At 39.7% G+C, this 106,933-nt stretch carries 86 protein-coding genes, 3 rRNA genes and 4 pseudogenes (1 of these 93 running past the window's edge); 12 read left to right on the plus strand and 81 right to left on the minus strand.

Annotation, left to right across the window (positions count from 1 at the left end):
- The 51 genes and pseudogenes from ONT19_RS15810 to ONT19_RS16055 form a co-directional block, all read right to left on the minus strand.
- Nucleotides 1-917, minus strand: the 5' portion of a protein-coding gene (locus ONT19_RS15810) for an AAA family ATPase (protein WP_264953472.1). It extends 79 nt beyond the left edge of the window; only the first 917 of its 996 coding nucleotides appear in the window; the start codon lies at nucleotides 915-917; its stop codon lies beyond the left edge, outside the window.
- Nucleotides 914-2,317, minus strand: a complete 1,404-nt coding sequence (locus ONT19_RS15815) for a DUF262 domain-containing protein (protein ID WP_264953473.1) — start codon at nucleotides 2,315-2,317, stop codon at nucleotides 914-916. The genes ONT19_RS15810 and ONT19_RS15815 overlap by 4 nt, the downstream gene beginning before the upstream one ends.
- Before the next feature lie 79 nt (nucleotides 2,318-2,396).
- Nucleotides 2,397-2,537, minus strand: a pseudogene (locus ONT19_RS15820) (dTDP-4-dehydrorhamnose 3,5-epimerase); the annotation flags it as partial.
- 173 nt (nucleotides 2,538-2,710) lie between these two features.
- Nucleotides 2,711-3,862, minus strand: coding sequence for a nucleotidyltransferase family protein (locus tag ONT19_RS15825; protein ID WP_264953474.1), 1,152 nt, complete (start codon nucleotides 3,860-3,862; stop codon nucleotides 2,711-2,713).
- Entirely contained in the window at nucleotides 3,859-4,971 is a 1,113-nt protein-coding gene (locus ONT19_RS15830; RefSeq protein WP_264953475.1) for a glycosyltransferase family 4 protein, read from the minus strand. Before ONT19_RS15830 ends, ONT19_RS15825 begins: the two co-directional genes overlap by 4 nt.
- A 154-nt stretch (nucleotides 4,972-5,125) precedes the next feature.
- Nucleotides 5,126-6,337: a radical SAM protein gene (locus ONT19_RS15835; protein ID WP_264953476.1), complete on the minus strand. Its 1,212-nt coding sequence runs from the start codon at nucleotides 6,335-6,337 to the stop codon at nucleotides 5,126-5,128.
- A 26-nt stretch (nucleotides 6,338-6,363) separates the two neighbouring features.
- The gene (locus ONT19_RS15840; RefSeq protein WP_264953477.1) at nucleotides 6,364-9,834 is read right to left on the minus strand and encodes an SIR2 family protein; all 3,471 of its coding nucleotides are present in this window, start codon (nucleotides 9,832-9,834) and stop codon (nucleotides 6,364-6,366) included.
- A gap of 39 nt (nucleotides 9,835-9,873) precedes the next feature.
- Nucleotides 9,874-11,055 carry a glycosyltransferase gene (locus tag ONT19_RS15845; RefSeq protein ID WP_264953478.1) on the minus strand — a complete coding sequence of 394 codons (1,182 nt, stop codon included), beginning with the start codon at nucleotides 11,053-11,055 and terminating at the stop codon, nucleotides 9,874-9,876.
- Nucleotides 11,056-11,057: 2 nt separating this feature from the next.
- On the minus strand, nucleotides 11,058-11,687 hold the full coding sequence (locus tag ONT19_RS15850) for a hypothetical protein (RefSeq protein WP_264953479.1): 630 nt from the start codon (nucleotides 11,685-11,687) through the stop codon (nucleotides 11,058-11,060).
- A gap of 10 nt (nucleotides 11,688-11,697) precedes the next feature.
- The gene (locus ONT19_RS15855) at nucleotides 11,698-13,536 is read right to left on the minus strand and encodes a hypothetical protein (protein ID WP_264953480.1); all 1,839 of its coding nucleotides are present in this window, start codon (nucleotides 13,534-13,536) and stop codon (nucleotides 11,698-11,700) included.
- 80 nt (nucleotides 13,537-13,616) lie between these two features.
- Complete coding sequence (locus ONT19_RS15860; RefSeq protein ID WP_367400000.1) at nucleotides 13,617-14,600, minus strand: acyltransferase family protein; 984 nt, start codon at nucleotides 14,598-14,600, stop codon at nucleotides 13,617-13,619.
- 310 nt (nucleotides 14,601-14,910) lie between these two features.
- Nucleotides 14,911-15,642, minus strand: a complete 732-nt coding sequence (locus ONT19_RS15865; protein ID WP_264953482.1) for an acyltransferase family protein — start codon at nucleotides 15,640-15,642, stop codon at nucleotides 14,911-14,913.
- Between the two features lie 68 nt (nucleotides 15,643-15,710).
- Nucleotides 15,711-16,640, minus strand: a complete 930-nt coding sequence (locus ONT19_RS15870; protein WP_264953483.1) for a lysozyme inhibitor LprI family protein — start codon at nucleotides 16,638-16,640, stop codon at nucleotides 15,711-15,713.
- A gap of 290 nt (nucleotides 16,641-16,930) precedes the next feature.
- Nucleotides 16,931-18,079, minus strand: a complete 1,149-nt coding sequence (locus ONT19_RS15875) for a polysaccharide pyruvyl transferase family protein (protein ID WP_264953484.1) — start codon at nucleotides 18,077-18,079, stop codon at nucleotides 16,931-16,933.
- Between the two features lie 2 nt (nucleotides 18,080-18,081).
- On the minus strand, nucleotides 18,082-19,395 hold the full coding sequence (locus ONT19_RS15880; protein ID WP_264953485.1) for a Coenzyme F420 hydrogenase/dehydrogenase, beta subunit C-terminal domain: 1,314 nt from the start codon (nucleotides 19,393-19,395) through the stop codon (nucleotides 18,082-18,084).
- The gene (locus ONT19_RS15885; protein WP_264953486.1) at nucleotides 19,385-20,488 is read right to left on the minus strand and encodes a glycosyltransferase; all 1,104 of its coding nucleotides are present in this window, start codon (nucleotides 20,486-20,488) and stop codon (nucleotides 19,385-19,387) included. The genes ONT19_RS15880 and ONT19_RS15885 overlap by 11 nt, the downstream gene beginning before the upstream one ends.
- Entirely contained in the window at nucleotides 20,397-20,762 is a 366-nt protein-coding gene (locus tag ONT19_RS16375) for a hypothetical protein (RefSeq protein ID WP_367399999.1), read from the minus strand. The genes ONT19_RS15885 and ONT19_RS16375 overlap by 92 nt, the downstream gene beginning before the upstream one ends.
- Nucleotides 20,763-20,945: 183 nt before the next feature.
- A complete protein-coding gene (locus ONT19_RS15890) occupies nucleotides 20,946-21,881 on the minus strand; it encodes a hypothetical protein (RefSeq protein WP_264953487.1) in 936 nt (311 codons plus the stop codon).
- Nucleotides 21,839-22,663, minus strand: coding sequence for a glycosyltransferase family 2 protein (locus ONT19_RS15895; RefSeq protein WP_264953488.1), 825 nt, complete (start codon nucleotides 22,661-22,663; stop codon nucleotides 21,839-21,841). The genes ONT19_RS15890 and ONT19_RS15895 overlap by 43 nt, the downstream gene beginning before the upstream one ends.
- Before the next feature lie 441 nt (nucleotides 22,664-23,104).
- On the minus strand, nucleotides 23,105-24,232 hold the full coding sequence (locus tag ONT19_RS15900; RefSeq protein WP_264953489.1) for a glycosyltransferase family 4 protein: 1,128 nt from the start codon (nucleotides 24,230-24,232) through the stop codon (nucleotides 23,105-23,107).
- A gap of 14 nt (nucleotides 24,233-24,246) precedes the next feature.
- Nucleotides 24,247-26,184, minus strand: a complete 1,938-nt coding sequence (locus tag ONT19_RS15905; RefSeq protein WP_264953490.1) for a sugar phosphate nucleotidyltransferase — start codon at nucleotides 26,182-26,184, stop codon at nucleotides 24,247-24,249.
- Nucleotides 26,185-26,692: 508 nt separating this feature from the next.
- Nucleotides 26,693-27,730, minus strand: coding sequence for a Gfo/Idh/MocA family protein (locus ONT19_RS15910; RefSeq protein ID WP_264953491.1), 1,038 nt, complete (start codon nucleotides 27,728-27,730; stop codon nucleotides 26,693-26,695).
- A 6-nt stretch (nucleotides 27,731-27,736) separates the two neighbouring features.
- On the minus strand, nucleotides 27,737-29,176 hold the full coding sequence (locus ONT19_RS15915) for an NDP-hexose 2,3-dehydratase family protein (protein WP_264953492.1): 1,440 nt from the start codon (nucleotides 29,174-29,176) through the stop codon (nucleotides 27,737-27,739).
- A gap of 2 nt (nucleotides 29,177-29,178) precedes the next feature.
- Nucleotides 29,179-30,060, minus strand: coding sequence for an NAD-dependent epimerase/dehydratase family protein (locus tag ONT19_RS15920; protein WP_264953493.1), 882 nt, complete (start codon nucleotides 30,058-30,060; stop codon nucleotides 29,179-29,181).
- Nucleotides 30,057-30,998 carry a capsular polysaccharide synthesis protein gene (locus ONT19_RS15925; protein ID WP_264953494.1) on the minus strand — a complete coding sequence of 314 codons (942 nt, stop codon included), beginning with the start codon at nucleotides 30,996-30,998 and terminating at the stop codon, nucleotides 30,057-30,059. Before ONT19_RS15925 ends, ONT19_RS15920 begins: the two co-directional genes overlap by 4 nt.
- On the minus strand, nucleotides 30,973-32,304 hold the full coding sequence (locus tag ONT19_RS15930) for a hypothetical protein (protein WP_264953495.1): 1,332 nt from the start codon (nucleotides 32,302-32,304) through the stop codon (nucleotides 30,973-30,975). The genes ONT19_RS15925 and ONT19_RS15930 overlap by 26 nt, the downstream gene beginning before the upstream one ends.
- 361 nt (nucleotides 32,305-32,665) lie before the next feature.
- The gene (locus tag ONT19_RS15935) at nucleotides 32,666-33,283 is read right to left on the minus strand and encodes an acyltransferase family protein (RefSeq protein ID WP_264953496.1); all 618 of its coding nucleotides are present in this window, start codon (nucleotides 33,281-33,283) and stop codon (nucleotides 32,666-32,668) included.
- Between the two features lie 6 nt (nucleotides 33,284-33,289).
- Nucleotides 33,290-33,991, minus strand: coding sequence for a CatB-related O-acetyltransferase (locus ONT19_RS15940; RefSeq protein WP_264953497.1), 702 nt, complete (start codon nucleotides 33,989-33,991; stop codon nucleotides 33,290-33,292).
- Between the two features lie 8 nt (nucleotides 33,992-33,999).
- Entirely contained in the window at nucleotides 34,000-35,343 is a 1,344-nt protein-coding gene (locus tag ONT19_RS15945) for a lipopolysaccharide biosynthesis protein (RefSeq protein WP_264953498.1), read from the minus strand.
- A 26-nt stretch (nucleotides 35,344-35,369) separates the two neighbouring features.
- Complete coding sequence (rfbA, locus tag ONT19_RS15950; protein WP_217756492.1) at nucleotides 35,370-36,278, minus strand: glucose-1-phosphate thymidylyltransferase RfbA; 909 nt, start codon at nucleotides 36,276-36,278, stop codon at nucleotides 35,370-35,372.
- A gap of 13 nt (nucleotides 36,279-36,291) precedes the next feature.
- Nucleotides 36,292-36,504, minus strand: a pseudogene (locus ONT19_RS15955) (mannose-1-phosphate guanylyltransferase); the annotation flags it as partial.
- Nucleotides 36,505-36,523: 19 nt separating this feature from the next.
- Nucleotides 36,524-39,025, minus strand: a complete 2,502-nt coding sequence (locus ONT19_RS15960) for a S1 RNA-binding domain-containing protein (RefSeq protein WP_264953499.1) — start codon at nucleotides 39,023-39,025, stop codon at nucleotides 36,524-36,526.
- Between the two features lie 2 nt (nucleotides 39,026-39,027).
- Nucleotides 39,028-39,255: a hypothetical protein gene (locus ONT19_RS15965; RefSeq protein ID WP_264953500.1), complete on the minus strand. Its 228-nt coding sequence runs from the start codon at nucleotides 39,253-39,255 to the stop codon at nucleotides 39,028-39,030.
- Nucleotides 39,256-39,551: 296 nt separating this feature from the next.
- Nucleotides 39,552-40,553 (minus strand): annotated as a pseudogene (locus ONT19_RS15970) (mannose-1-phosphate guanylyltransferase).
- 366 nt (nucleotides 40,554-40,919) lie between these two features.
- A complete protein-coding gene (locus ONT19_RS15975; protein WP_264953501.1) occupies nucleotides 40,920-41,105 on the minus strand; it encodes a hypothetical protein in 186 nt (61 codons plus the stop codon).
- An 88-nt stretch (nucleotides 41,106-41,193) separates the two neighbouring features.
- Nucleotides 41,194-43,032 carry a hypothetical protein gene (locus ONT19_RS15980; RefSeq protein ID WP_264953502.1) on the minus strand — a complete coding sequence of 613 codons (1,839 nt, stop codon included), beginning with the start codon at nucleotides 43,030-43,032 and terminating at the stop codon, nucleotides 41,194-41,196.
- Between the two features lie 498 nt (nucleotides 43,033-43,530).
- Nucleotides 43,531-43,692: a hypothetical protein gene (locus ONT19_RS15985; protein ID WP_217315410.1), complete on the minus strand. Its 162-nt coding sequence runs from the start codon at nucleotides 43,690-43,692 to the stop codon at nucleotides 43,531-43,533.
- A gap of 960 nt (nucleotides 43,693-44,652) precedes the next feature.
- Nucleotides 44,653-44,997, minus strand: coding sequence for a type II toxin-antitoxin system RelE/ParE family toxin (locus ONT19_RS15990; RefSeq protein ID WP_006849551.1), 345 nt, complete (start codon nucleotides 44,995-44,997; stop codon nucleotides 44,653-44,655).
- Nucleotides 44,988-45,260: a hypothetical protein gene (locus ONT19_RS15995; RefSeq protein WP_006849550.1), complete on the minus strand. Its 273-nt coding sequence runs from the start codon at nucleotides 45,258-45,260 to the stop codon at nucleotides 44,988-44,990. Before ONT19_RS15995 ends, ONT19_RS15990 begins: the two co-directional genes overlap by 10 nt.
- 647 nt (nucleotides 45,261-45,907) lie before the next feature.
- The gene (locus tag ONT19_RS16000) at nucleotides 45,908-46,195 is read right to left on the minus strand and encodes a type II toxin-antitoxin system YafQ family toxin (RefSeq protein ID WP_117729061.1); all 288 of its coding nucleotides are present in this window, start codon (nucleotides 46,193-46,195) and stop codon (nucleotides 45,908-45,910) included.
- A 5-nt stretch (nucleotides 46,196-46,200) separates the two neighbouring features.
- Entirely contained in the window at nucleotides 46,201-46,440 is a 240-nt protein-coding gene (locus ONT19_RS16005) for a hypothetical protein (protein WP_117695786.1), read from the minus strand.
- A 384-nt stretch (nucleotides 46,441-46,824) separates the two neighbouring features.
- Nucleotides 46,825-47,286 (minus strand): hypothetical protein, encoded by a 462-nt coding sequence (locus ONT19_RS16010; RefSeq protein WP_119229822.1) that lies wholly within the window; start codon nucleotides 47,284-47,286, stop codon nucleotides 46,825-46,827.
- Nucleotides 47,286-47,762, minus strand: coding sequence for a hypothetical protein (locus ONT19_RS16015; RefSeq protein ID WP_264953503.1), 477 nt, complete (start codon nucleotides 47,760-47,762; stop codon nucleotides 47,286-47,288). Before ONT19_RS16015 ends, ONT19_RS16010 begins: the two co-directional genes overlap by 1 nt.
- A gap of 464 nt (nucleotides 47,763-48,226) precedes the next feature.
- Nucleotides 48,227-48,865 carry a hypothetical protein gene (locus tag ONT19_RS16020; RefSeq protein WP_264953504.1) on the minus strand — a complete coding sequence of 213 codons (639 nt, stop codon included), beginning with the start codon at nucleotides 48,863-48,865 and terminating at the stop codon, nucleotides 48,227-48,229.
- Entirely contained in the window at nucleotides 48,866-49,135 is a 270-nt protein-coding gene (locus ONT19_RS16025) for a hypothetical protein (protein WP_264953505.1), read from the minus strand.
- A 416-nt stretch (nucleotides 49,136-49,551) separates the two neighbouring features.
- Entirely contained in the window at nucleotides 49,552-50,022 is a 471-nt protein-coding gene (locus ONT19_RS16030) for a hypothetical protein (RefSeq protein ID WP_153081443.1), read from the minus strand.
- Complete coding sequence (locus tag ONT19_RS16035) at nucleotides 50,013-50,606, minus strand: Panacea domain-containing protein (protein ID WP_264953506.1); 594 nt, start codon at nucleotides 50,604-50,606, stop codon at nucleotides 50,013-50,015. The genes ONT19_RS16030 and ONT19_RS16035 overlap by 10 nt, the downstream gene beginning before the upstream one ends.
- 380 nt (nucleotides 50,607-50,986) lie before the next feature.
- A complete protein-coding gene (locus ONT19_RS16040; RefSeq protein ID WP_194256958.1) occupies nucleotides 50,987-51,490 on the minus strand; it encodes a DUF6169 family protein in 504 nt (167 codons plus the stop codon).
- 1 nt (nucleotide 51,491) lies between these two features.
- The gene (locus ONT19_RS16045; RefSeq protein ID WP_153117795.1) at nucleotides 51,492-51,659 is read right to left on the minus strand and encodes an ABC transporter ATP-binding protein; all 168 of its coding nucleotides are present in this window, start codon (nucleotides 51,657-51,659) and stop codon (nucleotides 51,492-51,494) included.
- Between the two features lie 296 nt (nucleotides 51,660-51,955).
- Nucleotides 51,956-52,204 (minus strand): transcription-repair coupling factor, encoded by a 249-nt coding sequence (locus ONT19_RS16050; RefSeq protein ID WP_228113972.1) that lies wholly within the window; start codon nucleotides 52,202-52,204, stop codon nucleotides 51,956-51,958.
- Between the two features lie 395 nt (nucleotides 52,205-52,599).
- Nucleotides 52,600-53,022: a hypothetical protein gene (locus tag ONT19_RS16055; RefSeq protein WP_118140661.1), complete on the minus strand. Its 423-nt coding sequence runs from the start codon at nucleotides 53,020-53,022 to the stop codon at nucleotides 52,600-52,602.
- A 191-nt stretch (nucleotides 53,023-53,213) separates the two neighbouring features.
- Here ONT19_RS16055 and ONT19_RS16060 point away from each other — a divergent pair, with 191 nt between their 5' ends.
- From ONT19_RS16060 to ONT19_RS16070, 3 genes are all read left to right on the plus strand, one after another.
- Nucleotides 53,214-53,726, plus strand: coding sequence for an HU family DNA-binding protein (locus tag ONT19_RS16060; protein WP_264953507.1), 513 nt, complete (start codon nucleotides 53,214-53,216; stop codon nucleotides 53,724-53,726).
- Between the two features lie 343 nt (nucleotides 53,727-54,069).
- On the plus strand, nucleotides 54,070-54,198 hold the full coding sequence (locus tag ONT19_RS16065) for a smalltalk protein (protein WP_006847514.1): 129 nt from the start codon (nucleotides 54,070-54,072) through the stop codon (nucleotides 54,196-54,198).
- Nucleotides 54,199-54,244: 46 nt separating this feature from the next.
- Nucleotides 54,245-54,769, plus strand: a complete 525-nt coding sequence (locus ONT19_RS16070; protein ID WP_153095749.1) for an N-acetylmuramoyl-L-alanine amidase — start codon at nucleotides 54,245-54,247, stop codon at nucleotides 54,767-54,769.
- 32 nt (nucleotides 54,770-54,801) lie between these two features.
- Here the strand turns inward: ONT19_RS16070 and ONT19_RS16075 are convergent, their stop codons facing one another.
- The 23 genes and pseudogenes from ONT19_RS16075 to ONT19_RS16185 form a co-directional block, all read right to left on the minus strand.
- Nucleotides 54,802-54,960, minus strand: a complete 159-nt coding sequence (locus ONT19_RS16075) for a hypothetical protein (protein ID WP_264953508.1) — start codon at nucleotides 54,958-54,960, stop codon at nucleotides 54,802-54,804.
- A gap of 292 nt (nucleotides 54,961-55,252) precedes the next feature.
- Nucleotides 55,253-55,396 carry a hypothetical protein gene (locus ONT19_RS16080; protein WP_153098457.1) on the minus strand — a complete coding sequence of 48 codons (144 nt, stop codon included), beginning with the start codon at nucleotides 55,394-55,396 and terminating at the stop codon, nucleotides 55,253-55,255.
- A gap of 173 nt (nucleotides 55,397-55,569) precedes the next feature.
- Entirely contained in the window at nucleotides 55,570-56,121 is a 552-nt protein-coding gene (locus ONT19_RS16085) for a hypothetical protein (protein ID WP_264953509.1), read from the minus strand.
- Entirely contained in the window at nucleotides 56,093-56,863 is a 771-nt protein-coding gene (locus ONT19_RS16090) for an ImmA/IrrE family metallo-endopeptidase (protein ID WP_119229827.1), read from the minus strand. The genes ONT19_RS16085 and ONT19_RS16090 overlap by 29 nt, the downstream gene beginning before the upstream one ends.
- Nucleotides 56,841-57,173 (minus strand): helix-turn-helix domain-containing protein, encoded by a 333-nt coding sequence (locus ONT19_RS16095; RefSeq protein ID WP_264953510.1) that lies wholly within the window; start codon nucleotides 57,171-57,173, stop codon nucleotides 56,841-56,843. Before ONT19_RS16095 ends, ONT19_RS16090 begins: the two co-directional genes overlap by 23 nt.
- 351 nt (nucleotides 57,174-57,524) lie before the next feature.
- Nucleotides 57,525-57,794: a hypothetical protein gene (locus ONT19_RS16100; protein WP_264953511.1), complete on the minus strand. Its 270-nt coding sequence runs from the start codon at nucleotides 57,792-57,794 to the stop codon at nucleotides 57,525-57,527.
- Nucleotides 57,795-58,071: 277 nt separating this feature from the next.
- Nucleotides 58,072-58,236 (minus strand): annotated as a pseudogene (locus tag ONT19_RS16415) (sugar phosphate nucleotidyltransferase); the annotation flags it as partial.
- Nucleotides 58,237-58,527: 291 nt separating this feature from the next.
- On the minus strand, nucleotides 58,528-59,397 hold the full coding sequence (locus tag ONT19_RS16110; protein ID WP_264963880.1) for a bacteriophage abortive infection AbiH family protein: 870 nt from the start codon (nucleotides 59,395-59,397) through the stop codon (nucleotides 58,528-58,530).
- Between the two features lie 51 nt (nucleotides 59,398-59,448).
- On the minus strand, nucleotides 59,449-60,429 hold the full coding sequence (locus ONT19_RS16115) for a DUF262 domain-containing protein (RefSeq protein WP_264953433.1): 981 nt from the start codon (nucleotides 60,427-60,429) through the stop codon (nucleotides 59,449-59,451).
- A gap of 8 nt (nucleotides 60,430-60,437) precedes the next feature.
- Entirely contained in the window at nucleotides 60,438-61,028 is a 591-nt protein-coding gene (locus tag ONT19_RS16120; protein WP_264953434.1) for a hypothetical protein, read from the minus strand.
- A gap of 121 nt (nucleotides 61,029-61,149) precedes the next feature.
- The gene (locus ONT19_RS16125) at nucleotides 61,150-61,566 is read right to left on the minus strand and encodes a hypothetical protein (RefSeq protein ID WP_264953435.1); all 417 of its coding nucleotides are present in this window, start codon (nucleotides 61,564-61,566) and stop codon (nucleotides 61,150-61,152) included.
- 5 nt (nucleotides 61,567-61,571) lie between these two features.
- Nucleotides 61,572-61,826 carry a hypothetical protein gene (locus ONT19_RS16130; RefSeq protein ID WP_264953436.1) on the minus strand — a complete coding sequence of 85 codons (255 nt, stop codon included), beginning with the start codon at nucleotides 61,824-61,826 and terminating at the stop codon, nucleotides 61,572-61,574.
- 272 nt (nucleotides 61,827-62,098) lie between these two features.
- On the minus strand, nucleotides 62,099-62,770 hold the full coding sequence (locus ONT19_RS16135) for a transcription termination/antitermination NusG family protein (protein ID WP_264953437.1): 672 nt from the start codon (nucleotides 62,768-62,770) through the stop codon (nucleotides 62,099-62,101).
- 252 nt (nucleotides 62,771-63,022) lie between these two features.
- Nucleotides 63,023-69,085: a T9SS type A sorting domain-containing protein gene (locus tag ONT19_RS16140; RefSeq protein ID WP_264953438.1), complete on the minus strand. Its 6,063-nt coding sequence runs from the start codon at nucleotides 69,083-69,085 to the stop codon at nucleotides 63,023-63,025.
- A gap of 198 nt (nucleotides 69,086-69,283) precedes the next feature.
- Nucleotides 69,284-70,759, minus strand: coding sequence for a fimbrial protein (locus ONT19_RS16145; RefSeq protein WP_264953439.1), 1,476 nt, complete (start codon nucleotides 70,757-70,759; stop codon nucleotides 69,284-69,286).
- Between the two features lie 27 nt (nucleotides 70,760-70,786).
- Complete coding sequence (locus ONT19_RS16150; RefSeq protein WP_264953440.1) at nucleotides 70,787-72,193, minus strand: fimbria major subunit; 1,407 nt, start codon at nucleotides 72,191-72,193, stop codon at nucleotides 70,787-70,789.
- Nucleotides 72,194-72,200: 7 nt separating this feature from the next.
- A complete protein-coding gene (locus tag ONT19_RS16155) occupies nucleotides 72,201-73,313 on the minus strand; it encodes a FimB/Mfa2 family fimbrial subunit (RefSeq protein ID WP_228115168.1) in 1,113 nt (370 codons plus the stop codon).
- 202 nt (nucleotides 73,314-73,515) lie between these two features.
- On the minus strand, nucleotides 73,516-75,267 hold the full coding sequence (locus tag ONT19_RS16160) for an Mfa1 family fimbria major subunit (protein WP_264953441.1): 1,752 nt from the start codon (nucleotides 75,265-75,267) through the stop codon (nucleotides 73,516-73,518).
- A gap of 243 nt (nucleotides 75,268-75,510) precedes the next feature.
- Nucleotides 75,511-76,929, minus strand: coding sequence for a DUF3868 domain-containing protein (locus ONT19_RS16165; protein ID WP_264953442.1), 1,419 nt, complete (start codon nucleotides 76,927-76,929; stop codon nucleotides 75,511-75,513).
- 23 nt (nucleotides 76,930-76,952) lie between these two features.
- Nucleotides 76,953-77,528, minus strand: a complete 576-nt coding sequence (locus ONT19_RS16170; RefSeq protein ID WP_153113626.1) for a DUF3575 domain-containing protein — start codon at nucleotides 77,526-77,528, stop codon at nucleotides 76,953-76,955.
- Nucleotides 77,529-77,993: 465 nt separating this feature from the next.
- Nucleotides 77,994-78,106: ribosomal RNA gene (rrf, locus tag ONT19_RS16175) — 5S ribosomal RNA — on the minus strand.
- A gap of 126 nt (nucleotides 78,107-78,232) precedes the next feature.
- Nucleotides 78,233-81,130 (minus strand): 23S ribosomal RNA (locus ONT19_RS16180).
- 404 nt (nucleotides 81,131-81,534) lie between these two features.
- Nucleotides 81,535-83,066 (minus strand): 16S ribosomal RNA (locus ONT19_RS16185).
- The 16S, 23S and 5S rRNA genes sit together here, the layout of an rRNA operon.
- Before the next feature lie 650 nt (nucleotides 83,067-83,716).
- On the opposite strand from ONT19_RS16185, the gene ONT19_RS16190 reads away from it, so the two are divergent.
- Nucleotides 83,717-84,397, plus strand: a complete 681-nt coding sequence (locus ONT19_RS16190; RefSeq protein WP_264953443.1) for an SGNH/GDSL hydrolase family protein — start codon at nucleotides 83,717-83,719, stop codon at nucleotides 84,395-84,397.
- A gap of 26 nt (nucleotides 84,398-84,423) precedes the next feature.
- Entirely contained in the window at nucleotides 84,424-85,866 is a 1,443-nt protein-coding gene (locus tag ONT19_RS16195) for an alanine/glycine:cation symporter family protein (RefSeq protein ID WP_264902844.1), read from the plus strand.
- Between the two features lie 130 nt (nucleotides 85,867-85,996).
- On the opposite strand, the gene ONT19_RS16200 is transcribed toward ONT19_RS16195, so the two are convergent.
- The 4 genes from ONT19_RS16200 to ald all read right to left on the minus strand — a co-directional run bounded on the left by ONT19_RS16200 (nucleotide 85,997) and on the right by ald (nucleotide 93,415).
- Entirely contained in the window at nucleotides 85,997-87,166 is a 1,170-nt protein-coding gene (locus ONT19_RS16200; protein ID WP_117695611.1) for a TlpA disulfide reductase family protein, read from the minus strand.
- Between the two features lie 30 nt (nucleotides 87,167-87,196).
- Nucleotides 87,197-88,780 carry a RagB/SusD family nutrient uptake outer membrane protein gene (locus tag ONT19_RS16205; RefSeq protein ID WP_264953444.1) on the minus strand — a complete coding sequence of 528 codons (1,584 nt, stop codon included), beginning with the start codon at nucleotides 88,778-88,780 and terminating at the stop codon, nucleotides 87,197-87,199.
- Between the two features lie 22 nt (nucleotides 88,781-88,802).
- Nucleotides 88,803-92,033: a SusC/RagA family TonB-linked outer membrane protein gene (locus ONT19_RS16210; RefSeq protein WP_264953445.1), complete on the minus strand. Its 3,231-nt coding sequence runs from the start codon at nucleotides 92,031-92,033 to the stop codon at nucleotides 88,803-88,805.
- 275 nt (nucleotides 92,034-92,308) lie between these two features.
- Complete coding sequence (gene ald, locus ONT19_RS16215; protein ID WP_264953446.1) at nucleotides 92,309-93,415, minus strand: alanine dehydrogenase; 1,107 nt, start codon at nucleotides 93,413-93,415, stop codon at nucleotides 92,309-92,311.
- 828 nt (nucleotides 93,416-94,243) lie between these two features.
- On the opposite strand from ald, the gene ONT19_RS16220 reads away from it, so the two are divergent.
- The 3 genes from ONT19_RS16220 (at nucleotide 94,244) to ONT19_RS16230 (ending at nucleotide 97,110) form a co-directional block, all read left to right on the plus strand.
- A complete protein-coding gene (locus ONT19_RS16220) occupies nucleotides 94,244-95,074 on the plus strand; it encodes a ParA family protein (protein ID WP_006848166.1) in 831 nt (276 codons plus the stop codon).
- A 69-nt stretch (nucleotides 95,075-95,143) separates the two neighbouring features.
- Complete coding sequence (locus ONT19_RS16225) at nucleotides 95,144-95,443, plus strand: hypothetical protein (protein ID WP_006848167.1); 300 nt, start codon at nucleotides 95,144-95,146, stop codon at nucleotides 95,441-95,443.
- 470 nt (nucleotides 95,444-95,913) lie between these two features.
- Nucleotides 95,914-97,110, plus strand: coding sequence for a RepB family plasmid replication initiator protein (locus ONT19_RS16230; RefSeq protein WP_203031485.1), 1,197 nt, complete (start codon nucleotides 95,914-95,916; stop codon nucleotides 97,108-97,110).
- 1,054 nt (nucleotides 97,111-98,164) lie between these two features.
- On the opposite strand, the gene ONT19_RS16235 is transcribed toward ONT19_RS16230, so the two are convergent.
- A complete protein-coding gene (locus tag ONT19_RS16235; RefSeq protein ID WP_264953447.1) occupies nucleotides 98,165-99,286 on the minus strand; it encodes a hypothetical protein in 1,122 nt (373 codons plus the stop codon).
- A gap of 289 nt (nucleotides 99,287-99,575) precedes the next feature.
- Between ONT19_RS16235 and ONT19_RS16240 the strand changes: the two genes are divergently transcribed.
- On the plus strand, nucleotides 99,576-100,613 hold the full coding sequence (locus ONT19_RS16240) for an alcohol dehydrogenase (protein WP_264914484.1): 1,038 nt from the start codon (nucleotides 99,576-99,578) through the stop codon (nucleotides 100,611-100,613).
- A gap of 67 nt (nucleotides 100,614-100,680) precedes the next feature.
- On the opposite strand, the gene ONT19_RS16245 is transcribed toward ONT19_RS16240, so the two are convergent.
- Entirely contained in the window at nucleotides 100,681-101,736 is a 1,056-nt protein-coding gene (locus ONT19_RS16245) for a CNNM domain-containing protein (protein ID WP_117729001.1), read from the minus strand.
- A gap of 341 nt (nucleotides 101,737-102,077) precedes the next feature.
- Between ONT19_RS16245 and ONT19_RS16250 the strand changes: the two genes are divergently transcribed.
- Nucleotides 102,078-102,842, plus strand: a complete 765-nt coding sequence (locus tag ONT19_RS16250) for an arginase family protein (protein ID WP_264953448.1) — start codon at nucleotides 102,078-102,080, stop codon at nucleotides 102,840-102,842.
- Between the two features lie 5 nt (nucleotides 102,843-102,847).
- Here the strand turns inward: ONT19_RS16250 and ONT19_RS16255 are convergent, their stop codons facing one another.
- A complete protein-coding gene (locus ONT19_RS16255) occupies nucleotides 102,848-103,885 on the minus strand; it encodes a threonine aldolase family protein (RefSeq protein ID WP_264953449.1) in 1,038 nt (345 codons plus the stop codon).
- A gap of 831 nt (nucleotides 103,886-104,716) precedes the next feature.
- Here ONT19_RS16255 and ONT19_RS16260 point away from each other — a divergent pair.
- Both ONT19_RS16260 and ONT19_RS16265 read left to right on the plus strand, forming a co-directional pair.
- Nucleotides 104,717-105,964, plus strand: a complete 1,248-nt coding sequence (locus ONT19_RS16260) for an MFS transporter (RefSeq protein WP_117588116.1) — start codon at nucleotides 104,717-104,719, stop codon at nucleotides 105,962-105,964.
- Nucleotides 105,965-105,998: 34 nt separating this feature from the next.
- The coding region (locus ONT19_RS16265; RefSeq protein WP_301332227.1) for a Na+/H+ antiporter NhaC family protein at nucleotides 105,999-106,933 on the plus strand (935 nt) is incomplete at its 3' end.

Raw genomic sequence — 106,933 nt, forward strand, 5'->3', positions numbered from 1 at the left:
ATTTGACATCTGTCTACTTGTGTATTTCGGCTATCATCCAACTGACACCAGAATGTTGCAACTTTACTTGCAAAATGATTCTCACTCTCTCTGGCATAGATTCTAACGCCATCAAACAAATGATCACTATGCGTTTCTACAACTACCTGTGCACCGGCTTCAACACAAAGACAAATCAAACGAGCCATCTCTGCCTGTCCTTGTGGATGAAGATGCGCTTCAGGATTCTCAATCAACACAATAGATCCAGTTTCCAAAGTTGAAGTTAGCAATGCTACAATGACAGGTAAGGAATAGCTCAATCCATATCCCACATTAGCAGAACGGTGATTGTCATATAAAGAATAAGACACATCAGCCTTCTCTTCAATACGATAATCAAATTTCACCCCTGGAGATATTTTTTGTAGCCAATATCTCAAAACATAATTCAAAGTGGTTCCCTCAGCATCTCCACGCAACAATTCAGGTAGCTGCTCATCCCTGAAATAATCTATACGTCTCAGAACGTTCTCACCCCGTCCTCCAAGTGCTTCATCTTCATATATGGGAATGGTAGAAGTAGCACCCATTCTATCTGCAGCAACATATATACAACTTGGCATAGGCCATAATTTGTTTCTCGACTTAGAACTGTTATACGAAAACCAAGCCTCCTCATGCCGATGATTTTTCCAGGCCGAAATTTGGAAATTCTTGCAATTTGGATTTATAAGCTCAGAATCCGATCCAAGCCCAAGATTCCAGACATGAGAACCGCCATTCTCTCGGCTGCTCATGTTATCCATTATTCTTATAGCTTGTATGACAGAACTCTTGCCACTACTATTCAAACCAGTCAATATAGTTAGTGGTTTCAATTCAAATGTATAATCCACATAGGACTTAAACCCTTTTAATTCTATTTTTGTAATCATAGCGTATATATTTTGATTAATTTTTCCAGTGTATTGTAACGTAGGGTTACTGAGCTAGGGCGCATACTGTCACGAGATATTGCAATGATGAACTTTTCATCATCCAGCAACTTAGAATAGTCATCCATAAACTGATTCCTATGGACAAAAAGCTTCGTAAAATCCATATCGGACATATTCCCCAACAAAACGCCCCATGTTTCAAATAAGCATTTGTTGATAGGTCTTCTTCTCATATTTCCATAACTCTTTCTGAAAGCATGATCTCCAAACATTTTGCGTGCCCGTCTCATAGCAATCAGAAAAATATCCATAATCTCATCTTTTGAAAGCACTCGCACATCACTCACAGAGACCATACCCTCCCTTTCACGCCTTATCAAATCCCTGTTCTTCAGGGAAGGAAACGAATTATAGATTATCATGGTATCAGAAAGCCAAGTATCAATTGATTGAGTCTTTTTATAAGTATGAGGAGGTCGAATGACAAAAGACAAAAATCTCAACAACAGTTCCTTATCTTCCATCCGTAAATCTTTAACAGAATTACCCGTAGCTTTTTTAAATATCTTTTCTTCAGACATGTCATTCAAAAGTACAGAAACAGCTCCACCATAAAGAGCATTTCTAATTTCCTGAGGACTCAAAGGCATACCACCCGTATTGATTCTTTTGAAGATATTTCTCTTTACTTCCTCAGGAGTGCCTGGATTAATGACCGTAACTGAAAATTCAGCTTCTAATATCCTATTATAAAGTTTGGTAGGCAAGTTTTTCATTTGCTTACCTTCCAATTCTTTCAGAAACTCCAAACCGGTAAGTCTCATACCAGCCCCCTCTTCCTTTGCCTTTCTGCCATTCACAAAATTTATTCCAAGCACAAAGTCACGGAAAGCACTAATTCGCTGGAGCCCATCTACTACAGTCCATTTACCATCCTCCTCAGACGAGACATAAAACATAGGTATAGGAATTTCCAGAAGTATAGACTCTATCAACTGCGACTTTCTAACGTCAGTCCACACTTCCTTTCTTTGAAAATCCGGATTAAGAATCAAAGTTCCTTGTTTTATTCTTCGAAGGATTGTCTCCATCGGTGTTACCCTAGTTTCAATGGAGATATCTTCAGGATTAAACGGATCGGTGATTTTCTCATCTTCATCACTTTCGATACCCGTATAAGAATCTTGTAAGAAAACCTTATACAGTTCATCCAATTTGTTTGCAACAACCTCTTCAGATTCAGTAAACAAAGAAGGTAAGTCATATTCCAAATGTCCAGGGGCATCAGCCTTCAGTTTCAGGTATACTTTACCCGAATCTGAAACTAACGAGAAATTGTCATTACCATTAGAGAGCAAAGACAAATCCATTAATTTATTATTAATATCAAACTGCATTATATTATTCTTTTTGATTCATATTTTTATTTTATATAGAGTGTTATTCCGCATGCAAGAATACACAGCAACTGCAAACCTAGTATTCAAAAGGATTATCCAAGTCCTTCAACACCTCATGTTTCGTATCCTTCTCCGAAAGATTAGCATGTTCCGTAGGAATGCGCCAATCAATCCCAAGTGATTCATCCAATATCGAGATACCACCATCAGCCTCTGGCATCTCTAAGCAGGCGTGGCTCAATGATGAGTACGCCTTCTATATCTGTCTTTATTACGTTCATTATATCAATTACTGAACTTGCCAATCAATTATAATTAGTTTGCATATGGAAAAAACGGGCTACTAGGCTCCATCACCGAAAAGTAGCTTAATAAAAGCCCGTATATCTCTTAAAATCTATATAAAGCAAGCTTTCTCCAAATAAAGTGATAAATTCTTGCCAAAGGCTCGCAAATCACCTCTTCTGGATAACTTGTTAAGAATCTGAGATTCCTTTTGAAACGACGCAGCGCTCTCTGCAGCTGGTATGAAAGCTTTCCTTTCTTTACAGCTAAAGTCTTCATCCTTTCATCATAATGTCCGAAGTTTCCTGCAGCCATCATCTCTTCCATGAGGAACACTCCATGTTTTTCCGAAACAGGACACAATAGTTCTTCATCATCAAGACCGAATATTTCTTGAAGTACAAACATCAATGCTGATGCAAAGCGTTTCATACCACAATCACTGATATGTTTCATCAGTACATCAACATTCATCATCTCGGATTGACCTTGCCGTTCATTCTGATATGCTTTCAGAAGAACATAAAAGTCAAGAATCTGTCGCATACCAACACCTTCATCCAACAGATGCCTGTAAATGTGGTTCATCTGGAAGATTAAGTCATAGTCAACTCGCAGTTTCTTAATCGTTCCACATTCGTCAATTTCCTTATTTTCAAAAACTGCAGACTTGAATAACTTCTGAAAGCATAGATTACTCCAAGGAGCATTCAAGAACGAAGGACGAAAATGAATCTCAACAGGAACTCCATTCACAGGCTTCACCTCCGCATGTAAATGGCATAATGATAATAAGATTTTCTTGCTTTGACAATAATCTATGATAGACTTTACAGGATGCCTAGTCTTTTCCTTTGGCCAAATCCAGGCATCTACATCACCACAGATTCTTAACTGTCCTAGGGAATGTTCCGAGTTCAAGCCATCATAATACACATGATTGGCTTGCCCCTTCAATATACAAGTTTCAAAGCCATCTTTGTTAAGCGCCTCGGTTAATCGAAGACAAACATCAGTAGTCTGTCGGTTCCGCCGCTTGATACTTTCTACCATCATCGCCCATTGCAAGACCACATTTCTAGGAGGCCATTGCTCTTGCGGCAAACGCTCAATACCTTCAAACATAATCCCAACAAGCGCCTGTTTCTTGGCTAATCCAAAGATCTCATTCCATTCCTTTTCGGAAAGCGTATGGGATAATTGAACCGTTTTTCCTATGGCAGATTGAAGAATGGTATAAAAATCCTGTAATATCATTTCTTCAACCCTTGATACACTCCTCCTACTTCATCAGCAATCTGGTCCCAATCATACTTGCTCATGTCGTAATCCACATGCTGCAATGGAGTCTCGATAATCTTTCCGAGCTTTTCCGAAAGTTCATCCACGTTGCCACAATGGAAATAATCATCCTTTGGCAAGCCAACCTCCAGATTCGCAGGAATATCGCTCACTACTACCTTTACCCCATAGCTCATCGCCTCCAACAGGGCAATCGGCAAACCTTCGTGCGAAGATGGAAGACAATAGCAACGACAATTCGTCAACAGCGAATGAAGCTTTCTGCCTTTGATAAAGCCAGTAAGCACCACACCATTCTCCCTTGCCATCTGCTTCAATCCCAAAGAATACTCATCCTCGAAGTCTGTATCGCCAGCTAACACTAACTTTATATCCGTGGAATCCGTGAGATCCGTGTGCGACTTTTTCCACTTTACAAACGCTTCCACCAGATGATGCAGGTTCTTCTCAGGCACAAATCTGCACATTCCCAGGATATACTTGCCTTTCTCAATCCCCAGTTCCTTGAAATATTCAGGATAGTCGCAGATTTCAGGCTCAGAAACACCATTATATATAAGGTGTACATTCTTCGTCCTTCCATATTTACGGGCAATGAGGTTCTTGATGACGTTCGAAATCACAATGACATCATCGGCAAACATGCAACCCATACGCTCACCCATCTTCAGGATAGTCTTGGCAGCAAATCCCCACTTATCCCTGTCATAGTCAGGACCATGATGTGTAAACACCACCTTCATACCCAACAGTTTGGCGTATGGTACCAGCAGAGCAGGACCGATGGCATGGATATGCAATACATCAGTCCCCAACTTCTTCGCCTCATTGATGGCACGGAAAGTATGGATGATGGCCTCGAAACTCTTCTTCTTAGGAGAAGGAATCGTTACCAGTTTCACTCCCTTCCATTCATGCAAGTCATCCTTCACATAGTTCGAGCGACGGATCAGCGTTACGTCATACCCACGCTCCACCATTCTAGGGAACAATTCCTCACAATGCGTCTCCACGCCACCCATGATATTCGGGATACCACGAGTACCTGTTACAACTATTTTCATAAAAACTAGAGATTTTCAAAATAAAAGTATTACCTTTGCAGATATGAATAAGATTTCAAACCATATCAAAGAAGCCATACAGTACTTCTGCATCATCTTGGTGTCGATGCTCTCCGCACTGTGGCTTCTTATCAATCATAAGAGAATCAAGTGATTACTTGATTTCAATATTTCTATCAGTTTCCTTCTTGGTAGCCTCATAACCCTGACTAGCCACGTCAGCGTTCACGATGTCCTCGCCACGCTTGCCCTTCAAAGCCTCCTTTGAATCGGCAGAAAGACCGTTGTTTACCACAGCATTCATATCGCAGGTAGAAAGCTTGTCAAGCTGTTCCTTAGTCACCTTACCATCACGATACTCGCAGCAGATAGGGTTCTCATACATAGAGTACTTCATACCGAGCAGGCTCTTCAGCTTGTGCTTAGCCACCCACAAGGCAGGAGTCTTGATGTACTTGTGCATCGCAGGAGAAACAGAACCGATCATCCAGCAGTTTCTGTCACAATGTTTTACCTTCTTACGAACCTGCTCTGCCTCTGGAGAACTCCAAAGCTCATCCCAAGTCTGGCGGTTCAGGTTACCCATCACCTCCTTATCCTTGGTACCATTACATGGCATCACATCACCGTATGGGTCGATGAAGAAGGTATCGAAACTCATATCACAAGGCAAGAGACGCTTCTGACCATAGATATAGTTGATGAGTCCATGGTTGAAGTAAGCACGGAACCATTTCTTTGGAGAGTTAGACTTCAACAGCTCGTTCACCAGGTTCTCGAAGTTCTTAGCCACCATTGGACGGTCGTGAATGATGTTCTTAGCCTCAACGAAGTAGAAAGAGTTATGGAGCGATGCTGTAGCAAACTCCATACCCATCTTGTTGCTCAACTCATAGAGAGGAACGAGGTCTGGAGCATTCTTATCCTGAACGGTCATACCGAATCCCACATCCTTCAGTCCCATCTCACAGAGCTTCTTCAAGGTTGTATAGCCACGATTGAAACCATTGTTCAAGCCACGGATTTCATTGTTGGTCTGCTCCAAACCCTCGATAGAGATACGGATACCAATCTGAGGGAACTCCTTCGCCAGGTCGATGATACGGTCGGTGAAGAAGCCGTTGGTAGAGATTACGATACGGTCGCTCTTCTTATAAAGCTCACGTACGATATCCTTCAAGTCCGTACGGATAAAAGGCTCACCACCTGTGATGTTGGTAAAGTACATCTTAGGTAGCTTCTTAATAGTCTCAATAGAGATTTCCTCCTCAGGCTTAGAAGGAGCCTTGTAACGATTACACATTGAACAACGCGCATTGCAACGATAAGTTACAATGACAGTACCATTTAATTTCTTTTCTGACATAATAATATATTGTATATTTTTATTGATTACTGATAATTTTTATGCTGTGCGGATTCTACACCTTTGTCGAATCCTACAAATACGTCATTAAAACCAGATTCCTCTATGCTGAAAACTGGTATGTTTTCTATCTGTGTTTTTTCCGATAATGCGCCAGCTACATAATTTGTATAATGTTGTAAATCAGATAAAGCACAGACATCCAATCCGTAGTACTCACAATCTTCATGAATGCTTGTTAAGAAAATCATCACGTGCTGGTGAAAATCATTTTCATTATAATTCCTAACGATTACATTTACAAAGAGTATCAGTAGCTCCTTGTAAACAGCAGGGTCTGCCAATCTGAAATTATCAAAAATATAACTGAGTATTTCACTGACATCACCACCATTGTCTTTCAATACAAAGAAAGCATTGATGCCCTCCACCTGAACTTCTTGTTTTTTGCTGAACAAAGAGTTTTTAATGGCACCAATGATGGCACCTCCGATGTTTTGTTGTTGATGCATAAGTGCTTTTACTTTCATCGGTAGGCATCTGTATCCTTTTGACCGAAGCCAATCTATCTGATTTTCTATTTTCTCCGCCTCATTGCCATTCCAAGCGTCAAATGCAGTATTAAGAAACAAACTTTGGTATGTCTTGACTATTTGTTGAGTGAAACGTCTCATTCCACCCAAAAAATCCTGTCTGTCATCTTTTTCAAAGCTTGATTTATTCTGTTCTATCAGGTCACAACAATGAAGCAGAACGAACCTCTTTTGTTCATCAGACAAATACTTTCTTAGAACATTGATTTTTTCAATAACACTATGCCATTGGCTGAAAGTTTCTGAAGTATTGGTGAATAGATAGTTCGTTTCACAAAAAGTCTGAACCTCGTCATCCAATCTGTTTTGGAAAGTATCATGCTCTTCATCGCTCACATCCACATACGAATATGTATAAATTGCTTCCGAGATGGTATTCTGTCCATTTCTCATTTCCCTCACTGCTTTGGAAATCTTGCACTTGTCCCCATCAGTCAGATCTGCCCGATTCCATAGAACTTCCAATGAAATCATTGACTGGAGAACATCCTCTTTCTTGTTGCTCCTCAATCCGTCAACAATCCTCTTTTTCATGTCATTGGTAATAGTGAAGTTCAGCATGTATCGGTCAGGGAAAGTATATCCATTTCTACAGTAGTGTGTCGCTGCCATTTTCTCTGTCAATAACAACACCCAAATGACTTTCAAATTATCATTATTCAAACAGTCATAAGCGCATTTCAGTATTTTGTTCACAAATATTGGTTGCCATTTTAATGCAGCCTCAACAAAGTTCAAAACCCTGTCTTGACTAACTTTTGTGCAAAGCCTACCCAATACTGTTGGTAAAATATTCAACACTTTGTTATTTATCCAACTCCTTCCTTGAATGTCAGCTTTTTCAAACAGGGCGATGTATGTGTCAAATAACTCATTTGCTTTCTCCTCAGTAATCTGTGAGAGTTGTTCTCTGCCGAAAACAGATTCCACAATCTTGCTGTTTGCAGAAACCATCATCATGTTCCAGGCCATGTCCCATGAGTAATCAAACATTTTCAGAATGCAGTACTTGGTGAAATTTTGGTTCATCAAGAACATTGACATGCCTAACCTTTCTTTTAGCATCCACCATTTGCAAGGATATAGATAATCCGCTACAAAACCAGATGAACCCAAATTCCAGCTATTATTATAATCGCCGATTTCAAATAGATGTTCTCTAATAAATCCATGTACAGGTTTCTCTTCGTATGCCTTTACGCTAAGCTTTTCCGTCAATTCCTCCAAAGTCTCGCCTATGGCAAATTTCTCTATGTTATCGGAATTCGTATCCATGTCAGCATTGGTATATTCTACTTTTCTGTCACACCATTTCATGGTCTTCAATATATAGGTCAAGCAAGATTTAGCATATATATCCTCGCGGTTCTGCAACAAGGATTTGCAAATAACATTTTTGCATTTCGCCAACAATTGATAAGCTTCAAGTTCTTCACCAATGTAATAGAGCAAGTTTGCTTTCTGAATACAGTTTTGATAATCACCTATATCTACTGTCCATTTCGTCAAGACATCTTTCAACCCCAGATTATCATATCTGCTTAAATAATACAATGACTGCTGATAGAAAATGTATCTTGTAGGGATTATATTCTTGCTCGCCAACAATTCATCACATAGATTGAAAAATTTTTCATTCTTTCCATTATTGCGATAATTCTCCAATAAAGACAAACGCAACTCCAACAATAGTTTTTTATCCTCTGCAGAAAAAGTCGCAAGATGCTCTGCTAAATCTTCAATGCCATCAACAATCCAATCTAAGTTCTTTGGAGTTGCCGAGATAGTAAGTCTCCAATTTAACTCATATAGAAAATGAAGTTTCGTTGTGTCATCGGTAATGCATTTGTAGTAGTATTCCAAAAACACAGCATCTTTGCTAACCGTGTCCATATCTGCCTCATGGGCTTTAGGCAGTAGTAGCCAACCTGGATACGTTTCTCTCACCACCTGCATTTCTTTGATTTTCTCTTCTATATATTCCTTGAATTTCTCGTCAGGCAAGTCTTTGTCTCTCAAATGATCAAAGCTCACTTTACCTTTCCATTCCGATGGCTTTTCTTTAAGATAATTCAAGAAAAAATCGTATGCCGAATAATAACCATCCACACCTCCAACCTCAGCTAAGTTGATGATGTCTATCCCTAACTTTGACAGCAAGGCTTTCTCTGCATCATGGAATCCCTTTCTGTAAGTGATGAGATAGGTAGGGCATATCCGTTGTTGCCCGATAACATCTTTCAGCCATCCTATCCAAGCTCTGAAATTTGGATCTTCTCCAGAGAAGCCTATCAAACAAACCAGACTTTCCAGGAAACACTGCTTTGCTGTATTTACCATTTCAGGGCGTTCAGTCGGATAACGCCTGTAGTCTTCCTGCGTCATGATATACGGACGGATATTTGGAAAACTACCATGCAGTTTGATGATGCGAGGCGATGGCTGATAGAGCAGCGTTTCCTTGTTCGTCACCAGTTTGAACCCATTGATGACTTGCCCGGCTGCACGTTCTACCAAGGTGTCATAGTTGGTGGTCAAGATGTCCTTCCAAGGCAACTGCACCAACAAACGATGCAATCTGCCCGGTTGGATAAGTTGGTCTGGTAAGGCTTCTTCCAAAATGTTGTCTAATTCGTTATGTCCAAACTGCGCATCTATCAATGAAGACAACCTCACCACGTCATTGGCATCATTCTTTTTGTCTTCCTCGTTGTTGGGATATAACTTGTCTAAGAACACCTCCCGAAGCTGATTCCATGTTTTCATGCTCACATTGTTGGGGATTTCTGCATTCATGCTGAATCCAGCACCAACAAAGGCTGTCACACTATGCGTACCCATATAGAGCTTGATCTGCTCCAACTTGGATGCGACAGATGATGGTATCTGATATTGCTTATTCATAACCTTGATTTTTAACGGTTCAATTATGAATTGTGATTATTACTTGTAGATGTTGATGAGCTTGTCGTAATAAGTTTCAGCATCATAGCGATGTTGTGCATCCGAAGCTATTTGTTGATAATCAAACTCCGAGTTCCACATCTTCTCAATCTTCGTCTTTAGATCGGCGATATTACCACTGCTAAAGGTATAATCTGTAAGTTCAGGTATTCCCCCGATATTGGCTCCCAATACGGGCGTTCCCAAGCATTGGGCCTCGATAACTGATAAAGGATTGTTCTCATACCATTCCGAAGGAATCACCGAGAAGCGAGCCTTGCCCACAAGTTGCTTGATGTCATCCCACTGCTTGAAACCGACGAACTCGATATTGGTATGGGCAACTGATTTCAGTTCATCCATCAGAGGACCGCCACCGATAATTACCAATTTATAAGGTAATTGGTTGGCTGCCTCTATCAATGTCTTTGCACCTTTCTCATGGCTCAATCGCCCGATAAAGCAATAGTAATCCTCCTTTTTCGGAAGAAGCTCAACAGCATCTGTGTAATCTGTGCCATCTGTGGAAGAAAATTTGCATTTCTCCACATCAATAAAGTTGCAAAGTGTCTGCATCTTCGATTTCGAGAATCCCCCTTGCACCATCTTGTCAGCCATAAACTGGCTCGGGCAGATAAAAACATCCGTTGAAGCCTCCAAACGCTCACGGTTCCAAACGATAGCCTCTTTAAATCCGATGAACGAAGCCAACTTCGATCCTTTCATGCACTTGTTGTCCAAACAAGCCTTCTTGTCACCATTGAAACAAGTCTCACAGATGGTATTTCCATTCTTCAGACAGTCGTATCTAGGACAGAGCAACTTATAGTCGTGCAGTGTCCACACTACCTTGATGCCCCGCTGATGCGCCAACTCTGCCATCACCGGTGACAGCTGCGTATGCACATTGTTGAGATGCACCACGTCCGGCTTGAAGTCATCAAGCAGTTTTTTAAACGTGCTTTTTACCTCATGCGACCCAAACGGACGGGTAAAAGCCATCAATTTGCTCATATTCTTTGGAAAGTATTTCTTCCAAGGCGTATCCAGATTCTCCGGATAGTCCATGGCAAATACCGCCACCTCATGCCCATGGGCCTTCAGCAGCTTTTCCAGATTGAGCATATAAATACAATCACCGCCACGGCGGTAATAAAACTTGTTTGCTAATAGAATCTTCATTGTTATATTTCATTTAAGTAAACCACAGGAATATTTGGTTTTTCATCTATTCCCGTAATTTCAATTTCGGTATTTCTTTCGAAGTTTACCTGATTTTCAGGTATCGCTTCTTTAATATCTTCCCCATGATTCATTATTCGATAAATATCATGAGCTTTTGTTTTGCAGCCTAATTTTGGCCTTATTACTAACTTAACACTTCTAGAGTTGTCATAATCATCAGTAGAAGCAGTTAAAAAACTCGCACAAATATAATGTTTACGCTTATTCTTCAAGTCTTTATAATATTCTACAGAATTGAAATGATCTTGCCGATAAAGAACTACGGATGAAGTTTTTGGTGTTTTACTCAATAATGAATCAAAGTAGTATATACACCGTTTTATAAACGAATTTGGCTTTAAACCAAACACCAAAGGACGCTGTATGCATTCAGAAAAGAACCCTTCCATCATAATTAAAGCAAAAAGTTCACACTTGGTTACCCCATAATTATCAAGAATGTCTATTTTCTTCGGATAAACGTTATCAAGTACCACCGAATTAAAGTTTGTGATACCTTTATCATCCTGTTTTGGATAGCATTTTCTACCCAAAGCTATAAAATCATTGTATTCTTTTTCTTGTTCCATATTTAACACTTTATTCCTTAGAGTTATATTTTCGGACTTTATGGTATATTTGCTGTATAGGCATAGTCCAGTTTTTTATATCAATATCATATTTTTCAAACATAGTGAAGAAGAACAAACTACGTTGCCTATTTTCAAGCAGCATATAAAAATAAGCTGTGTAAATAACATAATATGCCAACGACTTATCATATTTCCTCAAATACAACATGTTTACAATTTCGCAAACTAAATTTTCAGCTTTATTTATATATGCCATTCTATGATTATCATAGTCTTTCTGCAGCATGGTATTGGCATAGCCTACATCATCCTTGCCGGACTCTCTTATTTGATTATCAATAGTCAGAATATCATCTGCATGCACAACTAAGAAATGTAACATTTCTCTTTTGTCACCATTATGCCTACACATTTCTATGATTCTATCAAATATCTCATCATTATTTTTCCTCATAAGAACAAAATCACCATCAGCTTTAAATTTGAGTAATTCCAGTTTAAGCATCAATAAGTTACGTTTTCTATACAAGAAACGATCATCAAGTTCTGCAATATCAGATTCTATCTCTGAGATATATCGTTCGATATACCTATCAAAATCTGCGAACATTTCATTCTGAAGTTGATTGTTTAACGACTGATTATTCAACAAACTCACATCCCTCAGCAATCGATATGTTTCTTGTATAAAGACCGCTCCAACACGATATCCTCTATTTAAAAAGTTGGTTCTATTCAAGAATACCCCAACAGAATATTCCTGCCACTTGTAACCATTATCAAACATGACATACATCAGTTTAATTTGGGTTATCATCTGCTCATCCCCTTGCTGTCTTTTCTTATTTTCAGCAATAATTCTTTCAATTAAACTATTAGTCTTCTGCTGGTTTCCATTTATTCGATAGTGCATGAAAGCGATGTCCTGGAGATTGAGATAATCACCATAATAGACAGAATCGATTTTCTCGATTTCCTCTGCAAGAGCATCAGCAGCCTCCTTGTCAACAATTATCTCATCATAATATCTCATCAGGTCACGATACAATTCTACATGTATAATCCCTTTACGTTTCAGTTCAAGAAGCTTAGAGATAACATTCTTCATCTTCTCCTTCTCGCCAGAGGCCTCATACGCACAATACTTATTAATAAGAGATACAAGCCTTGAGTCATCATCGGTATCCGGACATTTTGACTCCAACTCTTCCATTTTCTCATAGTCAAAGTTATTATGAGCCAGATATGTCTTAAAGCTCAACATATATCCTGTATTATCGAATCTGGACAATTTGGAACATTCATTTTCAAATGCTTTTATTGCTCCAATTCTGAACAAGACATCAAGATTAGGCAAGTAATACTTGATATACTCCCTATCAAATAAATCCCATTTCTTAGCTTCATCTATGAATGCAATCTGCATATCTTGCCTCTTTATCAATCCTCGGCTTTTTCTTATTTTTAGCTCATAAAAGCGCAATAAGGCCGTAGTTGTAACAAACCAACAACGATATCTTTCCTTTTCCAATGCTTCTTCATTAGTTTTGTAATAATGAAGAAGAAAAAGTTCATGAGGAAGTGGAAGAATTGTGCTGATGACAACTAAAAGGGAAAATATTCCTGCAGCAATGACATGCCAATTCAAAGATATTGCCACTATCAAGATTGCTAAACATACAGCCAGACGCTTCCATATTCTTTGATGCTGGAACCATTCCTTTATCCTATACTTTGTAGATATTACGCCAAGAATAAAAATAAAAGAACTCCATAACAGACTTAGAACTGTAACATTATTACTTTTCAAAATGTCCTGTATATGATTAATAATTTGTTGTTCCATTATCACTATAAATATATTTCCTTTTTAAAAATCCAAGATAACACACTCTCACCTACTCTTCCTTTTCGAAATCATACCCCTTAACGTCTTTTATTCTCAATACGCTTAAACACATAATATTTGATAACGTGCGAAAAGCAGATCGCACCAATCAATGTAGTGAGACAAGTTGCAACATAGAGCATATCATTATTGTGAATGAATCTTTCTAAATGAAGCATACTTGACACTCTATAAAACATCATGTGACAGAGATAAATCTCCATACTGATACCACTCAGATACTTAGCGACCCTGTTGTTCAATACAATATCTTTAGAACCTATGGCATACATCAGCCAAGCAGCAAAGGCCAATAAATCTGGCAAGATAAACAAGTCCTTGATATCAACAACAAATCTTAATACGGTAAGTACAAAGCATGATTCCAAAGTTATTATCCAATGTTTCTCCACCCAACTCTTGATACCCTGACGATAGAGATAAATCATACCACCAGAGATAAAGAAAGGAGCACTATTAATAATATTACTACGACAGAATCCATTACCATTATTAAAAGTATCTATTGCTATATAACAGAATAGCAGTGATGACACTAGTACCATCCATCCTCGCTTCTTATTATCAAGCAAGAAGGTAAAGAAAGGAAAAAGCATATAGAACGTAAATACCGTACCTAGGAACCATCCCACACCTATCACTTCAATATGTGGATTAGGCAAGAGATTAAAGCACATTGTCAAATCTGCAAAGCTTTGACAGAACGAACTCCAGGATGGTTCCATCACAAAGCTAATCATCACCATCATGGCGAAGAATGGCCAGGTATGATGATAGCGCTTAGCATAGAACTTTGCAGGAGTTATTGCACCTGACTTTATACGTTCATAATATCCACAGCACATACTGAATGCGCTAATAATCATGAACAGCAATGTGAAATTTGTGAACCACGGAATCACATTGCCAGTCAAGATGTTATCACTTGGCTTAATCATAAGATTAGCCCGAACGTGCATCAGCACAATACCTACAGCAGCGTAAGCACGCAACCCATCCAGCGAAGAGTAATTTTCTCTTACTTTTGCTGATGTGGGGGGGTAAGTTGAGTCTTATTCATTTTTGTTTTATTTCAATCCGAACAATACTTTAGTAAAGTGAGTTTTGTTTAATACATATCGATGCAAGATTATTGGGCAAACAACACCACAACCAACAACTACAGAAGCATTGATGATAAACAGTACATCATTTCCATCAGTAAGGAATGGAATTCTATGTACTACAGCCTTGGCAAAACCTTCAAAAGTTGTATGGAAAAGGTAGATGATATAGCTCGAAGAGGATACACCCATCAACCATTCGTTACTTTTATGATTCAATTTTTCTATGAGAGAAGAAAAAGCCATTACCGCTGCGATACCAAGGTAAGGCAGAAGCATTGATATTTGCCCCCCCCATATCCATCAAATTTATACCCTCTGCAACAGCGAAAAATCCAAAAACACACCACGCAGGAACCTTGCTGATAAAGGAAATTTGTTGCTTCCAATCACAGCAGACAACACCAAGCATAAAATACACCGCCATACCTTGAAACTGTCTAAGACAGAATACGTCAGGTAAGAAATTTGGTATATAATGCAATACTATAGCAAAGATAAACAACCCCAATCTCATTTGTTTAGTCTTAAACAAAGGTGAAAAAACAAACATCCACCACAATGCCCAAATGAACCAAAGGAAATATCCCGCTTCTGGTAGATATAACATTTTCACATAAGACATCCACGTCACTGGATTCTCCACATAGGCATGTCCTTCAGTAAGCAGTTTTATAGTAATGACAATAGCCGATACCGACAAATACGGCACCATCAGCCTTTTTACTTTTTTCAAAAGGAAATCCTTATACGGAATATCCTTTTTCGTTGCCATATAAATAAAGCCACTAGCAAACATAAACAAAGGCATGTGAAAAGTATATATAACATCATGTACCCCAACATACCACTGTGGTGAGTAGACTGGCACATAATGCCCTACCACGACCAATATAATACATATAGCCTTCGCTACATCAAATGAAATTAATCTTTGCATAATCTATTGTTTATAATATTTTGGCTCAAGTTCTCTTAAAGGACTTATGACTCTCCACAGCATAACACTTATTCGACCTTATAGTCATACAACCTAAAGGAGCTTTTAAGCTGCACCAACAATTGCTTAGTAGTTTCTTCCAAACTGGAATAATAAATACATGGATACATAGACCCACCTTCACAAGTCTTAGCATCTGACTCGGCTTTGCATTTTCGAAACTCTTTCCAAGATTCTAAATACGAAAAATCAGGTTCCAAGTCTTTTTTGTTATCTTTAATGTATTCTATAAGTTGATTCAAATTATTATCTGCTTTTTCAAACTTCACATAAGCATCATTATTCATAGAAGCCTGAGTATAGTCAAAACCAGGATATAAAATATCGCTAACTATATTATCTATAAATTGAGCAAACAATATTGCATCATCTATCATTTGCATGACCATAGGATTCTCCAGCTTATTCATAAAAGCACCTTCATGGCACATAATATGCCTAGCCTTGAATATCAAATCAACAGATTCAATATAAAGAGAAGCAGCCTTTCTTGCATCATTTTCAGACACGGAAGATTTTAATTCAATATCAACTATTTTTTCCATCAATTTGCTCTTTACATCCATGTTCAAAAGTTGGCCAAATTGATCCATTACCTGATAAACGGAATTGCATGAGAAATAGTAAGAAAGATAATCACCCAAAGTAACCTCATTATTTTGAAAAGCATCAATGACATCAAAATCCATACGTAAATCTTTCAGGAACTTGACTTTCTTGAGATTACAACGATACTTCGGCATATCTATGATTTCTGCATACAATTGACGGAAATGCTCTTCAAACAAAGATACTATCTTTACTGGCACATATTCCAACAACTCACTGTCCTGAACATCTTTGTATTTATTTGCCAAATTAGTCAAAGAAAACAGTTCATAAGTTGTACCTCTTGACCGTTTAAGAGATCCTTTAATATCTTCAAACTTTTTTATCATACTATATTATTTCCTTTTTTACTTATATAAATCCAAGATTGGGGCGTAAACTCGCCCCCTATTTAAATCTATAGGACTGTCATATGAAACAGGTATCTCAATTTCAATTGCCATTTTTCCTTGCTTACAAAAGAACAAACGGACTGGCACACCATCCAACTTAGCGTCCATGAACTATAAATTCAGCGAAGCATTTTGCTGTGTTTAAATACCTTCTCACTTTTCAGGTGCTTGATGATTTGCCTGGCATTCATATAAGCTTGTAAACCTTCATTTACCTTAACAAGATGCTATCCCAATGCCTGTCTCAAATACTCCCACATCCTATCTCTATATATCAAAGTTTTCTCCTCAACAATCTTCCAATCAATTTCTTTATCCATTACAGCTACCAAATCAGAATTGGCATTTACTCTTCTGCCATTCAAACCAAGGTTTCCACAAACGGTGTCGATGCGAGAATTCTTGGAAGCCCCCGAAGTCGCAGCATATCTGTTGAATATCACGAATTGTTTTTTCATAAGAATGCTAAAGGCACAACCATGGAAAGAATCTGTAAAAACATACTCCGCGCCACGAAGAATATTCAAGAACTTATTCGGATCTACGTCAAATGGAGTGATGTCACCAAAGTTTTCATCATATTCCACATACTGATCCAAGAACTTCAAGAAGACTATCTTCATTTCTTTTTCTTTGGCGAACTTTTTTACCGCCTCACGATAAGCAATGTTCGAACCTAAGAAATAGCAGAAGATATATGGCTCATTATAAACTTTTTCTTCAGGCACAAGCTTATTCCATTGTTCCTTGTCAAAAGCAAATACAGGATCCATCAATACAGGCACATCCCTTCCTGTCAGTTCCTTGACAATCTCAGCACCTCTATTCTCACGACAACTCACATAATTAATTCTTTGTAAGTATTCTGCTGTAGCACGTCTCTGGTACCATGGAATCTGACTGACTCCAAAACTAGATGCAAAAGAAATCTTCTTGACTCCATCAGGCACAAACTTCAAATTATAGAAATTTGTACCAAGACCTGCTGGAGACCACAATTGGTCACTACAAGTTACTACAGCATCAAACCTTGATGCAATTTTCTGAATGTCAGAATAATATGCGCCAAAGATTTCATACTTATCAAAATACTTGGCGTCATACTCTTTGAAGAGTTTCCTTCTCTGAGCCAATAGAGGAGCTACCTCAGGATGCTTCTTATAAGCATGACTGCGACTCAAGTCCTCCAACTTGTCTTGGCGGAAAGTAGCATCAAATATGCGAGGTAAAGATTTAATCTTAAACCACAATCCTGCTTTCCCATAATGGATAACTTTACATTCTTGCCCCAATTCTTCCATCACTCTTAGTGTGGCAAGAGCTTGAAGTTTGCTTCCATAATTTATCTGTTCATATTTCAAACAAAGTCCTATCATACTTATTTCCCTTTATTTATAAAATCTATCAAAAACCACAAATACTTTCTACGTCCAACGAATTGCTGCGCCAAGCAAACTATTTCAGAGATATAGTCTTTTATTCTTGGCTTTTCAAACGACTTGTCATAAACTGGTGTCTTACGTCCCATTAATTTATCCATATTGACGACCGCTTTGGCACGTCGCTTCTTTGGATAAAGCATAGCTGCTTGACTATCATTTAACACTTGTGCAGACACGTCATCCATTTTGATGTATCCTTCCTTTGCAGCATTCTCAAATTGTGTTTCCCAATACTCGCTTCGAGTAATCCAAGAACTGATGCCAACTTCATCCTTATCGTAGGGAGCAATGTGAATGTCGCCAAAGCAAACATCAGCCAATTCTCCATAGTGGTCGATACAAGTTAAACAGCGATGTGGCTTAAAAAAACTTCTTAGCATCGGACCATAGTACGAGGTGTAGGGAATTGAAATCTTTTGCAAAGATTCCGATTCCCTACACCTCGTACACAAGCTATTAGTACGAGGTGAAGGGAATTCCTCACCACCGCCACCATGCAGGATGGTCAGCTTTCCCAAACATCCCTCATCACGATAAGCAAAATACTTGATATTTGATTTTTTCACACCATAATGTCTGAAAATATAATCCTGCCCATTAAAGGTTCTACCAGAGGAGCAATAGATAGAGAAATAGCCAACCACATGTTCCCTAAAGCGCCTGTCAATGGCTGCACGTTTACGAAAGCCTTGTATATGACAAGGCGTACCCACCACTACAAACTTTCCTTCCGAACGAGCAATCTCATTGCCAACCTTATTTAATGCCACAGGACAATACTTGGAACTTTGAGCGTTGATTACCTCATCAGCAGTTCTTGCGATAAAAGAAATCGGGGTGATGTGGTCATCCCCATAACCTGTTACTAATGCACCATCTATGATGTTCTTCTCCAACAGGTAGATAAGAAATTGTGAAACCATACCACCACTGGCAGAATGGTAGCGAATAGCATCATCAAGACTATAACCTGTATGCAGTCCGATATATCTACCAATATACTTATCTTCCTTGGTGCAGGTATCCACAAAATGCTCTTTAGCAATGCTTACAAGATTAACACCAACTCCAGGACACACTTTCAGACAACGCCCACATTTATTTCCCAAGCATAAAGACTTGTCGAGTCTTGGACGATGCTCACCATGAATTCGAACGATAGATATTGCTTGTTTCGGACATACGTCCTCGCAGATACCACAACCTGTGCAAAGATTATTTTTTACTGTATATGTTATGTTATTTAGCATGGTTAAATATATCTATTAACATTTGGACAGAGTTTTCTGTTGTAAGATTTCTCCGATAACTTATGCAGTTATTAACAAACATTGCATTATTGTCAATGATTTCCTTCAACTCTTCTACACTCCAATTATCTTTAGCTATTCCTAAACGTTCTTTATCAATATATTCAGCTGAAGCAGGTTGCCAGTTTGTTAGAATAGGAGTACCAGAAACAATGGACTCGGGAATTGATACCATATTCAAATCCTTACGTGTATTTACAAGAAAAGCCATAGAAGAACGAATATACTCATTCAATTTTGCTTGGGAAAGAAATCCTACGAATTTTACCGATTCTTCCAATTGTAGTTTCTTCACCAATAACTTAAGGTTATTTTCTTCCTCTCCACGACCTGCAATAACCAATCGTATATCTTCATATCCAGGAATATTATGTAAATGATAAAACTTTTCGATAATACCATCTACATTTTTGCGATAAACCAACTGAGAAGAGCTTATAATCTGCCTTTTCTTTTTGTCAGATTGGATAAATTTATCAACATTGATGCCATGATCTACTATTATAGATGATGTTTGCTTCAAGTATTGTTTGGTAAATCTATAAGCTGCAAAAGAACGAGGAACAACAACTTTGATATTACTCATACAAACAGGAACAACAACATTAAACCATACTTTAGATGGTATCTTGAATAATTTTTGTTGATGTTCCGTCTGCTCTTGCCACAAAACAGTTTTTAATGGGCAGATTTGAGCAGCCATCAAAGACTGAAAAGTGAAAACACCTCCTGAGATAACAAGATCATACTTCATATGATTCCGTTTAAGGAAATGTTTCAGTTCTAAAGAAAACGGCAATGAAGAAGGCTTAAATATTTTCCTAAAATTACTTTTAAAGAACAACACTTCAACATCATACTCTTCCGTCTCTATTGGCTTATAATCTGCTGAAGCTACTAAAGTTACATGATGCCCTAACTTCTTTGCCCCAAGACACATATTATATATCATTGTGTCTTTGATTGACTTCATCTTTGGAATTACCCCTTTTTCTGGAGTAAACAAAATAGCATTTAGAAAAAGTATATTCATTTAAAAAATATTTTTGAATAATTTCATATATTCTTTTATGTTTGTCAATAAATGAATCTTCTTTTAGTGAATCACGAATCTTCTTGAACATCGCTCTACTCTCATATCCACAGTTCAAAGAATAACCTGCAAAAAATACACTAATTGTACAATGCAGATAATCAGGACGTTTTATTGACCATAAAGGCATCTTAATATAATTTTCAAGGCTTCTTCCTATACAGAAAAATGTTGAGCCAATACATATACCAACATACTTGGCAAGAACGCTCATCCCCAGCAGATCAGAATAATGATTTCTAGAACAGAAAACCTTCTTCCTTTTCTCCTCCTACCAATTCTGGGAACATATAGTCCATGCAGTTATCATCCGTAATGATAATTAACCCCTAAGAACACCCTAATACTTAATCGGATACCACATCTATAGTTTCATCTTCAATATTCTAAAATAGTGTTATTTACAAACATAAAAATCTATTCCAAATTTATTTTTAGCCCAAACAGAAATAGACTCTATTTGAGCATCATTACGATTCTCATTATCATTAACTTTACACAATGAAGCCTTCTGAGAAGCGAATATTGTAATCAACCCCGGACAATAGGTAGTTTTAACTATCTCTGTACCATTTAAGCGACACATAAAATTTAGCCACAAATCATCCCCATAAAGACATGTTTGCTTAATGGTATCCGTATCAAAAAGATAACTATAATTAAAGGTTTTAGGAGGATAAAGAACACCACCTACACCTATAGGCATTATCATTTTTAAGCGTCTATCAGGCGATATGCAACTATGCCAACAAAGATATTTCTCTTTACTAACAGTAACAGCTTTTGTACATATTACACAACCTTTATGCTGTAGAGATGTTAAAACTAGCTGAGATATAAGTTTTGGGGGATAGATGATATCATCATCTACTGTTACAATACTATTTTGTGGATACATTTGCATAGAATACAAATACTTTTTATGCGGCTTCATGTCATCTTCAACAAGATGTATAGTCAATCCTTTAGACTGAAGAGCCAAAAGTTTCTTTGGTAATATAGCCATAGTAGGAAACTGAACTCTGGATAGCCAAAGTACAACTTTCATATTTTGATAATCTTGATTTAATAAAGAAGCTATAGTTATCCATACATCATTGATACGTGCTGGAAAAGATGTGAGTGAAACTATGATTGTATTAGAATCAACATTTACATTTTTGCAACATACAGGAATGAAATAATTAGCATAAATATTTGTAAAAATGCGAACTCCATACCTAATACTACGCCAAAACAAACCTTGATTTGGTAGTTTACCATATAAAAAATCTAAAAAATTAAGCATAATTAAATATTTGCCAAAGTTTTCTCTAAAGGAGACTTTACCCATCCCATTTTTTTCATATTATAATTATGATAAAGGCTGAAAAATGGAATATATTTCTTTATAAACTTTCTTCTTCGACAGGTAATTAAATCTTCTTCTAATTGCTTTATCAAATTACTTGGAGCATTAAATGTTTTAAGTATATCAATGTTCTCTGAAATACTTTTATCGTAATTATCAGTTGAAGCACCACTATTGTTGTCAAACAACGCTACTATTACATCCTTATAGATATAAGTTGCCTCATGCAAAAATGCCTCTATGAAAAAACAATAATCTGCACTATTACGATATTTCAACCTAAATGGATATTTTAATTGAGTAGCTCTACGAATAAAAGTTGCCGGATGATTGACAGGCATGGTCTCAAAATACGATTTAGTTAAAATATTTGGTTTCATATCTTTGTATCCATAATCCTGAAAGTATCTAGAGTTACATAATATAAAGTCTTCTCCTTTATCTACATATCCATTAAATACTTTTTCTATGGCATCAGGAGAGAAGAAAAAGTCTCCACAATTGCGGAATAAAATCCATTCACCAGAAGCTAGTTGTGCCCCTTTTTGCATAGCATCATAAATGCCTTTATCTGGTTCACTCACGTATTTTAACTTACCATCATATTTCTTGATGACATCTAATGTTCCATCAGTACTAGCCCCATCAACTACTATATATTCCAAAAATGGATAGGTTTGCTTAAGCACATTAGATATTGTTTTCTCGATGTGAGAAACATCATTATAAACTACAGTAATAACTGAAACTAATTTTGTATTCATAAATTTAATTCTTTTCTGTTCTATATTTAGGATGCAGCATAACATTTCTGCATACTATATGAGCAGGAGTTCCTACTAACTAACAATAGGGTTCAGTTTTAACGTTTTTATTAATTATCGAACCCACTTTAATTTATTTTCTTGCCAAACTATTGCTCCAACTTTTCTATAATCAGGCAGAAAATTTACATCTAGATACGCATTTTGTTCATGAAAAAATCCAGTTAGGGAACTCTTGATTACCAAATTCAGAGACTATCATTTGCGATTTGAGCAAAATACCGATATTGGTTTTTCATCAACCAAATCTATTATCTTTTTGATTAGATCTTTCATAATTATCTCCTATCTTATTTTTTAATGAATCGTTTTTTCTATGTCCATGACGTCATAACAATATACCGTCATGGACTGGAATTTTGGGTTGTATCATAGGAATATTTATCCTATCACTTCTCGAAATCTATCTCCCAAGGCATCCCAATTCATTCTTTCCTTGTACATCTGGGCTGCCTTTTCTTGCATATACTGCAACTTGCCCTTGTCTGCAAGAACTTCAAGAATTTTATTGACAAAATCAATTGGATTGCTGCCCATTGGCAGGCGATAACCATTTTCACCATTTAACACATAATCACCAATGCCTCCTGTATCAAACGTAATGCTAGGAATGCCATAGGCTGAGGATTCACAGAATACGATACCAGCACACTCTGCTCTCGTAGGGAGAATGAAGATATCGGCCTGCTCACGAAGGCTTATCATTTTCTGGGCCTGCTCTGGAATGTTACGATTCAAGAAACCATAAAACTTGATGTTCTCGTCCTTTATCTCGTAAGGTGGCTGACAACCTACGAAATGAAGCACATATCTTCGTGAAGTATCTTTCTTATTGAGAAGCTTAGTACACTCCACTGCTATCTCGCCGCCCTTGCGTTCCCATTCTACACCTACAAACAATAGGTTTACAAGACTCTCGTCATGAGGTTGCTTCTTGAATTCCGTTGTATCTACACTTGCACCAAAGTAACCGAGATGACATGTTGACTCTGGAATATGGTAGAAATCCACCGCATCACGCATAGCCCAATTGCTAGCAAACACATTTACATTGCAATTCTGCATCGCTCTACGCTGAACCTCATTGCCATCTTTGATGTTCGCATCCGTAAGGTGGAAAAAGTAATAATCTACCATCTGATGGAAACATGCATCGCTGAAATATACTCTCTGAGGTATGTCGGTCTTGACATAAGCTGCAAGATTACTACCACGGAAAAATACTACATCATACTTTTTTCTTGCCAAAAGTTTGTTTACTCTTCGACCTTTCAACTTAGCATAAGTCGTGGTGAAACAAGGATCGTTGTGTTTGCCCAGCAAACGCCAAAAGACTTTATAGGTGAGACGAAAGATTCTTTCCATCTTCGTTTCCTGCAACCAGATGGTCTCTACATCGTAATTGCGCTTCAACTGTTGTACCAAGTTATATGGAATACCCGACCAAGAACGTTTGTCTTCAGGGTTAGCACCATCTATATAAATTAATGTTTTCTTATTGTTTGTCATCGTTTTTATCTTATTTATCTTACAAAATTAGTTATACAATTTCTATAGGCTTGAGGAATTCCCATGTCGAACATCTCGCCGTCCAACTGTACTCCCATCAATCCATATTTTCCTCTCACTTGTTCCAGGGCTGTTGTCAATTCCACCTCGCCTCGTTCACTTACCACGCCATCGTTGATGTTCTTTTTCAACTGCTCGAAGACTTCTGGAGTCAACACATACTGTCCGAAGACCGAATAGTATCTCTGTTCTCCGTTATGCATTTTGACGGCAAGCTGGTCTTCCGCATAAGAGACTTTTGGTTTCTCACAGAACCGTGATATATTCATCACTGTCTCATCACGATTTTCCCAACAACCCGACATAATGCCATAATAACTTACGTCCTTCAGAGGTATGGAATGTATAGCAATCATCGGCTTGGAATACTTCTCATAAGCCTCCATCAGTTGTAAGGCACATGGTTTGTTCTTGTTGGAGCGATAGATGGTATCACCCAATAACAAAAGAACAGGTTCGTTGGCTGCGAAATTGGCTGCTAGGGATACCGCATGTCCGAATCCTCGTTTCTCGGTCTGATAAACATATCTCAGTCGCTTTCCAATCTCCAGAATATGGCGTTCGAAATTCTGGTCTTCAACCTTCAATTTGTTGAAGTGCTCATCAGCCAAGCGTGTTTCGAAATAACGTCGGTATTCCTCACGTTCCTGCTCGCTACCCAATATCAGGCAGATTTCTTCTATTCCGCTATTCACCAACTCTTCCAAGAGTATTAAGATGACTGGCTTCACCTTGCCATCCTTGTCCACTATCGGGAAGAAATCTTTCTTCATCGTACGAGTGGCAGGATAAAGTCGAGTACCGAAGCCCGCAACTGGGATAATCGCTTTTCGTATGGTATGGCGAGCTTTCAATGTCAAAGCATAAGCTGACATACCAAGTCCATTGAGATAGGCGATAATTTGCTGCTGGCATTTCTCGTCCTTAGCCAGAAATTGGATGGAGCCATCTCCCTGAGAGCCTACGCCTTTTCCTCCATAAGACAAATTTTTGAGATAGGGATCATTGAGGGTTTTATGCAAAATTGGTGATTGTAACTGAGAAGGACACATCGGTGCTACTTTCTCGTCAAAGATGGTCTGCGCCTCCGTCATCAACTTACCCAAAGCTTCTGCATCACCTTCTTTCATAAAATCGACAGCCTTCGATACTATCTTATGATTAATCGGACCTAATGCATTCTGTATAGCTTGCTCCTTCTCATTGTCTGCAAAGGGGAAAGCCTTGTTCAAGTCTTTCAAAATCTTGACCGTGTCTTTGGAAGCATTCAAGTCTGCAAATACCCAATAAAGGTTCTTCTTTACATTGAGTCGATTGACATCTATCTCCTCACCATCAAACTTCATCAATACAGGACGCACGCCAAAAGCACAAGCTTGATCCAAGCGCCCGCAACGAGAAGCCGTTCTCAACTCGCCCACATAGGCAATATTCATCTCTCCCATAGTAGAAAGATTCAAATCATACAGCTCATTGAATGCTCTACAAACGAGCACACAAATAGCAGCACTGGAGGAAAGGCCACTCTTCAGAGGAAGTGTCATATCAGTGATATGTATTTTTGCCCCCCCAATTTTGTACCATTCGAGCATATAGCTAGCCACACCTGCACAATAAGAAAAGAAAGAGCCTGAATGAGCGACATCTTTTAATGCCTCTGCATTCATTGGACACTCAAAATCATGCCATACCTCTTGCAAGGAAGATGCCGATGATGTCATCTCAAAGTTCTCTGATTTTTCTACAGTTGCGAATATACCTTGTTCCGTTCCCGTGACGATAGCCTCACCAGCAACCAAGGCGCTATTCATCGAGCGATACTTTCCTGCCCAGTCGCTATGTTCACCAAAAAGGCACAAGCGACCAGGAACAAATAAATCTATTTTTTGCATAAAATTTCTATTTTAAAACTTAGAATCATTTTACAATGCCGTTGCGGCATTGTAAAATACCGTCACTACTGAAATCGTTGGTTGTATTATTTTTTTAATTTTTATTCATCAATTTTCTTTTCCAATCTCCCTAGTTCTTTTCTAACTATGACGTTCAAGATTTTTATTCAACGCCTTATATGCTCCAAACGAGGAGTACATCATGACAACACGTATACAGGCATCCAAATCTCAACAGAACAAGTAAGACTGCGCATCACGATGTCATGAATATTAGCCTTTCTGTGTCATTCGCAACTTTTAGATAATGACTCGTAACAATGCAGTTATCTCGTTAAAATCTGCCTCACAGAGAGGCAACTCAATGCCATTACGAAAAGAATACTTATAATGTATTGACTGTTTGAAGGGCAACCAGTGAAAATTAAATTACAGGGGCTTCGGAAGAGAACATAATATTCGAAATAAATTCTCAACTTTCTTCATTTGATATTGTTTACACATTAAATTACTGTAAACCACTATTCTTTTTAAAACTCTCAACCAGCGTCTCTTGCTTATGCACAATATCATATTCGGCCTTACGAACATCAGCGTTTTCAATACAATCTACAAATCGCTCAATAGATTTTAAGAAAGCATCATCTGAAGGCAAATCACGAGTCTCAAAATCTTGATTTTTCTTTATGGTATATTGAGGGACGAAATCAACTGGTGCTGTCAATATGCGATTTGATGTTATAGTTCCCTTACTTCCCCATATTTCTATATCGCACTTATAGTCATTATCCATACCAAAAGCTATCTGTGCAACAGTACCTTGGTTGTTAACCATTGTGGCCGAGCCATACATTTCAACCTCAAAACCGTCAACATCGTTTGCTTGGGCAGTAACGATTCTTGCACTATCTCCTAAGAGATAATTTGCATACTTCAAACAATATCCGCCAGCATCCAGAATAGCTCCTCCGCCGAGTTTTTTATTGTATCTAAAATCATTCATTTGACGCAATGGGAAGCCAAATGAAATTCTATATAAGCGTACATCGCCTATCTCACCACTTCTGACAATATTCTGTATTGTTTCTAACTGACTATGATAGATAAACATATAATTCTCATGGAGAGCCAACCCCTTTTGAGACGCTATTCTTATCAGGGCATCTGTATCTTTTAAGCATGTTGTAGAAGGCTTCTCTAAGAATACGTGCTTACCAGCTTCCAAAGCTTTTTGAGCCCAATGAAAATGCAGAGCTGGAGGTAAAGGAAGATAAACGGCATCAATATCCTCGGATGAAATCAAAGCCTCATATCCAACTACTATTTTTCCACCATATTGATCTATAAAAGTTTGTGCTTTGGCACATTCACGGCTTTGCTGTTCTTCAATTTGCTCAACAGTCACTTTACTCAAATCTCCGAACCATTCTTGTGGACTGGCTATGCCAATAGCAGTAAACTCTACCTTATTATTTGCCTTCTGAAGAGCAGGCAGGAACCTGCGAAACGCTATCTCAGAAGGACATATTATTCCAATTCTAACCATAATATTTTAATAAAAGCTGATTGCAGACAACAAAGAACGTGCTGCTATATTTAAATAATTATTATATGTAACAAATGAGAGCATCTGGTTGAGGGTAAGCCAACAGTAGTTTTCTTCAACCTCTATCGGAAATTCTTCTCCGACCTCAACTATTATGTTGAGGTTTTGCTCTTGGAAAAAACGACCACCTTCTTCACTTTGGTAGCTACTGTACCAGATCTTATCTTTAGGAGCATTTAAAATCTGTTCTAGGTAAGGAATGGTATATTCATTCTTTCCTTTGCGATAGTTACCGGTTAAACATTGAACAGTTGGTGCCATCTCTACGATATCAAAGTTCCCAGACTCAAGTTTTGCCTGAACCAGGAAATGATAAATACCATTAATCTTCTTAACAATGAATCCCATCAGACCTTCTTGTGCCGAGCGAACCATTGGCTGGTCCCATGAAACAACTTCTCGGTTACCAATTTCAACACGACAGCCCATGACATCGAAATACTTGCCACTTTCATGATGAATTGTATCACCATCGTATATCCAATTTTTCATCTCGGAAATTCCTACAGGAGTCACGTCCAATTCGTATTTAAATTTCAGAGAAGTAATCCACTGAATTATATCCTGCAACTCATTCAGATGATTATCGCCACTCAAAACCGAATACAAGAAAGAATCAGGCTTGCTGCTATGTATGCCATTCATTCTCTTTACGGCATCCAAAAGGCGAAGTGAATGCTCAGAATAGCTGCCAAAATTTATACAAGAGATTACTGTTCTACTATCCATATTCACGACATTAGGATAGCGTAAAAGTTCCTTTATCTGTCCAAGACTAGCCCAAATATAACCTTCCTTTACTTCCAGTTCCTCGTCTTCGCCTACCTCAACAATAATGTTTCTATTTCTCTTATGTAAAAAACGAGCTCCCTGTTCTGATTGTAGCTGGTCTACAAGTATTAAAACATCCTTTTCTCCATTAAAATATTCGAGATAAGTAGGAGCTTTGCCACCATGTACTCGAGTATAGTTACTTCTTGTTGCCTGAAGTGTAGGAGAAAGCTGGACTATGTTAAGGTTGCCTGGTTCAATCTTCGCCTGAAGTAAGAAGTGTAAAACACCATTGAATTTCTTTACGATAAATCCCAAAAAACCTATTTCCGGCTGATTGATAATAGGCTGGTCCCATTCAGGAGTATTACGGTAATTAGTTCTGATATGTATTCCATCTATCGAAAAGAACTTACCTGAATTATGACGAATTCGATCATCACGATAACTCCAACCTCTCAATTCAGAAATAGGTATCTGCATAATGTTACTTACCACTTCTTCATTTTGAGATTTCATCCAACTCAATATTTGGTCTGTTGTTTGAAAATTGCCATGACTCATGGCTGAAACCAAGAAATCAAGTTGGGTATCTTGTATATTCTTTGTTCTCATAACTATATATCTTTAGAAAAATCAATTACTCTTTTATATCTGTTAATCTTTATGAGTGAGCGTATTTTGGCATCATCAAAATATGTATGTCCGCTTTCTATACGCAAATCTCGTTCTGGCCATGGTACAGAAACAACCTTTGAATCATATTTCTCTGCTATGATTTCAGCAGCTTCTTTAAGTGAAAGAGTCTCGCCACCTATATTATAAATTTCCCCGTTACTGTTGGGATTAAAAGCCCCTTCTACGATTTGGTAACAAAGATCTTCCATATGTGTGAAGGTACGCTTAACATCTCCTCCTCCATAGAGAGTAATATCGTTACCAGATTTGGCTTGCTTGATAAAGAATCCTACCGTTCCAAAACTATAATCAGTAGATAGAAGGTTACCATAAGGTATGCAAATTCTAAACACGGTATAAGGTATATCAAAGCTAGCCTTGTATGCCTGCAATATACCTTCACAAGCCAATTTATTAACAGCATAAATAGTCTTGGTCTCCTTCTCATCATCCTCCTTTAAAGGTTTATCTACACCTTTATAAACAAGACGCGTAGATGGGTATATAATTTTAGGACGATAAGGTGAAGACTTTATTGCATTCAAAAGATTGAGAAGTCCAAGTTCATTGATAGAATTGTATAACTCATACTTCTCAAAGCCTGCATACGTTCCTGTTAAACCGGCAAAATCAAAAATGTAATCGACATTTAAATCTATGTTATTTACTGAATTCTTATCCGTTAAATCAACTTGTCTATAATTAACATCGACAAAATCATGAATATCATAACACATAGGAGAAACGCCCTTGCACTTTAAATAATAATTCAAGTGTTTGCCAATATATCCGTTAGCACCTAAAATTGCACATTTTTTCATACTCGTAATTTCGATAATTTTTCCTCAACTAATCCATTTGTAAAACACTCTATCAAAGTAGGATTTCCATTTTTATCAAAATGAATATTTCCTGTTTTATATTTAAGTTTAATAAATGGAAACTTAACTATCTCTTGAATAAAATCTTCATCATAAACATTTTCCAGTTTAGGCAAAAAGGAAAACATATCCGGATTGTCATCAGAAACTTTCTGAATTTCACTGATGAATGGTTTCCAATAAGAATAAGCTAAATATGTTAAATAATCAACTAGAAAATAGTCAATAATTACTTTATGACTTTTCCAATATTTATTATAGTATCTCAACATATATTCTGCAAAGAAATGTCCTTTAGGCATATAAACCAATATTCCACTCCAACGATAATGTGATATACAAGGAATTATTTTTTCAGGTTGTCGATAAGTCCAATACTTATCTAATGCTTTTATCATCAATGGTCTAGTTGCGTAAACAGAAGAATCTATCCACAAACCACCATGCTTGTGTAAAATTGCGAATCGAAGATAATCACATAAATGAGTTAAAGACATTTCTCTATTATTAACTCTTTCCTCTATATATGAAGGTAAAGCCAAATATGAGTTATAATTATATTTTGTAAGAACAACAACTTTCCAACCAGGAGAATTTCGTTTAATGCTATTGATACAACATTTTATCTCTGCAGGAAAAGACTCCTCACCTTGCCACCACATCATCCAAATATTGTTAGCAGGATTATATGCCGATTTCACACTAATCTCGTCCATTGTTTCAAGTGCAGACTTTTTGATTCTTTGCAAAATCAGTTTGTGTTTCAAATTCAAGATATAGTTGTAAAACTTTGATTTATTGCTAATTTTTCTAAAAATAGCACTTACAACAAATAGCGAAACACCATAGCTGTTAATGTAACGAATAATCTTTCTCATTATCACGATATTTTAAGAAACTCATCAATATAAACGGAATTACAGAATATTCTGCATAGGAAATTGTTGCACCAGAAAATGATGTATAAAAATACACAAACAACAGACAGAATAAACTAAATACATATTCATTATATTTTCTATATTTATAAGATAGCCAAATCATAACACCCCATATCCAAATATAGATGGACATACCTAGCAAACCTAATTTACAGATTAAATTACCATAGGCAATATCAGGAGTAGATAACTGTAAAATAGAACCAGTTTCACGATCACGTAATCCTATTCTAAAATTATACATTCTGTTCACTAAGATTGTTTGCTGATCGCTCAATAAACCCATTCCAAAAATTTGCTCTCCAAAAGGACGTTCCATCAAATAAGCAAATCGTTCATAAACCAATGCAAATCTGAAAACCATAGTTCCACCTTGTCCTTCGTAATGAGTGAAATCACCATTCAATATGCTAGTTACATCCGAAGAAGAATTATTCTTATCATCTCCTTGAAAACGTTCCATAACGAGCGGTAAAAACGGTATGAGACATATAGCTCCAATAACTCCATATCGCATAGTCTTTCGTATTTGACCTTTCATTAACAATGATAGTACTATAACAAAGAGAATAGAAGCAATAAGGGTGCGTCCTTGAGTACAAACTAAAGCTATAAGTAAAATGGCAAGTGAGAAATACTTATGATACTTAGACATTGAATCATAGCAAAACAACAGTAAGAATATAGAAACTTCCAAAGCAGGCGGATAGTTATAATATCTCAAAGTACCATCTATACTATCAGTACTCAACTGAGACTCACTATCAGGCAACACAGGTAATCCAAACAGAGATTCAAGAATATACAAAAAGCCCGTTACTATAGATATCAACAATATCTTATCAATAACCCATTTTGCATCCTTGAACGAAAGCTTGCGTATAAAATAAAAGGAAAATATTATAAAATATCGTCGCGAGCCTTGTATCAATTGATAAAAATCTAAATTATAATGTACTACAGAGTAAAAAATACTCAAAACCATAAAAATAAAAAAGCATTTCATTGCTCTATCTAATTGTCGATTCTGTACCATTGGCAGTTTTTTTTCTTTAAACATTGAGTAAAAGAAGATAAAGATGAAATAGATTAAAGCTGCATCTTGATTCTTTAACCCCATGATATTATCTGTCAAAACAACAAAACCACGGTAAGAAAAACAAGCAAAGAGAAGTATACTCCATTTTTTATTGCCATTTATGTACAATACTATAGCAAGTATAGTTAACAAAATTCCTATCATAAAATATCAATTTAAGTTTTAAGTCTCTTAAAATGAAACTTGTATATAATTCCTATAAAAACTACATTTAAGAATATATATATCATGAGTCTATAAGGATTATGAACATATACAAGGTCAAGAAACAATTGTGTAAAAACATTAGTCAAATATATCATTAATGACTCTGCACCCATGAATTCTAAGAAATGAACTATTTTAATAGTCAAAAACTTTTTTAACCACCAACATATAATAATAAACACCGGCATATAAAGTGAAGTCAAAAAGAACGAAGTAACATAAAATATATTTAATATATTCATTAATAATAAAAATATTCCTAGACAGACCATTACTGTGATAAGCCAGCTAAAATTTCTCAAAGAATTATATGTGGGGGGGTACTGCTTTTATACATAACTATTCCTAAATAGAATACCGGTATTCTAGCCAAAAAGCAAATATATTTCCACTCAATTTCATTTATATTGTAAAAAGTAAAAAATAAACTTGCACTTATGAGCAATACTATAAAAGTTCTAAAAGACACTAGAGGATAGATCAATGGGAAAGATAAATAGAAAATTACTAACGCTGCCAGATACCAATCAATAAACCAACCTCCAATATTATAATATGACAACGTAGTTATATTACAAAACAAGTCCCATATACTAATATTTTTATTACCTAAAGTTACCCCTAAGATAGTAGCAACAATAGCATATACAATATATTTTGGCATAATCCTTTTTAATCTTCTTAACCAAAATGACCATATAGAATTTTTCTTGTAAGAAAAACACAATCCATAACCACTTAAGAATAAAAAGGAATCAACACCAATAAAACCGTATTTGAAAATAAATAATCCGCCCCATGCTATATACGCATGAAATAGTAAAACCGCAAGCATGCTTACTCCCATTAAAAAGGAGCGGTTTTTATTAAAAGAGTCAATACACTTTACAGCACTAGAGTTATACTTTTCACACATAAGCTATCATATAATATTTTTAACATTACTAAATTTCTCAGAATTCGTTTTAAGCCAATCCCAATCAAAATTCCACCATTTTAATGAACTTATTTTTTTTATTTCACTTTCAGAAAACCTAGTTTTTGTTTTCTTTGCTGGTATACCAACATTTATCGAAAATGGATCTATATCTTTTATTACCAACGAATTCGCACCAATAATAGCACCATCACCTATAGTAACTCCAGACATAATAGAAACATTATCACCTATCCATACATCACTACCAATTTCAACTAAGAATCCATTTCTTGTTAATGGTACTTCATCAAAAAGTTGCTTACTCACAAAAGTAAACCCCGCTGCATTTGAAGATTTTGAGAAAAAAGCAGGATGAGTTGAAACAAATGTAGATGTAGGATGTTTACCGGCTATAATATGAATATTAGAAGCTATAGAACTGAACTTACCGACCTTGACTTTAGTCCACTTATTATATGCTCCAATATAACTACCCAATCCAAGTTCTACACTTTTTAATTTAGAATCTTCACCAATTGAATTATATCCTTCAAATATACAGTTCGTATCAGCGAAAGAATTACCCAAAAAACGAACATGTTTACTATACAGTTTCACTTTATTTCTAAAAAACATAATTTGATGAATATGCCCCCCCATAAAGGACTTAATTTGCTTAACACATAAAATTAATAACGATTTCATACACTATACTATTTTATCCAAATTCCTGTAGCTTTTTGCTTCAAAATTAAATTTATTTGCTTCGTAAAAACGACAGCATAAAAAAGGGTTATAACTGTCATTGAACATACAACACCACAACCACCAATATACTTGCCTAAGAAAAACGATAAAGGGATATGTATACACACACCCAACAATGAGATATACGTCTGAATTTTAATTGCACCAATTCCATTCAATGTCATTGTTTGCAAATTAGTCCAAGTTGTGACAATCATATAAACACAAACACAAACACTCATTAAAAATGGTATATGTACCTTTTCGCCAATCCAAATTCTATATACAAATGGCGAACAAAACAGCATTACTAACATTACAAGAGCTAATATCATAAATACTTTTACCATTTTGCGATAAATACCATTCATCCAAGAGAAATCCTTACGTGTAAAAGCATCAGTAAACGCAGGCCATAGTGGTGTCAAAATAATATTATATACCATCATAGCCGCATTAAGATATTTATAAGCAATATTATACGATGTCACGTCATTAGGACCAGAGACATTTGAAATCAATATATTAGTCGCTTGGAACATAATTACAACTTGTATTTGAATCACAAAAAATTTATACCCCAAAGACCACAAACTTTTAATATATGAAAAGTTAATACTTTTAATGGATGGACTAACTAATTTAAATTTAGTGTGATAAAAAAATAAAGAGGAAATTGAAATTACAAATATTGGAACGGCAGAAATTGCAAATGCTAATGCAACAAGAGAAGGAGGACACCATTTTGTCAAGCCCCAAATTATACCTAATGAAATAATGTTGCCTATTACAGGGAAAGTTGAAGACAATGCTACTTGCTGAAATGCTGCTATTACAGTAGAAAGGACATTTACTATCATTTGTAAGCAAAAGCATGCAACCAATATGTATAAAGCATTTTGTATTTCTTCCCGATAAATGCTATTAACATTTAAGAAAGCTGCCCAATCAAAATATGGTATGACCAATTCTAATATTAAACACAAAGGAACAAATATAAGAATCATTAACAGATATGTAGTAGAAACTAATGATTTTCCACGATTCCATTGCTTTAAAGCAATAGCTTCCCCTAACTTATTTTTTAAACCAAGAGTAAAACCTACATCAAAAAAGGACAAACATAAAAGAACAGAAGAAAGAGTTAGCCAGATACCATATAATTCAGAGGAAAGATAACCTAAAGTCAAAGGAACAAGTACAAATGAAACCATAATGCTTATACCTTTAATTCCAAATGAAGCTATAATATTTTTCTTTAATAATATTGTTCTTGAATTTCCCTGATTTATTTTTTTTAAAAAATCCATTACAAAATATGTAAACTGAAGTTAAATTAATATTCTAAATTCTTTTTTAATGTCTGATCTTTCTCTTCAAGTATTGAAAGGAGATACTTGCCATAGTCATTCTTCAACATTGGCTGAGCATTCTCTCTCAACTGTTCTGCGGTAATCCATCCCTGGCGGTATGCTATACCTTCCAAACAAGCCACCTTCAAGCCCTGGCGCTTCTCCAAAACTTCGATAAAGGTAGATGCCTCTGAAAGGGAATCATGAGTTCCGGTATCAAGCCAGGCAAATCCTCTTGCCATAGTCTGTACCTTCAGTTGCTTATCCTTCAGAAACTCCTGGTTGACGGTTGTAATTTCCAACTCACCACGAGCAGATGGCTTGATATGCTTAGCTACTTCTACCACCTTGTTAGGATAGAAGTATAAACCTACCACTGCATAGTTGCTCTTTGGATGCTGAGGCTTCTCTTCAATGCTCAGGCAATTGCCTTGCTCATCAAACTCTGCCACGCCATATCGCTCAGGATCGCTTACACGATAGCCAAAAACGGTAGCCTTGTTATTCTGCTCTGCATCTACTACTGCCTGATGCAGCATCTGATTTAATCCTGCACCATAGAAGATATTATCGCCTAATACGAGGCAAGCAGCCTCATCGCCAATAAATTTCTCTCCGATAATGAAGGCTTGGGCTAAGCCATCTGGTGATGGCTGCTCTGCATACTCAAACTTCACACCTAACTGGCTTCCGTCGCCTAAAAGGCGTTTGAAACCTGGCAGGTCAAATGGTGTTGAAATAATGAGTATCTCACGGATCCCTGCCAACATCAATACTGATATTGGGTAATATATCATTGGTTTATCAAAGATTGGTATCAGCTGCTTACTGATACCCTTTGTGATAGGGTACAAGCGTGTACCGCTACCACCTGCTAATACTATTCCTTTCATGACATGATATTAATTATTTTCCAAATTCTTTAATTCTCTGTTCCTCTTTCAAAGAGCAAACAAGCAGTTGTCCGTGCTTCTCGGCTACGATATAGCCATCCAAGCCTTGAACTACCACCTTGCTTTCATCGGCTGTATGAACCACGCAGTTCTTGCATTCATACAATCGGATGTCCTTGCCTACCTTGGCATTGCCAGCCTCATCTTGTGGAAGCAAGGTACGGAGGCAATACGATACCACTTATTTAATCTACTTCTACAAATGACGAAGATGATTCTTTTAGTATTTCTATTGTATCACCTACATTTAAATCACGAGAACTCTTAATTGAAACCTCCACCCAAATATTCTCTAACAAGACAGCATAAGAATTAAAATGTTTAGCTAAAACTCTGCCTTTGAGTACATCTCCAAAATTAATAGTTTCTATTCTAGATTCATTTAACGCAGTTAAAGCCTTTAAGCTCAAATATACAACATTTTTATTTAAGTCAATTTTCTTTAAGACTATAGGACATGAATAAGAACCATCGAAAAACAAATCTAAATCTTGAACAAAATAGTCATTGCTGATCTCTGATTTCAACAATAATGCTTCAACAGACTTTTTACGCTTAGATCTTATTAAAAAATAAACTCCTTCGTCGGCAACTTTAATCATTTTCAATCTCGATAGTATTTGACCCTCCTTAAATTCTTTATTAAATTCTGCTAAAGGCGGTATTATAAAAGGTTTAAAGGTGCCTATTAAAGATGTACCACGTTTATCTATTTCCTTAATATTAACGGTATAGGATTTGCCAATATGAGTTTTATAGTTATTTTTTCCTATATATGTCTCAGAGGATGGAATGAAGACTTTATATTTCGAATCTATCAATCCCACAACACCATAAGAATTTATTAACTCTATTTCACAGATTGCATTCTTATCATCAGGTAAGCCTTCATAAAAGGAAATATAAGGAGAAGTTTTATCCTTATAAGTTAAAATGATAATTTTTTGTTGCGAATCAATCTTTTTAATTCTAACTTTTATCCAATCATTTCTCTTAAAAGTTTTTTTCACTTCAACGATATCGTTAAACCAGGATATTTCAGAGTTAGGAAGAATTGCAAATAATCCATTCGAGAGTTCGGTTTCAATGCAAGTTTCTGTCTTTGCTAAAATTTGGATATTTATCTCATCATCTACATGAAATCCTATATTTTCCCATGGATTTATCAAATCCACATATTTTAGCTCAAGGCAATTATTAATATAATCTATTTCCTTGATATAAAAATCAGCTTCATAACCGATAGGGAACAACTCATGGAGAAACGCAAAACGGCTATATGTAAGATTACGTCTATATGCTATGCACCTTTGATTCGTATCTTTTACTAAAAGTGTAATAAACTGATCGTCTGCAGCTTGTACAACACATAACACTCTTGCCCCAACGGAAAAATTACTATTAAACAACAAATTAGGATTGCTTGATGTATTTAAAACAGAAGCATAAACTTTCCCTCCATCAATAATCCTCAAAGGAATTACCTCCAGTGTCATACCTGGAGTATAATAACTCTTTAATCTCAATTGTACATTATCAGTAATTTCTTTTCTATTTATGATAATTTGCAATCCATTATAATCTCCGATAATGTTATCAGTATAAACACTAGTAATCGAACATTCTATTGATGATTCTTCTTTTATAGAATTATTAATGTCTGCATATGATTTTGCCATATCTGCATCACTTTTCACTTCTATGCAATAGCAAATATTATCTCTTCCTAAAAAGTCTTTATAAACTTCCGGTCCATTTAACAAATTATAATTTCCCGTGGATATAAGTTCACTATAAACTCGTTCGAGTATTTCTATTTTTTCATTTCTTGCTAATAAATAAAAAGTATTTATACCATGTGCAAAACCTTCTCTAATTCTTCGCAAATATGGTTTAACTCCTTGTTCAGCATATGTTTCTAATCGCGCAACTAATAATACGGCAACTTTTAAAGTTACAGAATTAAAAGCAAGAGGAGTCAATTCATCAAAATCCCTTGAAGCTATATTATAAACAAATGTCAAGAAATTCCTAGATTCATCAACGAGGTTACTGTTTCTAACTCGACCAACTAGCTTGTTTCCCCAAATAGCATATTCACGAAGTAATACACGTGTAAACAAGCCTTCATCTTCAACCTTTGATACCTTATTAAAGGCATCTTCATATCTATCTATATCTTCATTACAGGTATTTATATATTGCGTAACTATATAATTTTTTTGAGGTGTCTTTCTTAAAAACTCTCTGATAACAGCAAAATCAATGGCTTTTATAATTCCTCTATCAAGATATGGTTTACTGTTTAACAACAACGTATTTTGGATATAAATTGAAGTAGTATTTATAATGTTTTGTGTATTATCTTGATCATACTTTAATAACACTATAGCTTTACCAGGTTCTAGTCTCACTTTACCTTGGTTATCTGATTTAACCCATTTTACAGAAAACTCTGGCAAATTTAATTCTGGAACAATTCTGTTAAGTTCTTTTATAGAAGTTGTACCATTTGTCTCAATTGATAATTTTGTTGTACTTGACTTAAACCAACCAAATGTAGCTGCAATAAAAGACATAATATCCGTTAAGAAATTACGAATATTATTGTAGTACTTCATAGCTATAATAAGAACTACTCCACCAACACCCAAATAAGAAAAAAAAGTAATTACTATTGATTCCATATTTATTTTACAGAATTTACACATTCAATGCTGGTACAATAAAACTTTAATTTAATTCCATCAATGGTTTCATATGGCATCAAAGTACTTATATTATCTATAGTTACTTTTCTCCCACAACATTCGCATCTAATATTTCCATTGATAAATTCTTCATATTGCCCAGTTTGAATAAGGATTTTATATAAGTCTTTATCCATAATAGCATTAATGAATTCTTCCTTTCTCATGACATTTATCTTTTAATAATTCCACAACAATATATTATTTAACTCTGAATAAGCAACTTTATAATCATATCTATATTATTTTTCTCCCAAAAACCTACCATATCATAGCTTATTGGGGATGTTAAAAAGACAGCAAACACCTAAATAAATCAGATGTTGCAAGAGTCTTTGATAAATATTCTCAGACTTGTGGTAGAAGTGAAGCTCAGCAAAGAGCACGCCGTATACTCAATTTTCCAATAACTTCATTAATATTACTTTACAAATTCTTTAATTCTCTGTTCCTCTTTCAAAGATCAGACAAACAGTTGTCCATTCTTTTCGGCTACGATATAGTCATCCAAGCCTTAAACTACCACCTTGCTTTCATCGGCTGCATGAACCACGCAGTTCTTGCATTCATACAAGCGGATGTCCTTGCCTACCTTGGCATTGCCTGCCTCATCTTGTGGAAGCAAGGTACGAAGACTACCCCAGCTGCCTAAGTCACTCCAGCCAAATTCGGCTGGCAAGGTATAGATTTCCTTAGACTTCTCCATCACGGCATAGTCAATGCTTATCTTCTCGCAGGTTGGGAAGAGTTTGCCGACCACCTCTTTCTCCTGTTCAGTATAGAAAGAAGGTGCCATCTCGTCCATGATGCTGGCTAGCTGAGGCTGGAAGGTGCGGATTGCCTTGCTGATGGTATCAATGTTCCATACAAAGATTCCGGCATTCCAATAGTAATTGCCAGCGGCAAGGTATTGCTCGGCTGTCTCCAGGTTTGGCTTTTCCTTGAAAGCCTCAACCTTGTAGATTTCATCTACGGATGTTGGCTCTGCTGAGGCTATATAGCCATAGCCTGTTTCTGGGCGGCTTGGCTTAATACCGATCGTAACGATGGCGTTCTTATCGGATGTATAGCTCAATGCCTTGCTGAGCACTCGCTGATACTCCGAGGTATTGATGACCAGGGCATCGGATGGTGTCACCACGATGTTGGCATCAGGATGCTTCTTCTGAATCTTCCAGCAGGCATAAGCAATACATGGAGCTGTATTGCGAGCCTCTGGCTCTGCTAATATGTTATCTACTGGCATGTCAGGGATTTGCTCCTTGACAATGCTGATATATTTCTCATTGGTCACCACCCACATGTTTTCGACAGGACAGATTGGTTTCAATCTATCTACTGTCAATTGAATGAGGGAAAGGCCGACACCCATCACATCAATGAACTGCTTTGGGTAATCGGGGGTTGACATTGGCCAAAAGCGGCTACCTACGCCTCCGGCCATGATTATAATATGTGTATCCATCATAAATCTCTTTCTTTAATATTAAAGATTTTCTAAAATCATCCCGTCCTTCTTTACCATTAAAGAAGGAGTTTTTTCTACCTCTCCGTCTCTCCTGCAAGGAAAGACTTTTTTCGAAAACCTACCCGTCCTTCCTTACCCTTAAGGAAGGCTCCACCTTTCTCATCAAGCCTCTCTTTCCTCAGGAACGAGAGGATGTAACCGCCCTCCGGTGCTCAGAACCGCTACGCTCTAAGGGTGACGGACCATCAAAGGTCTTCGCCATATTGTGCGGGATGGGACCGCCTTGATGCTGGGCTTTCTATACCTAACCTTAAGCCTTATTTACATGGATCAGCAAAAAGAAAAGACTAGTTATATATATTATTATCTCCTCATTAACTTTGCCGCAAATTCAAAGAAATCTGCAACGTTTTTGAAATCATCAAACTGCTGGCAATACATACTGGCATAAGGCTCAGGAAACCTACTGTGTATATCTGCCTTTATCATGCTTGCCAAAGCCTCCTTTGTGTAGGCTTTCAGCAATTCGTTGTATTGTTCCTCGCTCATAATATTATACTTGTTTCACGCTTGGTCACATACTGACCTATGAATTTACTGAGATTAAACAATTATATTGTATGTTTATGTTTTAATATTAAATTTTACTTGTCTTACTTATCGCTATTTTGGCATACAAATCCTGTATAGGCACTGTCCAGTTTTTTAAATCTACTCCATATCTCTCAAATTGAGAAAGGAAAAATACACTACGCTTGCCATTACCTATCAAATTATAAAAATAGGCTGTATAGAGGACATAGTAAGCTAACGACTTGTCATAATTTCTAGACTGCAAAATCTTAACTACATCACATATCAGATTCTCTGCATAATTTAAATAGGCATCCCAATGACTTTTATAATCAATAAATTTCTGAGATAAGGTAAATTGCTTATTAGCAGACACATAATCAAGAATCTGCTTATTCATAGAAAGAATATCATCAATCTGAACCACTAAGAAATGAAGCAATTCCCTTTGATTACCATTGTGCTCACATCTAGCCCTAATTCTTTCAAATATCTCATCATTATTCTTCCGCACAAGAACAAGATCATCATCGGCCATAAATTTTAATAATTCCTGTTTCAACATCAATAAACTTATGTACCTATACAGAAATCGCTCATCCAATGTAGCTAAATCCGAATCAATTTCCGATAAGTAGCGTTCACAATTTCGACTGAAATCTACAAACATATCTGACAACAAATTCTGCTGAAGCCCTTTTCCCGTCAATGCATTAACATCCCGTATCAATCGAAGGGATTCCTTGACGAATAAAGCTCCAACCCGATAGCTACATTTCAGATATCTTTCCCTATCGAAAAACAGCTTGAAGGAATATTCCTGCCATTTATATCCATTATCAAAAATAACATACATCAGTTTTATCCTTGTTATCAATTGATTCTCACCATGTTGCATCAAATCATTATCTGACAGAATTTTATCCAACAGGGTATTTATCTTGGTCTGATTGCCTTCTCTTCTATAATGCATAAAAGCTACATCTAAAAGATTTAGAAAATCACCAAATCTAGCCAACTTCATTTTCACAATTTCATCAGCAAGTCTATCTCCAGCAACCTTATCGCATAAAATCTCATCATAATAATGCATCAAATCTCGGTACATTTCAATATGAATTATCCCTTTTTTCTTATACTCAAGTAATTTTGCAACTATAGGCTTCATCTTTTCTTTCTCTCCAGAAGCCTCATATGCACATAGTAGGTTAAGGAGCGAAACTAGCTGAGACTCATCAGATGTATCGGTGTTCTTGGACTCATACTCTACCATTTTTTCATAGTCAAAAGCATTATGTGCCAAGTATGTCTGGAAACACAACATATAGCTATTGTCTTTGAATCTGGATAAACGCACACATTCAGACTCAAAAGCCTTAACCGCTCCTATTTTGAACAAAACATCGAGATGGGGTAAGTAATATTGCTTATACTCATAATCAAATAAATCCCATTTCTTTGCTTCATCAAGAAATTCCACCTGGACATTTTGCCTGTCGACCTCGTCATGGCAAGCCTTTATTCTTAATGCATAGAAACGCAGTTTTGCACTTGTAGTAACAAGCCAACCACGATACTTTCCCTTATCCAGATCGTCAAGATGGGATTTATAATAATATATGATGAGTAATTCATGGGGAAGTGGTAGGAAAATTGTCAAACAAACGAGCAATGAAAATACCAAAGTAGCCTCAACATAGGAATTCATGCATACAGCTAAAATCAGTAAGCCTAGAGACACAGCAAGCCTAGACCATACCCTTCTGTGATGAAAGCATTTCTCTAATTTATACTGTGAGATGATAACTCCAAGAATAAAAATAAAAGCACCACATAAAAGACCTAAGACTGTAACATCCAGTTCTTCCATCAATCTTTGTACTATATCTATTATTTGTTGCATAACCGATAGTTTTTATGACCATCCCATAAGGGGAAAACCTATTTTTCATCGAATGTATTACATCGTAAGAAATAACCACGAAGAGGGATGTATATCACCATTACAGCGTCCCCACTATTTTACAAGTAGTTACACACATAACAATTTTGAAAAAAGTGATTATTGTATCGTTTTGCAGAAGATAAACTGCACTCGGCAATTTGAAAGCCAGCTTTCATTGCGCTCGTTTGCATTATCTTTTAGGGTGAAGGATTGCCTAAGCGCACTCATTCACCTCATCTGTTTTATCAACATAGTAACATGTGGGGCAACCTTTTCTTCAAACTCTCGCTCGCTGAAATTGTCGAATTTGCTATCAGGGATAGCATATGGAGCACTTTTGCCTGGTTCCGAAAGCATCTTATAAACATCGGAGCGGAAGCGGATTTCATTAAGATTTTTGTCCTCAACTCTCACAAAGACAAAGGTGGTAAGAAAACAGCCTCACGGACAACACGTTTACCTCGACTGCTTATCATGATACGTCTTTCCAAAGTGCGTCGGATCTGTTGCTACAAAACCATTTTCAGCTACATATCCTTCACTTTTTGCCATGGCTTCGCCGTCGTCCCCTGCAATAGTGGACGTAACCTGTGATTGTATATTTGTCTCTTTCATCATGCGAATCAAGTTCGTTTTTTGATGACGTTCATCTGAATCTCGATTTAAGAGACACAGAATCTCCTTGCAAAAATACGATAATTGTTGGAAACTAGCAAATTATGCGTGTTAAAAAATTAATATCATTCTACGAAAATCAACATTATTTTACTATTCTTTTCGTACATAATTTCCTAAGTCGTTGATTGAACGAAGGTTTTCGGTTTTTCTGTATCTCTCATGTAAAGATTCAGGAAAAATGGTTCATTTTGGTTCATTTTACAATATCCCTCTTTTTATTCTTTTTTGTGGCTTATAGGGCTGCCAGTATTTTGGCGTTGGCATCATCTACTTCTGAGCTTTTGATAGAATTGAGATAGATTTGTGTGGTGGTTTCTCCATCTTTCGTTTGGTTGCAACCTTTGTGATGATAGCAGATATACCTGATACATCCTAACCAAGCCTTCCCTTCTCAGAAAGGAAGGATGTAACCGCCCTACTCGGTACTGTTTATGCCCCACCTGTCTTCAATAGTCTTTACGACCCTTTCGGTTCCCCTTGTAGGGGACAGAAACCCCTGCGGGAGGATCCTTACCCTATACCCAAGCCCTAAATCCCTACCATAGGGATTAGGGATGTAACCGCCCTCCGGTGCTCGGAACCGCTACGCTCTAAGGTTGGCGGACCATCAAAGGTCTTCGCCATGTTGTGCGGGATGGGACCGCCAGGGGACAACTTGCTATAACTTGCTGGTTGAGACCACCATTTTTGTTCCTCATTGCAGTATCGCTCTGCACTTGTCGTCGCTCGAATGAGGAATATTGTTTTTATTCTACTTTTGAGAGGATTACCTCAGGAGAGGTACCCATCAGGGTTATGGCGGAGTAATCCATATTACGTGTAATCATACGATTACCTTCTTTACTAACTGTTCGGAATTTCCGAACAGTTGCTGACAGCATCAATTTTCTGAAGACTTACCTATTTGTCATATTCTTCTAAAAAGCGTTTGATCATGGAAGTTACGGCTTGCGGAGACCGCTTGACATGAACTATCCCCATAATTACAATTTGCTCGCCATCTATCAAATAATAGACACGGTTTGGAGCTAACAACAAGTGGCGTATAACCATATCCTGACCAGATACCCACGAAGTGTAGCGAGCATCATATATGCCATGTGTGGAATATTGAGCCAGTTCATCTGTCTTTTCCAAGATATTATGGAGAACTTTTTGAGAGGTTAATAAGCCAAAATGTTCTTCCACATAGTCCATGACTTCATCTAACTGCGTCAAAGCCAAGTCAGACCAAACTACTTCCATCCTCTTTTTGCTTTGATAAAAGACTCAACTTGCGAATTTGGAATGCAGCGACCTGCTCTATTTTCCTTCAGAGCATATTCTGCAGCTGCAATCATCACCTCACGTGGTATCCCATGAATCGAATTAGTCGACTCACTTATATCAACATCGCCCAAAGAAGACTCAATTTTAGCTATCAAGGAATATTTATCCTCAATGCTTAAATTCCTGATTTCATCCCAATAAGGAATGGTTCTATCTTGTGATACATTACTTATCAACATAATACATTCTCCTTTATTTTAATCTTTGTCTGCAAATTTACGACTTTCTTTCGTAATCACCAAGGATTTAAGAGAAAATCTTCATTAAATAACTATTTTTATTTTAGCAATCTATTTGTTTCTCATTGCAGTATCGCTCTGCACTGGTCGGCGCTCGAATGAGGAGTTTATTCTATCTAATGTCCCACAGATTGCACTGATAACACAGATTTCTTAGACCTGTGCGGTCTGGGGAATTAAGGGCACGCGGATTTCGCTGATGACACAGATTTAAGTCCCACAGATTGCACTGATAACACAGATTCTTAGACCTGTGCGGTCTGGGGGATTAAGGGCACGCGGATTTCGCTGATGACGCAGATCTTTTGAGTTGTGCTGAATACGATGGTGTTTAATTTTATTTGGTTCCTCATTGCAGTATCGCTCTTCGAAAATCACCCCGTCCTTCCTTACCGTTAAAGAGGTTTTTTCGAATCCCTCCGTCTCCCTTTAGCCAAAGGGAGCTCCACCTCTAACCAAGCCTTCCTCCTCAGGAGGAAGGATGTAACCGCCCTCCGGTGCTCAGAACCGCTACGCTATAAGGTTGGCGGACCGTCAAAGGTCTCGCCATGTTATGCGGGATGGGACCGCCTGTCTGTTACTGGGGATCAGCGCTTACGTCCTTTACCAAATAATTCAGAATGCGAACCTAAACGAACTAATTCTATTGCATTATTGTTCTTATCAAACCAAATCAAAAGTGTATCATTTTCTATATGGCATTCCATATAGTTCTTCCAGTTGCCTTTCAAAGAATGAGGATTATATTCTTCCGGTATCTGATTGCCTTCTGCCAAAAGCTTAACTATCCCCATAAGCGTTTCTACAAATTCTTTATCATTCTTAAAACGCTTATAATCTTTCTTGAACTGCGAGGTCTTTCGAATTTCTTTCATAAACCCTATTCCTCCATTGATGCCATGAAACTTTCTAAGCTATCTACTCGAACTACTCCCGCATCATGACCACTCTCAGCCTCTTTCATTGCTGCCAAAGTTTCTGCGTTTGGAACATCTTCCAAAGCAGCACTCCTTGAAACTGGGGAGTCTGAAACTATTTTAACGCCTCTCATAAGAGAGAGGACATTCTTTAATTGCTCCAACAAAGATGGACTATCTATCTGTAATGTTAACTGTGCCATAACTTCTATATTTAATTCGCAGCAAAGATAAGGGTTTTCTGTGAAACTACCAAATTTTGGGGGAGTTTTTTCAACTCTGACCAATTACTTGTAGAGATCTACGGTGATATCGAATGGTGAAGCGAAATCTTTCAGCATTGCATGCTTCGTAATAAGCAGCTAAGCACTATAACATTTTTCGACTCCCCTGTCCCCCTCTTGCGAAGAGGGGGTCCTTAACCCACTCCCAAGCCCTCGCCCTTTCCAAAAGGGCAAGGGATGTAACCGCCCTCCGGTGCTCAGAACCGCTACGCTATAAGGTTGGCGGGGCATCAAAGCCCTCGCCATATTGTGCGGGATGGGACCGCCTTCCTATTATCTTGCTAAAGGTGCTGGGTACTACCCCTATTTTAAAACAACATTAGCTTGCAATAAGTCACAAAGAGAGCGTAACGTTTTTAATGTATAAGGACGAATCGTCAAGTCATCACAGATTAACTTCTTATCCTTATCCAAGAAAAACATACCACAATGATCATTAAGACCTGCTTTAACAGGATATATTCTTAATCTATCATGTAAGTTTGCTAAATAACTTGGAGTAAAAAGAGCATAACCCACATAATGGCTTTCTGTCTTTTTAAAAACATACTTACCTTTTTTATTCAAATGCTTTTGGTCTATAAAAGACAGCCTGGACAATGAGACATAAGACTCTACTTCACCATTCGTAAAACGTCGAAGATTAAATGCCGCAAAATTCAACTGATGGGTATTTTCATCATAAAAGGCTGGAGAAGACAACAATCGAGCAATCTCCTCCAAATCTTTCAATACTGGTTTCTCAAATGTTATATCACATTCCATTAGGCTATGTTCTTTAAGACTTCCAAAAATTTAGGGAGTTCCGAAAGTGGGAGGATGCCCTCTTTCTCTATCTCTCCATAATTGACATCATACACTATCCTATCACTAAGAATAGATAAACAGGCGTCTCCTTTGGAGGTCTTCCATTGCATTAATATATAGCCATTGGTATTTGGGAATATTGCTAATCCTTGAAGTAACGATTCGCTACAACATGCAACAACCTTCTGAGAATAATCACATGCTTCTGATGATATGGAAGGGGAACCCGCATAATCCCAATTTGCCGGCAAATCTCGAAGTTCAAGAATTCGCTTCTCAAGTCGTTGTCTTAACGAAAGACTTGGTTTCTTATTCAAGTGTTGCTTCAATAATCGTAAAGCTTCTGCCATAGCATCAGTCACACTGATGTTATTCTGCTCTGCTATCGTTGCATAGCCTTGATATAATGTATTATCGAGTACCAATGTTGCCATAATCGTAATATTCTAATTCTTGGCTGCAAATATAAGGGTTTTCTGTGAAACTACCAAATTTTTGGAGGAGTTTTTGATCCTTGCTCTAATCTCCCACAGATTTGGCTTTACTTCCCACTGGTCAGTGGGTCCGGTGGACAAATCTCCCTTCGGCCGCCGATTTTCAATTCACGGATTTGCACAGATACTCTCGTTGCAGCAACGGTTCTCACTAAGCTTCGCAGCAATAGATATTTCTCTGCACGCGAATTACGCATTTTTTCGGAACACGAATTGCACGAATTACACGAATATGTTGCTTAGTCTCTAAAGATTCGAGAGATTCGGGAGATTCGTGTTCAAAAATCAACACTCAATATTATTTCTTAGTCGCTCACGGATCTCACGGATCTCACGGATTTCAAACAACTTCCATCCTCTCTTTGCCTTGTGATATGAACAGAAGACTTCAAGAAGTTGAGCATTTATAATATAGAAATGATACCAAGTAATAAGCTTAGCACTCCCAAAATAGCACCAAGCCATCCCAAGCGCACACTTAACTTCGAGATTTTATCTCCTGCAACAAGCATGTCATTAGCCATCTTGATATGAACTAATGTAGCATTAGCTCGTCTGCCCTGAAAGACATTTTCCACTCTCTCCTTTATCACCTTTATATTATTTATAGCATTGTCTGTATTAAATGCACATGCCTGTAGCGTATGGTTATCACCAAGAGCTTTGTGATAAGAAACATTGTTATGAGAATACAATAAAGCACGATAATAGACAACCTCCCCTAAGATATCTATACATCTTGCATCAAAACTTTCAAACTTTTCCTTGTACAAGACATCACGATAATCTGGTGAATCCAAGATACTCATAAGATAGGATGCATCAAATTCCAATTGTTCAGTAAAGTCTCGGAATCGTTTTTCATATTGGCGCAAATAAAATATTAAAGGCTTGTTGTCTGGAGAAGAAATCTGAGAGTCGCTTTCCTTCGTACATACATAAGCATCAAGAATGGAATCACAGTCATCCGTATGATTCTTATGTTCATGATAAAATCCCTTGACATAATGATATATGGGGTTTGTCAAAGCCTTAATCATCATTTATACTCCTAAAGCATAAAAGCATTGTCCATCTAGTCGTTCCAAGCGAGTTGGCTCACGATAGAATTTTTCCTGCTCCTTGCCAAGCTTGGTTATTTGCCAAGTAGAGTTTAATTGTTCCAACTTATCTTTTGTAATGCCTTTCTTGATAAAGCCCATACGACAGAATTGATTGAAGAATTTTTCTCCAATCTCGCCGATCAATTCTCTTTTGCCACCATGTTGTTTCTTTGCAATAAACAATATGGCTTCTTTTCTATCGTTAATCATAAGTCCTATCTCCTATTATTTTATATCTTTTCGACTGCAAATATACGACTTTCTTTCGAAAACGCCAAGCGATTTCTTGAATATTTTCTTAAGCTCCCACAGATCTCACAGATTAACACAGATTTCTTCGTTGCAAGCAACAGTCGTCACTATGCCTCACAGCAATAGATATTTCTCTGCACACGAATTACGCATTTTTTTTCGGAACACGAATTGCACGAATTACACGAATAAGGTATATCACCAATACAGCATCCCCACTATATTCCAAGTAGTTACACCTATCAGTTTTTTGAAAAATGTTATATTTGTTCCTCATTGCAGTATCGCTCTGCGCTTGTCGTCGCTCGAATGGGGGAGTTTATTCTTTCTAATGTCCCACAGATTTCGCTGAGTACACAGATTTTTAAGATTTATCAAACGATTCCAAATCTCTTCTTTTCCTTATTAGTAAGAGTTTCGGTTGTTTTAAGTACCTCAAAGATGCCTTGGAGATCTTGGGAGGTCAAAGTTCCAAAATACTCTCCTTCCATCAATTTCTTTAATGGGATAGAAAAGAGCATGCCACAATCAACAAAACTATCATACTTCAAGAATTCAGGATAATCTGTTTGATGAAGAAGATATTGGGCTGAAAGAAAAGAATCGGAATAAGCTGCCTTAGGACTCATTTTTGTATTAACCAATACAGAACCATAACATACTTTTTTCACTTTATCTACTCCGATAATTACTAACTTCTTTGGTTTCTGCTTTCTTCCATCCTTGAAGACCAAGCCTTCTTCTATTGAAATAACTGTTCGTACCAACGAACCTATTTCTAATTTATCTTCGGTAACCTTACGAAGATTATCAAGATAGGATTTCTGCAACTCCCTTAAATCCATGACAATGCTTTTTGAACTGATTGGCGGTCACGAATTACGCATAGCATGTCTTTGCTTGCTCCTGCCGCAGCTGCCATATCATACATGGTTATCTTGGAGTCCTCACCTGTCTTGTCAGCCTGACGTTTTGCACGTTTCCAAGCTCTGTCTTCATGGGACTTATCGGATAGGTCAAAGGATTCTACATCCTTGCACTTTTCAATCCATTTATTCAACATCTTCACATCAGCTACAGATAGTTCATCCATATCGCATTCCGTATTCTTGGAAGCAAGAACAAGTTGATGACCATCTTGAGAGCTAGCTATATTCAATGAATCTGCAAAATCCTTCAATTCTGGCGAAGAAAGGTCTGCCTTGCCTTCTATTCCACGCAACACCTTATAGGTTAAAGCTGGTACAGGACCATGCTTTCTTGCTACAAAGGTATCGTAAATGATTGGCAATCCATACTCTTTCAACTGATCTTGCTGCGCAAAATACATTACCTTAAAGAGATGAATATAATCAACTCCTTCTGGGAATGCTTTCAGTATATAAAGCACTACTGCCTTTATTTTCAAAATCTGATCTATTGTCTTCATTATTGTATCTCCTTTTTTAGGTGCAAAAATAAGGGTTTTCTGTGAAACTACCAAATTTTTGGGGTGTTTTTTCAACACCGCCCAATTACTTATAGAGATCTACGGTGATATCGAATGATGAAGCGAAATCTTTCAGCATTGCATGCTTCGTAATAAGCAGCTAAGCACTATAACATTTTTCGACTCCCCTGTCCCCCTCTTGCGAAGAGGGGGTCCTTAACCCACTCCCAAGCCCTCGCCCTTTCCAAAAGGGCAAGGGATGTAACCGCCCTCCGGTGCTCAGAACCGCTACGCTCTAAGGTTGGCGGGGCATCAAAGCCCTCGCCAGGTTGTGCGGGATGGGACCGCCAGGCTATTACTTGCTGATGAAGAACGCCTGGCTAATGTTCGGGTTTCAACATAAACATATTAACAGTATTGTTGAATTCTGACACGTAATCTACAAAATGCGGATTATCTTTTCTTAGAATCATTGCTGCGTAATTATCTACTCCTTCCAAGTCTTGGATATTAGCAACCATAATGACATATTGTTCTTTGTCATTAGCATAAGCAAACCAAGAATCAAACAGGCGATTTCGCATAGCTTGCTTTCTATCGCCCGTTTCACATATATAAAGGAGAGCAAACTCGTTTGTCTCAAAGAAATTGTCTATGATAGCAATTACGGTATCTCGCACCTTCATATCACGAGGTGAACGTTGCTTATTCACATTCGTGATATTAAACATGTATGCCTCGCCATGCTCCAGCAAGTCATCAAGATCAAAGCTAATAGCAATCTCAACGCTATAATCTGTTACGAAACGGTAAGTATTTGGATTTACCATCATAACATCATACGGTGAAGAGGCATTGATTGTTTTCAAAGAAAGCTGTTTCATGTCACCAAACATTTACAAACTTTGGCTCTTCTCCTGTACGAGCTAAATAATCCTGACGGAGCATCTGCTCTAACTCTGCCATACGCTTTCTTTTTCTTTCCTTTGATGCCATGAATCTTTTCATCGCAGCATCACGCTTCTCCCAAAATTCTTTATTCAATGTATCCATATTAACCTCCAAATTTTATTTTTTTTGTGCAAATATAAGGGTTTTCTTTGAAACTACCAAATTTTCGGAGGTGTTTCTACTTCATGTCCTGATCTCACGCTGATTTTATTCCCATAGCTATGTGTTGTAAGCATCACTTAATACAAGCTAAAGGAACCTTTGCTCTTCTTTTTGCGGGATGGGACCGCCAGGCTGTTATGGGGATCAGCTTGCAATTATATTGCTGAAAGTGGGTGCATGGAGAGGGTATCCTCCATTGATGCCATGAAACTTTCTATCTCGGTCTTCTTTCTTGATTATTCCTTATCTTTTTTTATCTCGTCAGCAGGTTTCTCCACCAATTTTTGCTCTGCCTGGCTGGCAGTGGGCGCAATGAGATTGTTTCCGCCATGAATATTGAAGATTGCATGGGGATCCTGATACTCCTTGATTTGATCGATGAGGCCATGATACTCCTTGGACATCATCTTGCGTAGCAGACATTGCACTCGGGAGACGTCGGCAAAGTGATTCTCATTCATGAACTCCTGTGCCTTCTGTATCATGTACAAATTTTTATCCTCCATACTAAATTAACCATCTAGAATCAATAAAAGCCAATTTTCTGCAGCAATTGACCATAATCCGCAAGTTTTGCGAGTTGAAAATTCTATAGTTGTACGACTGTAAAGCTTCAGTTGTACGACTATACATGCTATAGTTGTACAACTCTGGAGTTATAGTCGTACAACTATAGGGGTCATAGTCGTACGACTATAGATTTTCAAGAGATCAAGTATATTTTTCAATTTTTATACACTACTGATTATCAGCAACTTACCAAGCCTCAACATAATTTCAATTCTACAAAACGAATTTGGATTCATTGAAAATTCTGAAATTATGGAGTGCGTAAAAGTGCCTTTTGTCAGTATTTTTCCTTACGCTACTTCATTGGTGATCATTTCCACTTATACCAGGCTTCATTGATATACTTGCGGATATTACTGATGCCTGTAGTAACCTGAGGAGCCAAGGGTTGTAAGACTTCGATGAACTCCTGCTTCACCATAATATCTTGGTCAACCTTTACATCTGTATCATTCACCATATCCATCACCACCTGAGCCAATTCCTTGGCATTGGTGCATGCAGAGAGCTTGGCTACATATTCTGCTAATGCTTCCACATTATTAATATATAAGGAGAGACGGGTTGTTTCGGGTGAGAGAACAGGCTCTTGACTTGTGGTCTTCGCCTTCATCATCTCCTCTATGTACTTGTCGCCATAAAAGTTTTGCTCAGCCTTGATAGCATTGGGCAGAATCTGGTTGTTACCGCCAGAGATATTAAAGACGATATTTGCCTTGCTGGTATCTTCCATTGCTATGATTTTTATTAAAAGTGAGCGTATCGTGAATGAGCAGTAAACAGATGGTGAACGTCAGTGAAGGCATTTGTTTTCGCCTCCGAAATGTTGTATCTTCGCAACGTCAATCAGAACAAACGGGATTGCTAATCTCTTTGGACTGACGATGACTGAACTTTAGTATTAATCTTTTAAATGTTTCAATTATGAGTAAAAGCTACAAAGTTGCAAAGAAGACCATTAACATGGGTGAGAAGAAGGGTCAGACACTCTTTTCTGTTAGACCTTACAGTTACGGTACCTTGACCACCGAGGAGGTTGCTAAACAAATCGCAGTGGAGTCTACAGCTACTCCTGCAGACGTAAAGGCGGTACTCGACCGCTATGCTTACTACGTGAAGGAGAACCTGAAGAAGGGTTACGACATCGAGTTGCTTGGATTCGGCAAGCTCTTCATCCGCTTCATTACCGGCAAAGCCGTAGAAGATGAGAGTAAGGCGAACGCTAAACTCGTCAAGAGTCTCGTTCCTGCCTTCCGTCCTTCTTTCACCAAGTTGCAGAATGGTACTCGTCTCTACAACCTGATTCCTGATTCCATCGAACTCGTCAAGTACGGTGAAGAGAAAAAGGATAAGACTACCGGCGGTGAAACCACTGGCGGCGGTTCCGGCACCGAGGCTGGCGGAACTGGTTCCGACAATGGTGACGGATTGGAATAGTCTCCAACTCTGGCAGTGCCTTACCTCTCAGAAAGGGAGGCACTGCTAAACTCTGATCACTTACTGAACTTTCGCAAGTTTTGCCCACACGCCCTGAAAGGGCAAAAGCCCCTAGCCCAGGGCATCGCCCTGGGTAATTACGGACGCAAACCTGTCGCCCTGTAAGGGCAAAAGCTTTAAAACTCCAGGCAAAACATAAGGCTTTTGCCCTTACAGGGCGTCTTGCTGATTGCCATCATACCCAGGGCGATGCCCTGGGCTAGGAGCTTTTGGGCCTTCAGCCCGTACTTGAACCACATGCGAAAGTTCAGTAACTTATTGTTTCATTTAAATTTTATTGATTATGAAAATGTTTCGTTCTAACTCTGAATCAAATCCAAACAAGATTTCCTGGACTCAAATCGTGAATGCCATCGTACAGGCGCTGATTGCTGCTCTCACGGCACTGGGAGTAAGCTCGTGCGCCTTATAGGAATGTTGAGTGTTGAGTGTTAAATGTTGAATGTTGAATTATTCCTATGACGAAAGATACATTTCCTATGAACATTGGCGGGGGGAAGGTACGCTCTGAGCGCATGCTCCTCGCCAAAGTGGAGAACGGCAAGAACATGATGTCTGCCGACTCTGTGAGATTTCTGGTTCTGCATTGCTCGGCTACCCGATGCAATCAGGACTATAGTGTGGAACAGCTGCGCCGCGACCATAAGGCCCGTGGGTTTTATGACATCGGCTACCACTTCTACATCCGTAAGGATGGTACGATGACGCAGCACCGTAAGCTGCTGGAGGTGGGGGCTCATGCCAGACCTTATAACAGATGCTCTATCGGCATCTGCTATGAGGGAGGGCTCGATGAGCAAGGCAAGCCTTGCAACACCATGACCACTGAGCAGGAAACGAGACTCATTGATCTTTTCAGGAATCTGAAGATTCTCTTTCCGAAAGCGAAGATTGTGGGTCATCGGGACTTGCCTGGGACTACTCCAAAGGAGTGTCCGTGTCTGGATGCTGGAAGCTGGGCTGCCCGACACCGCCTTGATTAACTCTTATAACTCCTTTTGGCTGGCATTGGTAGCTAAAGGAGTTTATCATGATACGTCTTTCCAAAGTGCGTCGGATCTGTTGCTACAAAACCATTTTCAGCTACATATCCTTCACTTTTTGCCATGGCTTCGCCGTCGTCTCCTGCAACAGTGGACGTAACCTGTGAGTGTATATTTGTCTCTTTCATCATGCGAATCAAGTTCGTTTTTTGATGACGTTCATCTGAATCTCGATATAAGAGACACTGAAACTCCTTGCAAAAATACGAAAATTGTTGGAAACTAGCAAATTATGCGTGTTAAAAAATTAATATCATTCTACGTAAATCAACATTATTTTACTATTCTTTTCGTACATAATTTCCTAAGTCGTTGATTGAACGAAAGTTTTCGGTTTTTCTGTATCTCTCATGTAAAGATTCTGGAAAAATGGTTCATTTTGGTTCATTTTACAAAATTCCTCTTTTTATTCTTTTTTGCAGCTTATAGGGCAGCCAGTATTTTGGCGTTGGCATCATCTACCAGTCCCTCCTCACCACCAATTACCGCAAGCCGATAATTGATGGGAAAATCAGAGATGACAGATACACCTGATACAATTGCCTCTAAACGAACAAAGGGAAACAACCAGTCTTTGGTCGTTCCCCTTTGTTCGTTGTATTACACCTATCAGTTTTCGAAAAAAGTTATTTCATTATCGTTTTGCATAAGATAAGCTGCTCTCGGCAATTTGAAAGCAGCTTTCATACAAAGAATACATAAAAGCTAAGTTTTCCGCAGCCTCATGACTATTATATTGCTCAGAATCCTCCCAAATCCTTCTCTGTCTTATACTCCTCCATCCTATCCACGGGGAAACGAGCGTTATTCTCCTTGATGGCATCCATAATAAATTGGTCGCATTGCTCGTCCGTCCAATAACCTTTGTTGATAGCAATCTGCAAAATGTCCATCACACCGATATATTCAATGTCATTGGCATCACAATAAGGTGCCACATCACGAAAGTTGCTGCTGGCTATCGTTTCCTGTCCATAGCGAGCCATCGCCATACAGGCACACTCACCATCACCCAAAAGACCATTGTCATGCTTCAACTTAAAAAACTCCCTCTTGATATTCTGGTTCTGACTGGGAAACCTGATTACACAAGTCTTTGAATCCTTAATCCACTCATCCACTTTCTGCTTACGGTTGGCATCGCCGGGATGACGTGTTGCCTCACGATAAACATTCTCGACAACATACAGCTGATGAGGTGACAAGATACCGTTCAATTCCATGATGTGACCTGTGGCTATGAAATGCGCTATGACATCCGCATCAACCAATATGACCTTCGCTCTTGCCATCCAAAGCCTCCTTTCCGAAATCGATGCCCATATCATATAACAAACCAAAATACTTGGCTTGGGAAATCAATCCCTTGTCATAAAGTTGGCGAGCCTTTACATTATAATCTCCTATCAGTTCCTTGCTATGGGTCGGCATATATAAAGAGGTAGGATAACCATACTCCGCAGCACTCCTTATCACATCATGCTGAAATAAACCATAAACCGTCTCGGAAATCAAATCCATCTCCTTGAGTCGATAGAGAAGGCAGGAACGAGAACAACGAAAGTTCTGCTCTATCTTCAATACCGTTGCCATAGAAATAGCATCTCTCTTTCGCTTCTCTACTGGTATTAACGATAGCACGCCATCCCTTGGCAAAAGTAAGCAACGAGCAAAATAATCAGCAGATTGTTCCTCTATGCTCTTTTTGCCATCTTCGTTATCCGTCTCATAGGAGACACTAAAATCCTCTTGAAACAACAGGTGATAAAGTTCGTGACAAGCCGTGAAGCGTTGGCGACTATAATTGCTGCTTGTATTGACAAGCATGAATAGTCGCACATCATGCTCCTTACGAAGTATCTTGATAGCCATGCCCTCAAAACCCTCAGACAAAGGTTGAAAACTTGCTATGATATTCTTGTTGCGAAGCATTTGATGAACACTAACAGGCTCATTAAACTTGACTCCTTGCTCTTGGCGAAGAGAAAGGGACAAGAGTTCCAATTGTATTTTATCTGATTTTTTCAAGTTCATTGCTCATCATGATATAGTTCTTTACTATTTGCTGGAAGTGAGACACCTCTTCAAGATTAGCCACACCATCACGTCGGAAAGCGTATGCAAAGTTCACTTGCTCCATGTTACCTTCGAGTATGTCATACTCATCAATACCATAGAGACGAGCCAACTTCTCCAAGCCCTCCATAGAGACTTCAGTCTCCCCCGTCTCGTACTTCAGGTAGGCTGGTTGGCTGATGCCAAGGTACTTGCTTACCTCCTCTTGGGTGTACTTGAATTTTTCACGAAGCACACGCAATATAGATTTATTGTCGTTCATTGCCATAATTTACTGAATTGCATTCATATATTGTCACTTAGATGGTGCAAAGATAAAAAACTATATTGTTATCTGCAAACTTTTTAGTTATATTTCACAGATATTTTTGAAAAAAAGGCAAAGTTATAACTTAGCATCTTGGCACGGCGGCATTGTTTGTGTATTTTGAGAAAAGAATACGAGACTTAGTCTCCCATATGAATAGCAAATGTGAGGTGATGCTATTTCTTTGAATGTAGCTGGCTGCGCTATAGCCTCCGCCAGAGTTTTGGTATCGTCAGCGGAGCCTGTGCCCTAAAAGGCTGCCGATATTTGTTTACGCAACAGAGTTGCGATAGTTTGTCGGCTGGCGCATCATCAAGATTCTATCAATCTGCCGCTCTCACGCAAACGTTTCTTGAAACCCTGCTTCACCGTATCAGCCCATTCATGAACGTTTTCTTTCATCACCTGTTTTTGCTTTTCATCAAAATCGGAATAGGCTATCTGTTGCACGATAAAGGTTTGAGCCGTTTCCTTAGCTAAGTCCAGTGTATGTTCTGTCACTTTGCCATTGGTAAGCTTCTCGCCTAATTGGGCGTAGAAGTAGCCTTCAAAAAAGGCTATACAATATTCTTTTGCTATCATAACGCTAAATTGTATCAATTAATGCACTTAGAAAACAAGTTTATATAGGAAAACATACGATAAAACAAGTAATCCTTTCATGATTCATTTCTTTGCTTAAACTGAAGTTTATTTCTTAAAATCATTGATTCTCAGTTTCTCTTTCAAAGAACAAACAAGCAGTTGCCCATTCTTCTAACTAAGCTATAGCCATCCAAGCCTTGAATTACCACCTTACTTTCATCGGCTGCATGAACTACGCAGTTCTTGCATTCATACAATCGGATGCCCTTACCTACGCTGCGGCGATATAGCCATAGCCAGTTTCCGGACGGCTTGGCTTGTTACCGATAGTAACTATGGCGTTCTTATCGGAAGTATAGCTCAATGCCTTGCTGAGCACTCGCTGATACTCCGAGGTATTGATGACCAGGGCATCGGATGGTGTCACCACGATGTTGGCTACTCTACCATATACTTTTCTATGTAATGGTCCTAGATAGGAGAAATCTTATTGTTGAGTTTCTACACCTTCTTTGGGATTACATCTACTGCTGTTACATGATGGTGCTGAATTTTCTACCTCTCCGTCTCTCCTGCAAGGAGAGCTCCACTTTTCTCACCAAGCCTCTCTTTCCTCAGGAACGAGAGGATGTAACCGCCCTCCGGTGCTCGGAACCGCTACGCTCTAAGGTTGGCGGACCATCAAAGATCTTCGCCATGTCATGCGGGATGGGACCGCCTTATTAGTTGCTCACATAGAACAGTTTTTAAATTCTATTTTATTTAATATCTGCAGTTGTGTCAACTTATGATTAGTTAGCATTTGCAACTGCCATATCAAGTTATCATAAGATGCTTGATCATAATAGTAGAATACCAATTCGGTATACGTCCTATCATCAGAACATAGCTTTCTAAAAAACTTCTCAAAATACTGATGGTCTGTATCTCCTAAAGAGTATCCATAGAAGATAATACGCTCTGCAGAATTCAGCCAATCAGAAAATTCTTGTACCTTTAGATGTCGGCTATGTGCTTTATATAAGAAAACATGTTCTTTAGACAATTTTGCAGAATCCTCTACACCAAATACGATATCATCACTAGGAGCTAAAGAACCATGAATATGCAAAAGATTGCCTTTTGAATCTTTAAACTTATTCCATGTTAATCTTTCTATTATACTCGTATAATTAAAAGATATAATCTTACTACCAGCTGGTAATTGATCTATGACCCTCTTTGCAGGGTTCTCAGGACTTGGGCCAAATGCTCTTTTGGTTTCTTCTTGAAGATAAAATTTTAGCGACGTCTTTAATTCTTCATATTCTTCCCTAAAAGATTCCGCCCCCAATTCAATTTTACCTGTTTTTGGCGTTAATTCAAACCTAGAAAGTAGTTGACTATACTTAGAAAGTTCATTTTCGATATCTATCCATCCCATATTCTCTTCATATTGATTATGAAGATAGGAGCATAGATAGGAAGTTTCCTCATTTGGAAAGTATGAACTCTTCATAAAGTCTCCATAAGATGTTTTAAACCCCATAGATAAATCAAAGCCATTACCTACTATCAATAATGTTTCTTCTCCATGGGTTGATGAATTGATTGTTACCATCTAGAAAAAACGCTTTAATGGTCATTACAAAACCTGTACATGAATCTGCCTTTATTTAGCTAAGCAGTATTTGCAAAAAATATCTGCACGTTTTATTCTTGCACCTCTACTATTAGTACCTGTGTACATAACAGAATAATACTTACCAAAATCGTTTTCTTCGTTTCCCTTATTGGCTAAAACTTCATCCTCAAAAGAATGGATTTTAGCAACAATATCATCCGGTATTTGACTAACTTTTGATAATTCTACGAACATTGTAAAAAAGTTAGACTTGCGATACCACATGCTATCTGTGTCCAAATTAAATGTCTTTATAACATGAAACAAATTAAGAATTTTATCCTTCATTGTTTCTGCATTTTTATAGGAATCATCATATTTTATGATATATTCTCCAGTCATCGTATTACCAGCGAAATAGCCACCTTCTTCTAAGGTAGCCATAATCATTAGTATATAATTCAAATCACCCATTCGATTTAGTTCATTATCACTAAATAAAGGGAAAGAACCGTTATCTAAATGATTCAAAATATCTTTTGCGGTACTAATAAACTCACCCTCATAAATGGCATTATTGATTTCTATGTCATTTAGCCTGTACTGAGTGAGATTAATTCTTCGAAAGACCTCTTTAATCGTATCAGAAGAGGCATCTTTCAAATCACGAACAACAACATCATAATTAAGGAAAGCAGCCTTTTGTTGATTATCCAAAGCAGAATAATGTAGGATCTTCTTACAAGGAAGTTCACCATTAATATAGCTTATTATTGTTGACAGGCGTTGCTGCCCATCTACGACAACTTGCTGTGCTTGAAAAGTCTCCAAATCAATTCCCGACTGAGCTATATAAATCTCTGGAAAAGGAAAACCTTTTAATATAGTATCAATAAAAGACTCCTTGTGTCTTATCGACCAAACTAACTTTCTCTGAAAGTCAGGTTGTAATATCAAATCTCCACGTTTAATCATTCCAATAAGATCTGATATTTTCTTTGTGCTTGGAGAAGATGGTATTTGTGCCATAACTATATCTATTTAAATTTCTTTATTGAGTTTGTATAATAGTATTCCATATAGTCAAAGTTCTTAAACAACCCTGCAGAAACTTTATAGTTACCTGCAAGATTATTATTATAAGATATTGACTTAAAATAGGAGAACCATTCATCTTTTGATAACTTACCTGTAATTTTGGCAGGAAGTATATCTGGTCTCATCCAACCTTTTATCATATATGACAAGAAACGATTATATTCCTTTTTTTCATGAGAAGTTAAAGTTTCCAAACCAGATTCCAACCGATATTGAAAATTTCTAATTTCTAAATAAAAACTTTCAAACAAGCTTTGATTTATGATAGCGACATCTATATCAGACTCGTCAGAGAAAACAGAATTCTTATGATAACTATATCCCAATTTTCCTGAGCCTAATATCAAAACTTCCTGAAAGCCAACATGCCAATGCGTTGCTATCTGTTCGCGAAAATCATAATAGAGGTTTGGATTATCTTTAAAAACATAAGGAATTCCATGTATTATGTATTTTCTCACGATTCGCAAATATTCATCATTAGAATTAGCTTGCTCTATCTTATCCAATAATTCTTGTTTCGTTATCATAATAACCAATTTAGGGATTCGACTCTAATCCTTCGCCAATATCTGAATAAAAGCTATATTGCATACACACTATACAACTAGTAGTTATACACCTATCAGCATTATAATCATATAAATGCCATCAAAGTTCCTTTCCCACCAAGAATTGACCTAAGGCGGACATCATACGGAGTTGCTTGGCTGATGGGGCTTTGATGCCTTTGTTTGCCATATCCAAATAGAAGTTGAGACTAGTGGATAAGGCTTGGGGTAACTTTGCTGGCAACAGCATGTGCCATTCCTGGTTCTCCTTATCCTCGTAGGTTGCTACCAAGAATAGTTTCTGAAGCTTGTACTGGGTCTTGCGCATCTTGCTTACTACATAGGTGTTGGCAGCGCCTTTTATAAACTCATCTACTATCTGGAGTTCCTGCTTGTTCAAAAGGCTCAAGATCTCTATTGGATTATCCAACATCTCCAGAGCTATCCGCCTAGCTGTCTCATCTTTTTTCAAGTTGGGACTTACGTATAAGTCGAGTTTGTCACATGCTTTCAGCATATTGACTACTTACCGTCTGCGGCAGTATGTAAGGAATCCTTACATACTGATTTTTCGTCTAACTCTTTCTCCTTAAAGATGTTACGAATATGCATAGTTATATTGTTACGAGTTGTACGAAACAACTCCGTCATCTGTGCTTGAGTAAGCCAAGCCGTATCTTGATCCAGTTTCACCTCCAACCTAATGCTTTCATCTGGTTGATAAAGTACTATCTGTGAATCATCAGCCATAGGCTGTATATTATTGTCGTTTGCCATAATCATACATTTTAGCGATAAAAGTACGATTTTTTCGAATCCCTCCGTCTCCCTTTAGCCAAAGGGAGCTCCACATCCTAACCAAGCCTTCCTCGTCAGGAGGAAGGATGTAACCGCCCTACTCGGTGCTCGGAACCGCTACGCTCTAAGGTTGGCGGGGCATCAAAGCCCTCGCCATGGTTGTGCGGGATGGGACAGCTGGGCTATAACTTACTATAACATTTTACTCAGATAACTCATAGTTTTTTTATGCAACAAGAGCATTCTACAACTTAACCTTCTTCAACGACTTCGAGTAAATTTCTACTTATCGTAAGCGTTGCACCACTGATATACTTGATTTCGCTGCCGATGACGGCTTTCTTGCCATTATAGCTCTGTACGTATGCTTCCACACCTTTCATGCTGCCTGCTACCACTCGCACTTTGATTCCTTTCTTCAAAGGAACAGGGGCAGCAGTGACAGGCTCTTCATCATTCTCTACAAAATATCGATAGTTGGCAACAACCTGGTCGGGAATTTGATATATTTTCCTTTGACCTGGCATCGTCAGCATCTTATACACATCCGAACGGAAGCGGATATTGTCAAGTTGTCTCGGAGAAACATTGCAAAAGATAAAGGTGGAAAGAAATAGCTTTTCTTTCACTTTTCGCTTATTGGAACGTTTGTCTATATAAACTACTTTTACCTTGGGAATCCAGTAATCAAACCAAACATGATTGTGATTAAGATTGATTCGTATAGAATCAGCTATTCTCGTTTCACAATTCACTCTCACTACAGCCACATACCATCCTGCATCAGCAGGTTTTTCAAGCCCTTCATTAGGCTTTTCCTGAACCGTTTTCTTAGCGTTTTGTTCACTTTTTGCCACGGCTTCGCCGTCGTCCCCTGCAATAGTGGACGTAACCTGTGAGTGTATATTTGTCTCTTTCATCATGCGAATCAAGCTCGTTTTTTGATGTCGTTCATCTGAATCTCTACATAAGAGACACAGAAACTCTTTGCAAATATAAGATAATTGTTGGAAACTAGCAAATTATGCGTGTTAAAAAAAATAATAAAAATGATAGGGACACCTTCGTCTCTACCAAAGAAACAAAGATGCCCCTATATATAGTAAGGTATCAGATAATGTGGGTATAAAAGGATTATTAAAAAATAAGTATTGATATTTAAAAACCAGAATATACTATCTTACTGAAATCTTCTGACCCTTAGCCTGAGCACAGGACTGGGTAGATGCCTTCACGATGTAAATGCCGGATGGAACACGGAGAATCATTCTCTGCTTATCAGGCAACTGATAACTGTGAACCATCTTGCCATCCAATGTAAATACCTGAACCCCGTCGAGTTTCTCACTACCCAAGGCAGAAACAACGATCATGCCTGCAGCTGGTGAGTAAACCTTCACCGGTGCGCTCTGCTCTTCAGCCTCCATGCGGTCGATGCCGGTTGAGGTACGGGTCTGGGTGAGGAAGTATCTTCCGTGGTCACCCGCCTTCACCTTCACGGCCTCGCCTTCATGAACTTCTGTAAAGCTTGCCGATGCAGCATCATAGAGATAAACCGGAGCATCGAGCTTGTTCACACCCTTCAGGGTGAGTGAAACCTCTTCTGCCTGCTGGCTCACGATACCGAGTGGAATCCAGGACAACTCAGGAACAGCATTCACAGCCACTGCCTCGTTGCCGGCAACGGTATAAACCTGCGGAACATCCTTCAGGTTCTGATCATACAAGAGATCCACATCCTCCTGGTCATCATAGTCGGCAGAAGCCTCCGGACGCAAAGCGATGCGTGCCTTTGAGGTCTGGCCGTTGGAATTCTCTGTCGTTGCTTCAATGCTCTTGACATAGTCTGATGCCATCAACAGGCCAGGAGTGATAGTGCGGTCAACATACATCGCAGAAGTGAACCTTACATTTTCTACCTTTTCGCCTTCTTTCTTCTTGACAAAGAACGACTGGGTAGGCTGGATAGCGTAGTTCTGCTTATCCAATTCTGCATTGGAAATCGCCTTCACCTCGCCATTCTCAACCATCCATATTGCCTTTTGCAAACCAGTATTAGCCTCGAAGAACTTAGCCATAGAGATAGAGCAGGTATATGGATTAGCCACGAGATAGAATCCACTGGCGTTATCTGTTGCCAAGGCCTGGGTCTTCTCTGCGAATGTCTTCTCTTCATTACTGTAAGCTACGAGAAACTTGCCATGGCCATTGTTCTTACCAACAGTTACTGATTTACCACCAGAAGTCGTTGATCCATCATAATCGAAGTACTGATATTTGGTATCAGCCTTTGGCAAACGGAGGAGCGCTTTCTTAGTCTTATCCTTCGGCAGGAGGGCATTACCCGCCTTGATAGAGAAACCACCGAAGGTTCCATCTGCAGCATCGGCATAGCTCTCGTCCACCCTATTATATACATGGCTCCAGTAGCCGAGATTCATATCAACATTTTCTGGAGCAGCTACACTTGGGTAATGAGATGCAGGATAATCACTCTTAGGTGTGATTTCCTTCACATCACTCTTCATCCAAGCTCTCTGATAAACCGGATACTTGCTCCGGCTATATACATTCGTATCAAACGTGATATCCTCAAACGCCTTGGTTTCCTGTCGTCCATCCTTTGCTGGCACATACATATCACCGGCGTAGATATACTGCAGAGGCGAAGCCATGGTGTACCACTTGTTAGGCTCCAGCTCTTTCTCTACCCAAGCCTTGTCATATACCAGATAGCACTGGTCGCGAAGCTCACCCTGAGGCTTGAAGTAAATCTGATGACAGGTATTGCCATAGAACTTCTCGCACTTCAGATTACCTGCTTCCAATCCCTTATTGGCATCTGCCTCATTCCAGAACGCCATGATGTCATACTGGATATACTTCGTGGCTTCATTACCCTTGCCATTGGTCAGTTTGGTAGCAATCTGATTGGTGCTACGGTAAACCACATTACCGAGGTCAGGGAATGGCAAACCATTCAGATTGGCAATAGTGACCTTGGTAAACTTCATTGGCACATAGCTGTTCTGCGTAGGAATATCTATCTTCGATGCAGATGCTGCCGCAGAAATTGTACTGCTGCCATAAGTCTGATAATCGGTATAATCCTTATCATACAATTCTGTAGAAGAAGAGCGATGCCAGTTGGCATCATTGTTCCAGTTGGCGTTCATACCGCCATCGGCAGTAGGAGTCCAGGTAATGAACTCCGGTACAATCTTCACCTTGAGATAAGACTCGCCAGGGCAGTTGGTAGTTCCAGCTGTAGCTGCTCTCTTCTCGTAAGCGAATCGGAGTACATAGTAATATCCCTCGTGGAAATTAGCAACTGCATCATTTTCAAACTTGAGGTTGAGAGTAGTCTGAGTCTTTTTATTAAAAGCAGGCAGCTCTTCTTTCTCCAATGTTGCAACCGTTTGATTCAACTTCTTTTCCCATAAAGGATCATTAGTAGATGCAACAATTACGCTCTTCGAATTAACAGCAGGGGCTTTACTATCATCAATGAAAGTAAGTGGCTCAGTAATAGCTGTTCCATCTCTCATCGTAGCACCATGAAGAGGTACCTTCAAATATCCCTTAGAAGCCTTCAACTTCTCCAGCTGTGGCAAACCGATACGAAGCGATGCCTCATAACTGCCATCATTGAATGGATAATCCACATCATTGAAACCGAAGTTAAGCTGTGGTCCATCCTTCATTACACGCAAATCTACCGGTATAGCACCTGTACACAACAGATAGGTCTTACCATTGATTTCGTATGGAATATAACCATCTGAATTCTGAGTTCCTTTTGGCAACATAAAGATTTTATGTGTTTCACCCAAAGGAAGCTTTTCCTTGCTGATAGTGATTTCGTTGCTGGCTGCTTCGTTCAACTTATTATCTTTATGTATATCATTAAGATACCAGTAGAACTTAACATTATCCAATGTTATCTTACCACCATTATTAGGGTCAGTTGTTGTCAATTGTCCCTTGATTTTAACCTCATAGTTGTCAGCTTGATCGCAAGGAATCTTATAATCCGTTACGATATTGCCCTTGGTATCAGTAATGATTGGATGCTGGCTAACCATTTCAAACCAGTTACTGTACAACGAGCAGACTTCAGCAGGTGTGCCCCAATTAGCATTTCCCTTGGCAGGATCCTCTGTAGATACAGATACATAATACTTCTTACCCGTAGTCAAAGGAAAGTCCTTATTGCTGATAACAATATAGGTTTCACCTTCACTATCTTGCTCAATCATATTAGTACCATCGATCTCAAAGTTTTTACATTTTTCCTCTGAATCGTATACATCAACAGTACCATATTCTGTACCAGAAACTGTACTTGTATTACCGGTCGTTCTATCCTTCAAGGTATAAGAATAATCCGTATTTACAGGATTACCATCTTCACCCACAAATCTGAAATAGATCTTTGTATTTTTATGTCCCAAAATTGCATTCAAAGTCTCGTGGATAGCACGTATCTTCAGTTTGATGGTTCCAGTTGTAGCACCGTTACATACCGGCTTTTCCTGAATCACCTGAACCTTAGCCGGCGCAAGATACATACGGATATCATCTACGGCATAGTCGGCACCATCAGTATTGCTACAGTAATTATCAATCTCCAGTCGGAAATCTGAATACTGCTCTACATTTGACTCTTTTTGCAAAGTAATCTTACCATATACCTGGTACCAAGTTGCCGGTTTCAATTTTTCTACATTAGTTTTAAAATCACCAGACGCAAAACTATGTATCAGGTGTTTTTCAACAATATCATCATTGACATTTCTTTTAACACCAAATAGTTTAAACATAATCTGTGGCTTAGTATCCGCTTTAGTCATGTCAGCAACACCCGCTGTGAAGATAAGTTGCTGTCCTGTACAGAGATCTGCCGTGAAATCTGCAGCGGCGATTTTTCTACTTTCGTCTGATGCATCCACATAGAGGAAGTGGCCATACTGAGAACCATTGGTTATCTCATAAGTCTTATCATATAATTGTCCACTTTGCCACCAAAGATATCCATCTTTAAGTGTCTCACCATTACCGGAAATACCATTAACATTGGCAGATTTATACAAGCAATAATCTCCATGAAGTGGAGAATGACCGATTTCCCCCAGGTTAACCCACCAAGAAGCATCGCAGTCAATCAAATCACGATATACGAAACTATAAGCACGGCGATCCCATTTAGATGGTAATCGGTCCTGGTTGTCATCCGGACTTGTAGGAGCAGACACAGTCTGTTCTACATCATCATCATCAAATGTAATTGGCTTGGTAGCCATTTTATAATGCTCGTCAAGATAACTAATCAGTCTGTTATTCAATCCATTTTTAACGATCTCCTCTTTAGTCATCGGATGATTATTCATGAATCGAACATCGAAATTGGCAATAGGACAACGGTTTCCGTCATCATCCATTGCATATGCAACTATGAATACAGGATCTCCATAGGTAAATGTAAAACTCTTGCCAGTTCCTGTCAAAGATACAGGCGTCCACTCTTTATTAAGATCTCCCATCTTCAAATCAAAGAAGCGTTGGGTTTCAACAGGTGTAAGCTGAAGACAATAGGTCTTAGTCTTATCATACGCCCACCATTCAATCTTAGTTGCCTTGCATAATTTATTTTTATCGAAGTCGGATTCTACGAGTTTGTCCTTTTCAGCTGCATAATATACTCGTTTAGTGAAACCATAAAAAGCTCCATCTTGCTTATATACACCATTTGCTAATGGATGGAAATAATATTTCGTAGCATCTGACAATTCCAGTCGAAGAGTAACAATAGAAGAACTTTTATCCTTCATACCAACTGTTATATACTTACCATCCTCATAAGTTCTATAACCTGCTCTTTCAAGATTTTTGCCAATAGCTGTATTCATAATGTCGTCTGCTAACTTCTTGGCAGAACGGATATGGAAAATGTATCTGATAGAGAGCGTTGGCTCATGTACAAGATAAGTTTTTGTTGCATCCAAACCATCAATATAACGGCTCACATCACAGGCGATGTCTTCACCAGCCCACCCTTCAGATGAAGCTTCTGCTGGTGCAGTATATGTAACACCGATATTATCGCTACATGGTTTATCTGCCTTTTGAAGTTTGTAAGCAAACAAACCATAGTTCTTTCCTCCTGATATTATAGAATTCAGAAGAGTCGGTTTTGTTCCAGAGTTTTGACGTAAATTATTACTAGCTAAATCTGTCTTTAAATCATACCATCTGAAATAGCCTTGTGGTTCAAGATCTTTTCCGCTATTTTCATACTCATCGAATGGCAGCACTAACTCTACTTGCTCATTAGCATCTTTCACATAGACATAGTACTCCCATTCAGCAGTCTGCTGCCTACCCTTTTCGTCAAATGCAGTATTAGCATGGCCTACATAATGATTGAAAGGCATGCTATACTTATTATCCAAAAGCTGAACATTAAACTTTGCATTCAAAGTTGGCTCCTTCTCAACAACACCATATTTAGTAGTCAATTCAGAGACATTTTTGGAAATAACAAAAGATAATTTTATGTTATCCCAAGACTCACTACTAGGCAACTCTAAGGTAACATCCAAGTCTTTTGCTTGGATTGAGGAACCTGTATTATTAAAGTAAATATAGTCAAAATCCTTACGCTTCTGTATTTTTCCTGAAGAGACAGTAAGATTATCTACTTTGGTGTCATCTGTATGCTTTATAGTCCAACGTATATAGAAGTCCTTAATATCTTCTTTAGACGAAACACCCAAGATAGATTTAATCTCATCATATATAGAAGCACCACTGAAGATACATTTGTTTCCTTCTTTTAAAGCATAAGCAGATTTTACCGAAGTAGGATCAGTTGCCTTGGTGAAAGTTACAGCATCAATATTACTCTGAGAATAAAGCTGATAAGTATATGTAACATCTGCCGTTGTCTTATCTGTTTCAAAATTATTCGTATTAGAAGCCTTTACTACAAACTTATAACCAGAGAGATCTACATTAGTAGTATTTATCTTAAACCTAAACAAATCATTTAATCCCCAATTATTCTTCTCTTTATAAAAAAGATAATAAGTCTCAGCTTTCTTGAAACCATCACCATTAAAAGAAGAATATGCATCATTAGATTCCTGATTCCACAAACCGAGTTTAATATTACCTAGATCTACAATAGCATCAGACTTGTCAAGAAAATAAAACTCAATATAATTATATTTTGCCATATTATCACTACCAACAAAGATACTTTGCATATCAATAGATACGCGGTTCACATCGGTTAAAAAAACATTATTCGTATAATTATCACTAGCCCATATAGCATTTGGCAGCAATGCAAGCATTGCTACCAACATATATCTCATTACACTATTAAAAATCTTAGACTTAAACATAAGCTTCAATGTTTTTTAATATAAGTATTATTGTTTGGTTCTGAAATAGTAACTCTGTCTCGTATATTTACGAGCAGCATAGCTTCTCAAATCCTTGGTGAAAAGTATCTTATATATAAGTTCTTTTCCTGAGGCACCTGGCACAGGGACGGTGACCTTGTAGAGGGCGCTCTGCTTGTCGGCTTTGTCATCATTGAAGGTTCCTTCGAAATAGCCAGTGGTTGTATTCCATGATGGAAGGGTTTTAAACACCAACTTGGCATTCGTTTCGGCAGCAGCGGCATCTGCCATACCTTCGGGGATTAACTCCCATTTTACATTGTCATAATCGATGGTTCCAGTCACATCTGTGTCATCACCTTTTACTACCTTTGGCTGGATATGGAATTCCTCTTCCGGGTAATTACAGGTGTAGGAAAGAGTGGTTCCGTAATCTGTTATGGATGGATAGAGACCGATGGCAGTGAAGGACTGAACATCAAACTTCAACTTGTAATCATCTAATGAGATTGGTAGAATGTGATGGTCGTTGCGAGCTATCGTTGTCCAATCCTGGAACAGAGCGTAACGCTTGACTCCTGCTGAAGTATTCAGGTTGATGATGAAATACTTGGAAGTATTGCCCGCTGCGCTTTCATTCACATAGAATGAAATTTCATTCTCTTCAGTATAAGCTGATGTATTCTTAGCAATCATCTTTGGTGAAGACAGCTTATAAGTATAATTCTCCGTTGCAGCCTGCCCTACCAGATTTGGAGTACATGTAACTTGAGCATTATCTGCACCAGATGACGCATCAGAATGCTTTGGCAGCAACATGATGTTATCAGCATCTGCATTATCTTTGCTATTCTTAGTAATATCGCTGATGGTAATATCTTTGATTTCCAAAGGAGTAGCACTTGGATTCTTAAACCGAAGTGTAACCTTCGCCAGCATTCTTACTACCCAAAGATTATTCTTATCAGTTGTTCCATCTTGGTTTACAGTAAGCGTCTGCTCATTACTCATAGGAATACCAGAAATAGTAGCATCGAAGCCATTGCCATTCATCTTATATTTCATGTTCTTAAAATCAACAGCAGAGCCGTTGGTCAACGTACCCAACTGCGTTTTATCAATATTGGCAAAAGAATAGACCTGATAGGTGCCTGGGGCTACATTCTCCAGAGTAACCTCGTCTTCCTCAGCATGCTGAGCATCAACCTGAGTTTTCTCTATGGTCTGCACTACCTTATCACCTTGAGTAAGAACAACAAACCAGCTCTTCATATTCTCTGCATCGGAACCAGACTCCCAGTCTGGAGTAAGAGCACGGCTATGAGGTGCAGCCTGACCTATAGAGCCAGACGCAGAAGTAGAGAGTTTGAGATGAATGGTAAAGCCATTCTTGCTTCCTCCATCAGGATTATCAGACATAGAACTGTCGTCTGGCGAGCAAGCCGTAAAGGTGGCAAGCATCGTCAGTACCAACAGCGCCATTATCGTTTTTATCTTATTCATATCTATTACTCATTATTATCCGTCTTATTACATGGAAGTCTCTGCATGGGTATACTTTGCCCACTTCTTGACAGCAATCGTGAGAACCATACCCTTCTTCTCACCCACTACTCCTTCTATCTTGATACGATAGATATTATTGCGGACAATGCCATAATACATAGGAGCAGTTTTAGGACCTGTACCTGTTGGATCACTATGGCGAATGGTGTAGGTATAGTATTTATCTGTACCGGATGTACCCGCCTTAGGCTGCTTTTTGGTTGAATCCCAATCAGAAAGCTCATAATACTTGCCTTTAAACACCAGTCCTGTTGCATACTCTTCTGAATTATCAAAAGTAGTATTCTCCATCGCATAATCAAGAACGAAGAAAGAAGAGCTTGTTGAACCTAAAACTTTCTTGACAGGAAGGTATCCTGTAGCAGATGGCCAACCTGCATCATTTAACTTACGAACATTATATGTAAGACCACTTGGAGTAGAACCTGTATTCTTACCAGAAGTCCATGGATCTATCACATAGTTTGTAGCTTTCTTGTCGGTTTCCGAAACAGTTTTCTCATCACCCAAATAAGTCAGAGCAGTTCCCGTTTTATCTCCCACACGCTTAATGCAAAACTCACCGGAAGTAAGCTTGTTGTAAGGGAGAATAGACTCCAAAACAAAGCCACCCACTAAATTGTTTGAAACATCCTTCACATCAAAAGCATAAGTTCCGGTACCAGGATTTGTAGGAGAATCAACATACTTACCATCACCTGGATCAATATCAATACGGGCAGCTAGACGCTCTATATCAACATTTACTGTAAGCGGATTAGCCTCGGTTCCATCACCAGTAGCATTACCACCAGCAGAAGTCAACTCGGTAGTAGCATCCTTCTCTGAAGTCATGATAAAGTTATTCGAAGCAGCATCAAGTGCCTGAAGATGAGCATCTCTAAGTTCACTCAATTTCTTGTTCAAGTAGGTTAGAGTGACGTCACCGGCATTCGCTACCACCAAAACATGATATGCCTTGGAAACGACGATTGGCAAACATTGCTTTTTCTCGAACGTATATACCTTATCATATCTTGTATTACCAGGCTTCTCTGTTGGTTTCTCAAAGTAGAAAGCCTGCTCTATCTTTGCATCGCCATCGCTTATGCCTGTAGTGCTAGAGTAAAGAAATACACAGACATTGTTCACCTTATATTCGTTTTCAAAAGCCGTTTCTCTACCATCACCGTCTTCCCCTCCTTGAGGACCTGCTGCACGAGACGTGGCTTTGGTATCACCAGCCACAGCTACCTGCACAGTAAAGTAAGCCTCTCCCTTGAAGGCGTCGGGCTTGCCGTCATCATCATCGGTGCTGCCAGCGCAGGATGCGAAAGCACCGATGACAAGAACTGAAAGCAGAAGCAGATATATTGATTTCAACTTCTTCATAATCCTCTTAGTTGTTAAGTACTTCAAACTGTATTCTCTGACTCCAGCTAAGCGCATTCACGCTGATAGTAATGTAAGCGTATTTCAACTTACCATCTTGAAGGAAGAACTGTAACTTATAGTCATAAGCTCTATCCAAGAACTCTTGTGGAGTATACATATATTCCTCACTGGTGCGAACTCGGCTCAAGAGGTCAGGCAAATCTACATCTACCACGGTCTTGCCTGTTTCCTTGTTGGCGATGATCAATTTTCCATCGTCCTTCGCCTTATCGTGATAAATCAGACGGGAGGTCATAAAGTCGGCATGAGCTATCTTGCCTACTCCTTCCAATTCATTACCATTGACATCACCTGCAGTAGAGCCTTCACGGTCTTCTGTATTCCAAACAGCATGTGGAGTATAGATTACCTGATTAGTCTCATCAAGTGAATTGTCACAGAGGATGTGGGAATTATGGTCTTGGATGATAAAACTATAGTCGTTTACATCCATTGTGGTTGGGTCGTTGAGTTCACGCAAGGTAACATTAATCTTCTTGGTATCACGTACCAGCGAAACGGTGGTATAGTTAGGACGGGTAGCGGAATACTCTACGAGCGCATCAGACTTACCATGCCACAGGGTATCGAGTGGCAAGTTGTGGTTATCTATGATATAATAACCATTGCGCTGAATCTTATCAAGGTTTACTTCCAATTTATCCATCTTATCGCCCACAGCAGGTTCTGTACGAACGAACTTTGCACGCTGGGTATTCAACTGATCAGCATAAGCATTCTGTCCAGCCAAAGCTATGAACTGATACTTGCCTGGTTGAAGATCGGTAATATGCATTTTATAGTCTATATTTTTCAAAGGCAGCGCAGATAAAGAGTTTGCCTCTTCGAATTTCTTCACAAAATTTCCATTTTCATCATAGACATAAAGGGTTACCGCCCCAACATGATCATTGAACATGTCAGCACGCTGCAAGTTATAGTCATACTTAAACTTGACATAAATCCCTGTAGGACAATCGTCGGTGTCGGTATGCCACATATCACAGGAGGCAACCGTCAAGAGTGTAGCAATCGCCAGCACTCCCCTTTTCACCAAGCTAAAAATCTGCGCTTTCATATATTTCTTCGTTTTATATATATTGAATCTAATTATTATCACATGAAGTGTCGGACAGAATCCGAATATCACCATCTCTTTGCATCTGGCGATGCGATGCCTTGCTGTTCAACAAGTTTGTTTATCAGATTATTTCTGATGTAGTTGTTTGTTTTATTATATATGCCCCCACCTGAAAAAGGTGGGTGGGGGCATGATTATTTTACTGAAGGATTGTATTCTGCTTACGAACAGCCCAAGAGAGAGCATTAATCTTGCAAGAGATATAACGCTTCAAGTTATCATCAGGAGTATCGTCATTGTTTACATTAAGTTCACCTGGTGTTGAAGCACCAATTGCTGCTACGCCAGTAACATCAAGTTTATACCAGTTGTTACGGAGAACACCATAACGACCCAACCAATTCTGCTCACTCTTTGGATCAGGATAAGATACGGTTGTCTTGTTTGAAGGATTCCAAGGAGTCAACTCGTCACCAAAGTGCTTAATCAAAATGGTATAGTATGCATAACCATCCTTGAACTCATTAACCTTAATAGTTGGCTTGAATGTTGTTAAGTCGGCATCACTAACAACCTGATCTGTTGTACCATCAGTTAAAGTCATCTTTGTGATAGTCACTTTTCCTGCTGCATCGGCAAATTCAACATCCTTCACAGTAATTGTTGCTGTTACAGTAGGATAATAATGTGTCTTTACATATGCAGAACCCATTTCTGCCAAGAATCTCTTACCAATTTCAGTCTTGACGTCATCTTTAGAATATACTACACCCTTATTGTCGTCAATAGTGAAGAAAGTACCTGCAGTGTAACCATCAGGGGTAATCTTCATCTTTACAATTGCACAAGTTGTCTCCTTTACATTCTGGTTAGCTACATTAAATGTATTCTCATAGCAATAAGTGCTTGCGCCACCTGCCAATGTTGGTTCGGCATTTCCATCAGTGAAAGAAGGAGCTACATCATAGTTAGCATCTTTGCCCCAATAGGTTCTGTAACCCTTACCAGCAGCAATTGCAGAAATACCTGCAAAACGGTAAGAATTATTGTCATAGTCTACATGGGATGCAGTTGTAAAATCTGTAGCATCAGACTTATAACCATTCCAAGTATTATCATACTGGCGAGTCAAATAAGAAGAGGTATTTACGTTAGCCAATCTCCAACCCTCCAAAGAATAATCAAAAGTTTTTGCTGCACCGCTACCTACACTAACTGTATTTTTAGAAGTACCTGTAGCATTTTCCAAAATTACCTTAGCAGCCAAACGCTCAACATAAATATTAGCAGCAGGATGAGAAGTTGCCTCTGACTCTGTTTTATAAATTTTATCTGTAACATCTGTCAATGTTGTAGCTTTCTCTTTACTAATATCAGCAGAACCTGGCTTGCTAATGATAACAGCATTTGACATCATCAGATTATCATTTGTCAAAGATGTATTTATATCCTTCTTTGACAAGTCCTCAAAGGTACCAGTAAAGTCAGTTCCATTTACCTGTAAAGTATTAGTAGAAGTTACTTTTAATGCATCATTATGGTTCAATACAACAAAAGCATATATTTTATCTGTAGACGATGCAGAAATCACGTTGATTTTCTGAACCTTTGATAAAGTAGTAGAGATTTGATCACTAGGCGTAAGATCCTTCTTCCAGCCACTTAAATTATAAGCAGCCTTAATTGTTGCTGTTGCTTCATCTGCTCCCGCAAAAAGGATAAGAGTGGCATCCTTAACATTGTACTCTTTTGCATCACCATGATCAAGAACATCATTAGCTGCACGCGAGGTTGACTGAGGCTGAGTAGGCAAATTCAATGTTACATTAACAAAGCCTTGACCATCGGCACCAAACTTACCAGTTTCACCACCATTCAGATCATCACTACTTGAACAAGAACCGAGCATCAGCCCCGCCAATGCAACGGAAAATAATAAAGTTTTCTTCATCTTGTAAGTTATTATCGTTGTTATTAATAATTATTTCTTTACGTTATAAACGTTCTTAAAAATCTAATTATATTACATTTTTATATATTTGGTTTACAATTCATCTAATACGTTATATTTGAGTTTCTTTCTATATTTGTAGTTAGAAAAAATATGCCTGGTTCAGGAGACTGTCCCAAGCCAGGGCAGTGCCCTGACTCTAAGGAACAGCTATATGAACCTAAACAGACAGTATGTATAACTTTATAGATTCTGTAAATTTTCTTTTGCAGAAGCAACACCAGCCTTGGCAGCCTGCTCCAGATAATAACGAGCTTGCTTCTCGTTGCCCTTCAGCATCTCATAGACACCTCGGGCATTCTGGGCATCGGCACTGTTTCCTGCCTTGTCGAGATATGATTTCGCATCTTCTGCATCACCGGCATTCAAGCGGGTTATGGCTGCATTCAGATTCGCTGTCTCGTTCTCTGGGAACATGCGGACGGCAATCTCCATCACATCATTAAACTCCTTGCTGCCTGGCTCGTAAGTCTGGGCTACCATGAACATCTCCTCCTGGCTCAACTGCTGTGGCTTGGTCTTGATGATCTCCTTTGCCTCTTCCACATCAAAAGGTTTCACCTTATAAGTAATGTGGTAGTCGGAATGGCGGAGGGCTGGATACCAGGTATCGAGCATAAAGCGATACTCTGAAAGATACTGCTTCTTGATCTTCAACTCCCGCGCATCCGGATTCAGACTCTTGTCTGCAATAATCGCCAGAATGGCATTCTTATGCTCCAGGTTGCTACCTTTAATATAAGCTATCAGACCATCCCAATCCTCTGGAGTAGAAGAAACAGTGAAGAGATTGTTTGGCAACTTCACCATTCGGCGGACATATTCGGTCAGCGTTTTGGCACGGTTCTTTGCCAGATAATCATTATGGGTGTAAGGACTCTCAGGTGATGCATAACCATGAATATTGATGCCGCTCACCTCGAGATTCTTATCTTCCTTCAATGCATTGATGGTACGGATAATGCTATCTAACTGTGCAGGATTACGGCGATAATCTGGATGCAACTCTATGCGATCTACCGGGAAATCAATATAAGCACGCTTATCAAGATGACGGACCTTGACCGCTTCTACCTCTGGACGGACGAAAGAAGCTACAGGCTGGCGACGACGAGTGATGGTAAAATCAGTACCATCCTGCAAATCACCACAACCGCAGAGGTCTTCGTGAATTTCGAGATCGTAGTTCCTTACCTTGGAAGACAGAGGAACTGATGCCAGATACTTCACGGTCTGCTGCTTCTTGTTGTCTCGCTTCACCACGAAAGCCTGAGGAGAAAGCTGCAACTGTTTCTTTCCAACCCCTCGGTCAAACATGATCTGCTGTCTTCTACCGTTGATTACAATCTCAGGCATCTTGAGCAACTCTCCCTTATGCTTGATAATCGGAGTATAGACAAGCTGGTTGTTGGTAGGGAGATCCAGGGAATCGAGATTCAGATCCATCATAACCGTAATCAGGTCATTGTGATGCGACATCTCTACATGAGATACCTTTATCTTTTCAGCAGCCAACTTGAGACTCTTGCAATCCTGGGCTGCAAGAGGCATAGCCATCAAAAGAGAGCTGAATAATAATATGTAGTTCTTAAAATCTTTCATACTCATAGATTATATTTAATGAGTTACAACATATAAATAAGAGAAATGGCTGCCTTGGTAGGACCCACGTAGTTGTCATGAGATGACTTCTCCTTCTCGCCACAGGCACCGCACTTGAACTTGTCGTACTGGATATAATCATATCCGAAACCTACAGAGGTTTCCAGGTTCCAGTGCTTGGAAAGAGGCCATTGATAACCAGCGGTCACACCACCACCTACATACCATCCCTCATAGCGATGATTACGTAGAGATTTGAAAATGCCTAGGGGTAGCTTCACTCCTCCTGCATTAAACTGTCCGCCCATGGCATGAACACCCAAGAACCAGCCATTGAAGCTCTGGCAGAACCAGTAACGATATTCTGGTTGCAAAAGCCAATGACGGAGGCTTGACTGGTCGCCACCAGACTGTTTCCAAGGATTGAAGCCAAAGAATACCTGAGCGGTATGCTTCTTGCCTAAGGCAGTCTCGACACCGAGATTAGGAGTTGTTGTAGCCCAATATAAGAGGTTGGACTTGACTCCCGTGTTTTGCGCATAATTAGCTAGTGATACAAATATGAGTAACACTGAAGCTAAAATCAATCGTTTAACCATCTATTAAAAGAGTTTAGTTAAGTCTATTTATTTATTTCGTTTTTACTATATCAATAGGTAATTATATAAATTTACCGTTTACATGATAATTCGCATTTTCTTGGGGCAAAAGTAATAAAAAGAAATGAATAGGGGGGGGGGGTATTTTTCGTAACTTTTTGGTGGAAAAAAACATTTTAGTACGTAATTTTGCTGATTTTATAATGAAAATCCACCATTCATTAACATTTTATGCATAAACGTCACTAAAGAAGATTCACCATAATTTTTGACAGGAAAATATATAAAGGTAGAAAGTAAAAGGGTAAAAAGGTAAAAGGAACTATAAAGGGTAAAAAGGTAAAAGAGTAAAAAGGTAAAAGGAGCTGGGAGGAGCTGTGGGAAAAAGCTGAGCGATAAGAAAGAAAACTGCATGAAAACAGAAAAGCCCCGACTACTTTCGTAATCGAGGCTTCTGAAATTGAAAGGAGGCGGCTACCTACTCTCCCGCATTGCATTGCAGTACCATCGGCGCAAGTGAGCTTAACTTCTCTGTTCGGAATGGGAAGAGGTGGGACCTCACCGCAATAACCACCTGATAATGGGTTATGACGTATTTGCACACAAGCAACGTATAAGTAATGTTGAATGTTGATTGTTGAATGTTGAATTACAACTTTCAGCACCATTCAGACTGTACATACAGTTGAAACTATGAACTTATTTAAAGAAAGTGTTCGGGCAATTAGTAATGCTCGGCTTTGACATCGCTGTCTTTACACCTGCATCCTATCAACGTCATCGTCTCTGACGACCCTCAATGGAGTTCTCATCTTGCGGCTGGCTTCGCACTTAGATGCTTTCAGCGCTTATCCAATCCAGACTCAGATACCCAGCGGTGCGCCTGGCGGCACAACTGGTAAACCGGAGGTCTGTCCATCACGGTCCTCTCGTACTAGTGACGGCACCACTCAAAACTCCCACGCCCACGATAGATAGAGACCGAACTGTCTCACGACGTTCTGAACCCAGCTCGCGTGCCACTTTAATGGGCGAACAGCCCAACCCTTGGGACCTTCTCCAGCCCCAGGATGTGACGAGCCGACATCGAGGTGCCAAACCACCCCGTCGATATGAGCTCTTGGGGGGGATCAGCCTGTTATCCCCGGAGTACCTTTTATCCTTTGAGCGACGGAGTTTCCATACACATCCGCCGGATCACTATGCCCCAGTTTCCTGCCTGCTCGGCATGTCTGCCTCCCAGTCAAGCGCCCTTATGCCATTGCACTCTTTGAGGTCGGTTACCAATCGACCCGAGGGCACCTTTGGAAGCCTCCGTTACGCTTTTGGAGGCGACCACCCCAGTCAAACTACCCACCAAGCAGTGTCCGCGTATCACGCGTTAGACCTCAGACAGCCAAAGGGCCGTATTTCAAGGATGGCTCCACGAAAGCTGGCGCTCCCGCTTCAAAGCCTCCGGCCTATCCTACACATCGGATGACCAAGGTCAATGCTAAGCTGTAGTAAAGGTTCACGGGGTCTTTTCGTCCCATCGCGGGTAATCGGCATCTTCACCGATACTACAATTTCACTGAGCTCATGGTTGAGACAGCGTCCGGATCATTACACCATTCGTGCAGGTCGGAACTTACCCGACAAGGAATTTCGCTACCTTAGGACCGTTATAGTTACGGCCGCCGTTTACCGGGGCTTCAATTCAATGCTTCCTCTTGCGAGTGACATCTCCTCTTAACCTTCCGGCACCGGGCAGGTGTCAGGCTGTATACGTCATCTTTCGAGTTTGCACAGCCCTGTGTTTTTGTTAAACAGTTGCCTGGACCTATTCTCTGCGCCTCGCTCATCACGAGGACCCTTTATCCCGAAGTTACAGGGTCAATTTGCCTAGTTCCTTAACCATGAATCTCTCAACGCCTTAGTATGTTCTACCCGACCACGTGTGTCCGTTTGCGGTACGGGTGCCGCATGGGTTAAGCTTAGCGGATTTTCTCGGGAGTATGATTACCCACACTATTGGATTCTTCCGAAGAAGACTCCATACTATCAAGTTCAGCTCGGACGGTGGATTTGCCTGCCATCCTCAACACCTACACTCTTCAACGGGGACTTCCGTCGCCCCGCGGTGGTTTCACTGCTCCGTCTCCACGTCGCCCCATGCGGCAGTGACGGAATATTAACCGTCTCTGCCATCGCCATCGCCGTTCGGCTTAGACTTAGGACCCGACTGACCCCGGGCTGATTGGCATTGCCCGGGAAACCTTGGTCTTACAGCGGGAGGGAATCTAACCCTCCTTATCGTTACTTATTCCTACATTTGCTTTACTCACCGCTCCAGGATAACTTACGTACACCATTCGACGCTGTGAGTATGCTCCCCTACCGATACTTTCTTAAATGCTATCCCGCGCCTTCGGTGTCTGCCTTATACCCGATTATTATCCATGCCCGGACCCTCGACTAGTGAGCTGTTACGCACTCTTTGAATGAATGGCTGCTTCCAAGCCAACATCCTAGCTGTCATAGGGACCAGACTTCGTTAGACTAACTCAGGCAGAACTCCGGGACCTTAGACGGCGGTCTGGATTCTTCTCCTCTCGGGGACGGACCTTAGCACCCGCCCCCTTACTGCCGGACTGCAAACCGTGAGCATTCGGAGTTCGTCAGGACTCGATAGGCGGTGAAGCCCTCTTGTCCTATCGGTCGCTCTACCTCTCACGGTGACCATCCGACGCGGCACCTAAATGCCTTTCGGGGAGTACGAGCTATCTCCAAGTTTGATTGGCCTTTCACTCCTACACTCGGCTCATCCAGAAGCTTTTCAACGCTTATTGGTGCGGACCTCCATCCCGTGTTACCGGGACTTCATCCTGGCCAAGTGTAGATCACTTGGTTTCGCGTCTACCCCCACTGACTGTGCGCCCTCTTCAGGCTCGCTTTCACTGCGGCTACGTGTCTCGTGACACTCAACCTCGCCAGTGACGGTAACTCGTAGGATCATTATGCAAAAGGCACGCCGTCACATCTTGCGATGCTCCGACCGCTTGTAGGCGTATGGTTTCAGGAACTATTTCACTCCCCTGCTCGGGGTTCTTTTCACCTTTCCTTCACAGTACTCGTTCGCTATCGGTCTCACGGGAGTATTTAGCCTTACCGGATGGTCCCGGCAGATTCGCGCAGGATTCCTCGTGTCCCGCGTTACTCAGGATACCGCTATGCTGCATTTCGCTTCACATACTGGACTATCACCGTCTATGGTCACATTTTCCAAAGTGTTCTGTTCACGATTTGCATACAATGTCGCGGTCCTACAACCCCAGCCACGCCTTGCGACGCCACTGGTTTGGGCTGTTCCCCGTTCGCTCGCCACTACTGGGGGAATCATTCATTTATTTTCTCTTCCTGCAGGTACTAAGATGTTTCAGTTCCCTGCGTTAGCTCTCAATCTTGAAGATTGAGTAACCGTCCTTCAGACGGCTAGGTTGTCCCATTCGGAAATCTTCGGATCAAAGGTTATTTGCACCTACCCGAAGCTTATCGCAGCTTATCACGTCCTTCATCGCCTCCGTGAGCCTAGGCATCCGCCATACGCCCTTTCTTACTTTCTTTACGACTGTATTTGTTATCTCGTTTATCATTGCTGATTACTCGACAACGAATAAGTAGCTCATACTTTCAGCTGTATTCTAACTTGTGAAATCTCATCTTGCGATTTGATTCACTTTAGTCTGAACTAAAGTTCATTACTTACAGTTTTGCTTGTGTCAATATGTCAAAGATCTTTTAAAGGTAAAAGGGTAAAAAGGTAAAAAAGTAAAATACTTCATACCGGCCTTTTCCTTTGGAGTGGAGATTGTGGAGTTGAACCATTTTGCTTGAGCCATCCCTATATATTATATTATTATAAGGAATCCCAGTCTCCTGTATTTGATTAAACAGATGGTGCGTACAAGAAGAGAAGCGAACTTTTAAATCCTGTTCCTAAATCTCCATAGGAAATTCGTCTCTCCAGAAAGGAGGTGTTCCAGCCGCACCTTCCGGTACGGCTACCTTGTTACGACTTAGCCCCAATTACCAGTTTCGCCCTAGGCCGCTCCTTACGGTCACGGACTTTAGGCGCCCCCGGCTTTCATGGCTTGACGGGCGGTGTGTACAAGGCCCGGGAACGTATTCACCGCGCCATGGCTGATGCGCGATTACTAGCGAATCCAGCTTCGTGGGGTCGGGTTGCAGACCCCAGTCCGAACTGAGACAGGCTTTAAGGATTTGATCCATTTTGCAAGGGACCGTCTCTCTGTACCTGCCATTGTAACACGTGTGTAGCCCCGGACGTAAGGGCCGTGCTGATTTGACGTCATCCCCACCTTCCTCACACCTTACGGTGGCAGTGTCCCCAGAGTGCCCAGCTTGACCTGATGGCAACTAAGGAGAGGGGTTGCGCTCGTTATGGCACTTAAGCCGACACCTCACGGCACGAGCTGACGACAACCATGCAGCACCTTCACAGAGGCCCCGAAGGGCGTCATTGTCTCCAAATCCTTCCTCTGCAATTCAAGCCCGGGTAAGGTTCCTCGCGTATCATCGAATTAAACCACATGTTCCTCCGCTTGTGCGGGCCCCCGTCAATTCCTTTGAGTTTCACCGTTGCCGGCGTACTCCCCAGGTGGGATGCTTAATGCTTTCGCTTGGCCGCTGACCTGTTCAGACCAACAGCGGGCATCCATCGTTTACCGTGCGGACTACCAGGGTATCTAATCCTGTTCGATACCCGCACTTTCGAGCTTCAGCGTCAGTTGCGCTCCAGTGAGCTGCCTTCGCAATCGGAGTTCTTCGTGATATCTAAGCATTTCACCGCTACACCACGAATTCCGCCCACTTTGTGCGTACTCAAGGAAACCAGTTCGCGCTGCAGTTCAGACGTTGAGCGTCTACATTTCACAACACGCTTAATCTCCGGCCTACGCTCCCTTTAAACCCAATAAATCCGGATAACGCCCGGACCTTCCGTATTACCGCGGCTGCTGGCACGGAATTAGCCGGTCCTTATTCATAAGGTACATGCAAAAAGTCTCACGAGACTCACTTTATTCCCTTATAAAAGCAGTTTACAACCCATAGGGCCGTCATCCTGCACGCTACTTGGCTGGTTCAGACTCTCGTCCATTGACCAATATTCCTCACTGCTGCCTCCCGTAGGAGTTTGGACCGTGTCTCAGTTCCAATGTGGGGGACCTTCCTCTCAGAACCCCTACTGATCGTCGCCTTGGTGGGCCGTTACCCCGCCAACAAGCTAATCAGACGCATCCCCATCCATCACCGATAAATCTTTAATCTCTTTCAGATGTCTTCTAGAGATATCATTGGGTATTAGTCTTACTTTCGCAAGGTTATCCCCAAGTGGTGGGCAGGTTGGATACGCGTTACTCACCCGTGCGCCGGTCGACGCCCATCAAAAGCAAGCTTTCGATGTCGTTTCCCCTCGACTTGCATGTGTTAAGCCTGTAGCTAGCGTTCATCCTGAGCCAGGATCAAACTCTCCATTGTAAAGTATCCTCTACATTTTTGTCACGACTCGGAAATAAAAGCAAGCTTTCATTTCTCTCGCTGCTCCAAAAATTGTAAAATATCATTTTTACCTAGCCTTGCGGCTTGGTTTGTTTGTTGTCTGTACTTAGGACGAATATCCTTTTCGTTTATTGAAGCTTAGTAAACCTGACTTGTCAATTTCTTGACGGTTCGTTTCTTTTACCCAGTCAACTTTCTTATTTCTAAGAAGTTAACCGCTTCTTGTACTACTTGTCTGTTTATGTAAAATCTTTCAAAGAACTCTTTCTTTTGTCGCTAAGAGAAAGTGTATTTCTCAAAAGCGAGTGCAAAAGTACTAACTATTTTTCATTCCACCAAATCTTTTCGCAAAAAAGTTGCTTTTTCAGCAAGTATTTAACATTTATAAAGATTTTAGCATTGCGATTTATTGTGTATACATTATTATATATATGCATGCGTGCGCTTGCGCGCATATGCGCTAGCGCGCGCACATGATTAAATTATGGTATAACTCAAATCATGCTTAGTTTTAGACAAAAATAGAAACAGAAAGATGAATTTTCCTCCGATATTTTTTGTCTATTCACATATTTATATTACTTTTGCAGCAGAATTACATAAGAAGCATTAAAACAAGAACAAGCATCATGAAAAGATTTACGATTATCATTTCTTTCATTATGCTCACCTTCATGCCGCTCATGGCACAGGTGAAGCAGACCGTTGCCGTTCTCGGTGACTCGTATTCCACTTTCGAGGGGTTCATTCCTAAGGGTTATGCCACCTGGTACTCACCTACTACTCCACCAGAAACTACAGATGTAAACAAGGTTGAGCAAACCTGGTGGTGGCAAGTTATCAAGGAAGGAGGCTATAAGATGGGAAATATCAATTCCTATTCTGGTGCTACCATCTGCAACACTGGCTATAATGATGCAGATTATACCGACCGTTCTTTCATCACCCGCAGTTCTCTTCTTGGCAATCCGGATATCATCCTGATTTGCGGTGCTACGAATGACAACTGGGCTGATGCCCCGCTCGGCAACTATCAGTATAGCGGCTGGAAGCGCGCAGATTTGTACTGTTTCCGCCCAGCCATGGCCAAGCTGCTTTCAGATATACGACAGCATTATCCTAATGTAGAGGTATATTTCATCTTAAACTCTGAACTCAAGGATGTAATCAATGAGTCGGTAAAAAAGATCTGCAACAAATATCAGGTTCCTGTCATTGCTCTTCATGATATTGACAAGAAAAACGGTCACCCTACTATCAAGGGAATGAAAAGTATTGCTGACCAGGTTCTGAAGGTTATAAAAAAGTAAAGAAATAATAAGGTTTAAATAGATAAATGATAGATTCAATACAAAACATTTTAGTTCAGGTTAGCGATTTCCTTTGGTCGTATATCATCATCACCGTCTTGATATGCTGTGCCCTGTTTTTCACTTGGCGTACCCGTTTCGTTCAGTTCCGCCTTATCAGAGAGATGATCAGGCTGCTGATTCATCCCGACAAGGTACAACCGGAAGAAATAGGACACGATGAACTGTCGATGGAGGTGAAAGTGGATGGCGAAATGAAACACATTTCTTCCTTCCAGGCATTTGTGGTAGCATTGGCTAGCCGTATTGGAACCGGTAATCTTGCTGGTGTGGCTACTGCTGTCAGCATCGGTGGACCGGGAGCCGTATTCTGGATGTGGATGCTGGCTTTACTGGGCTCAGCATCAGCTTTCATAGAATCAACTCTCGCCCAACTTTACAAGCGGAAAGGCAAAACATCTTTCTATGGCGGACCGGCCTATTATATGAAGTATGGTTTGGGAAAAGGATGGATGGGTATTCTTTTTGCCGTGCTGATGATCATTACCTTCGGCTTTGCCTATAATTCTGTGCAGAGCAATACTATCTGTCTGGCATGGCAGAAGGCTTTTGGCATCGAGCCTGCCACCATGGGAATTGCCCTCACTGTGCTCACCCTGCTCATCATCTTCGGTGGCATCCATAGAGTGGCAAAGTTCTCTTCTACCGTGGTTCCTGTGATGGCTGTCGTTTATCTTCTGATAGCTGTAGGTGTTGTTGTTTGGAATATCACCAGTCTGCCAAAGGTTCTGCTTACCATTGTTGAGAATGCTTTCGGATTCAATCAGGCTGCTGGCGGAGTTCTTGGCGTTACTGTGATACAGGGTATCAAGCGAGGTCTGTTCAGTAATGAGGCAGGTGAAGGTAGTGCACCGAATGCTGCTGCGGTAGCTACAGTCAGTCATCCTGTAAAACAGGGATTGATACAGGCTTTGGGCGTTTTTACAGATACGCTGGTGGTATGTTCCTGCACCGCATTCATTATTCTGGTGAGCGGTGTGGATCTTACGGCTTCAAATGGTATTCAACTCACCCAGGATGCCCTGACCCACGAAATCGGAAACATCGGCAATCCGTTTGTTGCGGTAATGATATGGCTGTTTGCCTTTAGCAGCATCATCGGCAATTATTATTATGGAGAAACCAATGTGAGATATATCAGGGACTCCAAGCTGGGTGTATTTGTCTATCGTCTTGCTGTAGCAGCAATGGTAATGGTTGGAGCGGTAGTATCTCTGGATTTTGCATGGAGTTTTGCAGATATCACGATGGCTCTTCTCACCCTCTGCAATCTCGTAGCCATCGTCCTGCTTTCCCGCCAGGCCGTCTTCCTGTTGAAAGACTATCGCCAACAGAAGAAGGAAGGTAAGAATCCTGTATTCACCAAGGATAAGATGCCAGAGATTGCTGATAAACTGGAGGCATGGTAAATAACAATGATGGATTTTCATTTTACGAAAATTTATCCTTCATACAAATCATCAACAAAATTCCCCGATACGAATCCTGCAGGAATACTGAGGATTCATATCGGGGAATATTTTTATGCACTAAACTATTTTATTTCTTATAGTAATCGTATAAGAAAGCATCAAGATAAGCACCACGCATGTTGGTCTTATAGAAATTGCCATCCTTATCTAGGATGAGACAGGCTGGTATACCATTGATGCCATACTCGCCCATCACCATACCGCCAAAACCTTCAGGATTGCGAACCTGTGTCCAGGTCATTCCTTCCTTGGCCATTGCCTTTTTCCAGTCGGCATCTCTCTCATCTACGGAAATACTGATGATGTTGAAATCCTTGTATTTCTCGTGTACCTTCTTGAGATGTGGAATTTCCTGACGGCATGGACGACACCAGGAAGCCCAGAACTCCAACATGGTGTATTCACCCTTCTTGATAAGTGAAGAAAGCTTCACCTGCTTGCCTTCAGGAGTGACAACGGTACCATCGATATAATGGTTGCCGATAGCTGTATGCTTTGCCATCTCTGCCTGCATCTGCAGCATCGGATATTGTGCAGAAGAACTCCAGTCGTTCTTCAACCAGCCCATCATCTCGTCAATCTGCTGAGAGGTATATGGGGTTGGTAAAGAAGAGAAACTCTCGAGAAGCAAGTCGAAGGCTACCAGAGAAGTGGTATGCTGCTGAATAAACAGACTGGTCTGATGGCGCATTTCCTCCTGCAACTTGATGGCTTCCTTGGCAAGGGCTACACGCTGTGCCAAATCGGTAGTCTGGTTGATACTATCATCCATCTTGTGCATCTTGTCCTGAATAGGTGACATCAGTTCAAGATAAGCCTGATAAATATCCTGAGTGGTAGAACCCTTTACAACAGGCTCTATCATACTCATATCACGCTCTGCAGGAAAACCGGTAAGGTCTACATCGTAGGTCATCGGCTTATTCTCTACATAGACTCTTGTTGAGAATATTTTCTGATAGTCAGGCTCAGCTGTACCAGGCTTGTTCATATCAATAACCATCTGATACTGCTCAGGCTGGTTAACTACCCCCTTGAGGGTGAACTCACCATTCTTGATTGTAACGCTATCCAGATTGGTAACACCTTCCAATCCATACTTCTGCAACATGACAGAACAGCCGTCCACGTTACCTTTAACCTTACCTTTCATCTCAAAATTCTGCGCGCTGGCAGCCATTGCAAGTACAAGACCGGCAAGTGTCATCATGCAAGTTTTCATTTTCATCTTATTCATTTTTTCTCGATTTTATTTATTATATAATGTTTATTGATTCACATATTCCGGATTCTGAACCAGAAGTTTATTGGCTCCCATAGATGCCTTTGGTATAGGAAGAAGATATCGGCGGAAGCTAGGAAGTTCTGCTTTCTCATCTTCTGTCCAACTCTCGAAACCACCCTGACGGTTATAACGGCAAAGATCGAACCATTCTTCCAGATTTTCGTTACTCATATCACACAACTTATGCTTGAGTATTTCACCCAGAAGATCACTGTCGGCAATAGCGTTCACATCGTCCTCAGTATATCCAGCACGTTCGATGACTGTAGCCAAGAGCGTACGAGCCTTAGCATACTGACCCTGACGAGCCTCTGCTTCGGCAGCGATATAATAGACTTCGGCAAGGCGCATGAAGTAATAAGAATCTTCGAACATAAATTCAGGAGTCAACTTGCTGTACTTGGCAATTCCAGTCATGCCTCCACCCTTGTATGCCCAAGTATAAAGAGGATCGTAGGAAGCTGCATCATCTTCACCTGGAGGGAATGGAAAATCTCCACCATCACCACCAGGGATAACGATACCGCCATCATCTCCATCGCCAGGCAATACGACATCACCGCCTTCACCTGGATTAGGAACAACAACGTCCCCACCCTCTCCCGGATCTGGAACAACGATATCACCACCTGTTTCATCATCAGGAACCAAATCATCAGCCACCTTTTTAAGGAGTGATCCTGGAGAGAAGGCAAACCAAGAAGCATCCATCAATTCATTCGGATTAGCAGTATAAGGAGCGAAAAGCATCTCCTTGGAATTGAACTGTTCTGTAAAGATATTAGCATAGTCGCTCTCCAGTTCATATCCTGCTGCTTCAGCCTCATTAATCACTTCTTCAGATAATCTTGCTGCCTCAGCATAATTATCCTGAGCCATATACATTTTGGCTTTCAAAGCCTTGGCGAAAACAGAACTCATGTGATAATGGTCTGCCGGATGCTGTTCGCAATGGGCGATGGCATTATCGAGATCTTCAGAAATCAGCTTGTAAGTATCAGCTACAGATGAACGCTGACGAACCTGGTTATCTCTTACCAACTCATCCTTGAAGAGACAGACTCCGTATTGGGAATCCTGCTTCCAGTATTCTCCGAAACATTTCAGGAGAGTGAGATAAGCCAAAGCACGCTGGCAACGAGCCTCTGCAATCATCTCCGTACGTTTCTCCTCGCTCAGTCCTGGTATATTCTTGTTGACATGTACCAGGAAGGTATTGGCCGCATTGATTACATTGTAATAGGCGGTATAAGCCGTCTCCACATTACTGTTATTGGTCTCGATATTCTCGGCAGCAAACTCATCCGCCCCCATCACCATCGCCTGAGTCTGGGTATGCGCCATAGAAGCGATACCATATCTCAAGTAAGATACACCTGTACTGCGCCAGGAAGCGTAAACACCATTGAGAGCAGTCTGAGCAGAAGCGGCATCGGTAATATAATTCAAATCGGTTACCACATGGTCTGGTTCCATATCATCGATACTGCCTATCAAGTCGCACGATGTGAATGTGAGCGCTGATACTGACAGTAACGCCAGAAATTGATATCTTATATGTTTCATAATCTTCGTTTCTTTGAATGAGTTAGAATTGCAATTTGAGACCGAATGAGAACGAACGGCTCATTGGATATACATCCTTTGTCTCGGTTGTCTTGGTAAAAGCATTTGTGGCTGCCATATCTGGATCCAAACCTGGCCAATCGGTAATGGTAAAGAGGTTGGTAGCGGTAAAGAACACCGATGCACCACTCACATGCAAGCGCTCTAACCATGCTGGCTCAAAGGTATAAGAGAGCGTGATGTTGCGCAAACGGAAGTATGAGTTGGAATATACATAGCGGTCGTTGGCCTGGGTGTTGGTATAGGCACTAGGCATCCACATCAACTTAGCATACTTGGCATCGGTGCGATCCGGTGTCCAGGTGTTGCCATACATCTCGCGCAAGATACTCATACCGATGGCTCCACTTGCTGATTCCTGCATCGTGCTGTAGTAGGCATCACCACCTAACTGATACTGGAAGAGCATAGAGAGCGTGAAGTTCTTATATGACAAGGTATTTGACCATCCACCGAATACCTTTGGCTCTAGGTTGGCAATAGCCGTACGGTCGGCCTCTGAAATATAGCCATCACCATTGGTATCTGCAAACATGTAGTCACCTACAGCAGCTCCATTCTGATAGAAACCATATCCCTTGGCCATAGCCTGTTCATTCAACTTACTAATCTGATCCTGACTCTGATAGATGCCTGCCACTTTATATCCCTTCACGGTTCCCATCGCATGACCTTCCATATAGAGATCCTGATGCATCATATCGAGGGTTGAACCATTGAGCTTGGTTATCTTATTCTTGTTGGATGAGATACTGAGCATCGTATTGTAGGTGAAATCCTTGGTGCGAACCACATCACCGCCGATAGAGAACTCGAAACCATTGTTGGTCAGGTCGAGAATATTGCTGTAGAATGTACCGATACCAAACTCTAAGGCGATAGGAGCTGGAGCCAAGGCACCATCAGTCTTACGGTGATAGATGTCAAAGCTACCGTTCAGTCTGCCATTGAATAAAGTAAAGTCGACACCAGCATTATACTCGGTTGTCATCTCCCACTTGATGTTCTTGTTTGGATAAGTAGAAGCAAGGGTGAGTCCGCTCTGTCCGCCATACTGATTACCATTGAAATACTGGATATAAGAAAAGTCTGATACGTTGGTGGAACCAGTCTTACCCCAACTCAAACGGAACTTCAGATCATCAATATCTCTTACAGATTCCAGGAAAGGCTCTTGATTGATGCGCCAGGCCAGAGAAACTGCAGGGAAAGTACCGCGCTTGTTACCCGGTCCAAATTTTGATGACTCATCGGAACGAAGACTGAAATCAAGCAGATAACGTGAGAGGAAATCATAGCTCAAACGACCATAGATAGAATTAAGACCACTCTTGGAATAAGTCTCGGTTGGCTTATTGACGGTGGTTGCAGAACTGGCATTGTTCAATACATCATCATTAGGGAAACCACTATAAGCCTGGTCGTGTTCCTTACTCCAATACCTGTCGGCACTATAACCAGCCATCACGTCAAAACGATGAGCTTCGGTAAGCGTGAACTTGTAGTCGGCACGGAAATTGATAGAAGTATTGGTGTTGCGATAGTTGCTCTCAGCCAAGGTTGATGTTGGCTCCATACCAAACTGCTCCGGGAGCGTAATCTTTGGCGAGAAATAACTGTTGCTGAAGATGAATCTGGATATATTGGCATCAGCATGAAGGGTCAATCCCTTAACAGGCTTAATATCAATGTAAGCATTGCCAGAGAACTGATCATTTTCATACTTCGTCTTGCGCTGGAGTTTAGCTACCGCATTGGCATCATTATAGGTATCAGTATAAAGACCGAACTTATCTACACGCTGGAAATTGCCATCTGCATCGCGTACAGCCAAATCCGGACGGGTCATCCATCCGTCATTATCATATCCCAAGGCAGGATCGTTGCTTCCACTCTTGCGTGAAGAATAGGTATAATCGAGCACACCTCCCACGGTGATGTATTTGTTGATTTCAGAATCTATAGAGAGTCTTGCACCATATCGCTCCATACGGTCATTGAGTAACAGACCTTCCTGGTTCATTCCGTTGAAAGAGAAAGAATAGTTGGTTTTGTTGCTTCCACCTCTGACAGCCACATTATACTGATGTGTAGGTGCATTCTTGTTGATTACCTCATCTGCCCAGTTGACATTATCCTTGCCATAAAGACTCTCATTAAGACCATTATAGGTATAAAGACCCGTTTCTTCATTGAGCGAAACATTTCCATACTGGTTAAGAATATAATCAAAACCATACATACCTACCATCGAACTGCCGTCGTTCATGCTATTTACAGTATTACGCAGAATCTCGTCCTGCACATTCTTGTATTCAGAAATGTTCAATGGCTTATAGTTTTTGATAGGATTACTGAACGAGAATGTGTAGCCGAAATCTACCTTGGTCTTCTCATTGCGCTTTCCGTTCTTGGTCTTGACAATAACGACACCATTGGCTCCACGAGATCCATAGATCGCAGTAGCTGCGGCATCTTTCAGCACATCGATACTCTCAATATCGTTTGGTGAGATATTGATGAGCGGGTTGATGCCGGTATCCTCCATAAAGGTAGGAACGCCATCAATGACATAAAGAGGCTGATTGTTGTTACCTTTACCCGATTTAGGATAAGGAGATGTAATACCGCGGATGTTTAACTTGAGAGATGAACCAGGCTCACCATTTGCGGTAGTAGCCAATACGCCCTTTACAGTACCCTGAAGAAGACCATCGAGGGTTGGTGTGGTAGCAGCCAACTTGCTTATCTGTTCCTGACTCACGGTAGAGATAGCGGTAGTTACATTCCTACGGCTCTTGCTGCCGTAACCGATGACAACGAGATCATCTAGCGCAACATGATCCAACTCCAGCATCATGTTTTGCTCTTTTACGCCACGAAATTCAATACTCTTCGATTTGTAACCAATGCTGGAAAATACAATTTTAGGATGCGCCATAGATGGAAATTCCAGTATGTAGTTACCATCAGCATCAGTGATAACACCATAGCTTGTGCCTTCGATCTGCACCGTGACACCTACCAGAGGATTTCCCTCTGAATCAATCACTCTTCCTTTTACAAAGGTATGACCTTTTTCTTGCACATTTTCAATACCAGCCGCAAAACTAGTTTGAAATGGAAGGGCTGCCTGCACAAAGCTGGCTGAAGTTGCTGCCAAGAAAAGCAACAAGCTTTTTTTCTTCTTCATAATAACTGAATGTTAGTTAAACTTCATGTTCATGGCACAAAAGTATAAAAAATATCTAAAACTGTAGCATCATGTTACAAAATTAACTTATTTTATACACATATTCCTGCATTTTCTCCTATTTTCCTTACATTTTCCCGGTTTTTAAGTCTTTTTCTCTAAAAAAATGCTATCAGTAAGCGTTCAAATCAAACAAAGTGTATTCTGTTCTCCGTAATACATTATTTAAAGAGGATCCCATAGCTTTTGTGTTATGGAACCCTCCCCTACTCTACTTAGAGTATCATTTCTTCATATTCCAGTCCGAAGACATCCGCTACGGCCTTGAATACCACCTTTCCATTTACGATATTCAAACCCCTATACAGGGCTTTATCCTCCTTGCAGGCCTTTCGCCAACCCTTATCAGCAAGCGCCAATGCATATTTCAGCGTAGCATTGGTCAAGGCAGTAGTAGAGGTATTCGGCACAGCACCAGGAATATTAGCTACTGCATAATGAACGATTCCATCGACCATATATGTCGGATCAGAATGTGTGGTTGGATGCGATGTCTCGAAACAGCCACCCTGATCGATTGCTACATCAACAAGTACAGTTCCTGGCTCCATCAATTTCAACATATCTTTCGTGATAAGATGCGGCGCCTTATCACCTGGTACGAGCACACTACCCACAACGATATCCACATCTGTCAATTCTCTACGAATATTATGCTCGTTGGAATAGAGCGTGTGTACATTGATAGGCAGCTCCATCTCTAACTGACGAAGACGAGACAAACTGATATCTGTAATCCATACATCAGCACCCATTCCTGCAGCCATTCTTGCTGCAGCTTCTCCTACGGTTCCGCCGCCCAATACCAAAACCTTGACGCGGTTCACACCAGGTACACCACTCATCAGTTTCCCTTTTCCTCCCTTTGTCTTCTGCAGATAAAAAGCACCATTAATAATGGCCATTCTTCCAGCTACTTCACTCATCGGAATGAGTAAAGGCAAATGGTGGTTATCTGTCTCCACAGTCTCATAAGCCAGACAGACAGCACCACTCTTGAGCATAGCATCGGTAAGTTCCTTGTCACAGGCAAAATGGAAATAAGTGAATACAAGCTGGTCTTGATGGATAAGTGGATATTCCTCAGCGATAGGCTCTTTCACCTTTACTATCATTTCCGCCTCACGATATACACTCTGAATGTCGGGTAAGATTATGGCTCCTACCTTTTCATACGCTTCATCAGCAAATCCGCTGTTCTCTCCAGCCGTATGCTGAACCATCACTTCGTGACCATGTCGAATGAATTCAGCTACTCCTGCTGGTGTCATTCCAACACGATTCTCATTATTCTTAATCTCTTTTGGAATACCAATTTTCATGATGTTATAGTTTTAAAGGTTCGACATCAGTTTAACTCTGTAAAGATACTGAAAATTTCAATAGGTTGTATGCACTTAGAGGAAAAATTAACATATCTTATATAAACTATTCCTGTTGAATATACGTATTTTAGTTTATTAGGCAATTAGACTAAACGAACATTCTAATTTTATACATGATAGATATTCTACAAAAAGAATAATCAAAATGCTGAATTATAAAGCGTTAACATGTTAGGTTTGTAATATACATGTTTATTTATCTCACCAATCATTAGATTATTATAATTGCTGGCAGTTAGTATATTTGATTAAACGTAGTTTTGTATTTTCGTTTATTATAATATAAGTCTTTACGACTATTAGTTTATCGGTTCTTAAGTTTATATGACTATACATAGATATGTTTATTAATATGTTAGTATAATCATTTATTAGCATATTCGTTTATTAGTATAAAAGTCTATATAAATATATGTTTAATAGAATATTCATATATAAGTTTAATTAATTTGTCCGTCTATTAGGATATTCATATTTTCGTTTAGTAGCATATTCGAAGTGATGCTTATTCTTCATGAAGATTGTTAGAAAAGTATAAAAAAAAGGATATTTACAAAGAAATAAGAAGATAAATTCTTTTATATCAACTATTTTGGCTATTTTTGCAACCAATATTAGAACTAAAGAACATTAGATAATCCAGAAATAAGACTTTTAGTCTTTCCGAACGAAAGAATATAAGTCAATTCGTTTATTCTAATTGCCAGCAATTCTAATATATGTAAATTGTATTAAACAAAAACGTGAAATAAGGAAAAAAGAAATATGAAACATGAACTACAGGAAATTGTTGCAGTAGTGAACAACAAGGGTGGAGTAGGCAAGACGGCTACTGTGCAGTCTCTGGCTTCTGGCATAGTCCGGTTGAATCACAACCTCAGGGTTCTGGTAATAGACTTAGACCCACAATGCAACCTCTCTTCGCTTTTCGGAGTGAGAGATAACGAATATGATAACATATACAACGCCATGTGCAAACAGAGTGGTGTGCCAGTCTACAAATGTAAAAACGGAGTATATGCAGTTCCAGGATCTGCTCAGATGGAAAATATAGAACAACACCTTCCAGGAGGCCCTTCACTGAGAGAACAGATGAAGAGCTACACGGTATTACTGGGATGCTTGCAGGACAACGATTGCCATGACATGACAGGAGAAGGACTGAAAAACGTATTTGATGATTTCGACTACATTTTCATCGACTGTCCTCCAGCACTTTCCAAGAACACTTATAATGCTTTGGTTGCTGCGAGCAAGATTTTGATTCCAGTACAGATGGAAGCATTATCTGTCAAGGGAGTAAGTGAAGTACTCAGCGTAATGGATGAAGTGAAGGAGTTCCACATGAACGATAATTTGGAATTACTTGGACTCCTGCCAGTTATGGTAGATGAACGAACCAAGATTACCAAGCAGTTGAGCAAACTTTTAGGCGAAAAACATGGCGACTTAATTCTGCCTTGCCGTATCCGACGCTCTGTAAAGTTCCTGGAAGCTCAGGCACACGGACAAAGCATATTCGAATATGCACCTTACTCAAGTACAGGTATCGATTACGAAATTGCTATCAAGCGCATGTTCAACATCAAAATCTAATCTTGGTAGGGTAGGTTGAAACATGTAATAATAAAACAAAAGAAGATAAACTTATAAAATATAAGAATTATGGCTGTAGCAAAAAGAAATTTAGAAGAAATTGGTGAGTCTCTTGAAAATATGGGTATGAACGACCGACCAAGTTTATTAAACACAGAAATGGCTAAAAGCGAAGAGGATAAAAATATATCTAAAGGTGGTCGCAAGAGAAAAAGTTACTGGACTGCAGAGGAAAGACGCACTAGAACGAGTGTGGCTACATATCTTAACAAGGAAGAACTCCTTCTCCTCAAGATGAAATGCCTCTCAGATGATATCCCACAGGAAAATCTGCTCTACAATATCCTGATGGATTACTTGAAAAAGTAAGCAAACAAAAAGTAGTTATTAAAAGGGTGAAAACCACAAAACTGTTTACCTAAAAAAGCGCTAAGCTTAAAAATAAGGTATAAGTTCCTACAAAAACCACATTTTTGTTTACCAAAAGAATGATAATTATAGATTATTCTTTATAATAAATTATATATTTCTTATTTATTACAGAAAGCATAATAGCTTGATTAATAATGAGTTATGTTTGAAATGGTAAATAGAAAAGTGGTTTTAGGTAAATAGGAATATGGTTTATGGTAAATAGCTTGGTGGTTTCGGGTAAATATTTATGTGGTTTTAAGTAAATAAAAAAGTGGTTTTAGGTAAACAACTTTGTGGTTTATGGTAAACAGAAATGTGGTTTTTATATGAGTGAACCAAAAGGAAACAAGAATCTGGTGTGGATTAACACACCTTTTTCGCTGACAAAATTGGATAAGCAATATACATTATTGCAACAAAACATATTGATGGTTGCAAGTACCCATCTGCAGAAGTATGTTGAAGAGTATTTTACCGAGAAGAGAGTGCTTGGAGATGCACGCTCCGACTATCTTTTCGAGAAAGGAATAGAGCATGCTGTTATGGAGATTCCGCCCATCAAAATAGACATCAAGGATTTTCAGGTATCAACGGAGTTTCATAATTATAAGAATCTGCGTGATACGCTGAAGAACGATATCCTCAACCTGTCGGTGCGTGTAAAGACGGATAGCAAGACAGAGAAGATACAGCACGTATTTTCAAACATCGAGATTCCGACAACGCAGAAAGGCTATACAAAGAGCGATGGTGAGAAAGTAGAACGCATCAAGGGTGAAGTAATACTTGAGATAGATCCAAAACTCACTATGAGCCTTTTTGATATGCGTCAGGGATATATTCACCATATCTCCATGATTGCTAAATATTCCAAGAAGGTGAATACACCTCGACTCTATATATATCTGCTTCGTCAGATGGGACTAGACAAGAGCTTGGATGTTAAGGTTGAGTTTTTGCCGATGAAACAGTATTTGGGTCTGGTAGAACTTGATGAACATGGCAATATTCTGCTTGACGACAAGGGGGAGCCTGTGATGAATAAATATCCTAAATTCTCGCAATTCAGAAAACAGGTACTCGATGTGGTAAGGGAAGATCTCAACAGAATGGCTAGTCGCAGTGAGACAGATATCGTATTTGATGAATTTTCTGAAGAAGACTTTATTTATCGGAACGGAAAGCATAAGGGAGATCCTGAATATGTTATCTTCCATATCAAGCGGACGGATGTAGGTATCAATCATATCGGAGATAAAGATGCAGATATTGCTCGTCGTCTGAATGAAAAAATAAACCGTAATAGGGGAAAGAAAACATCTGATGATGCCACGCAGCAGGGAGATCTTTTTGCGCATGTATATCAGAATCCTGACAAGAAGATAGAAGTAGACACGACTCAAGGTTTTGAGCAATGGAATCAGTTTATTTCGATGGTACAGGATACCAGTCAGCAAGCCCTGTTGGGCAGATGCAAATTCATAGGAATCAAGAATGACAGATTCTGTATTGCTGCTAGTGATGATGATTTTGCTGCTTTGAAAACATCGGGTCTTGAAAGACTGGCACAAGAATTTTTTGACTGTGTCGGTTCTTTCATGCCTGTATTCTATAGAGGCTAAGCAGAACAAGAAAGCAGAAGAGGAAGTAGGGGAGTACCGTACTTCCTCTTTTTAGTATGTAAAACCACATTTCTGTTTACCTACTTTTAAGAATGGCTTATCATCAAAACCACAAAACTGTTTACCTGAAATGTCATGTATATAATTCATTCCATTTTGAGGTTATATTAATTATTTACCAAATCCCGTGTTATAATTTGATATGTAATAAGTTACATCATTTTTATATCAGTCTTTTATTCTTAGGTAAACAGTTTTGTGGTTTCTGGTAAACAAAATAGTGGTTTCAGGTAAACAGTTTTGTGGTTTTTATCTTGATAAGATACTTTTTTTTATCTTATTCTATTTGAAATCCGGCACCTGAATACAAATTGAATATACGCATAACTATCAGTATATTAGTATATTATGTAAAACGCCTAAAGAAGTTGTCTAGACATTTTGATTCTTTCTTTAGTAGCAACTGAATAAGAATTTAAAAACCACAAAACTGTTTACCTGGCAGAACGTTCATCGATTTTTCTCATAAACCACATTTCTGTTTACCTGTTTTTCTCATGAATTTAACTAGGTAAAAACCACATTTCTATTTACCTAAAGAGGAGCAACTGCTTTTTGCTAGGATAGGTAAACAGTTTTGTGGTTTATGGTAAACAAAATAGTGGTTTCAGGTAAATAGTTATGTGGTTTAGGTAAATAGAATAGTGGTTTAGGTAAACAAAAATGTGGTTTGTGCTACAAAAAGCAGTGATTTTTGGTAAACAACTTTGTGGTTTATGCGTAGTTTTGTGGTTTTAGGTAAACAGTTTTGTGGTTTTCTCCTTATAGAGAATCAAATTCATAATTGCCTAATTGTAGAATTGACTAATTGCCGGAAAAACTACAAGTAAGTTTCTTTTTAGGTTATTATTTTGTCATTGAACTGCTTTCAAGTAAGAAACATTTTAGTAAGAGACTGACTCAAACGTTAGTTGCTGCTACAGTATTATATAATAGTGCCAAGAAAACCCAATGGTCTTTTAGCCTTTGGATTTTCTTGGCACAAAATTTAGCCTTAATCTGTTTCCTTATGTTTATGTAAACGGCTGATTATCTTGTAGCCTCTTCCGTATCTTTTGCCTTTTATTCCAATCAGTCCACCATTATAATAATTCAGAACTTCATTTTTATGGAGTCTTGATAGGGTGGTGTTGAAACAGTTTATCTTGAGAGTAGGATAGAGTTGCATAGTCTTATCAATAAGACTCTCTTTGGTTTGCGGGAGGGACTCCTCTGTTAAGACTTTTACCATCGTAGATGCCAAAGAAGGTTTGGAATTATCTTTCAGGATAGTCTTTTCTTTTTTCTTTTCCTTCTTCTCCTTCTTCTTATGGTTATCTACAGTTGGAGTGGCAGTCTTTTTCTCTTCCTTCTTTGCCTGTTTGACAAAGGATTCCGCATTGATGTCAAGCTTCAGTCCCAGAATTTCCGAAATGATGTTCTTGAGGACATAGATGAACAACTCGCTGTCTTTACTCTTGAGTGAGGTCTCTTGTTTCCAGTAGCGACTCTTGAAAGCAAGTTGGGTCAACTCTTCAATCTCCTGTTCAGAAATATCTTCTTTGTTAGCGAGACGTGCATTGGCCACATTGAGGAATGAAGCAAAGGAGAAGGTGGAGAATTGACTCGGAATTACGTATGTGAAAATATGATTGTTTTCTCCCTTTGCTGAAGGATGTTTGAGATTAATCATACTCATCCCTTTTACCAGAGCAATTAAAAAAGCCATGCTGGCGTATGAGAGATTTGTATTTTCAACCTCACAGATTCCTTTATAGTCGAGGTTCTTATCCGAGATAAAGTTCATGGTAAAAATACCATAGTTAGTCCATTCTGTAGAATGGAGCAACTGCTGGAGTGTGGGATCTTCTGGTGCACCCAAGCCTCTGTTAACGCTATCTATATAGCGACGCATTGTTTCTACTTCTTCCCATTGGAGAAGTGAATCATCTCCCGGCTCATGGTTTCTGATGCAGCCGATGGTTCCCAGTCTGATAACATCAGCAGAAGTTGAAGTTCGCAGGTGATTTGCGAGCTTGGCAAATAAATTAGGCATCCAGTCGAAATCATCAACCGGTGAATCTATATAATCTTCCTGATAGTGATTGTTATCAGTAAAATCTAAATCTTGATACATGCTATATTTTGTAAAAAATTGAATTCAAATCTTTCATTTGCAAAGGTAAGAAAAAATATTCTATTCTCCAAATTTTTGGCTAACTATTTGAACATCAGAGTATATTTTATGGTTTTGTTTGCTGAAAAATTACAAAAAATGGTCTTACTTGTAAAAAAAGACAGACTTTTTAATAGTTTACAGGTCAAAAAGTGAGAAAGAATCTGTATTTTTTCTTGTATGATTAAAATGTTTTTTGTAACTTCGCAGCATGATTTAACGTGAATAATAATACTTATATATAATTAAGGTGAAAGCATTTACATATATCCAGCAAGGAAAGTTTGGCTTCACAGAAAAAGGGAAGCCTACGATAATAGATGAGCATGATGCCATCGTAAGAGTAACGCTGAGCAGTATCTGCACCAGTGATCTTCATATCAAGCATGGTTCTGTGCCTCGCGCAGTACCGGGGATTACTGTTGGCCACGAAATGGTAGGCATTGTAGAGGAAGTAGGGGAGAGGGTTTCCCATGTGAAGCCGGGAGACAGAGTAACCGTGAATGTAGAGACCTTCTGTGGAGAATGCTTCTATTGCAAGCATGGATACGTGAACAATTGTACTTCTCCACATGGCGGATGGGCTCTGGGATGCAGAATCGATGGCGGGCAGACGGAATATGTGAGGGTTCCTTATGCTACAACCGGCTTGAACAAGATTCCTGATTCGGTAAGCGATGAGCAGGCGCTCTTCGTTGGCGACATCCTTGCTACTGGATTCTGGGCTACGAGAATATCTGAAATTACTGAAGAGGATACAGTCTTGATTATCGGTGCTGGCCCTACGGGTGTCTGCTGTTTGCTTTGCACCCTGCTCAAGAATCCGAGAAACATCATCGTCTGTGAGAAATCAAAGGATAGGCGAGAGTTCATACAGAAGCATTATCCGCAGGTGATGGTTGTTGAACCGGAGGATTGTGAGGCATTTGTCAAACAACATAGTCTGCATGGGGGAGCTGATGTGGTGATGGAGGTTGCAGGTGGACCTGATACCTTCCAGCTTGCCTGGAAGTGTGCCCGTCCTAATGCCATCGTCACCATCGTTGCGATGTATGACAAGCCGCAGATGCTTCCGCTTCCTGATATGTATGGCAAGAACCTCATCTTCAAGACGGGAGGTGTGGATGGATGTGACTGTGGGGAAATCCTTGATTTGATAGCCCAGGGAAAGATAGATACCACTCCTCTGATTACCCATCGTTTCCCGCTTTCAAGAATAGAAGAGGCATACGATGTCTTTGAGAACCGCAAGGATGGAGTCATCAAGGTGGCGATATTTCCGGGATAAACAAGAGAGGGTGGGGCATAACTCCATGACCCACCCTCTCTTGTTAAAATGCAATGTTCTGTAAATATTAAGCTTTACTGCCAGGAATGGCAGATACAATACCTTGGTGCATCATGCGCGATTTTTCCTTAGCCAAGGCTTGCATGTCTACAGCCACATCGTCTTCATCTACGATTTCTACGCCAGTCATCGTTTCGATTACGTCTTCCATGGAAACCACTCCTCTCAGACATCCGTATTCATCTACGATGATAGAGATGTGTTCTCGTTTTTCCAACATCTTTTCCCATATCTGGTATAGAGATTCATCCTCGTTGAAGGAAAGAATCGGACGCATCAGCTCGGATAATCTGGTTTGGAACTCATCGTCTGAAACCAATTTGAGAACCATATCTTTCAATACGTATCCCACAATGATATCCTTGTTGTTGTCATAAACGGGAATGCGTGAGAATTTCCATTCTTTCTGTTCGTAAAACTCCTTGGTAGTCAGATTCATGTTGGCTGACTCTACTACGATGGATGGAGTCATCACCTCCTTGGCCTTTACTCCTGCCAGGCGAATGCAGCTTTTGATGATCTTGCTTTCCGATTCGCGGAAGATGCCTTCAGTAGTACCTACGTCTACCATGGCCGATACCTCTTCGCGACTCACGGAAGCCTGATGGTTCTTCGGAGTAAATACCTTAGTGATAAGTTCCGAAAGCAGTACCAAAGGATAGGTGATGAAGATGAGCACACGGATGATCTTGGTAGATGTCATGGCAAGAGAGCGCCAATATGAAGCTCCGATGGTTTTCGGGATGATTTCTGAAAGTACCAGAATCAACAGAGTGAGAATGGCGGAAATGATACCGAAGTATTCTTCGCCAAAGAGTTTCATAGACTCGGCTCCTACACCGGCAGAACCGATGGTGTGGGCGATGGTATTGAGCGAAAGAATGGCACCCACCGGACGGTCTACGTTATTCTTATACTGTTTCATCAGTGAGGCAGTCTTGCTGCCTTGATTCTCCTTCATCGAGATAAACGACATCGGAGTAGAAAGTAATACCGCCTCCAGGACGGAGCATAAAAAGGATAGTGACAGAGCACCTAAAAAATATAAAATGATTAAACCCATGTAATTTTAAATTCGTTAATAATATGTTATCTCAAGCAAGATAGATATTATTTCCGAAGGCTACAGTTGAGGATGTAATGGGGAACATTACATCTATGTTTATCCAATATCAGTGTATTTATATGTATCATCACAATATGTTTCAATTTTCTGCAAAGATATAGATAAAAATACGAATTTACTATGTTTTTGTTGAAAATTAAATTGTTTTAATATGATTTTGGTAAATTTGTGTAGAAGTATAAAAAAATCTAATTTTAACAATAATATAATGTATAATTCATCAAGTATTTATGAATATTAGGTATTTTTGCAATCAGCATTTATAAAACAGATTCAATATGAAAAAGAAAATACCTATCATTCTCCTTAACTTTACCGGTGTATACGAATTGGAGGCATTTGCCTCAAATAAGAATATTATCCATGTAGATTGCCGGGACATGAAAGGGGTAGACTGCTATTGTGACGAAGAGGGTAGTGAGGAACTGCATCGCCGATTGGCTCCTTTTCCTGCCAAAGCCGTTCATTTCATAGATTCCGGAGATTTCCATTATCTTACGGAATATTGGGTGTCAAGAATTCATGAACCTTTCTCGCTCATTGTTTTCGACCATCATCCGGATATGCAGCAACCGGAATGGGAAGGTGTTGTGTCATGTGGTGGTTGGGTGAGAGATGTTTTGGAGAAGAACCCGTTTGTCAAACACATTATCATTGTGGGGGCATCGGACGAGTTGATAGCCCAGGTGCCTGTTCACTTAAGAGAGAGGGTGTTGTTCTACAGTCAGGCAGAGATAGACCATCACCAGGCTTGGCCGTCGAAGGCTGGTAAACTTATACATGAGCCGGTTTACATATCCATCGACAAGGATGTATTGAGAAAGCAGGATGCCATCACCGACTGGAGCAATGGAGATATGACACTTATGCAGCTCCAAGCCGTGCTTCGCATCATCTATGCCCATGAGAAAGTGATAGGGATAGATATTACAGGCGAATGTTCAGCTACGCTTGACTATTTCTCCGAGTTGGAGGATGCAGAGATTAACAACGAGGCAAATGAAGAATTGCTAAGGATGATTCTGGAGGAGAACCAGCCTTAGCCTTCTTAAGCGTAAGCTTGAAGAATACGGTCTAGCTCGTCGAGTTCTTCCTCCTTTGTTGCCCAGCTTGTCACGAATCGGCAGATGATTTCATGTTCGCTCTTTCTTTCCCATATCTCGAATGCTACTTTTTGGGAAATGGCTTCGTAGAGGGCAGGTGAGAGTACTACAAACTGCTGATTGGTTGGAGAATCGTAGGCAATGGCGATACCATGCTTTTCGAAGATGCTGCGGATGCGGGTAGCCGTAGCGATGGCATGGCGCGATATCTTGAAATAGAGCTCATCCGTAAACAGTGTGTCAAACTGGATGCCGAGCATTCTGCCCTTGGCAAGCAAGGCTCCATGACGCTTCACGTTGGTGAAGAAGTATTTCGGTGCCTTCATGCCCGAGAATACCACAGCTTCTCCCATCATGGCACCCACCTTGGTTCCGCCGATATAGAATACATCACAATGTTTTGCAAGGAATGGCAAGTCATAGTCGCATGCCGCTGAAACCAGACCGTATCCCAGTCGTGCACCATCGATGAAGAGACGGAGGTCATATTTCTGGCAGGTTGCATACAGCGCAGCCAGTTCTTCTCTGGTGTAGACCATTCCGAACTCAGTCGGCATCGAGATATAAACCATGCCTGGCTGTACCATGTGAGGATGCGATTCGTCGGCTAGGAAGGTATCCATATAGGCTGACAGGGTGCCGGTTGTCAGCTTGCTGTTTTTTCCTGGCAGGGTAATGACCTTATGCCCGAAAGCTTCTACTGCTCCTGATTCATGTACCTCGATATGACCGGTTTCCACACAGATTACTCCTTCGCATCCCATGAGGACGGAGTCGATAACCGTGGTGTTGGTCTGCGTACCGCCTATCAGGAAGAATACTTCTGCATTCTCATTGTCCACAGCCTTGCGGATTTTCTCTTTTGCAGATTCTGAGTATGGATCAAAACCATAACCAGATGTTTTATCACTGTTAGTCTTGCCAAGAGCTTCTAGAATCTCTGGCAGCATACCATTGTTGTAATCACTTTCAAATGAAATCATATTCTTAATATTACGTGTTTTAATTTAAACAGATTGCAAAGGTAATGATATTTGCTAAAATGTGAGTAAAATAACTATTAATTAATCAAAAATAGCCCTATTTCAGGTATAAGTGGGCATTATACAGATGTCATGTTCCGTCAGTTGACCAGGCTTATTTTTTTTACGAAATCATGATTTAAATCCTCTGAAAATCACGAATTTCCGCTCGGAAAATATTTCTTGAAGAATATTGAAAATATGGCGAAATTCGTAATCGCCAGATATTCAACGTGTTATAAACCACACTAATTTCTTCGGAAATCCGGAATTCTGTAGTCGTACAACTATAACCCCTATAGTTGTACGACTATAACTCCAGAGTTGTACAACTATAGCCTATATAGTCGTACAACTGTAGCCTTACGGTCGTACAACTACAGGTGATTCGTCTTGCAGAGAGCAAGTAATACGCTATCAAACCAAATGATTTTTATCATCATGACCTTCTAGATTGAAAATACGGAAATTGCGATAATTAAGAAACAATATTTGACACCCGCATATTTCCGAAGTACAAATATTTATATATACGTACCGCCTATTTATCATAATCACCCTTAGAAAATGGGAAGGTACTAACCAAGAAAAATTCCATGAAATAATAATTTTTTATAAAAAGAATATTATATTGGACCTTTTCTTGCGTAATCTGGAAATTTTAGTTACCTTTGCACGAAAAGCACTACTTGGCATGAAAATTCAAGAAGTAATGAGATGATTTGTGTTCTTCAGCGATCCAGATGGTTTGCCGATAGAACTGTATGAAAAATAATAATTTAAATTAATACAATGAACATCAAGTCAATAGGTAGTAAAATCAAGGGAAATCCTAAGATGGTAGAGGGTACTGTATATTCCATGCTCATCATCTGTAGCATTTCCCATTTCTTGAATGATATGATTCAGTCGATTATCCCTTCCATCTATCCGATTGTGAAGGATAAGTTCGACTTCTCGTTTGCACAGATAGGTATCATCACGCTGGTCTTCCAGATGACGTCTTCCATCCTGCAACCTTTTACGGGGCTTTATGCTGACAAGCATCCCCGTCCCTATGCTCTTTCCCTCGGCATGTGTTTCACCTTGGTGGGCTTACTCCTGCTGGCTTTTGCCGAGAATTATTTTCTGATTCTCCTGGCTGTGAGCGTCGTAGGTCTGGGCTCATCCGTGTTTCATCCCACAGCTTCAAGAGTGGCACAGATGGCATCGGGAGGCAAGAAGAGTCTGGCACAATCTATCTTTCAGGTGGGCGGCAATGGCGGATCGGCAGTAGGTCCGCTGCTGGCTGCCATCATCATCCTGCCTTTCGGACAGCATGCCATCTCCTGGTTTGCCCTTGCAGCCCTCCTCGCTGCCATCATCATGGTAAGATTGGGCGTCTGGTACAAGGCACGACTGGCTTACGTGGTGAACCATCCGCAGAAACAACCGCTTCTCAATACCCATATTTCTAAAAGGGTGAAGTATTGGGCACTGTTTATCCTCATCATGCTCGTGTTCTCCAAGTATTTCTATACGGCGTGCATCACGAGCTACTTCACCTTCTTCCTGATGGATAAGTTCGGAGTTTCGGTACAGACTTCACAGCTGTGTCTCTTCGTGTTCCTTGCTGCCTTTGCCATAGGAACAGTGGCAGGAGGAATGCTGGGTGACAAGTTCGGCAGAAAGTATGTCATCTGGTTTTCCATTCTGGGAGCAGCACCTTTCGCCATCGCCATGCCTTTCGTCAACTTCACGTGGACCATCATCTTTACCTTCCTGTCAGGATTGATCATTGCCTCGGCTTTCTCTTCCATCGTGGTATATGCCACCGACCTGATGCCAGATAAAGTAGGACTGATAGCCGGCATTTTCTTCGGACTGATGTTTGGTTTGGGAGGTTTGGGCTCTGCTTTCTTCGGCTGGTTAGCAGACAAGACGAGCATCGAGTTCATCTTCCAGGTGAGTGCCTTCCTGCCATTGCTCGGCATCATAGCAGGATTCTTGCCGAATACACAGAAGAAAAGCGTTGAAGAAACGGATGAAAACGCAAAGTAAATGAAAGACTAAAATGATAAGAGAATATTAACAAATGGAACAAGAAGAAAAGAAACAGAAATCTCAAGCTGCAGAGAATCAGGCATCCTGCTCGTCTCTGCAGCCAGTTGCACCACATCCTTTTATTTCTGTCATACCGCTGGCAGTACTTATCACCCTCATCGTCCTGGTTGTCAAAATCTTCCCTGATGATGCCCTGGCTGGTGCCTCTCAGGTGGCCCTCATGATAGCCACAGCCGTTTGTGTAGCACTCGGTATGGGCATCTATAGGATGAAATGGAATATCTTTGAAGAGATGATCAAAAAGACCGTGGGCGATGCCGGAGTATCTATCCTGATCCTGCTGCTCATCGGAATGATGTCAGCTACCTGGATGATCAGTGGTGTGGTACCCACATTAATATATTATGGTGTACAGATCATGTCGCCAACCTTTTTCCTTCCCTGCGCATGCATCATCTCCAGCATCATTTCTGTGATGACGGGAACCTCATGGACCACTATTGCCACCATCGGTATTGCTCTGATGGGAATCGGTGATGCCCTGGGAATACCAGCCCCCTACACCGCTGGAGCTATTATCTCCGGTGCCTATTTCGGGGATAAACTCTCGCCAATGAGCGATACCACCGTCCTTGCTTCGAGTATAGCCGGAGCGGATCTCTTCTCACATATCCGCTATATGCTCTATACTACCATACCAAGCATTCTGCTCTCGCTGGTACTCTATCTCATCATCGGACTCTGTTATGATTCCAAGCCAGTGGATATCAGCCAGTATCTTACCGGTCTGAGTCATGGTTTCAATATCTCCTTGTTTACGATGCTGGTTCCGGCTTTTACAGGATGGCTCATCTACCGCAAGACTCCATCTCTCATCACACTTCTTCTTTCAGCCCTTTCAGCATGCATCTGTGCCCTCATTCTCCAGCCGGAAGTACTTGTAGGGATAGCAGGTGAAGACAGCAT

It is taken from the genome of Segatella copri, from assembly GCF_026015625.1.
Lineage (GTDB): Bacteria > Bacteroidota > Bacteroidia > Bacteroidales > Bacteroidaceae > Prevotella > Prevotella copri_H.

What these genes read in the sequence shown, in the direction of transcription:
- ONT19_RS15815 (WP_264953473.1), bottom strand. Translation starts at nt 2,317, where the DNA reads ATGCAGTTTGATATTAATAATAAATTAATGGATTTGTCTTTGCTCTCT.
- ONT19_RS15825 (WP_264953474.1), bottom strand. Translation starts at nt 3,862, where the DNA reads ATGATATTACAGGATTTTTATACCATTCTTCAATCTGCCATAGGAAAA.
- ONT19_RS15830 (WP_264953475.1), bottom strand. Translation starts at nt 4,971, where the DNA reads ATGAAAATAGTTGTAACAGGTACTCGTGGTATCCCGAATATCATGGGT.
- ONT19_RS15835 (WP_264953476.1), bottom strand. Translation starts at nt 6,337, where the DNA reads ATGTCAGAAAAGAAATTAAATGGTACTGTCATTGTAACTTATCGTTGC.
- ONT19_RS15840 (WP_264953477.1), bottom strand. Translation starts at nt 9,834, where the DNA reads ATGAATAAGCAATATCAGATACCATCATCTGTCGCATCCAAGTTGGAG.
- ONT19_RS15845 (WP_264953478.1), bottom strand. Translation starts at nt 11,055, where the DNA reads ATGAAGATTCTATTAGCAAACAAGTTTTATTACCGCCGTGGCGGTGAT.
- ONT19_RS15850 (WP_264953479.1), bottom strand. Translation starts at nt 11,687, where the DNA reads ATGGAACAAGAAAAAGAATACAATGATTTTATAGCTTTGGGTAGAAAA.
- ONT19_RS15855 (WP_264953480.1), bottom strand. Translation starts at nt 13,536, where the DNA reads ATGGAACAACAAATTATTAATCATATACAGGACATTTTGAAAAGTAAT.
- ONT19_RS15865 (WP_264953482.1), bottom strand. Translation starts at nt 15,642, where the DNA reads ATGCAAAGATTAATTTCATTTGATGTAGCGAAGGCTATATGTATTATA.
- ONT19_RS15870 (WP_264953483.1), bottom strand. Translation starts at nt 16,640, where the DNA reads ATGATAAAAAAGTTTGAAGATATTAAAGGATCTCTTAAACGGTCAAGA.
- ONT19_RS15875 (WP_264953484.1), bottom strand. Translation starts at nt 18,079, where the DNA reads ATGATAGGACTTTGTTTGAAATATGAACAGATAAATTATGGAAGCAAA.
- ONT19_RS15880 (WP_264953485.1), bottom strand. Translation starts at nt 19,395, where the DNA reads ATGCTAAATAACATAACATATACAGTAAAAAATAATCTTTGCACAGGT.
- ONT19_RS15885 (WP_264953486.1), bottom strand. Translation starts at nt 20,488, where the DNA reads ATGAATATACTTTTTCTAAATGCTATTTTGTTTACTCCAGAAAAAGGG.
- ONT19_RS16375 (WP_367399999.1), bottom strand. Translation starts at nt 20,762, where the DNA reads ATGAGCGTTCTTGCCAAGTATGTTGGTATATGTATTGGCTCAACATTT.
- ONT19_RS15890 (WP_264953487.1), bottom strand. Translation starts at nt 21,881, where the DNA reads ATGGGTAAAGTCTCCTTTAGAGAAAACTTTGGCAAATATTTAATTATG.
- ONT19_RS15895 (WP_264953488.1), bottom strand. Translation starts at nt 22,663, where the DNA reads ATGAATACAAAATTAGTTTCAGTTATTACTGTAGTTTATAATGATGTT.
- ONT19_RS15900 (WP_264953489.1), bottom strand. Translation starts at nt 24,232, where the DNA reads ATGACAAACAATAAGAAAACATTAATTTATATAGATGGTGCTAACCCT.
- ONT19_RS15905 (WP_264953490.1), bottom strand. Translation starts at nt 26,184, where the DNA reads ATGCAAAAAATAGATTTATTTGTTCCTGGTCGCTTGTGCCTTTTTGGT.
- ONT19_RS15910 (WP_264953491.1), bottom strand. Translation starts at nt 27,730, where the DNA reads ATGGTTAGAATTGGAATAATATGTCCTTCTGAGATAGCGTTTCGCAGG.
- ONT19_RS15915 (WP_264953492.1), bottom strand. Translation starts at nt 29,176, where the DNA reads ATGAGAACAAAGAATATACAAGATACCCAACTTGATTTCTTGGTTTCA.
- ONT19_RS15920 (WP_264953493.1), bottom strand. Translation starts at nt 30,060, where the DNA reads ATGAAAAAATGTGCAATTTTAGGTGCTAACGGATATATTGGCAAACAC.
- ONT19_RS15925 (WP_264953494.1), bottom strand. Translation starts at nt 30,998, where the DNA reads ATGAGAAAGATTATTCGTTACATTAACAGCTATGGTGTTTCGCTATTT.
- ONT19_RS15930 (WP_264953495.1), bottom strand. Translation starts at nt 32,304, where the DNA reads ATGATAGGAATTTTGTTAACTATACTTGCTATAGTATTGTACATAAAT.
- ONT19_RS15935 (WP_264953496.1), bottom strand. Translation starts at nt 33,283, where the DNA reads ATGTGTGAAAAGTATAACTCTAGTGCTGTAAAGTGTATTGACTCTTTT.
- ONT19_RS15940 (WP_264953497.1), bottom strand. Translation starts at nt 33,991, where the DNA reads ATGAAATCGTTATTAATTTTATGTGTTAAGCAAATTAAGTCCTTTATG.
- ONT19_RS15945 (WP_264953498.1), bottom strand. Translation starts at nt 35,343, where the DNA reads ATGGATTTTTTAAAAAAAATAAATCAGGGAAATTCAAGAACAATATTA.
- rfbA (WP_217756492.1), bottom strand. Translation starts at nt 36,278, where the DNA reads ATGAAAGGAATAGTATTAGCAGGTGGTAGCGGTACACGCTTGTACCCT.
- ONT19_RS15960 (WP_264953499.1), bottom strand. Translation starts at nt 39,025, where the DNA reads ATGGAATCAATAGTAATTACTTTTTTTTCTTATTTGGGTGTTGGTGGA.
- ONT19_RS15965 (WP_264953500.1), bottom strand. Translation starts at nt 39,255, where the DNA reads ATGAGAAAGGAAGAATTCATTAATGCTATTATGGATAAAGACTTATAT.
- ONT19_RS15975 (WP_264953501.1), bottom strand. Translation starts at nt 41,105, where the DNA reads ATGAGCGAGGAACAATACAACGAATTGCTGAAAGCCTACACAAAGGAG.
- ONT19_RS15980 (WP_264953502.1), bottom strand. Translation starts at nt 43,032, where the DNA reads ATGCAACAAATAATAGATATAGTACAAAGATTGATGGAAGAACTGGAT.
- ONT19_RS15985 (WP_217315410.1), bottom strand. Translation starts at nt 43,692, where the DNA reads ATGATGAAAGAGACAAATATACAATCACAGGTTACGTCCACTATTGCA.
- ONT19_RS15990 (WP_006849551.1), bottom strand. Translation starts at nt 44,997, where the DNA reads ATGGAAGTAGTTTGGTCTGACTTGGCTTTGACGCAGTTAGATGAAGTC.
- ONT19_RS15995 (WP_006849550.1), bottom strand. Translation starts at nt 45,260, where the DNA reads ATGTTGATAAGTAATGTATCACAAGATAGAACCATTCCTTATTGGGAT.
- ONT19_RS16000 (WP_117729061.1), bottom strand. Translation starts at nt 46,195, where the DNA reads ATGAAAGAAATTCGAAAGACCTCGCAGTTCAAGAAAGATTATAAGCGT.
- ONT19_RS16005 (WP_117695786.1), bottom strand. Translation starts at nt 46,440, where the DNA reads ATGGCACAGTTAACATTACAGATAGATAGTCCATCTTTGTTGGAGCAA.
- ONT19_RS16010 (WP_119229822.1), bottom strand. Translation starts at nt 47,286, where the DNA reads ATGGAATGTGATATAACATTTGAGAAACCAGTATTGAAAGATTTGGAG.
- ONT19_RS16015 (WP_264953503.1), bottom strand. Translation starts at nt 47,762, where the DNA reads ATGGCAACATTGGTACTCGATAATACATTATATCAAGGCTATGCAACG.
- ONT19_RS16020 (WP_264953504.1), bottom strand. Translation starts at nt 48,865, where the DNA reads ATGATGATTAAGGCTTTGACAAACCCCATATATCATTATGTCAAGGGA.
- ONT19_RS16025 (WP_264953505.1), bottom strand. Translation starts at nt 49,135, where the DNA reads ATGATTAACGATAGAAAAGAAGCCATATTGTTTATTGCAAAGAAACAA.
- ONT19_RS16030 (WP_153081443.1), bottom strand. Translation starts at nt 50,022, where the DNA reads ATGGATTTAAGGGAGTTGCAGAAATCCTATCTTGATAATCTTCGTAAG.
- ONT19_RS16035 (WP_264953506.1), bottom strand. Translation starts at nt 50,606, where the DNA reads ATGAAGACAATAGATCAGATTTTGAAAATAAAGGCAGTAGTGCTTTAT.
- ONT19_RS16040 (WP_194256958.1), bottom strand. Translation starts at nt 51,490, where the DNA reads ATGAAACAGCTTTCTTTGAAAACAATCAATGCCTCTTCACCGTATGAT.
- ONT19_RS16045 (WP_153117795.1), bottom strand. Translation starts at nt 51,659, where the DNA reads ATGGATACATTGAATAAAGAATTTTGGGAGAAGCGTGATGCTGCGATG.
- ONT19_RS16050 (WP_228113972.1), bottom strand. Translation starts at nt 52,204, where the DNA reads ATGATACAGAAGGCACAGGAGTTCATGAATGAGAATCACTTTGCCGAC.
- ONT19_RS16055 (WP_118140661.1), bottom strand. Translation starts at nt 53,022, where the DNA reads ATGGAAGATACCAGCAAGGCAAATATCGTCTTTAATATCTCTGGCGGT.
- ONT19_RS16060 (WP_264953507.1), top strand. Translation starts at nt 53,214, where the DNA reads ATGAGTAAAAGCTACAAAGTTGCAAAGAAGACCATTAACATGGGTGAG.
- ONT19_RS16065 (WP_006847514.1), top strand. Translation starts at nt 54,070, where the DNA reads ATGAAAATGTTTCGTTCTAACTCTGAATCAAATCCAAACAAGATTTCC.
- ONT19_RS16070 (WP_153095749.1), top strand. Translation starts at nt 54,245, where the DNA reads ATGACGAAAGATACATTTCCTATGAACATTGGCGGGGGGAAGGTACGC.
- ONT19_RS16075 (WP_264953508.1), bottom strand. Translation starts at nt 54,960, where the DNA reads ATGATGAAAGAGACAAATATACACTCACAGGTTACGTCCACTGTTGCA.
- ONT19_RS16085 (WP_264953509.1), bottom strand. Translation starts at nt 56,121, where the DNA reads ATGGCAAGAGCGAAGGTCATATTGGTTGATGCGGATGTCATAGCGCAT.
- ONT19_RS16090 (WP_119229827.1), bottom strand. Translation starts at nt 56,863, where the DNA reads ATGAACTTGAAAAAATCAGATAAAATACAATTGGAACTCTTGTCCCTT.
- ONT19_RS16095 (WP_264953510.1), bottom strand. Translation starts at nt 57,173, where the DNA reads ATGGCAATGAACGACAATAAATCTATATTGCGTGTGCTTCGTGAAAAA.
- ONT19_RS16100 (WP_264953511.1), bottom strand. Translation starts at nt 57,794, where the DNA reads ATGATAGCAAAAGAATATTGTATAGCCTTTTTTGAAGGCTACTTCTAC.
- ONT19_RS16110 (WP_264963880.1), bottom strand. Translation starts at nt 59,397, where the DNA reads ATGGTAACAATCAATTCATCAACCCATGGAGAAGAAACATTATTGATA.
- ONT19_RS16115 (WP_264953433.1), bottom strand. Translation starts at nt 60,429, where the DNA reads ATGGCACAAATACCATCTTCTCCAAGCACAAAGAAAATATCAGATCTT.
- ONT19_RS16120 (WP_264953434.1), bottom strand. Translation starts at nt 61,028, where the DNA reads ATGATAACGAAACAAGAATTATTGGATAAGATAGAGCAAGCTAATTCT.
- ONT19_RS16125 (WP_264953435.1), bottom strand. Translation starts at nt 61,566, where the DNA reads ATGCTGAAAGCATGTGACAAACTCGACTTATACGTAAGTCCCAACTTG.
- ONT19_RS16130 (WP_264953436.1), bottom strand. Translation starts at nt 61,826, where the DNA reads ATGGCAAACGACAATAATATACAGCCTATGGCTGATGATTCACAGATA.
- ONT19_RS16135 (WP_264953437.1), bottom strand. Translation starts at nt 62,770, where the DNA reads ATGATGAAAGAGACAAATATACACTCACAGGTTACGTCCACTATTGCA.
- ONT19_RS16140 (WP_264953438.1), bottom strand. Translation starts at nt 69,085, where the DNA reads ATGGCAAAATATAATTATATTGAGTTTTATTTTCTTGACAAGTCTGAT.
- ONT19_RS16145 (WP_264953439.1), bottom strand. Translation starts at nt 70,759, where the DNA reads ATGAATAAGATAAAAACGATAATGGCGCTGTTGGTACTGACGATGCTT.
- ONT19_RS16150 (WP_264953440.1), bottom strand. Translation starts at nt 72,193, where the DNA reads ATGAAGAAGTTGAAATCAATATATCTGCTTCTGCTTTCAGTTCTTGTC.
- ONT19_RS16155 (WP_228115168.1), bottom strand. Translation starts at nt 73,313, where the DNA reads ATGAAAGCGCAGATTTTTAGCTTGGTGAAAAGGGGAGTGCTGGCGATT.
- ONT19_RS16160 (WP_264953441.1), bottom strand. Translation starts at nt 75,267, where the DNA reads ATGAAGAAAACTTTATTATTTTCCGTTGCATTGGCGGGGCTGATGCTC.
- ONT19_RS16165 (WP_264953442.1), bottom strand. Translation starts at nt 76,929, where the DNA reads ATGAAAGATTTTAAGAACTACATATTATTATTCAGCTCTCTTTTGATG.
- ONT19_RS16170 (WP_153113626.1), bottom strand. Translation starts at nt 77,528, where the DNA reads ATGGTTAAACGATTGATTTTAGCTTCAGTGTTACTCATATTTGTATCA.
- ONT19_RS16190 (WP_264953443.1), top strand. Translation starts at nt 83,717, where the DNA reads ATGAAAAGATTTACGATTATCATTTCTTTCATTATGCTCACCTTCATG.
- ONT19_RS16195 (WP_264902844.1), top strand. Translation starts at nt 84,424, where the DNA reads ATGATAGATTCAATACAAAACATTTTAGTTCAGGTTAGCGATTTCCTT.
- ONT19_RS16200 (WP_117695611.1), bottom strand. Translation starts at nt 87,166, where the DNA reads ATGAATAAGATGAAAATGAAAACTTGCATGATGACACTTGCCGGTCTT.
- ONT19_RS16205 (WP_264953444.1), bottom strand. Translation starts at nt 88,780, where the DNA reads ATGAAACATATAAGATATCAATTTCTGGCGTTACTGTCAGTATCAGCG.
- ONT19_RS16210 (WP_264953445.1), bottom strand. Translation starts at nt 92,033, where the DNA reads ATGAAGAAGAAAAAAAGCTTGTTGCTTTTCTTGGCAGCAACTTCAGCC.
- ald (WP_264953446.1), bottom strand. Translation starts at nt 93,415, where the DNA reads ATGAAAATTGGTATTCCAAAAGAGATTAAGAATAATGAGAATCGTGTT.
- ONT19_RS16220 (WP_006848166.1), top strand. Translation starts at nt 94,244, where the DNA reads ATGAAACATGAACTACAGGAAATTGTTGCAGTAGTGAACAACAAGGGT.
- ONT19_RS16225 (WP_006848167.1), top strand. Translation starts at nt 95,144, where the DNA reads ATGGCTGTAGCAAAAAGAAATTTAGAAGAAATTGGTGAGTCTCTTGAA.
- ONT19_RS16235 (WP_264953447.1), bottom strand. Translation starts at nt 99,286, where the DNA reads ATGTATCAAGATTTAGATTTTACTGATAACAATCACTATCAGGAAGAT.
- ONT19_RS16245 (WP_117729001.1), bottom strand. Translation starts at nt 101,736, where the DNA reads ATGGGTTTAATCATTTTATATTTTTTAGGTGCTCTGTCACTATCCTTT.
- ONT19_RS16250 (WP_264953448.1), top strand. Translation starts at nt 102,078, where the DNA reads ATGAAAAAGAAAATACCTATCATTCTCCTTAACTTTACCGGTGTATAC.
- ONT19_RS16255 (WP_264953449.1), bottom strand. Translation starts at nt 103,885, where the DNA reads ATGATTTCATTTGAAAGTGATTACAACAATGGTATGCTGCCAGAGATT.
- ONT19_RS16260 (WP_117588116.1), top strand. Translation starts at nt 104,717, where the DNA reads ATGAACATCAAGTCAATAGGTAGTAAAATCAAGGGAAATCCTAAGATG.